This is a genomic window from Leptolyngbya sp. FACHB-261 (genome assembly GCF_014696065.1).
GTDB lineage: Bacteria > Cyanobacteriota > Cyanobacteriia > FACHB-261 > FACHB-261 > FACHB-261.
Map to the genome: position 1 here is coordinate 1 of NZ_JACJPL010000010.1, position 103,468 is coordinate 103,468.

The window sequence follows — 103,468 nt, forward strand, 5'->3', positions numbered from 1 at the left end:
TGAGCTAACTGTTTACCCTTCAAGTCCCACAAGCGAGCTGTGCCATCGTCGAATCCACCGGTTGCTAACTGCTGGCCATCGGGGCTGAAATCGATGCTAGTGACACCGCCTGTAGCAGGCTTAAACTGAGCTAACTGTTTACCCTTCAAGTCCCACAAGCGAGCTGTGCCATCCAATCCACGGGTTGCTAACTGCTGGCCATTGGGGCTGAAATCGATCCTATAGACACCGCCTGTGGGATGCTTAAACTGAGCTAACTGTTTACCCTTCAAGTCCCACAAGCGAACTGTGCCATCTAATCCACCGGTTGCTAACTGCTGGCCATCGGGGCTGAAATCGATGCTAGTGACATGGCCTGTGGGATGCTTAAACTGAGTTAACTGTTTACCCTTCAAGTCCCACAAGCGAGCTGTGCCATCTGCTCCACCGGTTGCTAACTGCTGGCCATTGGGGCTGAAATCGATGCTAGTGACACCGCCTGTGGGATGCTTAAACTGAGCTAACTGTTTACCCTTCAAGTCCCACAAGCGAGCTGTGCCATCTGCTCCTGATCCACGGGTTGCTAACTGCTGGCCATTAGGGCTGAAATCGATGCTAGTGACACCGCCTGTGGGATGCTTAAACTGAGCTAACTGTTTACCCTTCAAGTCCCACAAGCGAGCTGTGCCATCGTCGAATCCACCGGTTGCTAACTGCTGACCATTGGGGCTGAACTCGATGCTATCGACACTGCCTGTGGCATGCTTAAACTGAGCTAACTGTTTACCCTTCAAGTCCCACAAGCGAGCTGTGCCATCTTCTCCACCGGTTGCTAACTGCTGGCCATTGGGGCTGAACTCGATGCTATCGACACTGCCTGTGGCATGCTTAAACTGAGCTAACTGTTTACCCTTCAAGTCCCACAAGCGAGCTGTGCCATCTTCTCCACCGGTTGCTAACTGCTGGCCATTGGGGCTGAACTCGATGCTATCGACACTGCCTGTGGGATGCTTAAACTGAGCTAACTGTTTACCCTTCAAGTCCCACAAGCGAGCTGTGCCATCTAATCCTGATCCACGGGTTGCTAACTGCTGGCCATTGGGGCTGAAATCGATGCTATCGACACCGCCTGTAGTAGGCTTAAACTGAGCTAACTGTTTACCCTTCAAGTCCCACAAGCGAGCTGTGCCATCTAATTCTGATCCAAGGGTTGCTAACTGCTGGCCATTGGGGCTGAACTCGATGCTAGTGATATAGTCTATGGAATGCTTAAACTGAGCTAACTGTTTACCCTTCAAGTCCCACAAGCGAGCTGTGCCATCTGCTCCACCGGTTGCTAACTGCTGGCTATTAGGGCTGAACTCGATGCTAGTGATATAGTCTATGGAATGCTTAAACTGAGCTAACTGTTTACCCTTCAAGTCCCACAAGCGAGCTGTGCCATCTGCTCCACCGGTTGCTAACTGCTGGCTATTAGGGCTGAACTCGATGCTAGTGACACCGCCTGTAGCAGGCTTAAACTGAGCTAACTGTTTACCCTTCAAGTCCCACAAGCGAGCTATGCCATCTTCTCCACCGGTTGCTAACTGCTGGCTATTAGGGCTGAACTCGATGCTATCGACACGGCCTGTAGCAGGCTTAAACTGAGCTAACTGTTTACCCTTCAAGTCCCACAAGCGAGCTATGCCATCTTCTCCAAGGGTTGCTAACTGCTGGCCATTAGGGCTGAACTCGATGCTATCGACACTGTCCTGATGGCTCTGAAAACGGTTACGTTCTTGAGAACTGTAAGCCGCTTGTTGCAAGGTCCCTCTCACTTGATTGCGGGTACTGACATCGCTCCAAATGGCTTGCTTGAGTTTCCTCGCTGCTCTCAAACTCTCCAGCAGGGCATCAAAGTTTAGGTCAGACGCTAGCAGTAATTCTGAGGACTTACTGAGGGTTACACTCTGACTAATAATGGCCCCGTGCAGTTGCCACCCAGCGAAGACGACCAGCACCAAGGCTCCGACTAAACCGCCTGTCAGACTTCTCGTAATCCACTGCTGACGGCGTTTGCGCGCAGCCTCCTCTTGCTCTCGCAGCCTCAGACTGACCTGAATGAATTCTCGCTCCGTCAGGCTCAGTTCCCCTTGACGCTTCTCCAACCAGTCCGTTGCTTCTGCTAATGGAGCCCCCCGTAGGAGTGCGCCTTCATCGTGGCTACTTGTTTCCCACTGGCGCATCGCTGCCCTTAGCCGCTCCTGCCAGGTGCGAAATGTCCGGTCAGCTCTCATCCAATCACGCAGGCGCTGCCACTCGCGAATCAGCGCTTCATGCACTACCTCCACAGTTTCCGATTCACTGGCTTCATTGCGCCCTGTCACCACTAGCCGTGCTCCTGCCAGCTTCGCGACCAGTTCCCAGTTGTCTTCCCCAACATCAGAGCGAGTTGCCAGACGGCGAGTGTCTTCAGTCCCTTCCCCAGGCCGTATCAATTGCAGAAAAATGCGCTGTGCCTGCGTCTGCTCTGTCTCGTTCAGTTGGCTGTAAACCGCCTCTGCATGCTTCGCCAGCGCTGCGGCCACTCCACCAATCTCGTCATAAGCCCGATGGGTCAACTGCTCCTCTTCTTGTCTCTGCCACAGCAGCGTCAATGCAAACTCCAACAACGGCAGATTCCCCGGCTCCCCTCCGACTTCATCTAAAATGCGCCGCGTCAGTCCCTCCTCCAAGCGCAAGCCCCAGCGCTCGGCAGGCTCCTCGATCGCCCTTTGCAGCTCTTCACGGTACATCGAGCGCAGTTTCAAGTCAGCGTGCTGCAAGGCATCGGCAAAAGGACCATAGGAGAGCGCTTGCCCCAAAAAGTCTGCTCGTAAGGTCAACACCAGCGTCAAACCCGCAGACCCTTGCCCCGGCTCATCCCCTTGAATTGCTTTGAGCAACTCATCAAGAAAACGTTTTTGCTCCTCTGAGTCTCGGCAGAGCGTGTACAGCTCCTCAAACTGATCCACCACCAGTAACAGACGACGGTGATTGGGATGGCTCTCTAGAATGCGAGCCACACGCTCCCGTAATTGCCGCTTGCCCCCAAGCAGATCAAGGGCTAATTCCTCAGCATCTCTATCCCGTCTGGCTTTGCTTTCCTCTGGCTCCCACAACTCGATGAGGACAGTGGCCAGTTCATAGAGCGGGCGCTCCTTAGGCCGAAAGGAAGCAACCAGCCACTCTCCCTCTACCCGTAACTCAGGCATCAGCCCAGCAAACACCAGTGAGGATTTGCCGCTTCCAGAAGGACCGAGCACGGCCACTAAGGGCTGTGTTCGCACCGCCTCAACCAATGGCCCAATAAACGCCTCTCGCCCAAAGAAGAAGGGGGCATCCTCTTCTCGAAACGCAAACAACCCTCGATAGGGGCACAGCAGCGCTGTCTGCTCCCCGCTCCTAGCCCGTAAAGCCTTCCACAGAACCGCTCTGCGGATCCCTTGAGCCACCTCTAGAAATGCCTGGTCCTGGTTAGTCCAACGAGTGATCGGCTCCCCATTCCTCGGTAGGGGTTGCAGCTTGCCCAAAGGAGTGTTCTCCCAATCCACTGGACGCAGTAGCACCGGAATCACCCGAGCTTCCCCCGCCTGATGTCGTTCCAAGGCTCGCTTCAGCTGAATGTTGTAGAGGTCATCCGAGGCGAAAAAGTCAGCACTAGCCAGCAGCAAAATGATTTGAGCGGTGTTCAAATGCTGGTCCAGCTCCCGGTCCAGCTCTCCACCTGCAATGATCTCCCGGTCATGCCAAGCCGTGATCACGCCCTCCCGCTGCAGGGTACTGAGGTGCTTGGCTAGTTCGTCCCGTAGAGCCTCATCCTCACGGGCATAGGAGAAGAAAACTTCGATAGCTCCAGACTGCCCTAGCGTGGTTACTGCTCCAGCTGAATCTGGGAGAGCGTCTACCATAGTTATGGTCTCCTAGCGGAAGTGTCCAAAGCTCTGGCTGCTCATTACACAGCTTTGGCACCCACATCATGACAGAAACCCCTGAAGCTGTCGTTGACAAGCTTCAAGGGTTTGGTTGAGATCAAGTTGTGAGCAGCTCCAAGCCTTGCAGAGGCACATTAAATTTCGATCAACCCTCGTAGTAAGGAGCGGTTTCGGCTTAGCCATTAAGGTCTTGCTTAGGTAGATTTTGGAACAATGGATAATGGATTGCCGTTTGACTCGCTGTACTACTACGGGAGCGATTAACTGACTCATATCAGCTATGGGCCACAGCACAAACAATATGTTCAGGCACTCGCAGAAAAACGAGTGCCTATACGGAAAGGACTTGAGAGATAGTTAGAGTGAACTAAAGTTTAACGGCTCATGTCGTCTAAATAAACGCTAGGAGAGCAGCGATCGCAGGAAGTAACTTGGTACATTCCTGAACTAGCTTGGTCATGTCTGGTAGGGTTGACACTGTTCCTTTCAAAATCTTGATTGATGTTTTTGCGGCTTTTTGCAGAGCACCGTCTCCAGGTTGCTGTCCTGCTTGAGCAAGGTTTTCAACCTGTTCTAGTGCCTCAATCTTATCTTCCTCCGTCAACTCAGGTTCAGTTTCGATGGCTGCTTGTAACTGAGCCAAAAGATCTTTAAGGCTAGGTTGGTCAGGATCAGAGGACTCTGGTAGCTGATTGATAGTGTTAGTGACGCTGCCGCTGATGGCCCCAAGGGCAACTCCAGTCATTGTTTGATTTTCGCCAGCTGCAGCTACGCCACTAACGTTGCCTTGAACACCGCTAATGCTGACATTTCCCTTACTTTGCGACATGATGTAATCTCCTCTAGTGTAGGTTTCGACGTAAAATTTGGGTTGGCCCAAGGCATTCTCTAATAGTTTTTCCAAACTACGGATTCTTTCATCTTTCTCTCCCATTCCGGCCAACAGAGCTTGCAAATCGTTGATAGGTAAGGACTTGATTTGGCTATAGGTTTTAAAGTATTCGCGATGAAGTTCCGATTGATTAGCATCACTAGACACTTTTGCCTGTAGTCGGATCTTCTCATGGCCTCGACCTTCGAGGGTCAACAGTTCTAATTCTGCTTCTGGATGGTTTTCTGCGAGCCTTTGAATTGCAATGGCAGCAGCACTCGGATCAAGCCCTCCGTGATGAAATAAGTCGAGAGTTTTGAATTGGCTAGCCACCTCTCGCATATCGACATTTTGGCTTTTGTAAAGGTCAAGCGTTTTGATAATAGGAGAGATAAAATCAGCAAAATCCCCCTCTTTGAAATTCTCCTGACGGTTATCCGGCTTTCTCCAGGGATCAGGATCATCAGCGGTAGGTAAACGCATGTAAATGTATTCACAGCGAGCCCTAGTCAGACAGGTATCGGTAGAAATTGCCCAATCTTGGATGAATGTTCCGGTAAGACAAGCTTTAGATAAATCAGTTCGATATAACTGCGCCTGAACGAGCTTCGCTCTAGATAGGTCAGCCTCTTGCAAATTTGCTTCGCTCAGATCTGCCCCTACGAAGCTAGCATCTGTTAGGATAGCCTCCTGCAAATTCAGTCCTCGCAAATCGCATCGATCAAAATTTTCTCCACGCCCAAGTTTCGTAATAGCGAGTTGATGGACTTTGGAGCTTTCTAAATAAGTTCCATCTGTACGAGCTTGATCTAATTTTCGGGCGTGAAACCAATTAGTGCGGGTTAGGGTTGCTTGTCTAAAGTCTGTGCTTTTAAGCGTGGCTTCAGTAAAGTTAGCATCTGTTAGGTTTGCACCATGAAAGCTAGTTCCTCCTTTGGTTACTAAGGCAGTTGCAAGGGACTGAATGATTTGATACTTGTTATTTTTTGCTGTGATTGCCAGCCAACCAATATAGCCTCCGGTGACAATTGTAGCTAAGGCAACCGAGCTAGAGATCAGATAACCTATAACTTCTATGTTTCCTAGCAGAACCCCAAATACTAATCCTAAAAATGCAGCACCCCCGGTGATGATTCCAGGTTTCCAAAGTGGTATTAATCTAGCGATGGCAATCCCTACTGCTATATTACCCACCCCGGCTAGGCTACCCGCAAGTGCTAAGGCAGTAAATTGAACATCAACAGCAAGGTTAGCTTGAGAAGTTGGCAAAAACGCGATGATCGCGATAAGAATAGCGGCAACAATTTCAGTGAGTATGACTAGCAGGGTACCCAACCCTAGAAACAGTATCACTGCTAGAAAAGTAAACAGGGCAACTAGAGCAAAAATACCGAAAATGGGACCAGATGCATTACCAACCCATAAGTTGCTTAAGAGAGCAGCAGAATAGCCGGAGACCAGCCCTGCCAAAAGTGCCAACGCTAATGATGAAGCACCTAAGCTAAACGTCCAGGTACGCGACAGGCCAGCCTTAGCGTGGCTGAAATCTGCACCGACTAAAATTGCTTTTCTAAAACTAGTACCACGGATATCAAAGTGGCTAAAATCCTGTCCAACTAGATCTCGCCCACTAAGATCTGCTCCTCGTAAATTAGTGTCTTGTAACTTCGCCACCATTTTTATCTGCTTATCAATTTACCTGCACTTCCACGGCAACAAAGTACGCAGCGCTGAATAGCGGCAGAAATGGGGTGTGGAAGAATACGTCCTCTCGATACTAGCATCTCTAAATGGGGCAGGCAGAAATGGTGGCTGAAGGAGATCTTGTTCAGCTTCAGCCACCACTTCTCTGACTGATGAGTTCTCCTGAAGAAGTCGATTAAATCTATCAGGGTCGATTTCCTTTAATTCCCGGAGCCAAAGTCTTCGCTCATAGCCAGATTTGCTAGTATCTAAGACTGTAGTAATCAGCCAAGGAAGTGCTAGGGAACCTAGGCTCATTCGATCTAGAACTCTGAAAGCTGCTACATCGTCAGCCTCACTTTCAAGCATAGAAACTATTGTAGAAACAGTAGAAGAGTCGATCCTTCTAAATTGGTTCAATACATGCATACATGTATTAAACTCTAAAGTAGTTACGTCACGACCAGATACATGAACTAGATCTCTTACTATCAACTCTCTTTCTCTCGAAGTCGTATTCAAACCAATTTCACCTAAAGCGGTGATGACTAGAATTCTGGTAAAACCAGAAAGATACATAGTCTCAACACCACTTCCTCTAACAGAACGAGGGATTAGAATCTCTCGAAGAACAGGTATTGCCTCTGAACCACAAGCAATGATCGCATCAATAACAGAAGGGTTCTCCTCCAGTTGATTAATGCTTTTTCTGACATCACCATCAGTACATCGTGAAGCACGGTTTAATACTTGTACTTGGCTCTCTCCTCTGTCAAGCTGCCCCACTACTGAATTTTGTGCTGGTGTCTCTGTAGAAACTGACAAATCATAACGACCTCGAAGATTAGGATCAGGTGCCAAGATCACGACTCGATAAAGACCAGCACGAGACATACTAAACCTTGCTGAAGCTCCTGCAGGGCTTCCCTTTACTTCAAGACCTTGAATCAAAGGAGATCTTGACTCTCCTCCCCGTAGTCTGCCACCTGTACCAATCAGGGCGAGAACATTACCCTCTGAGTCAAGCAGTGCGAAAAAGGGAAGAACCCCTCGGCTTAACCAATCTACTGCGAAATCTATTTGGATTGGGACATTGGCACCAATTTGAAAAGTATGACCATCTGCTAAGTTAGAGCGACTTTCTCCAAAAGAACCTGTTTCTCGTAATAGAATTCGTGAACTAGACTGTGCTTTTGCTTCTAAACCAACTAGAAGGCTTAAGGATGCAACTAAAGAAATCAGAAAAAGGGGTAATACTCTCATTAACGTATCCTTACTTATTTAAGTAAAGGTATGTGCTTGCACTTGATTTATCTGTGTTTTTGTGAAGATCTGCCAGTGGCCATGCTCAACAGTAGGCACGTGAAGTGCAGAAACCAACTTTTAACTTGTATTCTTCTCAGGGTGCCATAGTGATCAGAGAATTTACCGAGAACCACATAATATTTATTACATCTTTACGAGTTGTCAATCATTCCTTCTCAAGCTTTTTGATCAGTATCTATAGGATGTCGCTCGTTGCCCCTTTAACTCTCTGCCGCTGTACTGCCTGCACTAACTTCACCCGATACGGCTTAGCATCCTTGCGCCATACCACCTGCTGCCCTTTCAACTCTGCACAGTGGCCTTCCAATGACTTCTGCCAACCTCGATGGGGTCAAAAATTGTACCCAAACCGTTCAGCAGTCTCCAATCCTTCTCTTGGCGGGTCAGTTTGGCAATTTTCTCATGTGGGTAGCCAACTGTACCAATAAGCCCTTGTGCAAGATTAAATGGATTGTTCTCTGAGCCACAGCTCATAGCTGATGTGTAGGTCTTGCAGGTCAACCTGCCTACTAGGTGGGGGCAGGGGGCAGATCAGATTCAAAGTCTGATTAGAAAGGATAAAAATTTTTGGGTTTGTGGAGATGGAACCTGAGCGTTCTCTTCCCCAGAATTCTGAGCCATCCCTCTACCTGGAAGACCCTCCCATCCCAAGGTCCTAAGGTTCTTAGCCAGTCTGTTCTGTATGTATCGTCGTCCATCCTAGAAATAGAAAAAGCATCAATAGCTATAGACTACTCATTACACAGCTTTGGCACACACATCACGGCAGAAACCTCTGAAGCTTCATTAGCTCAAGAAGGTCGTGAGCTGACCTTAAAACATCTCTGGCAGAATCGGGCGTGAAGAAACACAACCAGCATAGTTCTCATAGAGTGTCTGCACATCATGCCCTGTAACAGCAGCAACTGTTGTTGGGGGCAGCCCATCGGCTAAACAGTGGGAAATAAATGTGTGTCGAGTGATGTATGGCTTTCGATATAGAATCTCCAATCGTTCTAAAATCGTCACCCAAGCTCGGTTCCGGAAATTGTGGTCGTCGATTGCATTGCCCTGCCTGGTAGTAAATACCAGATCATCTGGTTGAGCTGCTTCGGGCTTCTTGTTCCGGAGAAGTGAGGAGATTTTGCCATTAAGAGGGATTGTCCTAGCCTTGTTAGTTTTCGTTGATTTTCGGACCCCTCGACTCAGTGACTCGCCTATCCAAACACTGCCAAAGTCATCAGAGATATGCTCCCATCTGAGACCAATTGCTTCAGAGGTTCTCGCTCCAGTGCCAAACAAAAACTGAACGAATTCAGCATAGTGTTTATAGTGAGGATCATCTTTGAAAGCTTTTATGATTGCCTTTATCTCATCCTTAGTGAATGGCTTAGGCATTTGTTTAGGTGGCACCTTAACCCTGTTCTGCAATTCCTTCCAAGGATTAACTTCTACGTAATGTCTCCCCTTGCCCCAGTCCCAGCAAGCTGAGAGTAGACCCAACCGTTCCTTGAGAATTCGCTCGCCATTTCCCTTCGAGCGAAGAAATTCGACAAAGGGCTCAGCAGACATCAAGCCTAAAAACTCTACCTTCTTATCGGCATAGAACTCAGAAAGGTACTTCTCCGTAGTCTTATACTTTTCAAGAGTTCTTGAGTAGACGCCCTTCGATTTGTAGTCGGTGAATAACTGAAATAACTCGACACAAGTGATGAGCACAACCTCATCTTTCTTTGGCTCTACGTATCCCTCTGGCTTGTACTTTACCAGAGTAGGGTCAAAATTCCCTGAGAGGATGTCTAACTCAATTTGCCTAGCTTTGCCTTCCGCTGCCTTTCTGGTTTCCTGGGCATCGATCAGGCCAAGGGACAAGGAATAGCGTTTTCCGCCACAACTCCAGCGCAGTCTTAGACGTCCCTGGAAGGGCTCCACCTTCACAGTTCCTTTGCTTGCATTTTTACGCTTTGCTGTCCCTGGCTGTTGGCTCATAGTTGGTATTCGATCGTTGTGCTCCAACTGAGCATACCAAATTCATACCAAATTCATACCAAATGACTGCCGAAACAGAGTGATTTTTGTTACTCAAGAACCTGTCTTAGGACCCTTCAGGACAAAACAAAAACCCCGGAACCCTTATCTAGCGTGGGTTCCGGGGTTTTATGACATATGGACACAACTGGACTCGAACCAGTGACCCCCACGATGTCAACGTGGTGCTCTAACCAACTGAGCTATGCGTCCTTGCTATCACCAGGTTTCGCCCCAGCAGCTTGGCTATCGTAGCACATTTTTTTCGTCTTGGCAGTAGTTATTCCAGGCCAGTTCCATAGCGCAGAGCATCGTAGCGGGCTAGCTCCCGAAAATAGGCTTTAGAAGCCTGGGGCTGCGTCCAATCTGGAACTGGTGCCATTTTTAGTCTCAAGCTTGAGACCCCCAAGCGTAGGTAGTGCGAGAGCCACTGCGCTAAGGTGGGCAAACCGACCTGCGTGACAGAGGCCAGAGTCAGGTCAGGAGCCTGGAGCAGGGTGGCAATCAACGTCTGCGTGAGGCTATCCCAACGCGGCTTGTCTTGCAAAAAGGTTTGCATAGCCTCTGGCCCTAGCTGGTCGAGCACTGTAAACACCTGATTAAGCAGTTGGTTGATGCGATCTGGAGGCAGAGAGCTACGCCAAGGAACCTGCATCGTGCGGGCAAATAGCCAGGTGACACTGATATTGGGGGCGTAGGGTTGAAGCTCTGCCAAGCTGAGCCGGTCGAGACAGTCAGCAGCAAGAGCCGCCTGGATGCCGCGTAGCAGACGCGGTAGATGCCTGACCATTGCCCCAAAACCACCAAAACTCAGGGGTGACTGTTGAGCTGCGGCATCACCTACGGCCAGAGTTCGGCCCCAAGGCAGGCGAAGAGGACTATCTGGATAAGCTGGAAACAAACCTGCCAGCAAGCGCAAAGGCTGCAAAGCTGCTAACTCACACTGCTGATACTCCGGCAGCAAGGTTGCATAGTCCTCAAAAAAAGCCTGGAGAGAGCCACGCCCTGGATCAAGATCTAAATAAGTAAATAGATAGGTCGTCCGTCCGCCTGCGCGTGCCGGAAAAGCTTCCCAGAAATACTGCATCTGCTGGCGAATCGGTGTAGTAGTGACCAGCAGATCGCCTTTGTCATTGTCTGGAAAACCAGTCGCACAGGAGCCCACTACGGCACAGATCAGGCTAGGTGTTTGACCCTGTCGGGCTTGAGCCACGATAGGCGAGAAATGTCCCATTGCATCAATCAGCAAACGGGTATTGAGCGTCAGTCCGTTTTGGGTAGAGACACAGGCATGGTGAGGGCTGAGGACAGCACTGGCAAAGCCAGTGTTCTCTAGCAACTTGCCGCCTAATGTCAGAAACTTGTTTTTCAGAAGCTCCAGCAAAGTCACAGGGTAGATGCCGATATTGAGGACACCTGTAGCCCAATGATCTGGGCCACCCAGAAAAGCAATTCGTCCTCGGGAGTACTCACTGGTGATGACCTGCTCTCGCTCGTCAGGAGTGAGCAATTCCAATTGAACTAGTGTCTCTAGTTCCTCACGCGAGAGATTCCATTCTTGTTCGCGACCCTGTAGAAGCCCAGCTTCTAGGAGGGCAACGCGCCAGCCTTGAGCTTGTAGACCAGTCGCCAGTAAAATCCCCAGCGTACCGCCACAGATCACCACATCCAGTTCAGGCTCTACCTCAGTGTCGCTGAGCTGAATCGGCTGTGGGGGTTGCTCCAAACCCTTGCAATAACTTTGCCAGCGGTGATCGACACGGGTGAGAATCTGCCTTGTCGTTTCTGGGTGGCTGAGGCGGCTCAGGTATTGCTCAAGAGGCGAGGAAAAAAGCATCTTGTGGCGGGCCATCCGGAAAGCTTGCATTGCTCCCCGAATTGTAGCGAATGGAGAGTCCAGTAAGATTGCCCTAGGCTATTCGTCTAAAGCAGGCTACGACTAATCTGCTTAACCTCAATTGACTTAAGAATTGACTTAAGTGTTAACGATCGGGTGACCTGTAAAAAGTGATTGAACCTGATTGTCAATCCAACTCACAGGGTACTTTAAGAGAAATAGATGAGCCGACTTTCTAGGTCCGGCTCGGTTACACAGTTTATTGTGACAAGCAATGACAAATGCTACCCTTCGGCTCAAGTTCTTATTCCTCTTGGCTAGGAAGAATCGTAATAAGGGATTTACTCTTATTGAGCTATTAGTGGTGATTATTATTATCGGCATCCTATCAGCGATTGCTCTGCCTGCCTTCCTCAATCAGGTGAACCGCGCACGGCAGTCGGAAGCAAAAACCTATGTCGGTGCCATGAATCGGGCGCAGCAAGCCTATCGGCTAGAAAATCCTACTTTTGCCAACAATCTTGCCAACCTTTCTTTAGGTATTAGATCCAGTACCAGTTATTACAGCTATTTTATTTCCGATGCTAATGTTGGCGGCTCTTTGCAAATAGGTATGGTCAAAGCAGAACTGTCGCTTAAAGCCTATATTGGACTTGTGCAGTTTGTTCAAGCTCTGGGTCAAGACGCCTCATCTCAATCAATTATTTGTGAAGCCCGTCAGTCTAATACTCCGGTTGCGGGCACTGCTCCTACCACAGCAGATGTCAGTAACGAAAACCTCTCAACGGTGGTTGATGACTCTAATCCCATCGCCTGTGGTAGCAACTTCAGGCCAATGAATTAACTAATGGGTTGAGCTTGCGTTAGAGACTGCTTTGAGCAGGCGATTTAGGGTGGTGGTATGGCCACACTGGAGCCTGTAGGATTCTTGTCAATCTTGCCTAGATCTTTGCCTAGATCATGGGGTCACGAACTCTAGCCATGCTGGCTTCAAGGGCTCTCTGTCTTCAACCTCCCCGGCTGCAAAAAAGTCTGGAGGACAGTATTTCAGGGATTTCTGATAGCTTGATACAGATACAGATAGACGCCCAAGCACCTAACCCCATGCCCCACACGATTGTTACCAACACCTGCGAAGGTGTTGCCGACTGTGTAGATGCCTGCCCAGTGGCTTGCATTCATCCCGGTCCTGGCAAAAATACCAAAGGTACCGATTGGTACTGGATTGATTTTGCGACCTGTATTGACTGTGGTATCTGTCTTCAGGTTTGTCCAGTAGAGGGTGCGATTGTACCTGAGGAGCGCCCAGACCTCCAGAGTACGCCTACTTAAGCTGGCCTCGGTGGAACTACGGCAGCAGGAGGTGTAACTGCGTGGATTTGCTGGAAGATTTTCAGTCAGAGTGATCGCTGATCCGGACGGAATGGGTAAAGTTAGCTCGTGAGTTGGGAAGCAGATCCCTGCGGTTCCCGACATGGCCTACATACTCATCGCAAGGAGTCACTCGTGGACGCACGTACCAAAACCAAGCTGCTGTTCTTTCTGGCTCGCAGAAACAATAGCGAGGGTTTCACCCTGATCGAACTGCTGGTGGTCATCATCATCATCGGTATTCTGTCCGCCATTGCTCTGCCTTCCTTCTTGAACCAGGCCAACCGCGCCAGACAGTCGGAAGCCAGAACCTATGTGGGTTCGATGAACCGAGCGCAGCAGGCTTACCGCTTGGAGAACACAGCCTTTGCTCCCGACATCAGCACCCTTTCGGTCGGGATCAACTCCAACACGGTTTACTACACCTATTCCGTTACGCCTAACGTTGCTAGCCCCAACTACGCGCTCCAGCAAGCCACTGTCAAGTCTGATCCTGGTCTGAAAGCTTACATCGGCGCGGTTCAAATCGCTCAGCAGAGCGGTCAGGACGCAACAACGCTGGCTGTTCTTTGTGAAGCTAAGCAAGCAAACACACCAGCTGCCGGTTCAGAACTGACTGCAGGAAATATTGCCAACCTTGTCACGGGTGGTGTACTAACCAGCAACAACAACATTGGTTGCCAGGGTGCAGCCAAGGCAATTCAGTAACGCTGGCTAACGTGATTGGCTGGAATTGAATCAGTTAGGACATAAAAATGGAGGTGGGACAGCAGTTGTCTCACCTCTATTTCGTTTGAGGATAGAAAACTAAGAGCCTCGCTTGGGTGGCTTTTGCTGGAGCAGGTCGCTGCGCAGCTCGGAGAAAGAGTCCTTGATGGTTTCGGCCACTTCGTCTGCTTTGGCTTTGGCTTTGGCCTGCAGATTCTTGCGGGTAGTGGTGGCCTTGGTCGAGAGATCACCAGCAGTTTTACGAGCGCTTTTCTGGGCAGCTTCGACTTGTTCCACTGCCTTTTCAGTTAAATCTTCCGCGGCTTCCTGTAGATTGCCTCTGACTTCTTTGGCAACCTCACTGGCTTTTTGCGAAAGCTTAGCAGCTTGCTGCTGGGTCTGCTTTTGCAGGTTGCGATTGGCTTCCTGAGCGGCCTCACGAGCCTTTTGCGCGAGCTTGGCGGCCTGTTCCTTGGCTTGATTCAACAGATCCATGAGAGCTTGCTGCGCCACTGCACCTCAAGCTTAGCCTGCTCTTTCGGGGCCGAAGGCTTCGCTTACGATCATTTAAAGAGAACCCTCGCTGGAACGGGGCCAGAAGTTAAAGCGCTGGTTGAATCACTTAGTAGCCACTGAGAATACCCTGCCGCTTGGCTTGGCGCTCGGCCCAAGTAAACACCAGCAGACCCAGGCTGAAATAGCCCACTCCACTCAACAGGGCTAGGGCTAACTGACCTACATCGAGGGCCTGCTCCCTTGCCATAAGATCGCGTAGGAGACCGGCACCTGAAGCCATCGGCAGCAGCAGCCCTAGCAGCCGCGAGGGACCAGTCCAGGTTTCAATGGGCGTCGCCAGCAGGAAAAACAGCGCGAACTGAAAAATTCCCAACAACTGCTGGATGCGCTTAAGTAATAACGACAGGGCTCCCAACAGGAAGGCCAAACCGTAGGCTCCGAGCAGCACGGCAGCTAAAGGTAGTAGCAAACTGGGTGGAAATGCGAGACGGCTACCTGTGAGCAGCAGGATGGCTAATAGGATGCTGAGGGTCAAAATCAAGCGCAGCACTAAACTGGCTAAGCCGCGAGCCAGGAAAATTTTAGCTGCTCCGAAGGGAGACAGAAACAGTTGCTCCAGGGTGCCAGTCTGAGCTTCGATTTGCAGGCCGATGGCGATGTCATTCATGACTAGAACTACTAAATCCCAGAGCACATAGCCAACCACAATCGAATCTAGGCGGTCGCCAAATTGCAAGCTAGGACCTGCAATGTAGCGAGCACTGAGAAAAATGCCATAAAAAATCAGAGTGGCAATGACAATGCCACCGATGGTTTCGCTAGGGTAGCGCCAGGACTGGATCCAACTGCGCTTAAACTCTGCCCGCAACAGCTCACGCACCTTCACGGCCATGCACCAATTTCAAGAAAATCTCTGTCAGGTCAGCTTGGTCTTTGGCAACACGAACCAGAGGTAGAGGCTTTAGGACGGACAGCACACTGTAGATTTGGTCTGATTGTCCTGTGTAGATGATTTGTCTGCCCTCGATTCGTGCGTCCAAGGTTTTGAGTTGGTTGCTCTGGTCAAGTGTTAGATCGCCTTCGACCTCAATTACATAGGCGGACCCAGAAAACTGGCGAACTAGCTCGTGAGTCGGCTTCTCAGTAATAATCTCCCCAGCGTTGATGATCGCTACCCGGTCTGATAGCTCCTCTGCCAGGTTGAGTTGATGCGTTGTGAGCAGAATTGCCCGTCCTTCCTGCGCAATTTCCCGCACTAGAGTCTTAACACTCTGAGTTGCCTCAACGTCCAAACCCAAGGTCGGTTCATCTAGCAATAAGAGCTTGGGTTGATGGATCAGCGCCACAGCCAATGCCAACTTCTGCTGCATGCCTCGGGAAAGAGACTGAACGGGAGTGTGCCGTTTGCCAACTAGGTCGAAGCGGTCTAAAAGCTCTAAGCCTCGTCGTCGGGCTATTGGCTCACTCAAGCCTTTGAGGGTGCCGAAATAGGCCAGGTTTTCTTCTGGAGTGAGACGCCAGTAGGTGTTGCGATTGCCCTCCAACACGGCCCCAACCTGGCTGAGTGCCTGGGAGTCGTGGTGAGGATCTCGATCGGCAATTCGAACCCAACCAGCATCTGGTCGAATTAGGCCAGCGATCATCTTGATCGTCGTTGTTTTACCTGCACCGTTTGGCCCCAAAAACGCCAGCACCTCCCCAGCTGCAATGCTTAGGGAGACGCCACGGACTGCTGCAACTGTTTTGCCTTGCTGCCGGTAAATTTTTCTGAGGTTGTTGGCCTCAAGTACCTTCATGCAGCAGCTAGGCGAGAGAGCGTTTCAAGATGCCACGGACTGACAAAATCGCCACCAAGTCGAACGCCAGGAGTGCCAGTAACGCGCCACCCAAGGTCATCACACCCCAAGGCGCGCTCAGAATAGGGCTGCTAAAGCTCCAATCGGCATGCGTGTAGAGATAGCGAATCGGCTCAATGGCATGGGTGAGAGGATTGAGGCTCACCACCCACTGCAACCAGGTCGGCATAAAGCTCAGGGGAGCCAGGGCACTGCTAGCAAACAGCAGTGGCAGGTTCACGACAAAAATGACCGCAATCAGCTCGACGTGACCAGGCATGGCGAAGGCCAGACCCAGGCTGAGCGCCGTAACACCCAGCACCAGCAAGAGCACAATCAGCCCCATGAGGCCCAAGCCCAAGGCTCCAGGCAACCTCGTGCCCATCAGTGCACTGGCTCCCACTAACACAGCGGCCTGAATCAAGCTCAGGGTAGCGATGAAAATTGAGGACGCTAGCACAATCGAAAAGCGCGAAACCAGGGGTGCTACCAACAGCCGGTTCAGGAAGCCAAATTCCCGGTCGAACATCACCGGCAAGCCGGCATTAAGGGCTCCACCAAAAGCTGTGAAGACAATTACGCCTGCTCCCAAAAATTGGGCATAGCTTTGCTCAGTACCGAACAGACCAGCCGGAGCATTCTGAAACAGGGCCCCAAACAAAATCAGCCACATCAACGGCTGGATGATCCCCGCAACCAAGGTGGAGGGACGCCGTTGCAGTTGAATAAATAGGCGGCGAGTGAGAGCTGCCGTTTCTTGCACAAACTCAGAAAATGCTGAGCGTTCGGTCGCCTGAGGCGATGCGGAAAGCTCTGACAGACGAGACTGGGTCAGTATGTCAAAGGTGTTGCTCATAGCAGACCTCAAAGGCGGATTCAAAACCGAGAACAAACTAGAAATTTAGACGTAGGTGCTCAAAAAGGGTCAAAGCCGTTTCCAGCAATCGTACCCTGCCCATTGCACCCTATAGGCTGATCCTACCTCAACGCTTCTTAACCATCGCCTGTTGCTCAGCAGCAGCTAGGTCAGCATCACCCAATGTGCGCCCTGTGGCCTTGAGATAAACGTCGTCTAGGCTAGGCCGGGATTGAGACAGACCAAACACCGGCAAGCCTACTTGGGCAAGCGCTTCACGCACCCCCAGAGTTGCCTGCTCTGGTTCTTTAACCACCAGATTCAGCGCATTGCCTTGAGCCAGATTGACGACTACTGCTTGTACAAAAGGTAGGGGTTCCAGGACCGAGATCGCTCGCTCCACCTCAAACTGGGGCGTAAACTCGCGGATGCGCAGAGTAATTCGGTCGCCGCCCACGCGGTCTTTCAACTCAGAGGGAGTTCCTTCAGCAATGACAATGCCCCGATCGATAATTGCGACGCGATCGGATAGGGCATCAATTTCCTCTAAGTAGTGGCTGGTAATCACAACTGTGATCCCTGCTTCCTTGAGTTGTCGGAGCAGCTCCCAAATGGTGACTCGGCTCTCAATATCCAAGCCAGCGCTAGGCTCATCCAGGACCAAGACTTGAGGGCGGTGCAATAAGCCTGCTGCTAGATCTAGCCGTTTGCGAATGCCGCCGGAGTAGGTGCCTGTGCGGCGGTCGATCCACTCCTGCAAACCCATCAGTTTGATCATGCCTTCAATGCGATCACGCGCTAAGTCGCGAGGCAGGTGATACAGATCAGCTTGAAATTGCAGCAGTTCACGGCCGGTCAGAACTTTATCGAGCGCAACCTCCTGCGCTACATAACCCAAAAGCCGCCGCACAGCGCGGGGATTGGTAGTCACCGACTGCCCCGAAACCTCTAAGCTGCCAGAGTCCGGCTGAGCTAGGGTGCAAAGGCAGCGTAGGGTAGTAGTTTTGCCTGCACCATTGGGACCCAGCAGACCGTAAATCTGACCAGCTTCCACGGTGAGCGACACACCTCTGACGGCTTCGACGGATCCGTATCGCTTGTGCAAATCTCGGATCACGACGGCTGCACTCATGCCAACAAGCCTCCCAATGTCTTCAGGGCTAGAGCTGAGTATGTCTGGACAATCGGTAGGCTGTCTACACCCATTGCGGCGAACAACAGCATGCAATAGAAGATCGAGAACTTGAATAGCTCGCGCGCCGCTTGTTGCTCTTGGGCATTGCGGAACAATTTGACAGCTTTAACAACGAAGACTCCACCCAAAAGCGTGGCGGCAACTCCGTAAAATAAGCCAGCCGCTCCGAGCGGGCACAGCAGTAAGGTGAAGGGCACCATCACCAAGGTGTAGCCGAGGATTTGATTGGCTGTCGGCTGCTCGCCGACCAAGACAGGCAACATTGGTATGCCGACTTTCTCGTAATCCTTGCGGATCATCAAGGCCAGTGCCCAAAAGTGAGGGGGGGTCCACAGCAGAATAATGCCGAACAAGACCCAGGCAGCCCAACTTAACTCTCCTGTTACGGCGGCCCAGCCCACTAGTGGGGGGATCGCACCGGCCGCCCCCCCAATCACAATGTTGTTGGGAGTCGACCGCTTGAGCCAGAGTGTGTAAACAAAGACATAGGTCAGGATGCCTGACATTGCCAGCAGGGCACTAAGCAGGTTCGCAAAAACGGTCAACAGGGTAAACGACAGACTAGCCAACACCAGCGCAAACACAAACGCCTGTCGCGGCTGCACTCGGCCTGAAGGAATCGGGCGCGACCGAGTGCGCTCCATGATGTAGTCAATATCTTGGTCGAGGATGCAGTTGATTGTGTTAGCGGAACTGGCAGCCAGCCAGCCTCCCAGCAGCGTGACAACAAATAAAACTGGATCAACCTGTCCTCGGCCCGCTAACCACATCGCGCCTGCGGTCGTCACAATTAACAGAACAATGATCCGGGGCTTGGTGAGCTGGTAGTAACACTTAACCGTTTCCTGAGTTCGATGAAGCCAGCTCCAGTCAGAGCCAGCAGGCGTCGGGGACTCAGCAATGAACTTCGAAACCGATGTAGACATTTAGTTCAACTAATTCAGCTATTTCTCTTCCCACTGACCTAGAGGACTGAGCAGTCTATGGTCACTGAGACTTGAATGAAGATCTCAAAATTAATTAAGTGTAGGTAATCAGAGGCGTAGCCGAGGTTCACGATGCTTGAGCTTGCTGGAGCTGAACTCGCTGCTTCCAAGCAAGGGTAGTGAGTACCACCAATGAGCCAAACATTGTGACGCCAGTGACCAGATGAGCCACGGTTAGGGGCTGCACCTGCAACTGCAGACGGAAGGTTGCCAATCCTAAACCCAATTGCAGCAACAGCAAACTACCGGAGACAAAGGCAACTCGTCTCAGACCTGGGGACAGGTTCGAGGTTCGCCAAGCAACTACCACGACTGCCAGAATCGCTACCACTGCTGGCACAATGCCCAGCAAGTGATTGTTCATGACACTGCAAAGCAGCGAAGATCCTAGACAGGCATGCAGTGCCCACTGAGAAGCAACTAAACCCCCGAGCAAGCTTTGGGCATAGAGAGTGATGGCAGCGCCCAGGGCGACCCAAGGCATGGATCCCACACTAGTTTTGGCACCCGCTTGCTGAGTTATTGAGCGGGATACCTGGATAGCCGTGGGTGCTAGACCCACAGCCAGTACTAGCACCACGCTCAGGAACAGCATGGCTGTACCCAAGTGGGCAGTGACAATGTCGAAGCGCAGCAGCTCAGTGACGGTCAGGCCGCCTAGCAGCCCTTGGACTAGTACCAGAAACAACGATAGAACTGACAAGCCGCTCACCCAACGGGGCAGATTGCGGTAGTTCCAGAGGGCTGTAGCTGCTAAGGTCACGGTGAGCAGACCAACACCGCTGGCAACCAAACGATGAAACCACTCCAGAAATACCTGGAGATTCATTTGCGCCTTGGGGACAATTGTGCCGTAGCACAGGGGCCAATCGGGGCAAGACAAGCCTGCATTCATCACCCGAGTTGCCCCGCCAAGGCCGATCAGAAATAAGGTGACCCCTGCGATCAGAAACGCGAGAACCTTCAAAAACTTTGCAGAAGTCTGGTCACGCCAGGGCGAGTGCTGGGTCTTTAGACTCGTCTTCTCAGCAGAAGCGCCGAGCGCTTCTTGCAAAACATTTACATCAGTCATGTCGTACGTTCAAAACGTTGGTTCAGGTTCAGGCCCCTTCAAACGCCTTTTGAGGAGATCAGGCTTTGAACTTACGTCTTTACCGTAATGAAGGTTTCGGCTCACGAGCAGAGCCTTAGGGATTTCTTTAGTTTGCTGTTCGAAACATTAAGTTGTTGCCTGTTTCATTTCTAAACAAAATACAATAGTGCTTACTTTTGCAGACGGGATCGCCTCAGTTAGGATCTTCCGGAAGGTAGAGACTTGCCTAGTTTTTCCTAAGAGTGCTAGCCCAACTTTCCAGGGGCAATGACCTCAGAAACGGGGATGTATGCTATCGAGGAAACAGGTGTGATGCCAGCCACGAAGCGATGAATTGAGCCTCAAAACCCAAGCGGCTTACAGGTCTTGATCCTGAAGAAATGGCTAAGGCTGGTCTCTCAGCGGAGGAGGAATTCATAGCGTAGTAGCAGTCTATCCAACAGCAGAGTTTCCTCGAATGTTACGGTCGCAAGTATTGAGAGAGTTATTAGGAAAGTTGTGAGTATTTTTGCAGTTCTACTTCGAACCGTGCTGGTCACCGCTGTAGGCGTACTAGTTGTCCTGGTAAGTATCTGGTACGGCCAGCATCACAATCTCCTGCCGGTGGCTGCCTCCAAAGAGGCCTCTCTGGTAGATGGGCTGTTTGAGTTCATGTTGATGATCTCCACCGGCCTGTTCATCTTTGTACAGGGCATAATTATTTATTCTGCTATCGCCTTCAGACGGCGCAAAGGAGACGATACCGATGGTCCACCCGTCCATGGCAACGTGCCATTGGAGATCATCTGGACCGGTATTCCAACCGTCATCGTTTTGTTCCTGGCAATCTACAGCTTTGATGTTTACAAGGCAGAGGGTGGCATCGAGATGATGTCTCATCCAAATATGTCTCACGCCCATCATGAGCAGCCCTTCGCCTTAGGGGCCAGCCCAGCTTATGCAGCGACCCTCCCAGAACCCCAGGAAACTGTGCCTGCTTCTGAAACTCGTAACCAGCAGATGAAGGATGAGGCCATGTCTGATCCTGCGACTGCTGCGGTGCGCAATGGAGCGATTCCGCAACTGCGAGAAGCACCTGGGGCCGGTGTGACTTCTCCCGAAATAGGCGCGTCTCCAGAAAACCAGGGCAAACCTCCTGATGTAGTTATCAATGTGACGGCGCTACGCTACGGCTGGCTCTTCACCTATCCAGGTTTGGAGAATGTAGAAGGCGAACTGCATGTGCCAGCAGGTCGTGAAGTCAGTTTGAACATCAGCGCTAATGATGTTATCCATGCCTTCTGGGTGCCTGAGTTCCGGCTCAAGCAGGACGCTGTTCCGGGCCGCGAGACTAACATCCGCTTTACCCCTGTGCGTCCAGGCGAGTACACAGTGCGTTGCGCTGAACTCTGTGGCCCCTACCACGGTGCCATGAACACCAAACTGATCGTGATGAGCCAGGAAGATTACGACGCCTGGCTGCAAGAACAAGAAGTTGCTAGCAGTGAGACGTCCGATCAATCTGATCAACTCATGGCTACTACCCCCAGCCCTACAGAGCCTGCCTTTTTGACAGCTCACCTCCAGGAGATGGGCATTGAATCTGAGTCTTTAGCGGCAATTCGTGCTGCTATGCCTCATGCTCACCACTCTGCAACTTTGTATCCCTAGGGAGTATTTGTCTCCTCTAGCCTCTGCTGCCCATTCGCGACTTACCAAAGTGGTGCTCGCATCCGTCACAAGGACTGGTTATGACTCAAGCGCAGCTTCAAGAGAACGCTAACTTCGCTGCCCACCCTGAGGAAGGTGGCAATCGAAATTGGCGAGATTATTTCGGCTTTAGCACCGACCACAAAGTGATCGGCATTCAATATCTGGTCACCACTTACTTCTTCTACTTAGTGGGAGGTTCCCTAGCGACAGCTGTTCGCACGGAGCTTGCAACACCAGAGTCAGATTTCGTTTCGCCGGAGCTGTACAACAGCCTGTTCACGATCCACGCCACAGTAATGATTTTCTTGTGGATCGTGCCGACCTTAACCGGTGGCTTTGGCAACTATCTGGTGCCTCTGATGATTGGGGCTCGCGATATGGCGTTCCCCAAGCTCAACGCCGTTGCCTTCTGGATGATCCCACCTGCAGGGGTGCTGTTGATCAGCAGCTTTTTCGTTAAAGGCGGTGCGGCTAGCGCTGGTTGGACTTCCTACCCGCCCCTGAGCACGCTCACGGAAACTCAAATTGGCGAGGCAATGTGGATCATGAGTGTGCTGGTGTTGGGCACCTCCTCGATCCTGGCGGCGCTGAACTTCGTCGTCACGATTCTGAAGATGCGCACCCCCGGCATGGGATTGTTCCAGATGCCCCTCTTTTGTTGGGCAATGCTGGCAACTTCAGCTTTGGCACTGATCGCCACGCCAGTCCTCGCGGGAGCACTCATTCTGCTTGCCTTTGACCTGCTAGCGGGGACTACCTTCTTCAACCCCACCGGTGGCGGGGACCCAGTGGTTTACCAGCACTTGTTCTGGTTCTACTCTCACCCAGCGGTCTACATCATGATCCTGCCTGCATTTGGCATGATCTCAGAGATTCTGCCAGTGCATGCGCGCAAACCGATCTTTGGTTACGCAGCCATTGCTCTATCTAGCTGTGCCATTAGCTTTTTAGGCTTGATTGTTTGGGCGCATCACATGTTCACCAGCGGTACCCCAGACTGGCTGCGCATGTTCTTCATGGTCACCACGATGGTGATTGCAGTGCCTACAGGGATCAAAGTCTTTAGCTGGCTGGCAACAATTTGGGGGGGCAAATTGCGCCTCAATAGCGCCATGCTGTTTGCAATGGGCTTTGTGTCCATGTTTGTGATTGGCGGTTTGAGCGGCGTGATGGTCGCAGCTGTACCGTTCGATATTCACGTGCATGACACCTACTTCGTGGTAGCGCACCTGCACTATGTGCTGTTCGGTGGCAGCGTCTTCGGCATCTACGCGGGCATCTACCACTGGTTCCCAAAGATGACTGGGCGCATGCTGGATGAAGCCTGGGGGCGGATCCACTTCGTGCTGAACTTCGTCGGCTTCAATATGGCCTTTCTACCTATGCACAAGCTAGGCCTGGAAGGAATGCCGCGGCGGATTGCTATCTACGACCCTAAGTTCGCCACCCTCAACCTGATTTGCAGTATTGGGGCCTATATTCTGGCGATCTCGACTATTCCCTTCCTGGTCAATGCTGCTTGGAGTTGGTTTTACGGCCCCAAAGCCAGTAGTAACCCCTGGAATGGTCTCACGTTGGAGTGGATGACTACTTCGCCACCCCCGGTTGAAAACTTTGACGCTGATCCTGTGTTGGCAACTGGTCCCTATGACTACGGCATGGGTGACCGCAGCACCGAGGTGGATGTTCCCTTCTCGGATGCGGAATCTCCTTCCCTATCAGCTGGTCCAGCCTCGGCTCTACGGGCTGAGCCAGATCCAGCGGTTGCAGTTCACCCTGATGACCGCCAAGGTGAGAGCCACAACCGCGACTAGCGTCAATTTGTGTCTAGGAAGTTAGCCCTTAAGAACTCATGCAAGCTTCAACCACTGACCTAAAGGCTGAACTCAATCACTCCGCTGTTGCTGAGAAGGCAGCTGCTCATCATGCAGAACACCCAGACCATCGCATGTTGGGAGTCATCGTCTTTCTGATTTCAGAAAGCATGATCTTTCTGGGTCTGTTCGCTGCCTATCTCACTTTTCGCTTGGTAGCACCCAGTTGGCCACCGGAAGGAACTCCCAGGCTGGAAACGTTGTTGCCAGGAGTCAACACCCTGATTCTGATCTCTAGCAGCTTTGTGATCCACAAAGCAGATACAGCGGTCAAGAAGAACGACGTTGCTGGCCTACGACTTTGGCTCGTAGCCACGATTGCGATGGGCGCTGTCTTTCTGGCGGGCCAGATTTATGAATACAAACACTTGGAGTTTGGTCTTAAGTCGGGCCTCTTTGGAAGTACCTTCTACGTGTTAACCGGGTTTCACGGTTTGCATGTTTTGGTTGGGCTGCTACTCATGGCGGCTGTTCTTTGGCGCTCCCGGAATATTAAGCACTACTCCCAGGAACACCACTTTGGAATAGAAGCAACAGAAGTTTACTGGCACTTCGTAGACGTTGTGTGGATTATTCTATTCCTGCTGTTGTATATCCTTTAGAGTTGCGATAAGGCAGAAGAAAAACAAGCTCCAAGTCAAAGACTTGGAGCTTGTTTTCGATCGGGACAAGCCCAAGACTTTCGTTCGTTGCGCTTTGTCACATTCATGAGAAAAATTCTCTACATTCCTCTACAATTCCAGAAGTAGATAGGCTAAAGTTCACCCTTGCCTAGTCTTGATTAGTTTTTTTAGCAATTATGAGGTGATAGCGATGGAAGAGCTGGGAAAATACCGCTTTGCCTGCACTCTATCCTTTGGCGATATTTATGGTCAGATTATTGTCTGGCTAATCGTAGTTTTCGTAGCTCTAGCAACATCCTTAGCATTAGGAATGAGCAACCCGCTCTACGGTGCCTTGGCTGTTGGCTTAGTGATTGTTCTGTCTTTACCTTTCCTGCTATTTGCCTTTGTCACTACCCTGTTTAACCACATCGAAATTTACCCAAAAACTTCGGATACCCAAAGCATCAGTGACAAGGTGCCGAGCGTTGCTAGCCGCTCCTAAATTCTCTGATTTCCGAGTGCCTGAGTGTTAGGCGAAGCTACGGCAAATACCACAGGAGGGACAGCCTAGCAATAAGGCTGTCCATGTGTTGAGATTTTCGACTCAGCTTGCGAGAGTCTACTTCTCGTCCTGGAACTTAATAGAGTCCCGTAGTCGTCTAGGAGTTTGAGCTTTAAAAATCTGTGGGGCCACCCGGCTTTATCTCCGTGCCCTGTTGTTACAAAGCCAGTCCGGTCAACACTGAGATTGTTTAGAAGGGTTAGGTAGCCTGACGCGAATGCTCTCAGTGGTCTGGCAACTTCAATTAAGGGGACATTAAGGGAGTCAGGAGTTTGATGTCGGAGTCTCATAAACCTACGCCTGAGCCACTCACTGGTTTTCGGCAGGTGCTTCAGAATCAAGGGTTTCTGATGCTTTGGGGGAGTCAGATCAGCGCACAGATAGCGGACAAAGTCTTTTTTACGCTGCTGATTGCTACCCTCAGCAGCTATCCAACGCTCCACAGTTCAAACTCCATGCGCTCGGCTGTGATGGTTGCTTATACCCTGCCGGCAATCCTGTTCGGCTCAGCTGCGGGTATCTATGTCGATCGCTGGCCTAAGCAACGGGTTCTTTTGGCCTGCAACATGCTGCGAGCTCTACTGGTTCTGGCTTTGACAGTATTTCCAGCACATTTTCTGTTGTTGCTGCTATTGACCTTTTTGGTCTCAACGCTCACGCAGTTTTTTGCACCGGCTGAGCAGTCAGCAATTCCCCTACTCATCCGCCCGGATGGTCTATTGGCTGCTAACGCCCTGTTTACTAATTCGCTTGTGGGCTCGTTGCTGGTCGGCTATGCCATTGGGGAGCCGCTCCTAAGCTGGGCCAAGTCTTGGTCGCCGACCTTTGGGCGTGAAGTCTTAGTAGCTGGGATGTACCTGCTCGCTGGGCTGTTGGTCCTGCGTCCAATTCCAGAAGTGATTGCCCTCAAGGCAGGGCAGAAGACTCATTTCTGGGCTGACCTGTGGGAGGGCATCGATTACCTGCGGCTGAATCGTCAAGTCAGCAGTGCGCTCATGCAACTGACCGTGTTGTTCTCGACGCTGGCGGCACTCTTCGTACTCAATATTGGTTTAGCGCAAGAAATGGGCTTGAAGTCGGAGCAGTTCGGCTTCTTGATTGCACCAGTAGGTCTGGGGCTGGCCGTTGGTAGCGTTTGGCTGGGTCAAGTCGGCCATCGCTTTAGTCATTTGCCGCTGCCCTTGTTTGGCTTCCTAGGTATCGCGGTCAGCCTAGCGGTGTTTACTATTGCCCCGAACTTGTGGGCTGGCTTGAGCCTGAGTGTCTTGCTGGGATTTAGCGCCTCGCTAGTGGCGGTGCCAATGCAAACTCTGATCCAGGAACAAACCCCCGAGCACATGCGCGGCAAGGTGTTTGGCATTGAAAACAACGCCACCAACATTGCCCTCTCCTTGCCCCTAGTTCTAGCAGGGATTTTGGCGGATGCCTTAGGCTTGCGAGTGGTTCTGTTAGGCCTAAGCGTACTCGTGGCCTTATCGGGAACCTGGGCCTGGAGCATCACCAGTAAGGGTTTCCTGGGCTTCTGGACCTGGTGGAGATAGAAGCAAGTGTTCCCTCAAAACTGCTTCTCAGCAGTCCCTAAGAGGCTGTGGAAACAGCTATCTATCACCTGTCACCAGCTTTTCTGTCAGTAGCTTAGAGAAAGCCATGCTCACTGAGGAAAGCTGCCGTCACAGGTTGCCTCGTAACCGTACGACCCCCATTTTGGGTGCTCTGCCCCAAGCCTAAGAACTTCTCGACGTATTTCCCTAACAAATCGGCTTCCAAATTGACGGCTGCCCCAGGGGCTAACTGACTGAGGTTAGTCTCTGCAAAGCTATGAGGGATGACCGCTACGCTGAACAAGCTGCCCTCAGAGTTGCAGTCTGCAACCGTCAAGCTCACGCCGTTCACAGCAACGCTGCCTTTAGGCACGATATAGCGAGCCACACTGGGTGGTGCTTCAAAACTCAGTAGCCAGGAGTCTGCAGTTGACTGGCGCTCTCGCAGATGGCCCACGCCATCAACGTGTCCACTGACAAAATGTCCCCCCAATTTGCTACCCACCCGCAAAGCCGCCTCAAGATTGACCATGGCCCGACTAGGGTGTTCGAGCGTGGTATCGCGCAGCGTAGTCCGGCCTAATGTCTCTGGAGAAACTCCAGCCACAAAGCCATCGCTCAAGATTTCCACCACCGTTAAGCAAATGCCATCTACAGCCACGCTGTCACCCAGTTCTAAGGACTGAGTTAGAGCTGTCGCTGAGCAACGAACGGCAACTCGGGTGGGGCTGAGGGCCTGAACGGCGCCCAGCGCTTGAATAATGCCGGTGAACATGACAAAGCTCCTCAAAGCGAGGCACCAACTGCTTCTTAGGATACAGGGAGCCGTCTAAGTCTCTACAATAGTTAAGGGGATCTGCCATGCTGTTCGGAACTGTGCAAAGAGTTGTCAACAGGCTATTGTGCGCTTGTCAAACCTTTGAAGCCGCCGATACGATCAGGTCTGAATCTGTGACTACATTGTGATCACCTTCTTCCTCCCCTCTTGGCCTAGAGATTTTTAGGGACAACGCCGATGATTGAGATGAGAGTGGCTGGGATTGGCATCGACGCAAATAGCCGCAGCCCTGTCGTTCTCCTGCGCGATGCTACTGAGCGCCGAGCTTTACCTATTTGGATTGGTCAGCCGGAGGCGAAGGCGATTATTAGCGCACTAGAGAACCAAACGCCGCCTCGCCCTATGACCCACGATTTAATCATCAACCTCCTGGAGGGAGGTAGCATGGTGCTGCAACGGATCGTGATTCACTCCCTGCAGGACAATACCTTCTACGCAGCCCTGACTGTTAAGCAGGGAGAAGTGACTAAAGATATCGATGCACGACCCAGTGATGCTATTGCCATTGCCCTGCGCGCCGACTGTCCAATTTGGGTGATGGAAGAGGTCGTCTCCCAAGCTTCGATTCCGGTTGATCAAGAGGCAGATGAAGCTGAGCGGCGTGCCTTTCGTGAATTTATTTCAAACTTGCGGCCTGAGGATTTTGTCCAACGGGGCGATTTGCAGGGGGGTGGCAACTAAGGAGTTGGTCGGCCTCGAATCCCTTTCCGATTGGCCCAATCGTGAAGTATCGTCGTTTTGGCAAAACTAATCTGAACCTGTCGGTATTTTCTCTTGGCACCATGCGTTGCTTGGCGAGCGAGGAGAATGCCATCCAGACTGTTCAGCGTGCGCTTGAGTTAGGCATCAACCACGTTGAAACAGCACGAGGTTACGGCGAGAGCGAGCGTTATTTGGGGCGTGCGCTAGCTCACCTGAGCCTGCGCCCTTTTATCACTACTAAACTCGTTCCGCCTACAGACCCGGTTGAGCTGCGCCGTCAGCTAGAAGAGTCCCTCAACCGCCTGGGTTTGCAGTCTGTAGATGCTTTGGCTCTCCACGGTATCAATACCCCTGAGCACCTGCGTCTGGCACTGGCCTGCCAAGAAACGCTCCACCAGTTACAACAGGAGGGCTTGTTTCGGCACCTGGGATTCTCCACGCATGGCTCACTGGAGCTCATTCAAACCACGCTGCGCACAGGTCTATTTGAATTTGTCAATTTGCACTACTACTGGTCCAACCCTCGCAATGTAGTGGCAGTGCAGCTGGCAGCAGACCTAGATATCGGCGTCTTTATCATTTCACCGGCTGACAAAGGCGGTCTGCTGCATACTCCCTCCACCAAGCTGAGAGACTTATGTCAGCCCTTCTCGCCCTTGGCCCTGAACTACCGCTTTCTGCTAAGCGACTCCCGAATCCACACTCTCAGCTTGGGCGCGGCCACACCGCAGGAACTAGATACACCTTTGGCCTTTGCCGATCAAGATGAGACTTTGAGTGCTGAAGAACAGGTTGCTCTGGCGAGGTTGGAGGCAGCCCTTCAGACTTTAGGACCAGAGCGTTGTGCTCAGTGCTATGCCTGTATTCCCTGCCCTGAGGAGATTCAAATTCCTGAGGTGCTACGGCTCCGGAACTTAGCAGTGGCCTTAGACATGGAAGCCTACGGCCAATATCGCTATCGCATGTTTGAAAATGCTGGCCACTGGTTTCCGGGCCGCAAGGGTAATCGTTGTAACGATTGTGGGGATTGTCTACCGCGTTGCCCTCAGGAGCTGGATATTCCAGCCTTGCTCCGAGACGCCCATGAGCAGCTACATCAGGGGGAGGGGCGTCGCCTATGGGGCTGAGCATTGCCTTTGGGTAAGGCTACGATAAACATAGAGTAGAGACATCCGAGGAAGTTCAGTTAGTCCTCAACCCAAAGTTTAGTCGGCGAAATTGATTTACATCTCCTGTATACAATCGACTCAATCCGGGTCGGCTCAATTCAGGATTTCAAGGTGATCAAATCAGGTGCAGACTAAATTGACCAGGTAAGCAAGACCTGACTGAGCATTTCCTAGAGGAGCCGCAACCTCGAACACTAAACCTCGTACCTCAGAAGAGAGCGGGCTATGACGACGCGCAACCCCAATTCACCTAGGGTCTTCAAAAACGCCATGGAGGAGTTAGTGCTGGAGGAGGTAGACCGCCAGATGCAGCGTCTACCTGTGGCTATGCGAGAGTATGTCAGCCCAGCTGAGGTCGCAGCCTATGCACTGAATCGTTTGCCTCCGCTCTATGCCACCAGTCAAAAGGGCTGGCGAGCCCAACGCTTAAGGGCCAAGAATGAAGCCAGTAGCCAGGTGGTTACGGCGGTACGGCAGGCGATGGTCGCTGTGCAACGCGATCCCCTGCGCGTTTCGGCTCCACTGCCCATCAACCTGGAAGGGATGCAGCAGGAGATGGCCTTAAACGAATTGCGTGAGATTTTGCAGCAGGATGACATCAGCTGGAATAACCTGGCTGAGATCATTGAGCAAACACTAGTTAAGACGGCCCGAGGCCAGATTAGCTGGCACAAGCGAGGCAGCTCATTGCCCAACCAATCTTATGACTGGCACGATGACCGCCGCCTGCTGTAGGGGACTGGCTGGTATAGGGCTAGTACTCAGCCTACTCCTGCCGGGTTCAGCAGCTCTGGCTCAGTCAGTGCCTGTAGAGTCACCGCCCATCTCTGAGAGTGGGCTCACTATCCCTAGCCTCTGGTTGGCCCAGCAGCAGTTTGGCGGCAAGCTCGTGAACGGCTGGCGACCCCGTCCCCGTCAGGGTAGGGTGGACCTGGTGGTGCGCCGCGAGGTATGGCGCTTGATGGATTATCTAGAGCGCTATAACTTCATCAACCGCTTTGGTACAGCGGCTAATGATTTTCGCTATGAGCTGCGCGTGCTAGACACTCAAAACAATGTTTTGGGAGCTTATGCCTGTCAAGCCAATGGTCCTGTGGCAGCCTCTGGACAACCGAGCCGTGACTGTCAGGTTCTCTTGGAGTCTGGGGGAGTCAGCAGCATCCGAGGCGGCTCGCGCCTGTCATTTTGAGCCGCTGTCTATCGGGTTGGGTTTCTGTCCCGTTCTGAGCTCCTGCCAGAGCTGACGGTACTGCTCTGTGGTACTTGGACTCAAAGGCAGGAGTGGTTCGCAGCGTTGCAGAACTATGGCTGGGGGTTGCAGAACTGCTTGGGCTATCTCACCTACCGTAGAATCTGCCAGGGTATTGGCTTCTATCGGTACGGGTGATGTGCCGTTAGTAAATACGGTAATGCGGGCAGCGGCATCAGGTTGCAAGCAGAAGTTGAGCCAGCTCTCGACTTGTGTGGTCTCTGTTGCTGATGTCGAATTGGGTGTCGTCTGGGAAGAATTGCTTGAGCTGGTGGGCTGGACCCAAAAGTCAATCCACAGCGCTGTTCCTGAGCGGGGAACGACAACTTGTAGCTCAGGCTCCTGACGGGCGGCACGTAACAAGTCAGCTGACCAGCCAACAGCGGCCCAACTATCAGCCTGGAGCAAGGGCTGAAGATAGGCATCAGAGCTGTAAGTCAGAACTTGCTGCTGGAGCGCCTGAAGTTGCTCTTGGAGACCGCTTACCGTATTGAGATCGGCGGTGTTGTAGCTGGCCCCCAAGTGTTTGAGCACCAGGCCAATGACTTCGCGCGGCGAGTCTGGCAAGGTGAGGCGACGCTTCAAGGCTGGTTGCCAGAGGTCAGCCCAATCAGTAATCGCAGTTTTGAGCTTGTCCCGTCGATAGCCAATGGCCGTTGTGCCCCAGCGAAAAGGCACTCCCCAAGTCTGGCCTTGGATCTGACCCGAGCGCTGCCAGTCTATAGGGGCTTTGGCCGCTAGGTTGGACCAGTTTGAGAGGCGAGTTGTATCGATAGGCCGCAGCAGTTGCTTAGCCACTGCATCAGCTAACCAGGCATCTCCTAAAGACGCTAGTCCTGGTACTTGGGGTGTTTGCCGCCACGGAGATTTCTTAGCCGATTGATCCTGGAAACTTTGCAAGCTTGCATACAGAGCTGCAGGTGTTTTTAGCTCTCGGATTTCCAGCTTTTGATTGTTAGTTTTACGAAATAAATCAAGAAGCTGAACAGGAATTGCATCTTGCAAAGCCAGAATTTGCAGAGGTTGCTCGCCCAAGAAGCCGCACCCCTCAAGCCCTGAACTTAGCGTCAGTGCCCCTGCACCTAACAGTAACGTGCGTCTTCTCATCGGTTAGAAGAGGCCATATTCAGAAACTGCGTAAATTGCGGCTCAAAAAGCAGTTTTACTGTCCCTACCGGCCCATTACGATGTTTGGCAATAATCACTTCACCGATGCCGCGATCTGGAGTGTCGGGATTATAGTATTCATCTCGATAAAGCATAATTACAACATCCGCATCCTGCTCAATAGAGTTGTGAACAACGATGTTGTTAGCGACAAAGTTGTGATGACCTGGAACTGTGAGATCAAAAACCTCTTCCTCACCAGACTCTGTGATCGATGCTATCTCATCCCAATAAACATCACTCTCGGCTAAGTAAGTTAACTCAAGAGATTGAACGGCTTGAGCGAGTCTAGCAGCACGTCCACGACTCAAATTTTGCTGGTAAATTGTTGTACCTGCATGTGCTGTACCAATTCGCTCGTACATCTGTCGAAGTGTGATTCCATGCTGCTGCATCGCTGGCACGGCATACATTCTCCAAACGGAATAGGGGATTACATCTCGATTGGTGTTCTCAATATGTGAGGCAAGGTAATCTGATACTTCGCTCAGGCTTTGTTGTTTGTAGCCACCAACCGCTCCTACAAAACTCACAAATCTGCTTAGATCAGAGTTCCCTGTGATAACTAGATGATATTGATCGCGCCCCTTGCCGCCTTGGGAGATAACTTTCAATCTGGCGTTGATTTGTAGTCGCAAAAGCAAGGCTTGTACGTCTCGGGCTAGCCGTTCGCTACTGGTGGCATAGTAAGCCATTGGACGAACTGCTTTGCCTTGGATCAGCTTGATTGAACCATCTGTACTCCATAAGTGCCGTAGGAACAGAGCTACTGCATCTTCAGATTGCTCAAAAACCTGGTTAGGAATGTATTTCTCATGGGATCGGAGACCGAAGATTCCCATCCCAGCTAACCAACTTGCGATCGGGTTTCTCAAACCGTGAGTCAAACGGTAAGCCGCAGGCAGGTAAACCTGATACCATTCTCTTTCTCGTTTGATTCGAGGCTTAATCTGCTCTCCAAACGATGTCACCGCCAAGGAAGCAACGGTCTGAGCCAAGTCTTCTTCTCTGGTCGTGTACTGGATGGCATGCCGTGGCAACGTACAGCCATCACCAATCAGGTGCCCTAGCAGGGCTAATTGGCTAGCTGGCATCGATGCTTCAGATTGGCTACTCAAAGAACGGGGTATGGCAATGCGCTCCCCTACGGTCAGCTCGTCTAATCGTTTCCAACCATGAATAGTACGGAATTTGTGATTTCCTGTTGCTCGAATGGCGCGGCCTAATTGGGTCTGAAGTCGCAGGGTCGGTTTTACACCGGTTGAAAAAGCATTGCTGACTAGTGCTCGCTCTAGCTTCAAAGTCGATTCGTTCAGTGCCCAAACAGCAAAGTCAGACTTACCAACCAATTCACGAATCGGTACTTGAACTCCAGTGTCTGCTAATGTAACTAGACTGTCACCGGTCAAGCATCCACTCTCGCGTAAATCTGACAGCATCGGCCTTTTATTGGTACGACCTTCTACGCCCCGTGAAAGTTGCGAGAGTGCAATCACAGGTACGGAAAGTTCACGGGCGAGAGCTTTTAAGGAACGGGTAATGCGCGAAAGTTCCTGTACTCGGTTTTCATTACCTGCACCCTCCATCAATTGCAGGTAGTCGAGTATGACCATGCCCAATGCCCCTCCCTGCTCTGCCTGGAGACGGCGGCACTTGGACCGAACTTCGGTGACGGAAGGGTTGGGAGTATCGTCAATAAACAGTGGAAATTGCGACAGGGCACTGATTGCATGGCCCAAAGGTTCCCACTCATGGGCAGTAATGCGTCCACCACGCAAGCGGCTACTCTCGATGCGTGACTCCGTGGATAAAAGGCGCTGCATCAACTGTTCTTTGGACATTTCCAAACTGAAAACTGCCACAGGTAACTTATGCGCAGCCGCCACATTACGGGCAATATTTAAAACGAACGCAGTGTTATGAACACAGATGTCATTGGCAACAAAATTATGAGTTTCTGGGATCGTCAAGTCATAAACCTGCTTGCATCCTACTGATTCAATAGAGACGATCTCGTCCCAATAAACATCGCTTGTCGCCAGCTGTTGAAGCGGCAGATCATCAAGAGCAAAAGCTAACTGGAGTAGCGTTTCCCGGGATAGAGCATGTTTGCCAGCATGAATATTTAGATCCTCTCGAATGCCCGCTCTCTTCGCTAGCGCCTGCCAAGACTCAGTACCTTTCGCCTGAGCAATCTGTTGCCATTCAACTGGAATTAGATCGCACTCGCTCTGATAGGGCTTCTCGGTGAGTGCTGCTTGCACTTGTGCCAGAGCCTCTTCTTTGCCCAAGATTCCTATCTCGGCAATGAAGGTCTTAATGGACTGGAGATCAGTAATGTCAAGTTGCCAATGTGCCAGAGCCTCTTCTTTGCCCAAGATTCCTATCTCGGCAATGAAGGTCTTAATGGACTGGAGATCAGTAATGTCAAGTTGCCAAGCAGACTGACTGTTGCTTTTATTCTGAGGTGATGTTTTTTTGAGGGCAGCAACGATTCCAAACCGCAGTAGCAGATGCTGAACTTGACGCGCTAGCCGTTCGCTAACCGTCGCATAGCCCAGTTGCGATTGCCCACTTGCAAGAACTGTGGCCCAGCCGTCTGTCGAGAACAGGCGATTGAGGAATAAAGCAACCTGAATGCGATTGAGTTTGAAAACAAGTGGGGGAACAGCTTCAGCTACTGGTCCAAGTGCTTCAAGCTCACTATTAGCTATGACCTCTGAGCCAAAGATCTCTAGTTTGCGAGGGACAGCAATCACATGACCAGGTTCTAATTCTGCTAGTTGCTTCCAGCCTTTAGCCGTTAGAAATGGATGGGTAATTGTGCTCTCAATAACTCGGCCTAGGCCAGTTGTTACTTTGAAGACAGGTTTGTGGCCGTCGTCCACAAAGGCGGAGGGAGAAGTGAGATGGAATCTCCAGTCTTGTCCGAGGGTCAAAAGTTGCGCTTGGCGACGCTGATAAATCGCTTCGATGGTGGCAATACTGCCATCTGCTAATACAATTTCTGAGCCGTGGGCTAGGCACTTGCCCATGGACGGCCTTGCAGCCAGGATGATCAGATCTGAGCGTTGAAAGCCTTGGGTCATTGCGTCTAGGTCATAGAAGCTAGTCGCGAGACCCGGCAAAATAGTATTGGTTGCCCGCCCCTCAATTTCGGCAAAGGTTGCTGTGAGGATCTCTGCGGCAGAGGCTAAGCCACCTTGCGGTCGGTCCTGAGTGACGTTGAACAGGTCCTGCTCGCAGGCCGACATGACAGTGTTGAGTTCGGTGCTGGTGTCGTAGCCCCGACGCACCACATCCATCCCCACCCGAATCAGGCTGCGCCGTTGATAGCGCTCCGCCACCATGCGGGCGTATTGATCGATGTTGACGGCACTAATGGTGCGCTCTAGCAGAGCTGCTAGCTTCTTTTGCCCACCCACCCGCTCCAGCAGGTCTCGATCTACGAGCCAGGCGGCCACACTCATCAGATCTGTGGGGATGCCCTGGGCATGCAGGGCCATGGCAGCCCGGTAGATTTCCTGGTGGGCCGTGAGGTAGAACGACTCTGGCTTGAGCAGATCGGTAATCCGCGTGACCGCCTCTGGGTCAAGCAAAATGCCCCCCAAGATCGCCTCCTCTGCCTCAATGTTTTGGGGAGGCAGACGGTCGTTGAGGGGCTCGATATTGAGTTCCTGCATGGGGCAAGGCTATCTGGACGTGCTGAACGTGCTAGAAGCTTAACTCCCTGGTGTGACCTGTACCCGGATTGTGGCGGTCACTTCTGCGTGAAACTTGACATGGACCTCGTAGACGCCGGTTTTGCTGATTTCCGGTACCGTCACTTCGCGAGGATCGATCTCTAGACCTGAAGCCTCCTGGATTACCGTAGCGACGTCGCGGTCGGTTACGGTACCGAAGATGGCATCGCCTTCACCAACCTTCTTGCGAATCACAAAGCGGTTGATGGTCTCTAGCGCGGTCTTGCGGCTTTCGGCCTCTTCACGCTCCGCTTGCAAGCGTACTTGTTCGCGTGCCTTGGTCCGCTCAACTTGCTTGAGAATACCAGTGGTCGCCCGGACGCCTAATCCTTGAGGGATCAAATAGTTGCGGGCGTAGCCGGGGGCAACCTTGACCAAATCTCCAGCGCGACCTAGTTTGCTGACGTCGCGACTCAGCATAATCTGCGTGTCTTTCTTTGCCACAGTCCGTACTCCTTAACCTGCCCGTTCGTTAATTCAAGATACTCGAAAGCACTCCAGTATACCTGGAAACCAGGTTTCACGGCTCTAGGTTTGCGTGGCTACCAGGTCATTTAGGTAAGCACGTTACAGAAACCCGGCGATTGAAATCGCGGCTACACGGGCGAAACCCGCCTTCGCGGGTTGAAGAAGATGAGAGCTAATTTCACGCAACTGTATTTGCATTTAGTTTGGGCGACTTGGGATCGCCTTCCCCTAATCACACCGGATATTCAGAAGCGAATCTATGGGGCAATTATCCAATCCTGCGAACAGCTCGCTTGTACTGTTGTTGTAGTGGGTGGCATTGAAGATCATGTGCATTTTTTAGTTGGAATTCCACCGACGCTAACTGTGTCTGACCTCATTAAGAACGTGAAAGGTAGTTCCTCCCATCGCATTACTCACGAAGCTAAACCCGATACTTTTTTCAAATGGCAGGGTGGTTACGGAGCATTCACTGTTAGCCATGAAAACTTAGAACAAGTAGCTAAATACGTCAGAAACCAAGCTACTCACCATCACCAAAAACCAACCATCCCAACCTGGGCATTATCTCCCCAATGATTTCCAGTCCGCCTTCGCGGACTTTGCCTGTCTAGCCGCAATTTCAATCGCCGAGTTTCTCTGAAGGTTTTCTACAAGCTCACGCTGCATCCCTGCAAGCTCACACTAGTTCTCCCCATAGTTACGGTAAACAGCTACAAGGTCTAGCCTTTTCCTTGCTCGTTTACGCCCAATGGCTACAAGGCCAAATCAAATCCCTACATGTCTGTGCTGGATAACTACAAGCTCTAGCTGAACCTCCACACGTTTGTGCTGAACAACTACAGGCTCTAGCTGGATCTGCGCAACCTTTGGGGAAGTGCAGCACTTGTGAGCCTGGCAGCATAGACGCTAGTTAAATCTGAAGGAGTCTATAGAGTATCCGGGTCAACCCCTAGCTCTCGCAACTTAGCATCTAGAGACTCTGCTCGTTGTTGTGCCAGTTCCTTCTGCTGTCGTTCAACTTCTGCTTGTTGCTGAGCCAGTTCCTTCCGCTGTGGCTCGCTTTCTCCCTCTGTCGGGACCAGTTGTCCTTCAGGCGTAAAGAATCGCGGTTGTCGTTCGTGGAGACCCAGGTAAAGTTCTAGTTGTTGACTCCACAGCCATCCCTTAGCGGTAGGTTCTAGCGGCTGATATTGCCCTTCAACCAAGTGAAATCCGGCGAACTCTAAAGTCTCAGGATCAAACCAGAAGTAGTCGGGAGTGCGGAAGATCCGCTCGTAAATTTCCTTCTTGAGTCCCCGGTCGGTATTGGCCGTGCTCTGCGAGAGCAACTCCACAATCACATTGGGGTACAAACCATCCTCATGCCAGACAGTCCAACTCCTTCGGGGTTTGCGCTCAGTCCCCAGGACCACAAAGAAGTCTGACCCTCGAAAGTCCTCACACTTACGCTGGCGAGGACTGTAATAAATGGTGAGATTTCCAGCTGCATAGAAGTCGCTGCGTTCGCGCCACCACCAGTTGAGACAGGCCAACAGCAATACCATTTGCTGCAAGTGCAGATCGCTTTCTAAGGGCGGCTCGTCACTCCATAAATCACTGGGAGGAAAGGCAATTTCCTCGGACTCAGGCGAGGGTAACTTTGGAGGAAGCTCTGGATCTTGGGTGAGGAACATTGCAGATCCGCCTCGATAAGCGCTAGCTGATGCAATCAGTTTATCGGGACCAGTTTGCAGCAAGCGAGACCCTTGCAAGAACACCGCGAGAACATCGAGAACGTCTAGATCAGCTCTGGCCAGCAAGCAATCTAGTGAACAATCCATCTATGCCTATGCGAGAATGCCTCTGCTTGGCATAAAACACTCTGGGTAAATGGTTACAAGTTCTCCTGTCAACAAAACAGAATTGCCCCCAATGCTGCGGCTGGTCACAGGCTTGCTGGCAGTGAAACCAGTAGCGGCGCTGGCTAAATTGGGCGCTCGCAACATGATGATCAACCGCGCAGAGTCAATGGGCGTGATGTGGCGTTCGGAAGTGCAAAAGCTGCGCCAACGCGACTGGCAGTCAGATCTTGAGGCAGTGACCAACCCCGAGGTCACCTATCCGGACTACTATCTCACCTCCTTTCATGCCTACGAAGACGGGAACATGAACCTGGAGGCCGCACTAGAAGTGGAGGTTGCCGCTTACGCGGTTCACTCTCGCGTTTGGTCTGAGCCCAAGAGAGATGGGGATGCTTGTCTACGCCAGTCCTATCACAGCCTATTGCAGCAGGCCGTCCCGGCCCCCCAGAACATCCTGGACATCGGTTGCAGCGTGGGCATGAGCACAATGGCGCTCCAAGAGGTTTATCCAACAGCGCAGGTAGTCGGCCTAGATTTGTCACCCTACTATCTGGCCGTGGCCCAACACCGCTACCGCGAGCAAGGACGACAGGTTCAGCTAGTTCACGCTGCCGCTGAGCAGACAGGCCTGCCAGACCAGTCTTTTGATCTGGTATCGATGTTCCTGGTTTGCCATGAACTGCCGCAAGCTGCAACGGTGGCTATCTTTCGGGAGGCACGACGATTGCTGCGTCCAGGTGGCTCGTTGGCAATTATGGATATGAATCCCAGCTCAGAGATTTACCGCAAAATGCCACCCTATGTGCTGACCCTACTCAAAAGCACAGAGCCTTACCTGAACGAGTATTTCACCCTGGATATCGAACAAGCGCTGGTTGAGGCCGGGTTCAACTCTCCCACCGTGACCAGCAATAGCCCTCGCCATCGGACGGTGATTGCTACTGTTGCTTAGTAGGGGATAAAAGCTAGTCGTCTTGCTTGAGTAATCAAAGTTCTCAAGCAAGACAACTTAAGCAAAAGTTGAGTGCTAGCAGTTTTTATTGTGATGCGATTAACCTCTATGCAACCTTTGGCAGGTCTCATACAAAAGGTTGCATAAAAATTAATTGCTAACTCTGCTAGGCGTTGGCTCGACTGAGATAGCCATTATCGAACAAATATTGCAGCACCTGGTTTGCAGATTCCTCGACTGATTCGTCGCGGGTGTGGAGAGTCAAAGCTGGATCCAGGGGTGGCTCGTAGGGATCAGAAACGCCAGTGAATTGAGGAATTTCACCCGACAGCGCTTTCTGATATAGACCTTTGACATCCCGACGAATGCACTCTTCCAAAGGGGCATCAACGAAGATCTCAATGAAGTTGGGAATGCGTTCCTTGAGTTCTTCGCGCACTTCACGATAGGGCGAAATTGCGGCGGTCATCACAATCACACCATGCCGCGCCAGCAACTCGCCCACAAAACCAATCCGACGAATGTTAGTATCTCGATCTTCTTTGCTGAAGCCCAAGCCCTTGCTTAAATTGGTGCGCACCACATCGCCATCGAGCAGTTCAACATGGGGGCAGCCCAATTCATTCAGGATCGCGTAGAGCCGCTCCGAAACCGTAGACTTGCCTGCGCCTGACAAGCCTGTAAACCAAAGCACCGCGCCCTTATGTTGCACGATGGTCTGAGTCACTACAGCTGAAGGGGTATTCTGCACGAACTGGGCTCCTGAAATCGTCCAATTTACTCTACACCAGGCGCAGCACCACATCGGGCGTAGCGCTACATCAGGCGCAGTGCTATGTCAGGCGTACCACTGGTAGCTGCCAGTGGGCATTGTTCGCAAACCGTAGGGCACGAGCAACTTGAGGCTGGCTAGCTTTTAAGCGTCCGCTAGGGCTGTAGAGTTTGCCCTCTGCAGCCATTGGCTTGGAGAACTGCGCCATTGCCCACTCTACGGCTGCCAGTCTGCCCAGCGCTGCCAGGGAATGAGCTTCTGCTTCTGGCACGACGCCGGTGAACACTGGCTCTTCTCCAGACAAAGCCACCTGATCCAGAATCCAGAACAGGTCGCCGCCCTGATTGCGAATCACCAGGTTCTCAACGACCCCACCGGCTTCTAGTTCCTGCGGTAACTGTGGAGCCGCCAAGGGCTGAGGTTGGGCGGCCAGAATTTGCTCAGGAGTGGCTTCTAAACTCAGGCAGGTCATTGTCCAAGGCTTCAAGTTCTCAATCAGCGAGCAGTAAAACTGCACCAAATAGTTGAGCCGCAAGTCATCATCAGCCAGTGGTGAAAGCAAAATATAGCGGTCTAGGATGCGACCGGCCAAGTGCTGATCCAGCAGCGAACGCACTAGCCCTAACGGAGTCCAAAGGTCAGCGGCACTGCTCACTAACAGCCCCAAGCCCGGCTGTTGATCCAGACTGTAGAGCCGATAGTTCTCCCGGTCCAGCCAAACTTCGTAGCGACAGGCGAACTGCTCGATCAGGTTTAAGGCAGGTTCAAGAGCGGCACAAATAGAGCTGAGCATCCTTTCAGCTTCCCACAGGATGCTAACGCCTAGGCAGAAACTGTTTGTTGGTCCAGGCGGCCAAAGCCAGAAGCCCCAACAACGGTGTCAGCCAATCCCCCCAGCGCACATAGGCAGTCTGGGTAGTGCGTCGGTAAACGGTATCGACATGGGTTTCATAAGACCTCAAGCCAGAACGCCAACGCGTACGGCCATAAGGATCAACAATGCCGGAGTAGCCAGTGTTAGTAGCGCGGACCGTCCAACGATCGGTTTCGATGGCTCGCATCACATCCTGAGCGTGGTGCTGCGCAGGCATGGTAGCGCTGTAGTGGGCGTTGTTGGCCGCACTGAGAATTAGCGTGCCACCTGCACGGGCTTGCGCCTGAAAGTGCTGAGGATAGGCAGATTCGTAGCAAATTCCCATGATCATGCGCCCGAAAACCGTGTCAAATATCTGACCGGGACGACCGGCCTGTAGATGGGCATTCAGGGGTGAAAGCCGGTCGATTAGGCCTCCCAGCACCGATTCAAAGGGGATGTACTCGCCGAGCGGGACTAACTGCACCTTGTCGTAGCGGTTGACGACCTGCCCCTGGCTATCCAGTGCAAATAAGCTATTGGTGTAGTGATTGGGGGCTCCTGGTACCTGCCCAAAGCCACCCACCCATATAGGCACGCGCAAGCGCTGGACTGCCTGCTCTAGGCTAGAGGCTTCGCGGGCTCCAGGGTCAGTCCAGAGAATGGGTACCGCTGTTTCTGGTGTGAGAACTGCTTGGACGCCCTGACTGACTAGGGTTTCATAGCCAGTGGTGTAGCCCTCAAGTGCCTGCCGTAGGCCACCCGGATAGAGCTTGATTTCGTTGGGGATATTGCCCTGGATGATCCCCACTCTGAGAGTGGCATTGACAGGCTCCACCAGAGGCCGGCTCAGCAGCAAGCTGCCGTACAAACTCAAAACCGCTACTAGACCTAGGGCGCTCAGGGCATAGCGCCGTTGTTGCTGTCGCCAAGCTTCTGCCAGCAGGCCATTCACCGCGACAATGGCTGCCGTAATAGCCAGGGGACCCGATAGGCGACCCAGTTGCAGAATTACCAGATCGTGTGGGCTCTGCGTGTAGCTGAGGGAAGTCCACCACAGCGGCCCGTGGCTCCAAATGGCTTCTAAGACACACCACAGGGCTACGCCAACCAGAATTCGAGCGACGCTTCCCAATTTTGGGGTCAAGACAGTCATGCCCCAGGCCCAGATCGCGCTGATCGCTAGGCCCCAAAAGGTGATGAAGCCCCAGCAAAACAGGGCAATGGCCAAGCTTGCCAGCCAGGGAACCCCCATCCAAGTCATAGGGTGAACGCCTGTAATCCAAGACAAGGCAATGCCGTGGTAAAACAGCCCCCAGACTGCGCCAAGCTTCAAGGCTTGCCAGCCAGGGGAGGTGAATCGCTGACCCGGTTTACCGGATAAGCTCCGCCCTGGTTCGCTCAGCTTGGCGCCCAACTTCTGCACGCCTAACCATAGGGGAACTAGTGCCAGCCAGGCCAGAGGCCACAGCGACAGAGGGGCAGGGGTTAGGCCCATCAGCAGACCACCGAAAGCCGCCAGGGCCACTGGAGAATTTAGCCGTTTCAGCATCAGTGTCATCTTATCGGTCCAGAGTACTAACCGGAGCCAGAGCAGTTGCCCCGCGAAGCTAAACTTGATCGGTCAGCGACCTCTGCGTTCAGATAGGCAGGCTTTTCGTGATCAAAATTGGGCTACTGGGGTTAGGAACCGTTGGCACAGGCGTTACCAAAATTTTGCTGGATCCGGCTCAGCGCCATCCACTGCTCAAAGACATCGAAATTGCTCGCATTGGCGTGCGCTCTCCTGATAAGCCTCGCCGCTTTTCTATTGACGCCGCAAAACTAACCTCAGATCTGGAGAGCATTGTCACCGACCCAGATGTTGACCTGGTGGTTGAGGTGCTAGGTGGCTTGGAACCGGCTCGCAGTCTAATTCTCAAGGCCATTGGGACGGGCAAGCACGTGGTTACGGCAAACAAGGCCGTGGTGGCCCGTTACGGCCATGAAATCTTCTCAGCAGCTAACCAGGCGGGCGTCTATGTCTTGCTAGAGGCTGCGGTGGGTGGAGGGATTCCGGTAATTGCCCCGCTCAAACAGGCTCTGGGGGTAAATCGACTGCGCGGCGTGACTGGCATTGTCAATGGCACCACCAACTATATTCTGACGCGCATGCAGAATGAGGGGGGCGATTTTGAGGCGATCCTACAAGACGCTCAGCGCTTGGGTTATGCCGAAGCTGACCCCACCGCCGATGTTGACGGCTATGACGCAGCTGACAAATTAGCCATCCTGGCGAGCTTAGCCTTTGGCGGGCGCATTCACTTGGAAGAAATCCACCGTGAAGGCATCCGCAATGTCAGCGCCACAGATATTTCGTATGCCCGTACTTTGGGTTTTGTGATCAAGCTGTTGGCGGTTGCCCGCCGAGATCCCGGCGCCGATCCTAACGAAGTGGAATTGCGGGTGCATCCGACTCTGGTTCCTCGAGAGCACCCACTAGCGAGCGTTAATGATGTCTATAACGCCATTGTGATCGAGGGCGATCCTTTGGGGCAGGTGATGTTCTTTGGTCCGGGTGCTGGTGAAGGGCCGACTGCCAGTGCTGTGGTCTCAGACATTTTGAATATTGTGGCAGCCCTGAAAACAGGTGGTGCTACCCAGCCTGCCCAGACAATTAACCCACTGCTGGCCTGTCCCCACGATCACTATTCCAAAGTGCGCCCGATGGCCAGTCTGGAAACCCGCTTTTACATTCGTTTCCTGACACGGGACGAGTTGGGCGTGATTGGCGCCTTGGGCACTTGTTTCGGCAATCAAGGGGTGAGTTTAGAATCGGTTGTGCAGAAAGACCTGCGCGATGGACTCGCCGAAATTGTGGTGGTTACACACACTGTACGTGAGGGCAATGTGAATGCAGCCCTGAACGAAATTCGTCAGCTCAAGGCATTGCACAGCATTGCTAGCCTACTGCGAGTTCTGTAGCACCATCGCCACCCCTGATCGCAATAAGCTAGCACCTCTAGATTGCAAACGCAGCCTCATTCACTAGAAGGTGAACGTGGTTCTGAGCGTGCCGACTACATAGTCGGCATTGTTGCTGTTTTGCTCGGGTGCTGTGACCCAAATTAAACCCGGTGTAATCGAAATGTTGTCGGTCAGTTGATGCTTGTAAAAGGCTTCAATGTGCAGCGAAGTATCGTTCGTCAATCCTTGCACGCCACCAATGTTAGGTGAGCCTAAGTAGGGCTCCACACCGACTAAAACGCCGCCCAAGTTGCCCTCTTTGAAGAGATCGGGCAAGGCAAGCCCCAGGCCGTAATACCAAATATCGCTGTCGCCTCGGTTGAGTAAAGTCAGCGAGGTGTAGCCGCCAAAGGCATTGAGCACAAATCGAGGTGTGATTTGCCAGGAGGCTTGAAGGCCATAGGAATTGGTAACAGCTGAGGTGTTGAGCGCAGTATGCAGCGCGTTAGCAGGTACAGTCCCGGTTACAAACTCATTGCCATTGCCGATATCGAAAATGAAGTTGCCACTGGTGTGATAGCCGTGGACGTAGGTTAAACCAATTTGAACAGTTTTCGTGGGGGTAAAGGTTAACTGACCAAGTGCGGCATAATCACCGTTAAATAAGCCATTACTACCTGTAGCAAGCGCCGCATTCTCAGCTAGATAGCCAGCGGTGAATACGAAGCGGCGTTCTGAGTCAAAGGCGAAGTTGAGACCAATGCCGGAGCCACCGCCAATGCGGTAAATAGGGCTTTCCTGACCAAAGGCGGAAATCGCACCGTTACCGCCATCAAAGTCTTCAAAGAACGGGTTGATTGTGCTGAAGACGTAATCACTGTGAATACCACGGGCAGCAATAAACGCTTGCAGCCGTTCACCAACCGGAAACGCATAAGAAAGCCGTTCTAGCTCAATGCCATTGCCAGTCAAAGCTCCAATTCGAGTAGCTAGAACTCCCTCGGCTGTACCTCGATCAATCGCATCTAGACTGCCTGGCGTGAGGAAGCGTTCGGCATTACCGGCGGTCAAACGAGTGCGCAGTAGGTCGCGACCATTGAAGCTGGTATTGAAATTTAAGCGGACCCGATCTTGAAATACGATGTTTGAGTCAACATCATCGCCAGCTAAACCTGAGAAGCTAAAAACAGCCTCCCCAGTTAGCTTTGTGGTCGTTGAGAACTGATTGGCTTCTAGCTCAGCGGTGCGAGCTTCTAGCGAATCAACACGCCCCCGTAGAGTTGCCAATTCAGCTGCAAATTCTTCTTGTAACCGTTGCAGGGTAATCAAGTCTTCCCGGCTTGCCAAATTAGAAGTGCCGGTGGCAATGAGATCGTTGACCCGATCCAAACAAGCGTTTAAACCGGCTGCAAATTCATAACGGGTAAGTGCACGATTACCCCGGTAAGTACTATCTGGGTAACCAACAATACAGCCATAGCGCTCGACTAGGGACCGTAATGCTTCAAAGGCCCAGTCAGTCGGCTTGACATCGGACAGTTGCGAAACTGAGGTGAGCTGCTCCTGCTCTGTGGTTGCCAGCTCACTAGCTTGGGGGCTACCCGTGCTGTATTCGCTGATCTGCGCAATTGTCTCCTGAACTGATTGGGACCGCTGAGTTTTCTGAGCTTGAGCTGCTGGCGCATCTGCCACTATCCAGGCGGTAGCTAAGATGGCCGGAGTTGCTAGTAGAGAATTCCAAAAAGTTTTAGACATGGCAAGTTATATCCTCACACTGGATCGATCACACTATCCCACAGTCGGTCCTTGGGAGTCCTTAAGCCTGCCTAGAATTATGTAGCCGTTAGTCTATAAGACTGACCATAGAACTCATTAGTCAGAGTAAGATTGGGCAAGCAAAATCTCAATCTGACTAATGAGGAGACTAAACAACTGGGGCGAGCGTACCCCAGTTGCTAGATCAACCTTGGGGCTTATTTCTCGCCCCAACCTGGATGGTTACCAGTGCCTTGTTTTGACCTGCTGGATCCAGACGATAACCTGCCCCATTTTGCAGAAATATGACTACAGTTTCAGGGGTTTCGTTGTAGACCAAATCTGCTTTGGGAACTACATTCAATCTGGCTTGAAGCTGACCTTTGGGAATGACAATATTGCCTGCTAGCTGTTTATTCGGTAGTTGTCGATTGTGCAGTGGCTGATAATCACCGCCCGGAGTTGCGCTACCACCCACAAAATAGGTGACGTTCACATCTTGAGCCGCAGCTTTGTCGAGCCGCACAAAGCAGATGCCGATGTCTGTGGCGGGCCCTTGACCCGGTTCAGTGGCATTGGGATCCGTCGCGACAATGCTCACGGTTGGTAACACTGCTGCTTGAACATCATTACTGCCGAGGGTCACAGTTGCCGTAGTGCTAGCGCCTAAGCGATAACCTCCACCAGGCTGTAGGCTGACCACTATAGTTTCAGGGGCTTCAACCAGAGCGTCATCAATCGGGTTAACTGGAATTTTGACCTGGGTCTGACCTTGGGGAATGATTACACTGCTGCTCAAGGTTTGATAATCCACGCCAGGGGTGGCACTGCCGCCCACACTGTAGCTGATGCTGAGATCGCTGAGCGCAGCCTGATCAAAGCTGATCGTGAACTCACCAGGATCCCAGGGAGACTCTTGAGCATTTGGATCCGTGGCTACGATCGTGGCTGTGGGAGCATCATCATCCCAAATTGTCACCGTGGCGCTGCTGGCGTCGGCAAGTTGATAGCCTGCGCCCGCTTGTAGGGTCACAATCACCGTTTCAGGGGCTTCAACGGTTGCATCATCAATTGGGACAACCGGGATTTTGACTTGCGTCTGGCCCTGGGGAATCGTGACATTACCGCTAAGCGCCTGGTAATCAACGCCGGGCTGGGCGCTACCACTGACGCTATAGCTGATCGTCAGGTCAGTGAGTGCGGCTTGGTCGAGATTAATCGCAAACTCGCCTGTATCAGCGGGTTCCGCCGCACCTGGATCTGTCCCAATAACTGTCACGACCGGCGCATCATTGTCCCAAATCGTTACCGTTGCGCTGGCTGCGGTTCCAACCTGATAACCACTGCCAGGTTGCAGTGTCAAAATGACGGTCTCAGGCCCTTCAATGAGCCGATCGTCAATCGGCGAGACGACAATTTTGGCCTGGGTCTGACCTTGAGCTAGGGTGACGCTGCCCGCTAAGGGCTGATAGTCTACTCCAGGCTCAGCCGTACCCCCGACCAGGTAATTCACACTCAGATCTTTTAACGCTGGCTGATCAAAGCTAATTATGAATTCGCCCGTATCTGCTGGCTCAGCTGAACTCGGATCGGACGCGACAATCGTGGCCGCTGGCAGATCGTTATCGGCAATCGTTACCGTAGCGGTTGAATTGGAGCCCATCTGGTAGCCAGTTCCCGGCTGCAGCGTGGCGATCACAGTTTCGGTGGCTTCAATCAGCGGGTCATCGATTGGATTGACCAAAACTTTAGTCTGAGTCTGGCCCTTGGCAATAGTCACGCTACCGCTGAGCGGCTGGTAGTCAGCGCCGGGTTGAGCGGTACCAGTGACTACATAGCCGATTGTGAGGTCTTCAGTTGCAGGCTTGTCCAGCGTAATGAAGAAGGCGCCTGTATCTAAACCCGGTTCAGACGCACTGTCATCATCAGGTGCGACCAGGGTGCCTTGATTGGTTTTAGTAATGATGTTGGCCAGGGGTGGCGCAATTAGTTCAAAGGATGTATCAATGCGGAACTGAGACTCAGAGGTGTGCCGTTCGGCAAAGAAAAAGTCGAAGTCGTAGGCTTTACCTGGGGTAAGACCTAGCTTATCGAGCTCGATACTGGTGGCCATAGACTTGTGCACACCGCCAATATCGACGACCCGCTTACCATCAATGAAGATCCAGAGGTCGTCGTCGCCAAAGAACTTGAAAACCTGTCCTGGCTGATAGGTAAACCGCCAATGCCCTTCGAATGTGAAGTGGTAATTGTGGTCGGGATAAGCCCGTCCCATTTCATTGCCAAATAGCTTACCGTCGATTGGAAAGAAGGCTTTATTTTCGTAGGTATAGACGTTGTTTGAACCCCTTTTTAAAGTGATCGAAAAATCGATCGCTTTGTTAATACCAGGAACATTGCGGTACCACTGATCAAAGTTTTCTTTACCCGTTGTCCAGGGTGTACGGGGTTTGCCAGCGTAGATCGGCTTTCTGCCTTCCGGCGTGTTTTGCAGAGTGGTTTCGACGATCCCTAGATCCAAGCCGAAACCACCGGGGATTTGGGTGTCATCCATCTCAAAATCCGGATGGGATTTATGAAAATCGCGAATAACCCCGGTCAAAACAAGCTTGTCTGGCAATGTGGACATAAGGTACCTCTTACAGTTGCGACTGCGACATGGGCCTACCCTTCACACCCCTATTGGGCAGGATGCAGGCTGGCGGTTAATGCTACAAACTGTTAACAAGTCGAGAGCCAACTGAGCTCTGGCCGTCTAAGAGAGTGGCGCTTTAAGCTTCTCCCTCAGAAACACAATCTGATATTAGGTGATCAACACTAGGCGACATTTCAAGAAATCATGAAGTAGAACTTAGAACCATCATCCTCCACGGATTTCCCAAGCATCATATCGGCTATCCGGGAGGTTTTAGTAAACTTTTTGTAAGAAGATGCCTACACAGAACTGTTAAAACCGAGCCACAAAATTATGCTTGCATCCAGTAAAGGCTGTGATGCAAGACAGATATTCTGGGTGATCAGCCGCACTGCTCAACGTTTAACGGGTTGCTCGATCCGCCCTTCTAGCTTATCTAGCCGCTCTGTTACCTGCTCTAACGTTTCCTGAAGCTGCTGGATTTGTTGACTCAAGTTTTTAAGCTGAAAGTCACTATCGAGCTTACGAAAGGGTGAGGCGCCTAGAGCCGATAGAATCTTTTCAACTGTCGAAAAACTGGGGTCATAGTCGGGATCATTGAGAATACGGGTGATTTGCTGGGTGAAGCCCAAGTCACTGCCGCCATTCTCCGCTGCGATCAAACTCGATAACCGTCGAATACTGATTTTCTGAACCTTCATTAGCGTGCGAATCAACTCCACCACACTGGCTTGCATTCGTAGTCCCTATCTATTAGTGTTAAACCTGTAACTTGAATTCACTGGTAACCTTCCCCTGGCGGCGGAGGTTACTTTTTTAAGCCGCCTTCTGCACCACTTCTGTTGTGAAAATTGGCGCAAAAAAACCAGCAGGACGGCAAGGCTCCTGCTGGCAAGGTCACTCACACTTGAATAACTCACAGTTAAAAGTTTCTAAGGCAGCACCCAAGAACCTATAGTCCTACCAATTCACGGGACTCCAAGCCAGTAAGCTTCTGAGCAATGGTGAGTCTTGCTTCTAGCTTGGCAACGCTAAAGGCATTGCGCAGACGCTCTAGCTCGGCGATGGCATTGGACTTTTCGGTGGTCAGGCGCAACAGCGTATTGACCCCGCGCGAATACTCCAGATTGGACTGAAGCACTTCGAAGCGACGGGCTTTGCGCTGGGCATCGTTTTTAAGGTGGTTCTCGAAGGCCACAACCATCTCGGCACTGCCCTCTAAACGAGCAATGTGGGCACGGGCTTCGGCAATGCGCTCATCAATGTCGTTGGCAGTTTGAGCGGCACGGGCAATGGCGGCGGGGTAATCACTTAGATGCATAAGGCTTCTTCCTAAATCCAAGGAATTCCAAACGTTGAACCTTGAGACCAAACGCTAAGCAACCAATTCTTCCAGCTGAGGCAGGGGGGCTGGCATGGACGGTTCAGACAAATGTTCAGAGGGCTTCTCTGGCAGGGGGGAGTGCTCTAGCACGTCTACTTCGAGGCGCACCGAAATCAGATAGGAGCCGTTCTGATCACCAACCGTCTGAGCAATCAGCTGGGCTAGATCAGGACGTTCAGCCGTAATTGGATCGCGTAGAACACAACGGTCCCATTCGTAGCGAGCGTCCGGATCTAGGTGAAGGATGTAGTGCTTGGTCATGGGCTAGAACTTGAACTCACTCTTATTATTGTAGTGCAAAGACACAACAAGATCAAGCAGCTAGACTGGCTGGCAAGGGGCGCTGACGAGCGTCAAGTCGGTCTCGCCCAGCCAGACGTTTTGCCAGGTCTAGATGCCCCCAAACTCGCACCTCAAGTGGCCAGGTCATGACCTCTCCTGCCTGCAAGCTAAAGGGGATGCTCCGCGCTGCCAAAGACTGCGTGAACCGCCGGGCTGAGCGCAAATCGCTGAAGCCAAACACGCAGATTTCGGAAGCGCCGAAGCGGAATTGGGAGCGCCGAAAGGGAGTTCGCACCACCAAAACTCGGTCAGACAAGTACTGTCCAACGCGGCCCTCACCCAGGGAAAAAAAGCGACTACTCATAGCGCGACACCTGGTGACTGCTGTTTCTCTATTTTAGAAAATGTGTAGTGGGTTTGCACTCCGAAACCTCACTGCATCTTGTCGTGGTCTCCCCCACACCGAGGGACGGAAATCCGACCGGGATTTATAGTACAAATGTACTCTCTAGTTGGGGTTTTGTCAAGGTTGCTATCGGGGGAGCTATCAGCCGCTTCCCCTCGATAGCGGCTGGGGTCAGACCAGGTAAGATCACCAGTAATGGCCTAAGCCACGGGTAATGTCGTGGTCGGGCCTAGCCCCTTTGCTGAGACAAGTCATGCAGTCTGCGACCCTAGAAGCCTCGGAGCCCGTCTTGATCGCTGTTATTGACTACGACATGGGCAACCTGCACTCTGCTTGCAAAGGCTTAGAGCGAGCAGGTGCTAGAACCCTAGTGACTAACCGACCTGAGGACCTTGAGCAGGCAGCGGCGGTTGTGTTGCCGGGCGTAGGGGCTTTTGACCCAGCGATGCAGCATCTACGCTCCCGTGACCTCGAAGGACCAATCCGCGCCGTAGTAGCCTCAGGCAAGCCTTTTTTGGGCATCTGCCTGGGCTTGCAGATTTTGTTTGAGGGCAGCGAGGAGGGCATTGAGCCTGGCTTGGGGCTACTGCCAGGGGTGGTCAAGCGCTTTGCCACCGAACCTAGTCTGACGATTCCTCACATGGGCTGGAACCAGTTGGACTTGGTGCAGAAGGATTGTGCGCTGTGGCAAGGTTTGTCGGAGCAGTCCTGGGTTTACTTTGTGCATTCGTATTACGTTCAGCCCAGCGATCCTGCTGTTTGTGCGGCGACGGTTTGTCACGGTAGCCAGACTGTGACTGCTGCTGTGGCACAGGACAATTTGATGGCGGTACAGTTCCACCCTGAGAAATCCTCGACGGCAGGGCTACAGATACTCGCTAACTTTGTGGCTCAGGTGAAGAGGCGGCAGCAGCAGTACGCTCTGGCTCACTGACTAGCTCATTAACATTTGAAAGCTTGGCTCTAGCTCCGTGCGTAGTCTTATCGCTCAGTGTTATAACGGGCACAAGTGGCTTGATCTGACAAGCACTAAGCGGAGTTCACTCATAATTCTCTGGGCTAGTTGCTCAGACGGAGGAAGTTGTGGTCGCTCAGCCAAGCTCTCAGGGGTCAGAAGATTGCACTGCTGGCCAAGCGCAAAACTGGGATGACCCAGTACATCAACCGGTTGATCCTACTTCCCTCAAACCAAAAGTTGAGCCAGATCAAGACATGGAGCCACTGCTTCAAGCGTTCCTGGAAGTGCTAACGCAAGAGTTGGAAGAGTAGTGTTTCGGTCCAAGTTTCAGTTAATTGATTAGAGCAGGTGTTGTGCCTGCTCTTTTTGTTTCTAATGATGATTTCTATTAGCTATCAAGGGGGTCAATAGAGGCGCTTAGGTTCGGTGCTCAGTTTTGATGCTCAGCCTCTTGCAAAAGTAATAGATTGAAAAGTGTTGGGTAGCAGTTCGCAACGTAACTACAGGGGCAGATCATAGACTCAAGCTTTCCAATCTGAATGCAAGCAGTTGCAATCTGAGCAATAGTCAGGAGCAATAGCCAAATGACAATGATTCGACCTGTTGAATGGCAACAACTTAAGTATTGTCTCCTCAGCTACGCTCTCTTCCATTGCAGATCATTCAGTATAGAAATCGTTTGATTCTGGCCCAGATTTGGCTCAAGTTCGGCCCAAGTAACTATATTTGCAAACTACTACCCAAGAGGGCTTTAATCTTTAGAATTTAAGCTTATCGAGAGTTACTGATTGGCGGCAATCTCCTCTTTACCGCCCTTACCTTCACAGATGCGCTTAATCGATTCGAGGGTTTTGGAGATGCCCTCATGCATTGCGGCCTCAAAGCTGTGGCCTGGGGAGCGCTCAGCCATCTTCTGTGCCATCTCCGGTCTGGGGGCGTAGTGGATGTGAACCTTCACCTCCGATTGTGGTCCGCCGTTGCCCTGGACTTCGAGCCAGCCGTTGTAATCATTCTCGCCGTCAGAACCCCATTGAAGACGGCGAGCTTGCTGATCTACTCGGAAATGGCCGTCGGAATCATAAGAATGATCACCAACTTGGCCTTGAGTGCGAATACGTTCACCTTCTTGGGGCTGAGCATTCTTAATTGTGGGGAGATACTGAGGCACGTTTTTGACGTCAGAAATGAACGCAAATATGCTGTCTGCAGCTGCGTTTACAGTGATCGATTGCTCGAATTCGGTCTTGGTATCAGCACTTTCATTCGTGGAATGCATGGTTTAGCCTCAGCTAGAAAGTTACTGCAATTGTATGTAGAGCTAGCTGTTGAATATTAAGCAGAATTTGCATTTCTACCCTGCGGCAGGAAATCCATGTATCCAGGTTTACATTGTGATTTGCCAAGGCAGCAAATGCGCGGCTACTTGTTGTGAGTTATCACAAGCTCAGGTTGCTATCCTCTAGTTCGGGATGTAAGCTTGCCCCAAGCGCTTGAGCTTATGAGCCAAACTCGCCAGCTGGCTGCGTGAATTGGCCGCGTGAATTGGCTGCGTGAACTGTCGCAAATGAGAGCATCGACATGGCTAGCAGTAATCCTGGCTCCTCTAATCAAGCCCAGCCCTTTGGCTCATCCCTTGGCCCATCCCTTAGCCAGTCTCTTGCTGTTAGCTCTGAGGCGCCTGGCAACGATGTTTTCATTTCCTATTCCCGCCGAGATAAGGCCTTTGTCGAAACCCTGGCTGCTGCCTTTAAGCGCTTGAATCGAGCCCCCTGGGTAGATTGGGATAACATTCGCAAGGGCGAGGAATGGTGGGAAGCAATTAAACGCGGGATTGAGGCAGCCGATACCTTTATCTTTGTGGTCAGCCCGGACTCTGTTGCCTCGCCAGTCTGTTGGGATGAGGTCGAATATGCGGCCAAGCACAAGAAGCGGTTCCTGCCGATTGTCTGGCGAGAAGGCTTCGATGAAAAGCGGGTTCATCCCTCGATATCGAGCCATAACTGGCTGTTTTTTCGTGAAACTGACGACTTTGAGCCAGCCTTTCAAGAACTGCTCAAGGCGATGGATACAGACCTGGGGCATGTCCGTGCCCACACACGCCTATTGGTTCGGGCGCTTGAGTGGCAAAACAAAGACCGCAACGCTAGCTATTTGCTGCGAGGCAGTGATTTGCAAGATGCGGAACGCTGGTTGACGCAGGCAGTTGATAAAAACCCTCAACCGACAGAACTGCAATCGGAGTACATCAACACTAGCCACGCAGCTCAAATTGCCCAGTTAAGAGCACGACAAAAGGCCAAGTGGACGGTGATTTTAACTACGGTACTCGTCAATATGCTGTTGGCAATTGGTGGGGGTCTGTGGTTCTATCGCTACGCGACTGAGCAAACAACGCAACAGCTTCGAGACAATTTGGTTAGAGCCCTCAATGTTGGCTTGATTGGCATTAATGGCGACCGCTTTCAAGCCCTGGCAAACTGGGACGCTAATGCTTTCCCGGCGGGTAATCCAACTAGCAACTCCCCAGCTAGTAACCTGCTGAGCAGCAACCCTCTATACCAAGAACATCAAGACTGGCTGTATAAAGTTCACACGGTCATTCCCAACGCCACTTTGCGCAGCTATGTTCAAGGGCCGGAGGCTGGCGAAATTCTCTGGATTGGCGATGTTTCTAGAGTGCTGCATTCCAATCCGACTGACTACCGTCAGGCTTATCCGGCTCAGCATTTTGAGTCTCAAATCTTTGACGGGGTGACCCCAAGAGTTGTGGTGATGACTCCCTACACGGATAACCTTGGGCGCTGGGTTTCTGCAGTTGGGCCAATCAAAAACTCTCAGGGACAAGTCGTCGGTGGGCTGAAAGTCTATTTCAAAGAGGACTATATTCTGCAAGTACAGGCAGCAGTTCGCAATAGGCTGACGGTTGCTTATGTGATCATCTTTGTCTGGCTGTTGGCTCTGAGTTTGATTATTCTGCGGGTCACTCGTCCTAATGATGAAGGATTGGAGCAGCGCAAGCTTCCCTTGTCTCAGGATGTGCCTTGAAGCTGGCCCTTAAAACTGGGCCTTAAAATTAGGTTGTCATTGCACTTCAGGTCATTGCGGATCAGCAGGGTACAGCGCCAGGAACTGACCGACTAGATAGAGCGAACCGCAGAGCACCACTGGGTAATCCTGGGCAAAGGCGGCACTGAGGGCTGAGGTGAATTCCTGATGTGCTTCGGTCTGGCTCAGTTTGGGCTCTAGGGCTCGCGCCAACTGGACTAGGGACTCGGGCTGGAGGGTGCTGTGGTCAGGAACGGGCAGGGCAAAGAGCCGATCCTGAGGCCGCAGCAGGGTCTTGAGGATGCCGACATGGTCTTTGGTCGAGAGCATGCCCATGACCCAGGTGGTTGGGTCAGTGGTTGGGCTATTCGTTGGGCTGAGCCAAGCATCAACAAACTGCCGTAGGTACTCAGCGGCGGCGACGTTGTGGGCACCGTCGATTAGCAACTTGTGGGGCTGACCGGCTGCATCGGTCCAGGTCACCCACTGCAAGCGTCCCGGCCATCGAGTCTGGGCAAAGCCGGCTTCCAGGGCCGCATCTGAGATTTGCCAGCCCTGCTGACGCAGGCATTGCAGCACGGCCAAAGCAATGGCGGAGTTGGTCAACTGCATCGCGCCAAACAAGGCCAGGGGATACTCAATGCCCTGCCAAGTCGCACGACCATTGCCTAGATCCTGGGCTGGCTCCACGCGCACAGTTGGGCAGTCCAGGACTTTGAGCCGTTCAGTAACTACGGCATCAGCCTCGGCGGGCAGAGGCCCAATCACTGCGGGGCGTTGGGGTTTGAGAATGCCTGCTTTTTCGTAAGCGATATCGGCTAGGGTGGGTCCCAGGCGTTGCCAATGCTCGCGGCTGAGCGAGGTAATCACCGAGACCAGGGGCTGCTCATTGACATTGGTGGCATCAAGCCGTCCGCCTAGGCCGACCTCAATCACGGCAACGTCAACCTGCTGTTGCGCGAAGTACCACCAGGCGGCGGCGGTAATCACTTCAAACTGGGTGGCCGAGTCTTCTGGATTGGGGTCGATGGCTTGCTGTACGGCTGTCAAAGCCGCGACTAGATCTGCCTCGGCAATCCAGGTGTCGTTGAGGCAAATGCGTTCGCGCCAGTTGACCAGGTGCGGCGAGGTGTAGCGGCCCACGCGATAGCCAGCTGCCCTCAACACTGAACTTAAGTAAGCACAGACCGAACCCTTACCATTGGTGCCCGCCACATGGAGCACCGGTACTCGCTGCTGGGGGTTGCCCAAACGCGCCAGTAGTGCCTGGATGCGCTCCAGGCCCAGATGAACACCGAAGCGCTCGTACTGACTGAGAATCTGTGCTGCGCTAGTCATAGTCAAACTGCAATATCAAATTGCGATATCCAATGCGATCCACCCTTCAATCACATTAAACAGGGGGATTAACCAGTAGGGCTGGGATATGAGTGGGGGTAATACCAACTCACTTTTTAATTGCTACTAAATAACCCCTCCCAGCCTCCCCTTGGCAAGGGGAGGAGCCGAAGGCGATGAGGTTTTGATGCGTAGCGCTCGTTTAGAGAATGGGTATAAGCCCTGACCACTGCTCAAGCTGGCTCGATGGCTGGTTCAAGGGCTGGTTCTGCTTGCAAGTAGCCCGCGGCGATGCAGTCTTCGATGATCTGCTGAACTAGCGGCCAGAGGGCGGGGGCTCCAGTTTGGATAGAACTCATGCGCTGCAGGACCTGGGCTTGGGTAATGCCGTGTAGACGCCAAGTGCCACCTCGGGTTTGCTGGTTGTGCAGGAGGGGTTGCAGGCGGTCGAGGGCAGCGGCGAACTGAGCTTCTGGGGTTGCCTGAGCTTCAAATTCTTGCCAAAGCTCATGCAATTCAGTGCCCTGGTCGGGTGGTAACAGGCCAAACAACCGAGTCGCCGCCTGGGTTTCCCGAAGTGCTTTGTCTTGATTGCCCAGGCTGTCGTAGCAGAAGGTGTCGCCCGCATCGATTTCAACCAGGTCGTGAATCAGCAGCATCTTAATGACCCGCAGCACGTCGATGCTGGTTGGCACGTATTCGGCTAATAGAATCGCCATCATCGCGAGGTGCCAGGAGTGCTCGGCACTGTTTTCGCGACGCGATTCATCAGTGAGTAGGGTTTGGCGGAGAACCTGTTTGAGTTTGTCGATTTCAATGATGAATTCGATCTGCTGCGCCAGCCGCTTCGGGGCCATCGTGAGTCTCCAATGGGCATGGCTACTTTAGCAGAGTTGATAAAGTGCAAGGGAGAAAAGACTAGGGACAAGGCATACCTTGTCCCTACAGGTGTTAACGACGGGTGTTAATGGCAGGTGTTAATGGCGTGAAGGGATAAGCTGTTTTTGAACGTGGCGCTTTGCACGCAGCCTTGCCAATTGATGAAGGTGCGTCTCTTCGGTCAGTTCCTGTTAGGTCAATTCCCGCTCTTGGGGCGGCCAGAGCAGATCGTCGACGCGTACGAGGGTGACGACGGCCTCAGAATTCTGGAACTTGCGCAGACAGACGCGTAAGATGCCAACGTGGGCGTGCAGTCTTGAGAAGATCTGAAAGGTTGGAGCTGCAATGAGCAATTCGCCACCGGCTAGACGCCAGGTGCAGGTATCTAGAAGGCCACCGATATAGGCGCTCAAGCTACGCCTGAACTCAGCCTGAAACGTAGTCATGGGAAATTTTGTTTTTAAAAGCAATAATCGCAAAATATCGAGGACGGTGCTCCGGTTTCATCTGCCTTAGCGCATATCAAAACCCCAGCGCCTACGGCACCTCCCCTTAATAAGCTCTTGCTAAGGGGCGGTTGGAAGGGGGCTTGAGAGTTACGACTTTTCGGGGGGCAGGTGGCAGACGGCTTCGAGGCGGTTGCCGTCTGGGTCGGTGACGAAGGCGGCGTAGTAAGAGGAGTGATATTCCGGGCGCAGGGCAGGGCCGTGAGCATCGTCCTTGCCGCCGGTTGCGACAGCAGCTACGTAGAAGCGGTCAACGGCAATGCGGCTGGTTGCTCGGAAGGCCCAATGGCGACGGTCGGCGATTACTTTGGGGCTTGCGAACACTGAGATGTAGGTGTGGCTATCGTCTTCGGGGGAGTTGCGCAAGCCGTAGCCGATGCCTTGCTCGGTCTTATAGACACAGGGATAGCCCAGGGCTGTCATAATCGCGTCGTAGAACTCCCCAGCCTTCTTCAGGTCGCTGACTGTAATCGACACGTGGTCAATCATGCGTTTGCCTCACCACCTGTTTAACTGGCTCAATCATGAACTCTGGAGTGAATTCTAGGCATAAATTCTAAACACGGATTGGCAATATTGGCTCTGAGTTGAGCCTGTCTTTGGGTCCTTAAACTGGGCCTTTAATAGGTCCTGTAATAGAACCCGAAGGGGTGATTGTCGAAGGGCTGTAGAACTAGAGAGAGTAAGATTGCTGTTCTATGCTCGCTATGTCCAACCAAGCGCCTTCGCTGAAGCAAACGATTGAGGCGATTTTGTATCTCAAGAGCCAGCCCCTGACTCTAGGGACTCTTGCCGAGCAGGCGGGATGTGGGCGGGATGCGGCCAAGGCTGCGCTGCTAGAGCTGATGGCTGACTACAGCGAACGCCAGAGTTCGCTGGAGGTTGTGGAAACGAGCGCGGGCTATGCGCTGCAACTGCGGGAGTCGTTTCACGGTCTGGTGCAAAAGATTATTCCAGCTGAGGTGGGGCTGGGGGCTTTGCGCACACTGGCGACGATTGTTCTAAGGGGACCGCTGAGTCAGGCGGAGCTGGTGGAGCTACGCGGCTCGGGGGTGTACCAGCAGGTTCAGGAGCTGGTGGAGCAGGGCTTTGTGCGCAAGCGGCGGCATTCGGATAGCCGCTCTTACTGGATTCAGGTTACGGATAAGTTTCACCAGTATTTCCAGTTGTCTGATTTGTCTCTGCATCTAGAGCGCCTGGCCCAAAAGCAGCGCCCGGCCCAAGAGGAGCTGGATCTCGACGCTGCTGAGGAGCTAGATCTCGCAGAGGTGGCTGAGGAGCTTGAGCCGGATCCCGTAGCGGAGGAGTGACCTCGATGGAGCTGGCTTCGGCCTGCCACTGGCCTTGGGAGTCGAAGGAGCCGAGCCGGTTGCCCTCGGGGGCATAGACGGTGACCGACTGGTCGAACTCGCGGGCGATGTTGGCACCGACGCTGGCCTGTTGGGCGAGGGGGGGCGAGGCGCTGGGTGAGTTTTTGAAGGTGAGGCTCAAGCCTTGGTCGCTGCGGGCCAGGGTGAGGTTGCGTAGGCGGCCTCGGTAGGTGTAGCGGGCGCGTTCTAGCAGCATTTCAAAGCTGGGAGCGCCATCTTGCAGGGCTTGCCAGTCGCCTTGGGGGGAGAAGTAGCCCATGCTTTCGCCCCAGGGGGCGGCGACGACGACGTTGACGCCTAACTCCTGGGCTAGGAGCCGCCCGACGCGGCCTGCTTGCTCGTAGTTGCGCAGATCTTGGCGGGCGACTAGAGCGAGTTGGCCAGACTCCAGGCTGCTGAGTTCGAAGGCTTTGAGCTGGGCGCTGTAGTGGCGTTGGACTTGCTTGAGTTTGTCGGGGCTGAGGGGGTCGGCGGCGGGGTTGGGGGCGTAGAAGGTGCCGCTGGCTGGATCGCGGTTGAAGGTGGCCAGGGGAGATTGTTCACCGGGGAGAACCACGGCCAGGCTCTGGACTTGGTCGTAGCGGTCGAAGATGAGCTTGACGATGGGTTTGAGGGTTTTTTCGATGCTTTGCTCTAGGGGCAGGTTGTTGAGTTGCAGAAATAGCCCTTTCTGGTCGTCGCTGGCGACGGTGACGTTGTTGCGGTCGAGTTCGGCTTGTAGGCTGCGGTTGATAGTTTTGGCGAGTTGCTCTTGGACCGAGAGGGGCTCGGGGGGTTTCTCGGCGATTACTTGGCCGGGGAAGGCGACGGTGCCGGTGGGCGGCGGCTGTCTGAAGGGGTTGCTGAAGCTGACGGGGGCGGCTGTTGCGGCGACGACGCGTGTGGCGGGACGCTGAGCTAGCAGTTTGCTGACTGTGACATAGCTGAGACTAAAAGTGGCTGCGGAGGTAGCAACTAAGCTGACGCCGAGAATCCACCAGGTTCTTGCTTTGCCCTGCACCATGCTGTCCTCTTCTTCAATCAAGGCTCGACGAAGGCTCGACTAGAACCGTTGCCTTTTCTGTACTGTATCGTCTACGTCCTAACAGGAAAAATGATACTGCGGGGGGAATTGGAAAAAGGCCCCCCCGGCCCCCCAATTCTGGGGGGAGCAGGCTCGTGACTGCTTCCGGCCTTTGCTTGGCAGGGCTCAGAACCCCTCCCGGCCTCCCCTTGCTAAGGGGAGGAGCAGGATGTGATGGGGTGATGTTACAGGGGGAAGGTTAGGGCGCGTTGGATGAGTTGGGGGGTGAGGTTGCAGAGGGTGACGGCGCGTCCGGTGTCGGTGAGGACGCGGTGGCGTTCGGTGTAGTGGCAGGCTTCGAGGGGGAGGAGCAGGCGGGTGACTTCGGGTTCTTTGAGGTTGCACTGGAGGACGAGCAGGGAGAGGGGGACGCTGGCTTTGAGGCTGCGAGGGTCGGTGTAGTTGGCGATGACGAGGAGCAGGAGTTTGGAGGGTGGGGAGAGGTTGAGGCTGCGGGTGATGTAGTCCCAGAGGATGAGGCGCGTTTGAGAAGGGTTGAGGGAGGTGTTCATGGGGGGGTGCCTTTAGGGATTGGCTCTAGGGGTTGGGGGTGTAGAAGCTGCGTAGGTTGAGGTCGAGGTCGAGTTGGGCTTTGCGTTGTTGCCAGAGTCGGCGTAGGTAGGCGAGGGTGTCGGCGGCGTAGGTGAAGCGTTGGGTTTCGGCTTTGAGCAGTTGGCCGAGTTCTTGCAGGGTTTGATGAGTTGGGCTGTTGCGAATGGCTTGGACGCAAGCTTCGAGCCATTGAATGAGGTTGCGATAACTAATGAACTGACCGCCGCGATCTTTGCGATGGACAAAGAGGACGTTGGCCCATTGTTCGAAGCGCAAAATACAGTCTTGGGTAATGCCTAAATAGGTGGCGAGATAGCTGAGGGAGATCTCAAATTGACGAGGGTTGATTAGGTGCAGAAGATGGCGCATGGGAGAGGGGAATTGGTGGAGAAGATTGGCCCCCCCGGCCCCTCAACGCTGGGGGGAGGAAGAGGGTGGGTTAGGGTTTAATTAGTTGGCAAAAATCAGGTCCGGTTCCCCCCAGGATTGGGGGGTTAGGGGGGCCTCAAAATACGGCCCGAGGGTAGGTGCAGGGTCTCCCTGCCCTGATGGGGGAATGGGAATTGTTAGGGGCCAATTGTTTGTGGTTGTGGGTGTGTTGCACCGGGCAGGAAGACCCTGCCCCTACGGAATTGGCCATTGAAAATTGAGGGATTTACCATTCACGGTCGTGGGTGGGGGCAGAGTTTCCCTGCCCTTCAGGAGGGCCTCAAAACGCGGCCCGAGGGTAGGGGCGAAGGTTGCCCTTGCCCTTACCGGAAAGCCGCCAAAGAGTTAGCCACCCCGGAGAGGTTTGCATAGCAAGCCGGGGTGGCTAGGTAGGTGTTAAAATCACCTGTCAGCCGCCGGACTGCCTGATTCGCAGTTTGGGGGTTAGCTGCTCAGAGGTTCCCTAAAGCCTTTGAGTAGCGCTAAGTTGTAGGGTGTTTTTGGGTGGGTAGTTTCCTCCTAGCTTGTGGATTGAATTAAGGTATCAGAAGCAATAGCGTTGTGCAATACCTGACGCAGAACCAGAGTGAGATGTGTAGGTGAGATGAAATTGGCATGGGCAATTCTTATCAATCAAACAATGCTTTCAGTAGCTCATCACGGTTTAGGCTCAGGTGAGCGGCAATGTCTCGAAGGATGGCGCTGAGCGTGCCAATTTTCATTGGATTGTGAGCAGGAACAGTCACGTGATGCTCACCGTTACGCTGTGTTGTGAGGCGGATGTGGCTACCGGTTTGATAGTCAATGACGTGCCCAAAACGTGCAAGAGCTTTAGCCAACTCTTCTGCCCAGAGAGATCCCGTGGCAGCTTCAAGAGGCGATAACCTCGTCTCGCACAAAGTGCAGGCGGATCAGCTTAGGCCGAGTCTGTTCGTCAAGGAAGTGACAGCGAACAGCATCTCGAATCATCTCTCGTAGGCCAGCAACATCGTCAGCTTCGGTGAAGATGGATTCTCCGAGGGCACGGGCTGTGTAGCCACCCTCTGGGTCGTCTTCAATCAGAAACACAATCTCAGTCATTGGGGTTCTCCTTTCAATCTCCAGACTCATGCAGCAGCTCATGAATCTTCTGCCAACTTGGGCTCACCCAGCTAGCAATGCGAACAGCTTCGCGCAGAACTTTCACCGATAGCCCTGGCCCAATCTGCTCAAGATTGCAGTTGCAGGTTGATATATCAGCCATGAATTTGTCTAGATTGCGAAACTCAGATGTAGCAAGCGCTTCCATCAAGTTCCCGACTTTGTCTGGGGTAACGTTTAAGTTGCGTTGCGCCTCTGCACGCCATGCATCATTCTTTATTTGCTTGATAACTTGGTGAGCCTGAGTCTGTTGCCCTGCTCGACTCATAGCGGCGGCTAACTGGCCTAACGCTTCTGCTTGTCGCCGCTCACTATCAATTTCCCTAATCACTTGCTTAGATCGGGAAAACTTCCCTGCAAAAGCCAGAGCGCTTGCCAATTGCTTCAAAGCCTCTGTCCACCATCCATCATTCTCCGTTTCCCTAGCTACTTGCTGGGCTTCTCTGAAGACAGATACAGCTTCACCTTGACAGCCGATCTGAGTTAGTGCTATTACCAACTCCCTTAATGCCTCTGCCCGACTGTCACTGCCCTCAATAGCTAGAACTACTTCCTTGGCTTGGCTAAAGACTTCTGCTGCCTGCTGCTGTTGTCCGGCTTGAGTCAGTGCTGTAGCAAGCTCCCTTAATGCCTTTGCCCGTCTGTCACTGCCCTCAATAGCTAGAACTACTTCCTTGGCTTGGCTAAAGACTCCTGCTGCCTGCTGCTGTTGCCCCGTTTGAGTCAGTGCTGTAGCAAGCTCCACTAATGCCCATGCCCGTCTGTTACTGTCCTCAATGGCTAGAGCTACTTCCTTGGCTTGGCTAAACTGCCCGGCTTGAGTCAGTGCTGTAGCAAGCTCCACTAATGCCTTTGCCCGACTGTAACTGTCCTTAATGACTAGAGCTACTTCCTTGGCTTGGCTAAACTGCCCGGCTTGAGTCAGTGCTGTAGCAAGCTCCACTAATGTCCATGCCCGTCTGTTACTGCTCTCAATAGCTAGAACTACTTCCTTGGCTTGGCTAAAGACTCCTGCTGCCTGCTGCTGTTGCCCCGTTTGAGTCAGTGCTGTAGCAAGCTCCACTAATGCCTTTGCCCGACTGTCACTGTCCTCAATGGCTAGAGCTATTTGCTGAGCATGGCTAAACTGCCCGGCTTGAGTCAGTGCTGTAGCAAGCTCCACTAATGCCTTTGCCCGACTGTCACTGTCCTCAATGGCTAGAACTACTTCCTTGGCTTGGCTAAACTGCCCCGTTTGAGCCAGTGCTATAGCAAGCTCCACTAATGCCTTTGCCCGACTGTCACTGTCCTCAATGGCTAGAGCTACTTCCTTGGCTTGGCTAAACTGCCCCGTTTGAGTCAGTGCTGTAGCAAGCTCCACTAATGCCTTTGCCCGACTGTAACTGTCCTTAATGACTAGAACTACTTCCTTGGCTTGGCTAAAGACTTCTGCTGCCTGCTGCTGTTGTCCGGCTTGAGTCAGTGCTGTAGCAAGCTCCCTTAATGCCTTTGCCCGACTGTAACTGTCCTCAATGGCTAGAGCTACTTCCTTGGCTTGGCTAAACTGCCCGGCTTGAGCCAGTGCTATAGCAAGCTCCACTAATGCCTTTGCCCGTCTGTCACTGCTCTCAATAGCTAGAGCTACTTCCTTGGCTTGGCTAAACTGCTCGGCTTGAGCCAGTGCTATAGCAAGCTCCACTAATGCCCATGCCCGTCTGTCACTGCTCTCAATAGCTAGAGCTACTTCCTTGGCTTGGCTAAACTGCCCGGCTTGAGCCAGTGCTATAGCAAGCTCCACTAATGCCTTTGCCCGTCTGTCACTGCCCTCAATAGCTAGAACTACTTCCTTGGCTTGGCTAAAGACTTCTGCTGCCTGCTGCTGTTGCCCCGTTTGAGTCAGTGCTGTAGCAAGCTCCACTAATGCCTCTGCCCGACTGTCACTGTCCTCAATAGCTAGAACTACTTCCTTGGCTTGGCTAAACTGCCCGGCTTGAGTCAGTGCTGTAGCAAGCTCCCTTAGTGCTGTAGCAAGCTCCCTTAATGCCTCTGCTTGACTGTTACTGTCCTTAATGGCTTGAGTTACTTGTTCTGCTTCTGCTAGCAGGCTAGGGTTGTGCGCTCCTTTTTGGCAGAGCACTTGGTAAACAGTCATCAAGCTGTCAAATCTGCTTTTTGCATCTGGTCGCAGCCGTGCATGGCTTATCGCCTCCGCTGTTTGCTCTAACCGGACCAGCGTTCCTAAATCAGTGTCTGTGTAATGGCTGACGCGCTGATACACGACTTGTCGTGCTGTGTACAGTTGGCTGAGCGTTAGTAGTTGATTAGGCTTCAGTCGGTCAGCAAAGTCATCGATTGCCAGTTTCAGGTCAGCCACGTAGGCACTGTCTCCCGTGCAGGCAGCAAACTTAGCCTCCATCCAAGCAGGTGACTTGGTGAGCAACCGATAAAGCTCCTCATTTCGTCCTGCTGCTCTGAGGTGATGGGCCAGACGCTCAAAGAAATAGCCATCGTTAGGACCAGAAGACCAGCTATCCTCACACTTTGCCCTGTAAGCATCCAGAAAACGGTTATGCAAAGCAAGTAAGTCACCTCCTTGCTTGCGCACGTAATCCCGCTGAAGATCGTGCAAGCTCAATTGTCCCTGCTCATTTCTCTGTAACAGTGACCTCTCCACCAGTCGGTCTATTGCATCCTGAGTGTCGTACTTACCCAGCCCTTCAGGTGCCCACAAAGTCTGCAGCACAGTCTCAGGAATCAACGTGTCCTCAGGAAAGACGGCAAAGTCCAAATAGCGTGCTCTGTCTTCTGCCTCTAGGGCATCAACGCTAACTTCAATCGCCCGCAGCAGATTGGGATAAGGATAGTCTGGGAACTCTCGCTGAATCTTTGCTAAGTCTGCATTGCGTAGCTTGCTCAACACGTTGTCCCAACGGTCAGGCTTACCCTGTACCATTGCTCCTGCCATTGCCAACGCTAGGGGCAAGTTTCCACACTCTTGCGCCACCTCCCTAGCCTGTGACGGTAGCGCCTCTACTTTCTGGTCTGCCCATAAAGCCAACAATTCCAACGCTTGCTCATCGCTCAGCAAACCCAACCGATACTCAGCGGCTTCAATTGCTTTTAGTAACCTGCTATCTCGCGTTGTGGTCAATAGCCGACTCTTTTCACCTACGACATTTAGCGCCTTAAGGTGTGCTGTCTGCCAGACATCATCCAAAACCAACAAACAAGTCTTGTCTTGCAGGAGTTCGCTTAAGTAAGCCTTGCCTTCCTGCTCACTGGCAAACCCTTGAGGACGCTCGCCCAACATCCGAGCAAGCTGCAACTGCAACCCTGTGCTTGTCACCTCTTGACCCACCGAGAGCCACAACACGCCATCAGGGAACGCTTGCCGCACCGCCTCATCTCGCGCCAGCGCTGCTGCTAACACTGACTTGCCAATGCCACCCATGCCCTGCACGCCCACCCTACGAGTGGTGCCAGTCACTCCCACTGAGCGGCTATTACCACTCAACAGCTGAAACTTGAGGGCATCTAGCTCCACAGAACGTGACAGAAATGTCTGGGGCAACTCTGGCACCGTTGCACTCAGTCTGCCTAGCACCACACCTCTGACTGAGGTAGTTGCGGGTTGAGCTATGGCTATCACCGTGCCCTGATTGAGTCTACCTTCCTTGCCTAGTTTCTCAATGACAGATCGCAGCCCATGAGTAACACTGACCCAAGCCTCATCTTGGTTGCTCCAGAGCGTAACAGCCCTCACAGTTGCACTGTCTCGGGGTAAGGCTTGTAGCTCTCCTAAAGGAGTGTCTTCCCAGTCAGCTGGACGTAAGATGACCGGGATAACCTGGGCCTCTTCTGCTTGGCGTCGCTCTAGTGCCCGCACTACCTCAACTTCCCAACAGTCATCAGAGGCGATGTAGTCTGAACTGACCATTAGCAAAATTAAATGAGCTCTATTGAGCTGCGCTTCAATCTCTGCTCGTCTCTCTTGGCCCGCCTCTATTTGACTTTTTGCCCACGCTCTAATTCGATTTGAACGCTGGAAGGATTTGAGATGCTTCTCTAGCTGCTTTAACAGCTCCTCATCTTCAGGCACGTGGGAGAGAAAAATTTCAATGCTCATCTACTGGCAGGCCCCAGGCAGCTTAAGCCTCAGTGTACTCACTAACCACTAGTCCACCCATCACCCAAGTAGATCAAGCAGTTTCTGAGACACGAAGCCAACCAACCCTTCCCCGCTAGGCACTTATGCTTCTTTGCTATGCCTCCAACCCCTCCCCGGAAGGGTACAACCCCTCCCCGGAAGCCTCTGACCCCTCCGCCGAAGGGTCCACCCCTTCCCGCCAAAGGGATCAACCCTTCCTCGCCTAGCACCCAACCCCTCCGCGAAAGGGTCCGACCCCTCCCCGGAAGGGTGCAACCCCTCCGCCGAAGGGTCCACCCCTTCCCGCCAAAGGGACCAACCCTTCCCCGCTATGCATCCACGCTTCTCCAACCAGCCCCCTTGCCTCCCAGCCAGCCAACCCAGCTCAAGCTAAAAAACATCGAGCCCAGACGAAAGGGGCATTTATGCCAAATTCTCTAAGTGAGAGCTACCAACCAAAACCCCACCGCATCTAGCTCTTCCCCTTGGCAAGGGGAGGTTGGGAGGGGTCATGTAGCGATTAAAAACTGAGTGTTAAGCGGATCTCTTGGCTACAGAGAAGTGAGCTGATACGTTAGCTCCTTCCCTCAATCTCCGCCATCGGCAACAGCAAAGTCTCCTCAATCTCCTGCCGCACCTCGCGGCTCACATAGCAATCGCTATTCAGACAATCGACAAGCAGCTTGTTGGCCTCGTAGTACTGCTGAAGGACTTTCTCTTGCTCCTCGCTGAACTGCCAATCGTGGCCAACATTGCGATGCTCAATCATTGCAGCCCTTAGTTGCTGAATCCAAGCTTGGCCGTTGGTCTGCCACCACTGCCTGAATCTCTTCCAATCTTGGAGGTTTGGTAATTGATCTTTGAGTGTTTGAAGTGCTTGTCGCAATTGAGTGTTGAGGTCGAGGTCAAGGTTGAGGGCGAGGTCGAGGTCGAGGTTGCGGGCGAGGGCAAGCTCGCGGGCGAGGTGGAGGTCGAGGGTACGGGCGAGGTCGAGGTTGAAGTTGCGGTTGAGGGCGCAGTTGAGGGCGCCGGCGAGGGCGAGGTCGAGGTCGTGGGCGAGGGCGCTGGCGAGGTCGTGGGCGAGGGCGCTGGCGAAATCGAGCTTGAGGGCACAGTCGAGGGCGAGGTCGAGGTCGCGGGCGAGGGCGAGGGCACGGGCGCTAGCCAAAGAGAAGTAGAAAGCTCGAACTGCTACTGGCTTATAAAAAACATAAACCGAAGCCAAAGTAGATTTCTGATTAACCCAGGCAAGAAACCCTTGCAATTGCTCATCCGAGGCCATAATTGCGTCAACTTGCCGCTTCATCATTCGGGCTAGCTCACTAGCATCCTGCATCATGCCGGTTGCCAGCAAAAAGACTTCTCGCCAGCGAGTTTCTCCAACATGCTGAGCTAGACACTTTAAGCTCTCGGAGTTGGCAATGCTCTTTCTTGCTGCAAAGTATTCCTGAAAGGTTAAATGCGAGAAAGAATAGATACCCACGGCCCGTTCCACAATCAGCCCGTGCTGTGCCTCAATCGACTTCAGCACCACTTCGCTATCTGCTTGCAGTGCCTCAGTGTCATTCCGAGCGTCTGGAAGGTTGCGAATATAGCCTGTGATGTGTTCGCCGACTTGTCTTCTTTTGAAGAAGTAATCCTTGCTCTCAAAGGTCATCAGCGCAATTTGGCTGAGCAGGTCCTCCTTTCGCTTAACTGAGAGCTGCTTATAGACCTGGTCCCGTCTTATCTGGCGTTTGTCGTCCCATTTTCTCAACAGAGTTGCTGTTGCTCGCTCATATAACTCAGAGCGGTTCTCTGGAAAGCTGCCTGAATCCCCAAACTCTAAACAGAGCAAAGTCAGTAAGAGAGGATTGCTCCCCAGCTCTCTAATTGGCTCACTCTCCGATAGCCTTTCCAGGAATTGCTCAGTTGCTTGGGGTGCGTTTTTGCACGCAAACCAGTTTTCAGCAAACTTGGCGACCTGCTCATCGTCAAAACTGGCAACCTCAACTTCTGTAAAGTTAGGGAGGTGATATTCTTTGGCTGCAATCCGGCAAGTCATCACAAAGCGGTTCTGGTGGAACCCGTTGGATAACTCCTCAATCTGTTTCAAAACTCGCTGGCTGTCTTCCTTCCTAACCTCATCTAAGCCATCAAGCAAAACTAAACACTTACCGTGCCCAAGTACCTGTTTTAGCTTTGTCTCAGAGTTCTCAATCCCAGATTGGGTCCAAGCCTGGGCAATGTAGCTCAATAGCTCTGGTTTGTTGCTTGTCTCTGCAAAGTCCTTCAGACTAACGAAGACTGGTACTAAGTCTGCATAAAACTGGTTCTGACTGCATTGAGTACCCAGGTATTTGAGAAAAGTCGTCTTCCCTGCTCCAGGACCGCCCAGAACGACCAAGTGGGGCTCTCGCTCCACAGCTTCTAGTCCCGGAACCCGCTTCTCAGTTGCTTGGCTTAGCCCAAAGCGATCAAAATTTTTTGGATCAACTTCTTGCAGTAGCTCATTAACCGATAGTCGCCGCCGTCCACTGATCTTCTGTAGAAAGTTGACTTTGGTGTAAATGTTAGTTAAGCCAATGGGCTGCTCCATGTCCAAGACGCGCATCGTGCCGCATCTTCGTTGAATATCGCCTTGGACCTTCTCCCGTACTTCTTGAACTAATGCCGCGATATCAGCATTAATGTCTTGCCTCTCCTCAATCGCCCGTCGAATCTCTTGGGCAATATCTTTAAGCGCTTCATCCCGATTAGCCCAGCTCGTAACCGGCTTGCCATTCCTAGGCAATGGCTGCAACTTCCCAAACGGTGCACCCTTCCAATCCACCGGACGCAGAAGCACAGGAATCACTCGCGCTGTTCCTGCCTTATGCCGTTCTATAGCCCGTTGCAACTGATGGTTGTAGCAATCATCTGAGGCCAAAAAGTCAGCGCTCACTAACAGCAGAATCACCTGGGCTGCATCCAGACGGGCCTCAATCTCAGCCTGTGTTTCCTGTCCGCCTTGAATCTGCCGTGCATGGCGAGTGACAATGACATCCCGCCGCCTCAGGATCGACAGGTGATTCTCTAGTTCCTGCCGCAGTTTGTCATCCTCGTAGGCAAAGGCGATAAAAACGTCAATGCTCATTAACTGGCAGGCTCCAGGCAGCTTAAGCCCCAGTGTACTCATACCAATTTCTGACAGAACCCCACCGCCTGCGGCACCTCCCCTTGCTAAGGGGAGGTTTGGGAGGGACCGGGTGTGTAGCGACAGCTTAAAACCTATCCATCCGGCACCTCCCCTTGGCAAGGGGAGGCTGGGAGGGGTCAGATGAGAGCGATAAATAGAACTCCACTACATCCGGCTCCTCCCCTTGGCAAGGGGAGGCTGGGAGGGGTGACTTAAAAAGCATCGAGCCCAGATGAAAGGGGCATTTACCCTATCCATCTAGGCTCGATTGCTAAACAGTGAATTGTCGTTATCTAAGCCCCTGGCCTACCGCTAACCAGAACAGCCAACCAGCTCATCAGCTCCCCGTCCCTTCCGTCGGCTTCTTCTTTTTCGTCTTAGGCGCAAACTGGCGCTTCAGATCGCCCAGCGTCCCATCCAACCCCGTCACCTCATCACTGGCCTTGGCATAGTTGTAGATCGCCAACGCTGCCCCATAGGCCTCACTATTAGCAGCCAGCCAGGTATCATTCACCAGCTCTTGCAACTGCCGGACCTCTTGCAAAATCGGCTGCAACGACTCCAGCAGTTGAATATCCCGCCGCATCTCCGCCAAATCGAACCGGCGCGGCAACACGTCCAGATTCCGCTCCGCCAGGTCCAAAGCTCGCTTAGTAAAGGCACGCTCCTTATCGCCCACCTTGCGCAGCTGCCTACGCTCACTCGGCGTCAAGTCAATCAAACACGACAGATTCTCCCGAATCATTGCAAACCCCTCCGACACCGCCTGCCGCCGATCTTCAGGCAGGTTTGCACTCACCAGATTCTTTGCGTTCATCTCTAAAAGTCCCTGTGCAGATTGCACCAATTTGTTGTCCAGCTTGTGAAACACAAGTCGTCTCAATCTGCCCCCTACCCCCGCCTATTCACCTTGGCAATTCCACAGAAAAAATCAGCTCGCCCCATTGCCGACCCTAGCAATTTCACAGATATCACCCATCCCAGCCTCCCCTTAGCAAGAAGAGGAGCCGCAGGCGGTGAGGTTTTAGCTTCTGCAAACTTGACAAGCCTTACAATGAGGGCTCTCTAAGCGTCATTCTTCTCCTCTTCTTTTGCAAGGCGCTTGACCCTTTCGCTGGCTTGCTCTTGTGTCTACACTGGACCCCATTCAACTGCGCGTCTTAATCAGTGCCCTCAATGGTCTAGCCAGCGAGGGACTAGCCTTATTTATTCAAAGCGCCCGCTCCAGCAATATCAAAGAGCGCCAAGACTGCTCCAGTGCCCTGTTTGACCGTTCGGGCAACCTGGTCGCGCAGTCGGAGAGCATTCCGGTGCATTTGGGGGCCATGCCTGAGGCTGTGCGTGCTGTAATTGCCTGCCAGCCGCAACCGGGTGATGTGTTTGTGCTCAACGACCCCTTCTGCGGCGGCACCCATCTACCCGATGTCACCCTGGTTTCGCCCATCGTCTCGCAGAACGAAATCTGTGCCTACTACTGCTCCCGTGGCCACCACTCGGATATCGGTGGCATGGCTCCCGGCTCCATGCCTGCCCACTCCACTGACATTTTTCAAGAGGGGCTAATTTTGCCGCCTGTGCGTCTGGTCCAGGCTGGCAAGCCGGTCGAGGATCTATGGCGGGTGCTGCTGGCCAACGTGCGCTTGCCTGAGGTCCGGCGGGGCGATTTGCAAGCCCAAATTGCCTCGCATCGACTGGCGGAGGACCGCTTCACAGCCCTGATTGCTAAGTATGGTCTCGCCACCCTACAGCAGGCCATGACTGAGACGATGGCCTATGCCGAACGCCGCAGCCGTGCCTGTATTCAAGCCTTGCCCGATGGCGTCTATCGGGCCGAAGACCGCCTGGAGGGCGATGGGCAGAGCGAGGCTGATATCCCCCTGCGCCTGGCACTCACCATTCAAGGCGATAGCCTGACTGCCGATTTTCGCGACTGCGCCGACCAGGTGGCAGGCAACCTTAACTGCCCCCGCTCCGTAGCCTGCTCCGCAGCTTACTTTGCTGTGCGCTGTCTGCTCAGCTCTGATGTGCCCGCTAACGCCGGGGTCTATCGCCCAGTCACAGTGCTTACCCGTCCTGGTTCCCTGGTCGATGCCCAAGCTCCAGCCGCTGTGGTTGCGGGTAATGTCGAAACCAGTCAGCGACTCACCGACTTGATGCTGGCCTGCCTCTCACAGGCGGCAGGCGGCTGGGTCGCGCAGGGCCAGGGCACGATGAACAACCTGATCATGGGTGGCAGCGATGGGCAGGGTCAAGCCTGGGCCTATTACGAAACCATCGGCGGTGGCGGTCCGGCCACGCGCTCGGGACCGGGCTTGAGCTGTGCGCAATGGGCAATGACCAACACGCTTAATACGCCAATCGAAGCCCTAGAGCAAACCTTCCCCTTACGAGTGGAGCGCTACGAACCGCGTCTCGGCAGTGGTGGCCAGGGCCAACATCGAGGCGGGGACGGCATTGTGCGCTCGATTCGCGTGCTCCAGCCTACCTACATCAGCCTCCTCACCGAGCGGCGCAAGTACGCGCCGCAGGGGGAATCTGGAGGCCAGCCCGGTGCTGTAGGTGTGAATGCCCTCAATGGTCAGCCGCTGGCTGCCAAGGTCAGCTTAAATTTGCAGCCGGGTGATTTGATCAGCATTGAAACACCCGGTGGCGGGGGCTGGGGTAAGGCTGCCGACTGAATCTCCTCGATTGAGTTCAATTGCTCGCTTAGAAATTTGCTGCACGGCCAATTTTTGAGCGAGCAAATTTGCCGCACACTAGCTGCACACTAATTAATGCTGATTGATGCGGAGGTTGGAATTAGAGCCTTCATCTCTGCGTATTCAGTTACATTGCTTGACTGCTCCGCTCGGCTTTTTAGCCGGGATCTCTCTCGAGCGGATCTTTAAGTCCTATCCGGACAGTTGATTAACTTCAGAGAAAGGCGTTCATGTACCAGAGGCAGTATTTAAACCATGCGAACCTCGGGAAACGAAGTCAGCACTGGAGTGCGACAAACCAGCCCTCTCAACGCTCGGTTTCAGCTTGTCTGGCTACGGCCTCTGATCATCGTTGTCTTGCTTCTGGGCATCTTTTTCCGGTTTGCCAATCTAGATCACCGGATTTATTGGGCTGACGAGGCTTACACGTCATTCCGCATTTCCGGCTCCACCCAAACTGAGTTTCGCAAGCTTCAGAATGGGCCTGTTTTTAGCGTTCAAGAACTACAGCAACAGTACCAACAAGTAAACCCCCAAAAGGGGTTGATGGCTACCCTACGAGGACTAGCGAAGGAAGAGCCGCAGCTAACCCCTCTCTACTTCGTGCTGGTGCGTTTTTGGGCGGAGTGGTTTGGCGACTCCGTTGCGATGGTCAGAAGCCTATCGGCGGTGATTAGCTTACTAGCATTTCCCGCAATTTATTGGTTGTGTCTGGAGCTATTTGGCGCACCGTTGACGGGCTGGATCGGTATGGCTCTGATCGCCGTTTCGCCCTTTCATTTGCTCTTTGCCCAGGAGGCACGGCCCTATTACTTGTGGGCTGTTACCATCCTAGTGTCCTGTGCTGCTCTGCTGCGAGCCCAACGGCTGCAGAACCGCTCCAGCTGGGGTATCTACGCGGCAACCGTGGCTCTGGGCTTCTACTCCCACTTGTTTTTCGCCCTGGTTTCCATCGCACATGGCTGCTATGTGCTAGTGATGGAAAACTTTCGTCTCACGCGGCGGTTTATCGCCTACTTGCTGGCTTCAGCTGCGGGCCTTTTGGCATTTTTGCCCTGGCTTGTGGTGATGGCAGACAATTTATCGATCACCCAGAAAGTTACAGCTGCCTCCGTCAGCGCCGAGAGAACACCGCTGCTGGATTTGGCTAAGGTGTGGATTCTCAATCTAAATCGCATTTTTGTCGATTGGAATTACAGCTTTGATGCCAGCAATCTCTGCTTGTATTTGATTCTGCTGCTGGAAGGGTTTGCCTTCTATATTCTTTACCGCCGCACAGCGAAGCAAACTTGGCTATTTGTCTTCAGCTTGACGGGAGTGGCGGCCCTGGCTCTGCTCCTACCCGATCTGCTTTTGGGGGGAAGGCAATCTAGTACTGGGCGTTATTTGATTCCCTGCTGGATTGGTATTGAGTTAGCAGTTGTCTACTTGCTGGCCAATCAACTCAGTACTGGCCCCGCCCATCCTCGCTGGCAGAAGTTCTGGCAACTGGTCACCGTCGCTCTAATCTCTGGCGGCATTGCCTCTTGTGTCCTGATTTCTCAGTCTCAAGTTTGGTGGAATAAAGCACTCAATGCGCCCGATCTACAAATTGCTCAACTGATCAATCAGACAGAGCGGCCACTCGTCGTGGGAAATACTAGAGTGCTCACACTTAGCTACATGCTCAAACCCGAGGTGCGGTTTCAGATGTTGAAATCTAAGAAACCGGCCAAAATTGCTGAGGGTTTTAGCGACATCTTTCTGATCGAACTGGAGAAGGAGGACGATGTTCAAAGCGGGCCGAGTCTGCGGGAGCAGCTGGCGCAAGGCCAGAACTTCAAACTGGAATCGGTCTACGATGTGACCTACCAGACTAGCTTGGTTAATAAAAAACGCAAGCTGAGCTTGTGGAAGCTGGAGCGAGGCTGAGCATCCCGCCCTGCGGAGGGTCAAACAGGTGCCCCAAAGCTGCAAAGATGTAACCTGTTGCCGCTTAAGGTTGCTCAATGAAGCTGCTCCAACGCCTTTCTAAACTGGTTTGGGTTCTGCCGCTGGCCCTGCTCAGCCTTTCGCTTTGGCTGCCCCCAGTCCATGCTGCCCTACCTGCCAATACAGCGATCTCTGATCCAGCTATGCTGCTGCGGCGAGCGCTGCCCATCGATTCGGCTGACCGCAAGGCAATTGGCAAAATTCAGGAGAACCTGGAAGACATCACACCTCGGCTCAAGCGCAACCAGTGGGGCAAGGTGAAGGGAGACTTGAATGCGGTCGCCCTGGCAGTCGCTGAGAACAAACAGGCGGCGCTGCTCAAGGCCGTACCAGAAGACAAGCAAGCTCAAGCTCAGGCTGCCCTTGAGCGGTTGCGTGCTGACCTGCCCAAAGCGATGTCAGTGGTGGAAGGCCAAGACAAGGACCAGGTACGTGCGATTCAGGCTCAACTCTTGAGTGAAGTGGATGAGTTTGAAGCTACGTTGGTCAAAGGCTTTCCCTTCAAAGTGCCTGACGAATACGCCAGCCTGCCCCAGCTCAAAGGCCGCGCTACGGTCGAGGTCGTCACTAGCAAGGGACCACTAACCGTGATTCTGGATGGTTACAGCGCTCCCCTCACCGCTGGTAACTTTGTGGACTTGGTGCAGCGCGGTTTCTATGATGGCCTGCCCTTCATCCGCTCCGAAGAGTCCTACGTCCTGCAAACCGGCGACCCCGCTGGACCAGATCAGGGCTTTGTTGATCCGTCAACTGGCCAGTTGCGCACGGTACCTCTAGAAGTGCGCTTACAGGGAGAACCGGAACTGCTCTATGGCATCACCACTGAAGATGCTGGTCTGTTTCGCCTAGACCCAGTGCTGCCGTTTTCCTCTTTCGGGGCTGTGGCGATGGCCCGAGCCGAAAGTGATGTCAATAGCGGCTCCTCACAGTTCTTCTTCTTTCTATTCGAGCCGGAACTCACGCCTGCTGGCCGCAATCTGCTGGATGGCCGCTACGCAATTTTTGGCTACACCACGCAAGGGGCCGAAGTCCTGCGCGAACTCAAAGAAGGGGACAAGATCGTTTCGGCACGGGTGGTGAGCGGCGCTGAAAACCTGGTTCAGCCCACGGCCTGAGTTCAACCGCCTGAGGTCAACATGCAAACAGCTCAAGACCTAGGAGAGCAGGGCCTACTGGCCTTGGTGCAGCAGTATTGCCCACCTGGCGTGGTGGGAGATGATGCGGCCCTGCTGCCGGTACAGCCTGGTCATGAGCTGGTGGTCACCACCGATGTGCTGGTTGACGAAGTCCATTTCAGCGACACAACCACGGCAGCCGAAGATGTCGGCTGGCGAGCCGCAGCCGCGAACCTCTCAGATCTGGCCGCAATGGGAGCGCAACCGCTGGGGCTGGTCATTGGTGTAGCTCTGCCGCCCACGACGCCCGTGGCCTGGCTAGAGGGCTGCTATCGCGGCTTCAAAGCCTGCCTGGATCGGTACGGTACGGTGCTGGTGGGTGGTGATCTCTGCCGTTCGAGTGTGCGCACCCTAGCGGTGACGGCTTTAGGCCAAGTCAAGCCTGAGCGAGTGATCCGACGCAGCGGCGCCAAGATTGGAGATGCTGTGCTGGTTAGCGGTGTGCATGGGGCATCGCGGGCAGGACTAGAACTGCTACTCCAGCCTCAGTTCCAGCCACAATTCCAGTCGCACTGGGGCCAAGACCTGAGCCCTGAGCAGCGACAGGCCCTCCAGCAAGCCCATCAGCGACCCATGCCTCGCCTGGATGTCTTGCCCAAGCTGTGGGCTGTGAGCGACCGGGCCGCCGGCATGGACAGCAGCGATGGTCTAGCCGATGCTTTGGTGCAAATTGCCCGAGCCAGTGGTGTTGGTTTGCAGATTGACCTAGAGGCGATTCCCAAACCCAGAGCCTTGGAGCCCCAGCTAGCCCTGGAATGGGCACTCTACGGCGGCGAAGACTTCGAATTGGTATTGTGTCTGCCTCCAGTTGCCGCTGAGCAGCTACAAGCAGCGCTGGGTGGGGAAGCTGCGGTGATCGGGCAAGTGGTAGCGGGTAGTGGGGTACGAGATCTACAGGGGCAAGAGTTGAGCCAGGCTCAAGCCTTTCAACATTTTGCTTAGCTTCAAGACCTAACTTCAGAGCCTAACTTGAGGGCTTCAGGTTAAGCCCCAACCCTTGAGTTGGCACGGGTTTGTATTAATGATTACAGAACTCAGCCAGTCTTCAATGAGACATAGAACCTGAGCTAAAGTCTCGCCCTATGGGTTCGGACTTTGAGCCATGGCTCTGCTAGTTCGAGCTGCGCCCACGTTATCGCGGGGCAGTTTTTTTATTGCATTTGTTGGCTGGGTGAGGAGCTAGATGAAAAGAATTCGAAGTTTGAGATTGCCGAAATGGGTTGGCTTGGCCCTGATTCTGCTTGGCATTACCTTTAGCACTGGTGCCTTTGCCTATCAGCACAACAAGCAAGCCCAGGCAGCAATCACCCAAGAGACCTTGAGAATTGCACCGGCCAACTATCCTGGCAAAGTGCATTTGTTGCCCGCCACTTTAGAAACCACACAGTGGGGCTGGTTTGACAATGCTCAAGCGCCAGTGATGCGGATTGCCTCAGGCGACACGGTGGTGTTGGAAACGATGATGCATTCCCATAACCAGATCGTGCCCGGCAAAACCATCGAAGAACTCAAAAAACTGCGGACTGACAATCCTGGCCGGGGGCCTCACACGGTGACCGGCCCTATCTACGTTGAAGGGGCAGAACCAGGCGATGTTTTGAAGGTCAAGATCCTCAAAATTGAGCCCCGTTCCTATGCCGCCAACTTTAATATTCCGGGGATGTTTGGTCAGTTTCCCAATCGTTTTCCCGATGGACAGGTCAAGTATCTGTACCTGGACATGGATAAAAAGATTGCCCAATTTGCACCCGGCATTGAAATTCCCCTGGCGCCCTTTCCTGGTACGCTAGCGGTTGCCCGAGCTGAGCCCGGTCGCTACAGCTCAGTGCCGCCGGGTCCCTATGCTGGCAATCTAGATATCCGTGATTTTGTGCCCGGTTCGACTCTCTATGTCCCAGTCTTCGTGAAGGGGGCTTTGCTGTGGACAGGTGACTCTCACGCGGCTCAAGGCAACGGCGAGGTTAACTTGACGGCCCTAGAGACCGCCTTTAAAGAAATGGTGCTCAATGTAGAGGTAATTAAAGGCAAACCTCAGGATTGGCCCAAGATTGAAACGACGGCTCACTGGATCACGGTTGGCGTAGACCGTGACCTCAACAAAGCGCTAGATAACGTCAAAGCTGAAACCGCCAAATTCTTAGCCGAGCAACGCCAAATCACGCCGACGGCTGCGGCTGAACTCATGCCCCAAGTCTCAGACTGCCGGATTTCTCAAGTAGTAAACATCAACAAAGGCATTCACTGTCTCAACCCTAAAGATATTCGAGCCCGCAAGAGCACGACCTATCCCGTGGTCAGTAATGCCGATTACTACGTCACTAGCGACACCGGCACAGATCTCAATAAGGTGATGGATAACGCGTCCCTGGCGATGCTGAGTTTGTTGCAGGACAAAGAGAAAGTCTCGCGCCTGGATGCTTATGCTCTGGCTAGCATGAGAATGGATTGCCGCGTCAACAAAATGAGCCCAGAGGCAAAGAGCGTTCATTGCCTGATGCCCAAGAGTATTTGGGTTGCTAATCGTAAGTGATCTGACATGATCCGATTCAAAGGGCTATTGCGGCTGCTGAGCTGTTGCTTGCTAGGGCTCATCCTGTGGGGAACAACACCCGCAGCTCAAAGCAGTGAGATACACAGTGAGATCATCCACAGCAAGATCAATAGTGGGACTATAAAAGTCGTCGCAACCACCTCCGATCTGCAAAGTTTGGTCGAAGCAGTGGGAGGGACGCGAGTAGCCGCCAGTAGCATTGCTCTGCCAGCCCAAGATCCTCACGCCTTTGAGCCGCGTCTGGCCAACTTGCAGCAGCTCAAGGGCGCCAATCTGGTCGTTAAAATCGGCCTGGATCACGATCTCTGGTTCGATAAATTGCTCCAGGAAACTGGCAACCTTGAGCTGCAGCGGGGAGGCAAAGGCTATGTCGATGCCTCCCTGGGCGTTCCCTTGCTAGAGGTGCGCTCCACCACCTTTGCTCCCACCGCCGGGCACAATCACGGCGCGGGCAACCCGCACTATTGGCTCGACCCCTTGAATGCCCAAACTATGACTGGGGCAATTGTCGAAGGGCTGGTAAAAATCGACCCAGACTATGCTGATTTCTATGAAGCTAATCGAACTGCATTTCTGCTAGAACTTGATGCCAAGCTAACCAATTGGGAGCAGCAACTCGCTCCCTTTCAGGGCATTCCGGTCATCGCCTATCACAACAGCTGGCCCTATCTCGCCCGTCGCTTTCGGCTCAAGATTATTGACTATGTAGAGCCTAAACCAGGCGTCCCAGCTAGCCCCACTCATTTGGCCGCCCTGATCCGGGAAATTAAGGCCGAGCATGTGTCGCTGGTGATCAAAGAGCCTTATGAGCCGGAGCAAATTCCTAAGCTCTTGAGCAAGAAGACCGGCGCAAGCGTCGTGACCTTAGTGTCTTCAGTGGGGGCGTTGCCTGCTGTGGAAGATTACTTCGCTCTGTTTGACTACAACGTTCGTACCCTGGCCCAAGCTTTTAGTCAGAATTTGCACGATGGATGACACGCTACAACTGCTCACCATTCCGTTTCTGGTGGCTTTGGTTCTGACGGGCATTCACACTTACCTGGGCATTCATGTGCTCAGCCGCAATATTATTTTTGTCGATTTAGCCCTGGCTCAAATCTCGGCTTTGGGTGCGACGGTTGCGTTCATGCTGGGCTATTTGCCTCAGTCAGCTGCGGCCTATGCTTATTCGCTGGGTTTCACGATTGTGGGTGCGGCGATTTTGTCTTCGAGTCGCAATTGGACAGGCAGAGTCTCGCAGGAGACTTTCATTGGCGTCGTCTATGTTGTCTCAGCCGCTGCTGCGTTTCTGCTAGTCGATAAGTCACCTCAAGGGGCAGAACACATCAAGCAGATTTTGGTCGGCAGTATTCTCACGACCACCAGCGAAGATCTGTTCAAAGTCCTGGGGCTCTACGGGGCAGTTGGCCTTTTTCATTGGTTGTTCAGGCAGCGTTTTCTGCTGATTTCCTTTCAGCCAGAACAAGCGCATCAGGCCGGTTGGCGAGTTTGGTTTTGGGATTTTCTGTTCTATGTTTCCTTTGGCGTGGTGGTGACTAGTTCGGTTGCCATTGGTGGGGTGCTGCTCGTCTTTTGCTTTCTGATTATTCCAGCGACCATTGGCACTCTCTACAGCAACCAGATTTTGCCGAAGTTGTTGATTGGCTGGGCGATGGGCACCTTTGCCAGCAGCGTGGGTTTGGGGACTTCCTATCTCTGGGATTTGCCAACTGGTGCGACGATTGTTTGTGTGTTCGGCGCAACCCTGGCTTTGGCTGCGGCGCTGAAACCGTTCATATTAAGTACGCCGCAAGCGCGCCAGCAACTCTTGATGAAAGTGCTGGCCGGGGGGCAGGTCGCGGTACTGAGCTTGGGGCTAATTTCGGGCCTGTGGCTAACTCTGAACCCCCATGCGGATCAGCCGCTCCTAGATATTTTGGAAGCCTACCAACCGGCTGTTCGCCAAGCCTTTTTAAGTGCTGAAGAACAACAACTCTGGCAGCAATCGCGCCAGGGAGAAGCGCAGGTGCTGGCTCAAGTCGGGCGACTCAATGAGTTGGAGCAAAATAGCCGCTGGCAAGGGGCTGAGTTGAGCGATGACGACCTGCGCAAGCTCTCGTCCTACACGCTTTCGTTTCAGGAAATGGACAAAGGTGAGCAATTTGTGCAGCGACAACTGCGCAACCAGGCCCGGAACCGGCAACGCTGGGTGATTGGGTTGCCTCTGGTGCTGATTGCGCTGGGTGGGTTGATCAGTTTGGGTGGATGGGTGAGTAGCGCCAAGCAGGTCTCACCGACTGGCAGAGTCTGAACCTGGGTTGCTTGCAGTAAGCTCAAGGTGTTTCGCAGACTTCAGTTCAGAATTCAAGTTCAGACTATGTGTGGACGATTCAGCCAGACCCGGTCGGCGGCAATTGTGGCTGAGGCCTTTCAATTGGCGGAGGTGCCGCCGCTAGACCCCCGCTACAACATTGCACCGACGCAACCAGTTGCGGTGATTCGCTGTACGGCTGAGCAACCGCAGCGACAGTTGCAACAGCTGCGCTGGGGTCTAATCCCCAGTTGGGCTAAGGATGCCAGCATTGGCTCAAAGTTGATCAATGCCCGTGCTGAAACAGTTGCCGAGAAACCCTCGTTCCGCTCGGCTTTTAGTCAGCGGCGCTGTTTGGTTCTAGCCGATGGCTTTTATGAGTGGCAGCGTTTGGAACGGGGCAAGCAACCGTTTTACATTCGGGTGGGCGAGGGTGAACCGTTTGCTTTTGCAGGACTGTGGGAGCGCTGGCGAGGACCGGATGGTGAAGTTGAATCCTGTACGCTCCTGACCACCGAGCCCAATGAACTGATGCGTCCTATCCACGACCGCATGCCGGTGATTCTGCAGCCGCAGGACTACGATCTGTGGCTGGATCCTTCGGTTCGCGAGCCTGCTCAAGTGCAACCTCTATTGCACCCATACCCAGCAGAGGCGATGACGGCCTACACGGTGAGTAAGCAAGTCAATAGCCCTGCCAACGACAGCCCTGAATGCATTAAGAGTGCTTGAGGTTTTGACCCCTCCCGGCCTCCCCTTGCTAAGGGGAGGAGTCGGAGATGGTGGGGGTTTGGTTGGGTAGCTCTTGCACTAACCCCTCCCGGCCTCCCCTTGCCAAGGGGAGGAGCTGTAGGTGGTAAGGGTTTGGTAGTGGCTTTTGCACTGACCCCTCCCAGCCTCCCCTTGCCAAGGGGAGGATCAGGAAGTGATGGGGGTTTGGTTGGTTAGGCTCTTGCACTGACCCCTCCCAACCTCCCCTTAGCAAGGGGAGGTGCCGTAGGCGGTGGGGTTCTGATTCGTAGAGAACTGACCTAAGAACTGATTAGGCGTTGCTGAGCACGCCGCCGTCGTCCTTTTGACCCAGTAGGGTGTGCACAGCTGTTGTTATTTCTGGCATGGCCAGGGCTAGGGATGCGTAGGAGCAAAGCGTGGCGATTTGGCAGTACTCACAGAAGGCTTTGTTCTCGCTCCATTCTTCACGCGCCAGCTCGGTAGAGGTGATTGCATCGAACAGGATCTTGAGGCCCATTGCGATTGGCAGTAGTGGATTTTCCTTCGCTCGGTTCTCGCCACCTGCAGATGCCAGGTAGGCGGTCATGCCGTAGGTTACTAACATCAGTGGTCCGTCTGGGCCGCCGAAGCGATAGGCGTAGTTGGAGGCATCAACCTTGTCTGCGTTGAGGAATGGCACTGGCGGATCGGGCAGGTGGTCGATGACGCCGGTTTGGTAGAGCGAGACGAGTTGCGCCATGGTTGCGCCAACCATAGACAGGCCGATGATCTGACGACGGCGTTCTAGGTCAGGGGTTTTACCTTCACGCAGTTCTCGGCTCAGTTGTTGTGGTTCCATAAAAGTTGTAAATTTCTAGTTTTTGTATAAGGACAAAAGGTATTCGACTGGCGATGGTTTGAGCCTGCATCTGCGTTCTGCTGGGTAGTTCCAATGCCTTTAATGGGCTGGATAACCTGACCCTTATGTTCGGCAAGCTTTTCAATGCGTACCACCTACCTCAGAGGTAGTTCGTTGGGTCGGAATGCTTCAGCTGGGTTGTTCGTTAGGAACGTGTTAGCCGGGTTAGAAATTGGGAATTTTCAAACGTGAAGGGCATGCCTATCTAGAACCTTGTTGATGGGTCGTTGCTCCGCCGCCTCTTGACTGACTCCCCAAGAGGCGGTTTTTTATGCAAACGGACGGGGAAGGGAAGCGGCTCATCGCCCTGCTAATGGCAATGACGTTGGTGACAGCAGGATTGCCAGTGCTGATGGATCTATTTAGAGTCGGAGTTTTGCACGGCTCGGAGCAAGCTAGGCGAGAGGCTGTAGAGCGAGACGGTTGAACCGCCGCCTTGGGGATAGACGGTGACTTTGCGAATCAGGTCACGGGCTTCGAGGCCCAAGAGTAGGGGCTGGAGGTCTTGGGGTTCGAGGTTGCTGTTCCGGCTGAGCAGGTTGAGGGTGACACGGGAGTGTCCGCCGTTGGGTTCGAGGTAGTTGGCGATAGTCAGCAGAATTAGTTTGAGCGGGGCGGCGAGGTTGAGCTGGCGGGTGATGTGGTCCCAGAGGGCGAGGCGAAGGTTGGTGCTCATGGTTAGGGGTTGGGATTGGTACTTGGAACTGCAAGCTTGGTGTTCTGAGCTGCGGCATCGGTGCTCTGAACTGCAAGCTCGGTGCTTTGAACTGCGACATCGGTGCTTTGAACTGCGACATCGTTGCTTTGAACTGCGACATCGATGCTTTGAACTGCGACATCGGTGCTTTGAACTCTGGCATCGGTGCTCTGAACTCCGGCATCAGTGCCCTATACCTCCGGCATCGGTGCTTTGAACTCTGACGTCGGTGCTTCGAACTCCGACATCGATGCTTTGAACTGCGAGTTCGGTGCTCTATACCTCCGGCATCGGTGTTCTGAACTGCGGCATCGATGCTTTGAGCTGTGACGTCGGTGTTCTGAACTGCGGCATCGATGCTTTGAGCTGCAACGTCGGTGTTCTGAGCTGCGACATCGAGGCTTTGAGGGGTAACCCAACTAGGCTTGTTTCGCTAGGTGAGGAGTAGTGCTTTGACAGTTACGCAGTTGGGCATGTCTCTGCCTCCACAAGTGCCGCCAATAGCGCAACACGTCTCCGGGGTAGGAGTAGCGCTGGATTTCAGTTTTGATGACTTCGCCAATCCACTCGAGTAGGTGCAAATCATTGCAGGCTTGGATGGTGAGGGCACAGGCGGCAAGCCACTGGTTGAATTTGCGATAGCTGAGGAATTGTCCGCCTCGGTCAGCACGATGGACAAACAGCACATGTAGCCAGTGTTCAATGCGGCAAATCAGCGATTCGGGAATGCCCAAAAAACGAGCGACTTGAGACAAAGGAATGCAAAGCTGCGGCTGCAACACCTGGGTGAGGTGCATGACAAGAACTCCAAAAACTTGAGGGCAATGAGATCCTGTGACCCTATGCAGGGCCAAGGAAGGCAAGTGCTAAACTGCCCCCTAGCCGCCAGGTTGTTCGATGCAACCTGGCGGTTAGTTCCCCAGAGTTTCCATAAGACCCTGGGGGACGCCTAGGGGTCCAGTTGCCTGAGTTGGAAGGTAACAGAGCCCTGCCGCTGGAGTCAAGTAGGCAGTGCAAAAAAGATCTGTGTATTACAGAGAACCGAGTGCTGTGAGTACTGAAACGCAAGCACTAGCCCCATTACACTTGCTGATCTGCTTCCTACTCACTCCAAAGCCTTGACTGTATAGACGTTCAGACTGAAAACGTAAAAAACGTGATACGGTATTGACAGTTGCAGAGCTACTAGCCATCATGAGGTGAAGGGATAAGGCGAGTAAACATGAACAGCCGTTTTAAGCAAATCCCAATGTCAGAGTTACGAGTCAAACTACCAAAACTCAGGCGACAGGTTCAGTCAGGTAGCTTACGTCTTGTGTGTACTCACTATGGAGAAGTAGCAGCTTTTCTGCTGCCACTACAAGATGTTGATGTTCTCAATTCTGGTGAAGGAGAAATTAGTATCCAGAGAAGTGAGGAAATTCCTCTGACCGAGTTCCGTGACCAACTAACCGAAGCATGGGAAAGGCTGTTAGGTGGTACGGATTGTATCTATTTAACGTTTCACAAAAGACGGGTTGTTGCGTTCGTATCGCCTCGTTTTACTCATCACCTTTCGTTGCCATTGATCGGTAACGCGGACAAAGTTTTGTTTTTCCCTTCTGAAATCCAGATCTGACTACTTTGGCTTGAGGAGTTATGAAGTGTACAAATTCACGTATTTCGACGAGCAAGTTAAATCGATATTTTCTGACAGAAGTGCCTTCTGGGACACTGATCTTGAACAAGAGCTTTCCCCTGTTCTAGAGACTCTCAAGAAATGCGGCGAAGTCGCAGGAGCTAGTTGTGGAGTCAAGCCAGGCGTCTCAGGGTTAGTCTACGAACTCAGAGGACGAACTTTCCAGATTACTTATACTGTCGATGTCTTTAGAAAAGAGATCAGATTTTATGAGTTTCAACAAATATCTCACTCAATTGATTGGAAAACCGCTCTAGAGCAAGATCTTCGTGTTGGTGAGAACCAGTCCGTTTACATTCCTCAAATCGGTGATCCGCACAAATTTATTAAAGCTGTTGAATTAATTCACTATGGAATTAATACCCCTAAAGATCTAGGTATCGCATTCCGTAGTGGTGCAAAAAAAGATAGAGACTTGGCGAGGAGAGGTGACTATCTTGGGCGACCTATTATAGAGATTGGTCTGGCTAGTAGGTGTCAAAACGAGAAGCAGCCTTCAAGTATTTACATTTTGACGGAACGGGGTAAACGCATTGCTGAGAGCAATGATTTAGAGACCCGTGAACGTCTCCTAGCAGAAGCGCTGTTGGGTCTCTACCCAATTCAAATGATAATTGAGGAGACAACTCGCGGTAACAAAGAACTAACCAAAGAATTAATCCAAGAGATTATTTCTCTAGTGAGCCTCGGTGATTGTGGAGGAACCACAAATCCTCGTAGAGCTAGTTCTTTACGAGCATTAGTGAATTGGGTGACAAGGTGGGCAGGCATTCCCATACGGCGGGAAGGCAATGATGGTGTTCAACTCTACATTCCTTACATTTATGCAAACTAGACAGTACAGTTTTGAAACTCAGCGCAAAGTTGGACAAGAAGGCGAGACATTCTTAGATGAATGGTTATCTCCTGTCTACAAAGTGTTGGATGTTTCTGAAGACCTGAAGTATCGGCACTCAGGAATAGACCGAGTAGTTACTCGGTTAGATGGATCAGTCATCACAGTTGAATATAAGTTTGATGTGGCTGCTAAACGAACACGCAACCTTTTCTTTGAGACCGTCTCAAACGATAAGGAGCAGATCCCGGGATGGGGATGGAGCTCACAGGCAGATTACTGGATTTTTTTGATACCGAAGCAAGAAATCATCGTCTTTCAACCAGCAAAGTTGAGGGCATTAGTTTGGGAATTGCAAAAATCCCTTAAGGAAAGAATGGTATCCAATAAAGGATACAACACAATTGGCTATCCAGTACCATTAATACAGGCTAGGAAAGTAGCCTTTCACATCAAAACTCTCTATTTGGAGAATCTGTGAGGTGTTGAGGTTTATCAGGTGATTAAGAGCGCCAATTTACTGGAGCCTTTCACTTGAGTAACCAGCAGGAAATTTCTGTGCTTGACAGGCACCCAATTTAGTTAGTACAGGCGTAATTAATCTGAAAATATACGAAGGGATTCTGCCTAATTGGCTGAACCGGCATGTTATACAGAAAGATTCTGCCTATCTACCTGGTCTGAGGTGTTATACGGAAAACATCCAACTAATCACTACCAGGGGGTGTTATATGGAAATTTTCAGTCTAATAATAGTTAGACGCCAGTGGCAAACATATGGCTCATCCGACCAACGCTGAACTAATCGAGAATGCCACAGATTCTCTCCAGCACGGGGCGGTAGTGCGCTATCCTAAACATTTATTACAGCATCGAACTATTCTTGAAGGCACGGCTTTCGCAGGCCCAACCACTTCTTATATACTGGCCCTTGACAATCGAACCCCTCCTCACAGTTGCCCCAAAAGCAAACGCTTATATTAAGGAGAGAAAAATGTCGAACCATTTTACTGGACTCAATCTTGGACCGCCTCTTGGGGACCAAAGACTCGACCTCTGCGACCTCTACGCCTTCCAGTCGCCCACTGACTCATCGAGGACCGTGATCATCCTCAATGCAAATCCGACTGCCGACGCACTCCATCCCGACGCTATCTACCGCCTCAACATTGACAACGACGGAGACTGCCTGACGGACATCGCCATCAGTTACGTGTTCTCGCCACCGCAAAACGGTATGCAGACTGTAAGCGTCTTCGTGGCAAAAGGCGCGGAATCTCGGTCGGTCGAAGCTGTTGGGACGAAGATCATCGCCGACGCCGAGGTCTCCTTCGATGCCAAACCCAACATCGTCAAGTCCGGTGCCTACACGTTCTTCGCCGGTACTCGTAGCGACGCTTTCTTTTTTGACTTTGACGGAATCAAGAGTCTATTCGATACCTCGGGCGGCAGAAATTTCACCGCACCCCACCTGGGCGGTAAGTCTCCCTGGACCGGCGTGGATTCAAATACAGAAGCTAATGTGTTCTCGATGGTAATAGAGTTGCCGACAAGCGAGCTCGGCGCGAACCCGGAGATCCGGATCTGGGGGCGGTGCAGCGTGCGCGAGGATGGCAAGCTGCTTCATGTTGATCGCGCTGGCCACCCGAGTGTCAGCAGCTTCTTCAACACCGACGACACCAAATTGGAATACAATGCCAGCGAGCCGGTCAATGATCGCGAGCGCTGGATGGACCAGTTTGTTCACTTGATGGGGCATACGGGCAATTACACTCGCGAAGAAGCAATCGCCGCGATCGACGCTGATCGCATTCTGCCCGACATGCTGTGCTTTAATCCTTCTAAGCCCGCAAAGTATCCCAACGGCCGCGTTTTTACTGACGACGTCATCGATCATCGCCTCGCCTTCCTTTCCAAGGGCGATATTCCCCCCTCAGGCCTCAAGCCACATACCGACATTCTCAACGAGTTCCCGTACATTGGCACGCCGCATCAGAAGAAGAGCTAGCGGCACGGTCGCCTAACCCATCACTCCGGTGGACTCGCATCGTCTGTACCACCGGACGTCTCGTCACGACAATTAAGGAAATAGAGTGTGGGTGTACCGGACAACCAAGCCTAACAAGGCATGGCAGCGGACAGGTGAACGTCCCTGTTGCTGAGTTCAAGTCCTTTGCTGCCGCTGCATTTTGCCGTTAGGCTGCTAGATCTTGGTGATGACAGTTGCCTAAAAGCTACCTGTGAGTGTTTAAGATTGAGTCGGTTTTAAGACTGCTGCTGAGGCGGTGCTTTGAGATGAGAGTTTTAATCACAGGCTTTGAGCCGAATGATGATGGTTTGAATGCGTCAGGTAAGTTTATGTCTATTAGCGCAATCGCTGATCGCGTAGGTTGAGTTTTGTGCCTCAACCCAACATCCACAAACTTTAGCCAGTATTAAGTAATTCCTACTTACAGGTAAAAGACACAAGCTAACAACGCCCATGCACACTGCCCGCCGGGAAGTTATCTATTGAAATTCAAGGGTTATCTGCGGCGGGTGATGGGCAACTTTAGGTCTTCGGAGGGAATCTTATGTGGGATCAACGTTACGCTGTAGACGAATACATCTACGGAACTGAGCCAAATTCGTTCCTTGCAGAACATGCTGAGATGCTAAGGGGGCCTGTACTGTCATTAGCCGAGGGAGAGGGCCGAAACGGCGTTTTTCTCGCCTCGCTCGGATTGAAAGTACATGGTGTTGATGGATCGAATGTTGGGCTTGTCAAAGCACAAGCTTTAGCACGTTCAAGGGGAGTTGAAATCCAAACAGAGGTTGCCGATCTCGGAGTATTTGAACCAGTGGCGAATTATTACGGCTCGGTCGTATCTATTTTCGCGCATTTGCCTAGTGCAATTCGAGAGAAGCTTTATCCACTTGTAGAGCGGTGCCTAAAACCTAGCGGCATCATACTTCTTGAGGCGTACTCAGAAGACCAACTGGTCTGTGATACCGGAGGTCCTAAGGATGCGGATATGTTGATGACGCTGGCCAAGGTTGAACAGGAGTTCCCAAACTGTGAGCCAATCCTCCTTCGTAAGCTTGAGCGAGAAGTCTGTGAGGGCATCTACCATAATGGCGTAGCCTCAGTCGTGCAGTTTATTGGCAGAAAGAAGCCCTAACAAGCATGTTGCAGCGGAACATATCTGTCTTGTTCGTTGAGTTCGAAAGTTGAACTGCATCCGCTGAACACGACCGTTATCCTACTTGAGCCGTTGGCATGGTAGTCCTTGTGATCTATTAGTCCAGCGTTCGATGTTAAGTTACTGCTGGCTCTGAACAAACGCAGAATTATGAGGACGCAACAGAGATTTGAAGCGAAGAAACAAGTAGTGTTGCAGGCGGTAATTAGAAACACAGGCAAATTTCCAATTACTCGGTCCAACCGTCGATTCAATCCACAAAACACTTAAGTCAGGCAAAACACCTCACCCTCTAGAAAAAGGCAGTCCTACAAAGGTAAGGATGCATCGTCGTGGTGAACGAAGGACCAAACTGCCCCAGCTTTATTCTCAAGCTTTTTACAGAAGCATAGAATAATTCTCACTAAACGAGAAATCCTCTACCTCATCGTGTTGTTAAATACTCTCAATGTGATTCGTTTTGCTACTGTCTTTGCTCATTGCTCGATGTCGTTTACTCGGTAGCAATTGGCCTTAGTCTGACCAGAAGTCTATACAGCAGAAGCGCACTGACGTTTCAGTAGAATTGAATCAGTACTAATAGGCCTAGAATAGGAAAGTGAGATACACCAATGCTGCAATCTGTTGAGCAACGCATTGAGCATGTCATCAATAACCTTTTGCCAACAACAGCCCTAGAAGGAAAATTTGATTCACCAAAAACTTTAGATGAGCAACTAACGCGTTACCACACTCCAGGCATCAGCATTGCAGTCATTAACGATTTTGAAATTGAATGGGCGCGTGGGTTTGGAGTGTGCGAGGCAGGAACAACCCATGAAGTTACGCCAGACACACTGTTTCAAGCAGGCTCCATCAGCAAGCCTGTTTTTGCCCTGGCAGTCATGCGTCTTGTCCAGGAAGGCCGGCTCAATCTGGATGAGGATGTCAACTCCTATCTCACCTCATGGCGTGTGCCTGCAAACGGAGATTGGCAACCCTGTGTTACTCTGCGACAGTTGTTGAGCCATACAGCTGGCACAACAGCACAAAGCTATTATGGCTATCACGTCTCATCTCCCCTACCGACTACTCTTCAAGTTCTGAATGGTGAACTGCCAGCCAATAGCGAGAAAGTAGAAGTCAACATTATCCCTGGGTTGAACTATCGCTACTCCGGCGGTGGCATGACAATTGCACAGCAAGTATTGGTAGATGTGCTAGGGAAACCTTTCCCAGAGATTATGTGTGAGTTGGTGTTAGAACCACTGGGTATGACCAATAGCACCTATCAACAGCCAATTCCAATAGATTGGGCAATGAGGACAGCAACAGCTCACCCAATTAATGGTACTCCTCTCGGGGGAAAGCATTTTATTTATCCTGAAATGGCAGCAGCAGGGTTGTGGACTACACCAACAGACTTAGCCAAACTTGGGATTGAACTGATGCAAGTCCTGCATGGGAAATCTCCTGTTGTATGGAATAAAGAAACTATCGAAGAAATATTGCGTCCTCAAACAGAGCAATCTAAAGGCTCAAATGGATCATTCCTAGGATTAGGTTTTGCCGGTAAAGGAACAGGTGATGGTTCCTACTTTTATCATGGCGGAGCCAATATAGGATTTGAAGCTTTGATGCGCTTTTACGCACGTATTGGCACAGGTGTTGTCATCATGTTTAACTCTAACGAGGGTAGGCCCTTGATTGAAGAGATCATGTGCTCCATTGGGCAAGCCTACGATTTGCCTGATGCATTACCACAAGAGAGAAAGCCGATTGCTTTACTGCAAACCGATAACTACTCAGGAGTGTATGCAACAGAAGCGGGATTGCAGTTGAACGTAATCAGCCAGAATGGGAACTTGTTTTTACAGTCTGGTCAGCAACCACCGCTACAGTTCTTCCCTACCTCAGAGCTAGAGTTCTTTGCCAAAGCAGCAAATACGAATATCTCCTTTGAAAGAGATGATGCTGGCAACATTAGTGTGATGACATTAAGTCAAGCAGAGGTCATGGGCTTAGGACCACAACCGGATAAACAAATAAGAGCAAAGAGGCAGAAATAAAGAATACAAATATTATGCAACAAGTGCAGCTCAACCCTGCGATAAAGCGGAGAGTTGGAGAATCTTGGTGCTGAGTTTGAGTTCATCCGAGGCTTGTTTTTTTACTGCTTCAAACACGACAAATGTCAAGTTTGTTGTATGAATGCCGCACAACAGTGCGCTTGCACACCAACCGCTTAGAATTTCTTTGTTGAGTCCAAAAGGTTCTCTGTGGTAGCTGAAGTGGATCACTGCGCGTCAAAGGAGGGCTAATGAAAACTCGAAGTCTAGCAATACTATTTGGGCCATTTGGGATACTATTTGCAATTTTTCTCCTGGCGCCTTATAGCCACGCGCAAGCAAGGTTGAATGGCCTAAAGGTCCAATATTCTTTGCATTGAATATCGACACACCCAATAGGACAGCCGATCTCCAGAAGAGAGAGGCTATTACCCGAGCGATTCTTCGCTCCATAGAGGCATTACCGCCCAACTAGTCAATGCAGAGGGTACCTTCGGTGCCGCTGATTTCAAACATTAGCCTTCTGCATCCTCAGCGAGGATGCAGAAGGCTTCTCTATTGGTTGCCATAAGCTGCCTTGAGCATTTGGTAAGGTGCTCAAGGTTATGTGGACACTAGGTATTTGAGCACTAGACTGTAAATAGTAGTTGTGTCAAACAATGCATTCTGACCCAGAAAAACATTCTGACCCAGTACAAAAAGAGTACTCTCGTCTTGCACCTTTGTACGATCACCGCTGGTCGTTCTACATCGATTCAACCATTCAAGAGACAATTAATCGACTAGCCATCAATCCTCATGAACGGGTCTTGGATCTTGGTTGTGGCACAGGGGCTCTTATTCAGCGCCTGCTGCATTTAGCCCCAGAGGCAAGATTTTTTGGGCTAGATCCCTCTGTTGAAATGCTTTGTGTAGCCAAGCGAAAACTACCAGATTCAGTGGAGTTATGTGTAGGCAGTGCTGATACCCTTCCATTCGCAAACGAAAGTTTTGACGTTGTAATTTCAACAAATGCTTTTCACTACTTTCGTGATCCCGCTCAAGCGATTCAGGAAGCGAGAAGAGTTCTCAAGCCTAATGGTCGTCTAGTGATCACTGACTGGTGCCATGACTATTTAACTTGTCGTATCTGTGACCTTCTTCTGCGTTTATTCAATCGTGCCCATTTCCGTACATATGGAGTTAGTCAGTGCCAAGTAATGCTCCAAAACGAGGGGTTACACGAGGTTTCAATTGAGAAATACAAGATCGATTGGCTTTGGGGTATGATGACAGCGCAAGCTGTAAAAGAAACCGCAGCCTAACGCTGCCTTAGCGCAAGCGAGACAAAGATTGTCGGTGCGAGTTTGAGTTATCTGCCGGCGCACAACTTCACCGTTATCCTGCTGCGCGCAGCGTAACTTGTGCTGAGAAGATTAACACTAGCAAAGTTAATGCATCATGCTTTTTCTCAGGCAATACCAACGTTCAGACCACAGTGCCGTCTGTGTATTACACAATCTAGCTCTTTCCCAAGTTGGAGCCAACGCAGGTCCCGGACCTTGGAATGACGACCTGGATCAGATTGAAGAAACTTATCTGCAGAAAGGCGACTTTGTCGTTGGCTTTATTGACACTCAGTTGGTTGCTATGGGGGCACTCCGCCCGACTTCACCAGCACGAGCCGAAATCAAACGCATGAGGATTCATCCCGATTATCAGCGTCGAGGTTTTGGTCAGCAAGTTCTTAACCATCTGGAACAGAAAGCAAGGACCTTAGGTTACAAAGTCCTACATTTGGATACAACAGACCGGCAAGCAGCCGCCCAGCAGTTTTATATGAAGAACGGCTATCTGGAGGTTGAGAGAAAGGAATGGAAGGGCATGACCATGATTTTCTACGAGAAGAACTTTCAATGATAGATAATGTATGAGGGTAATGCTGAGAACAGGAAAACTTTCTGCCGATCCACCTAATCCTATTGATTCGCAGTTAGGTGTCTCAGGAGATTATCTTAGGGCAGTGCTTGATTAGCAGTAGACGGTAGAGATGACACTAACCATATACGGGAATCTGTGTACAGAGGTGTACGAGTTGACCAAACCCGTAGGTAAGGAATACCCTGATGTTCCCTATTTCATTCACCATCTCTCCAAAAACGGTGGAAGAATTTTGGAGGCAATGGTCGGTACAGGACGTTTATTGGTTCCTCTACTAGAGGCAGGCTTGCAGGTTGAGGGAATTGATGCATCGCCGCATATGCTAGCTGCTTGTAAACAAAATTGTGCCGCCAGAGGCTTAGACCCCGTACTGTATCAGGGTTCAATCGAAAACTTGAATGTTCCGGGTAAGTTTAGCGCCATTGTCGTGACTTTAGGCTCATTCATGCTGTTAGGAAGCCGAACAGCAGCAATCGCAGCATTACAAGCCTTTGCTAGACATTTAGAACCCAACGGACAAATCTTCGTGGATCTAGAATTGCCTGTTGGCTCTTTCAAAACAGAACATACTGTGAAACAACGGGAGCCTATTAAATGCTTGGATAACTCAATGATTGTAATGCAGACGTCATCTTGGATCGATTGGATGGAGCAAATTGAGCACACTCTAATTCGATATGAGAAATGGAAAGACGGAAAATTGGTCGACACAGAATTACAGCATCTCCCGTTACATTGGTTTGGTCGGGAAGAATTTATGATGTGCTTGCGAGAATATGGATACACCAATATAGCTCTCTGCGCCAACTACACAGATGGATTGGAACCAGGTTCGTATAGTGACCAGCTGTGTTTCTCAGCCACTCTTGCCTAAGACACTGCATAACAATCTGCGACTGGCAGAAATGATAATCTGTTGAGAAACGGAGAAACCCATGATACGAAAAGGTACCGATAAAGACTTCGAAGAAATCTTCAATGCCATTAATGATGCAGCAACTGCTTATAAAGGAGTGATTCCACCAGATCGATGGCATGAGCCATACATGACAAAAGAAGAGCTAAAAGTGCAAATTGAGGATGGCGTAAAATTTTTGTGTTATTTCGAGAATAATGAAATTTTTGGAGTCATGGGGATTCAGGATAAGACGGATGTAGAGTTGATTCGTCATGCGTATGTAAGAACAAAACAAAGAAACAGAGGCATTGGAACACTTCTGCTCCGGGAACTCATCAAAGATTCAACAAAACCGATTTTGATCGGAACCTGGAAGGCAGCCAGTTGGGCAATAAGTTTCTATGAAAAGCATGGCTTTTGCCTGGTTGATGAAGAAGAGAAGAATCACCTACTAAAGAAATATTGGGCGATTCCAGGTCGGCAAGTTGAAACCTCAGTGGTTTTAGTGGATGAAAAATATAAGAAGTCAAAAGATTAATACCTCTGGTTTCAAGCGAACCCAGGCCAAATGTTCTTTGCAGGTTAAACCAATATTAGGCTGTCACCAGCATAAGAACACAAAAATAGCGGTTAGTACTAAATTCATAGCGGTGCGCTCTGAGTACGAGGCTTGGCTTTGCTGAGTATGAAACAAGAGTTAGGCAGACACGTAGAAACGAGATAGCACGCAGTCGCGAAGAGTGCCTAACATTTTGTTGACGCAGCAAGCGAAATATTTCTGTTATGCATCCAAAATTATCTAGTGCTGCTTTTCGCTGTTAAGGCCCGGCCAAACTTTGCCAGTTGAACTTTGCCGTCGAACTTTGCCAGTCGAACGTTGTAAGAGGAACAGACCGTGGAGCTTCTCATCTCACTCGCTGCCCTATTGGGCACACTGACCGTTGGCGCCATGAGCCCCGGGCCGAGCTTCGTGTTGGTCGCCCGCACCGCTATTGCCAGCTCACGTGCCCACGGGCTTGCTGCCGCAGCTGGCATGGGGCTTGGGGGGCTCCTCTTCTCAGTTCTTGTGCTGCTGGGCTTCCACGCGCTGCTCGCTAGCGTTCCCTGGCTATACCTAGTGCTCAAGGTTGTCGGCGGCGCCTACCTTTTCTATCTCGGCATATGCATCTGGCGGGGCGCAAAGCAACCTCTGGCCATGGCCGAGGCCAGTCAACCCATGCCTAGCAAGTTGGGCAGGTCTTTCCTGGTTGCGCTCGGCGCACAGCTGAGCAATCCCAAGACGGCAGTGTTCTATGGCAGCATCTTTGCCGCGCTCCTGCCCCAAAATTTGCCAGTTGCAGTTGCGGTTACGCTGCCAGCTCTTGTCTTCATCATCGAAACAGCCTGGTATGCCGTAGTTGCCCTCGCGCTCTCATCAGAGTCATCGCGTGCAGCCTATCTGCGTGCAAAGGTAGTGGTTGATCGTGTTGCGGGCGGTGTGCTTGGGCTTCTAGGGCTTAAGCTGATAGCGTCCGGGAGCGCAACAGCATGAGGGTTAAGGCAAAGAGCCATAACATCTCAATGCACACCGACCGCCGAGAGATTATCCGTGGAGTATTCTAGGTCAGCTGCGGCAGGTAACCAGGAACGCTAGGCCGCACCACGTTCAATCGTATCAACGGGGTTATCCCGTCTACCTTCTTGGAAATGCCAATGACTGCTGCCGTACCGCCCAGCCAAGACCTGCCAACACCCGATCATCCCAATGCGATTCGCATCCGGCAGGCGAAAGAGTGTGTCGTCCCTGGCAAGGACATTGACCCCATGTTTGCCGTGCAGGCACCGGACATGATCGCTCACATCCCCGGCACGAGCTTGATTGCGGGCGAGTGGCGCTCCCGCGATGCCTTAGCCGCCGCAGTCCGGAGCCTAGGAGCGCTCGCGGGCGGAACGCTTTATCTCACAGCTAATGTGGTCGCCACAGACGACTTCGCAATCAACGTCCAGCGCCTTACCGGGCGCCGCGAGGATGGGCGTTCCCTCAACACTGTGCTCACCGAGGTCTGGCGCATGCAGGACGGGGTATGCGTGGAAATCTGGGACCACTTCCAGGACCTGGATGCGTGGGACGCGTTCTGGCGGTAAATCCTAAGCGCAGGCGTGACGGTAGTCCGGAGCTGGTTGCAGGCAACGAGGCGTTGTAGCTGAGCTTAGGCGTTAGGCTGACAGCAGCTCCACTATTTCAATACCTTAAAGAAACACATTTAGCTGAAACTTATGAACAGGTTGTACTAGTCCTGACTTTAATGACGCTTTTGGGTACCTGCGTAGCTTTATATAGCAATAGGAACTACAAGTCTGGTACCGTTGTTTATAGTCCATACAGTCATCATGGGGGCTTATTCAGCGGACCGATGGTTCTACTACTGAAACTATTAAATTGCAGGATATTAACAACAGTCGCTTAAGCACTGAGGTGAAGCTAGAGGTTGAGCTGGGTACTGTTTGTCTCGAATTGCTGGACGGTGAAGGACAACCTACAGCTTCAGCGATATCAACACCTGGAAAGCCAACCTTAGCAGAAGGTTATTTAGTTGCGGATGCAGCTGGTGCCGCCAAATATCGGATTACTGCAACTGAGGGAGAAAACATTGAGTAGTCTTTTACGATACATCACTAAGTAGTTGCGATATTTTTCCTCATCCACAATGGCTTTTCAGAGCCTGTGCTGAGAATATTTATCTTATTTCATTTAATGAAGTGCTATAGAGTCAAAGCGCTACTCCATAGCTGCCTAACAAGCTCGTTGTGAGCCGACGGAATGGGGGCGATTGGTGGGAGTTCAAAAGTCTTGGCAAGGGGTGATTGGGAGCGTTAGACGGCTTAGGTTATGGGCTGGGAAAGACGAGGTTATTAGTTGGCATTCAGCTTTTCGTAAAGAAATTCTAAATTCCACGCATAATTGAGTTTTTCAGCAGATAGACCACTAGAGGCAGCTTTTCTCTAGAGGTAGGATCTATGAGGGACCAATTGAGAAAAATGAACTCTCAACAAATAGAGCTATACAAACGAATTCAGGCATTTTCATTGGACCAGCCAGATACTCAATTATCTTTCAGCAAACGGTTGGCAAGGGATAACGGCTGGTCATTGGGCTATGCTCAGAGAGTGATTGAGGAATACAAAAAGTTTACATTTCTAGCCGTTGTCGCAGGACATCCAGTCACGCCGTCCGACCAGGTTGATCAAGTTTGGCATTTACATCTGAGCTATACGCGATCGTACTGGCAAGAGTTTTGTCCGAAAGTTTTGCAAACTCCATTGCATCACGACCCAACTCGCGGAGGCTCATCCGAGCAGTTGAAGTTTGATGACTGGTATAGCAGGACATTGGAAAGCTATAAGCAGTTTTTTGATCAGATTCCTCCAATTGATATTTGGTCTGACCCCAAAGACCGATTTGGGCGAGATCTACACTTTGTTCGGGTAAACACCGAGCAAAACTGGCTTGTGCCAAAGCTATCTTTGAGTTGCCTACCCAGAGTGCAACATAAACAAGCCGTAATCCTATGCCTTTTATTCACTTTGGCATCTGTCGTCACTGGCTGTCAAATAGTTTCTATCATTCCCAATCCCTTAAACTTTACGGGCTCAAAGTTTATAAATTTCTACTTTCAGCTATCAACTATTGTTATATTTCTAGCGTCTCGCCTCCGAGCTTATCTGCGGTTACCTTATGGCAATTTAGTACAACAACCTGTGCCTCTTGATCCCTACGAAGCTGCCTACCTGGCTGAAGGTAAATATCGTGCTGTGGATACTGCGATCGTCAACCTCGTCCAAAAAGGATACGTAACCGTACAGCGAGCACAACGAACTCTGACTTTGAAGAGATCTGTAGGAGACTTCTCTCATCCTGTAGAGCAAGCAGTTGCAAATGCGATTGCTTCAGACGGACGTATTGATAAAGTTCGGAATGTGGTTACTCAAGCAATAGATGTAATTTGGGATCGATTGCGTCAGCTTGAGCTTTTGGTGAATCAAAACCAAGCCTCCAAAGCCCAAACTTACCCAGCAATCTTAATAGCCTGCCTATTAGGATTAGGTATTGCCAAGATTCTGGTAGGGCTCTCTCGTGGGAAGCCTATTGGTTATTTATTCATGATGTGTATCGTCGTGGCTGTGATCGGGTTAGGCTTCTGGCAGATCCCCCCACATCGTAGTCGTTATGGCGATCGAGTTCTACGAGATCTTCGTACACGTGTGCGCTCAACAGCCGTTAGCCATACAGATCCTCAACTTCCCCTAGTATTTGCTCTTTTCGGTATGGCAATTTTACCAAACGATATGTTCGCTGACTTAAAGCAGATATTCCCTCCAGTACCTACTAGCGATGGTGGCGGTGGCGGTAGCTTTGGTGATGGTGGTGGCGGTGGTAGTTGTGGCGGTGGCGGTGGCGGCGGTTGTGGTGGCTGTGGTGGTTGTGGCAGTGGTTGATTGAAAGCTGTCTAACAATTGCAACAGACGGTACGAAGATTTCAGTGGTGGTTCAGAGGTTGTTTACTGCCCCTAGGACATTTCTGTCAGAACGATGCCAGATGGCGAATGATAGATAGTACCTAATAGATACATGGAGCTGTAATGAGTGTGGTATTGAAAATCTATTTGCAGGCCCTACAAAGCTAAGGAAAAGGGATTAAAACTCAGCTTGTTCTAGCTGTTTTAAAGTCAATTCTATCTGTTCGCTGCGGCTGGCTGCTGTTATAGCGCTTAGGGCTCGGTGAAAACAGAGCCGAAAGGTTATGAGCGGGAGTTCAGCATTGAGTTAAATGGCTCTGGTTTTGCCCCCGCTGAGTGGAGCCTTGACGCTGAAAGCTGTGCAACCATTTCTGCACGGGACGAAACCTCAAGCTTACGAAACATGCGCTTTAATGCTTGCTTCACAGAATTTTCAGTAATCCAAAGTTGACTGCCAATCTCTGCGTTGGTTCGCCCCAAAGCAACTAATTCGGCAATTTGCAACTCCCGGGACGTCAGGCGCTTGCTGCTGAACGGTTGACGTTGAGATTTCAAAGCGGAACTTTGCACACATCGCACAGTTGCAGTACAAACCGATAAGTGCAAACAAATAGCACTTAAATCAGCTAGATTTTGGTTATTAAAGGCAGGCATAGATTTGTCACGGGTGCAGCCCACTGCACCGACTAATCTACCGCGATCAACGATCGGTCCTGCCATAACATGCCAATGATCAGGACGAGGACAAATGATTGCCCATGCCTTGGGGGATGTCACCACTCCTTCATGGACAGGTGTATGGCGCTCTGCTACATAACGCGCCACAGGATTATGTTCAATGGATAGGGCAACGTCCAGAACTTTTTGAAGGTTGCGATTCTTCAAAGAAGAGGCCGCGCCAATGGCTGAAAGCCGGTCGAAGAAAAAGATCCCTGATCGCTTGGCTGCGAAATACTCACCGATTTTTGGCGCAAGCTGCGACCGTAGGTCATCTTCATCCTTTATCTGATAGATTTCTTCAAACAAAAGTTGCAAGGAAATCATCGTTGTGCCCCAAGGAGTACCCGATCGAGGACTGGACGCAGTGAGTTGCCATTCCTAGTATAAGGACAGATTTTGTTACAAGCGCCATGAGGGAAATTGATTCATGACTGACTTACCAAAGCACATCCTTGGCTTGGTAATATACCCCGGTATGACAGCACTTGATATTGTCGGACCCCAGCAAGTTTTAAGTGCGCTTCCCAATATTCAGATTCATCGAATCTGGAAAACGCTAGACCCGATCAAAACCGATGATGGCATGATGATTGTGCCTGATACTACTCTTGAAAACTGCCCGCCCTTAGACGTTATTTGTGTTGGCGGTGGCTTAGGACAGAGGGGCGTAGTGGACGATCCAGAGGTGCTCGAATTCTTCCGCCAACAAGGTAGCACAGCAAAATTTGTCACTTCTGTTTGTGGTGGGTCTGAGTTTCTAGCGAAGGCAGGGCTGCTCCAAGGCTATCGAGCAGCTACTCACTGGATGGCGCGTGAACAGCTAGCAGAATTGGGAGTTGAGGTCGGAACAGAGCGGGTCGTAATTGACCGAAATCGCATAACCGGTGGGGGCGTTACCGCAGGCATCGATTTCGGTCTAGTGATTGCTGAAGTGCTTTATGGTGAGGAAACCGCCAAGATCACTCAATTATTAATGGAGTACGACCCAGCGCCTCCGTTTGATGTGGGTTCACCAAAAAAAGCCGGATCTGATTTAGTGAACAAGGCAATGCTATATGCTAGAAACTTAGGTCTAGCAGTGAAACAGGCAGCTTGACATGACCATCAATTCCGAAATTGATTGCGATCGCACTCCCTCCTATTGGATGCAGATGGTTGGTATAAGCCTCCAATCGTCTTTAATCTGTGTTTGAATGCTCAGATATTAGCAGTTGGGGGTGTCTACCTGCTCCCGCCCAACTTTACCGTTGTATGGCTGCCCGCGTCTTGATGGAAAGTAAGAAGTGAACTTATGAAAATACGCTCAAAAACGCCCTTGTTTGCAGCTGGTGTTTTAGCAATCTTATTCATAGGCTTCAACTTGTTATCTGGCCTCCGGGTCGAAATCGTAAATCTTGGTCCTCTCACCATAAAAAATGTTTCCGTCAATGTTACGGGCGCTTCATACTCAATGGGCGACATTCCAACCAGAACCAGGAAAACGGTTAAGGTACAACCTCAGGGCGAGTCCTCTGTTTCAGTCCGGCACTTGGACAAAAGCGGCAAACAGAGGACTCTATTTGTTGACTGCTATATCGAGCGTGGATACTCCGGCAAGGTAACAATACAAGTCGAGAATGAGAAAATAACGCATGTAAAACAGAACATCAAACTTACGGCCATTAGCTAAAACAGCCACACAATAAAGTGCTGCATCTAACTACTTGCAGCCTTTGGCCGCTTCGCCCGCTGCCCCGGCTTTCCGGTAGCGGATTGGCTTGGTTGTTGAGATACTTTTGGGACTATGGATGATGAATGACAAGACGTTTTTACGCGTTGCAATTGAAGCACTTCGTAACTATGGCTTAGAAAGCGCTCAGCTAACGCGATTAGGCGGAGCAAGCAACACTAACTTTAAAGTAGATGCTGGCGATAAATCCTATGTGCTGCGTCTACATACATCTGCGAATCATGACCGAGTCGGTATATCGTCAGAACTAGCTTGGTTAAGCAATTTACAAAGTGATACAACCCTGGTGCTCCCCAAAGCTATTGTGAATTTTGACGGAGAGCTAGTCACGGGTGTCCCTGCTGATCGCGAGTCAGAAACGCTATGTACGCTCCTGTCCTGGATAGAAGGGAAAATTCCACCAACTGTAGACGCTTTGACCGATGAGCAGTTGGCAAAAGTAGGCTCTCTGATGGCACAACTTCACATCCACTCGCGACAGTTTGAGCCGCCTAAAGACTTCAAACGCCAAATATTTGATCAAGCCCATTTCAGTGAGCGTTTAGAGGTATTGCATGCGGCTTTAAGCAATACAGAACTAGATAAAACTGAACTGAACTGTTTGAAGCTTGATGCTAACTATATAATCACTCATTTTGCTCAATTGGAACGCAGGCAAGACAGCTTTGGTATCATTCATGCTGACTTTCATTCTGGTAACTACTTACTCTGCAACAAAAAAGTTTGCATTATTGACTTTGACCGTTGTGGTTTCGGTTTTTACCTTTATGACCTTGCTTTAGCACTTATGGAACTTGGGGAGCAACAACGGAAAGCCTTTTTACAGGGGTACGAAACCGTCACACCACTGCCGACTGATTACACAAAACTCAAGCAGGTGTTCCTGTGCTTGGCTTACCTCGATAACCTCGGTTTTCTCGTTACCAATCCTGAGGAGCTATCGTTTGTCGTGGGAGAATTGCCGTTTGCCATTGAAGCATTCCGCAATGCAGTTGAGACACTGCTTTAACCTAGAATACACTTCTAATACTGAGCTGTTATTCATTCTTAAGCATTTACCTGCTGCAAATATTCATCATAAAAATCATCGTTCATTATTTCTAAAAGCAACTATTCTGCTAAAAGCAGTTTGATTAAAATTATGCCTAGGCCCATCCGTTTTTTTGCAACCAATCGCGAGCGTGAAAATCTAGGTCGTAACCTTGATCGGGATCAACGCATTCAACTGCAGAAGGGTGGCCACCACTGGGTTGATATGAAGAAATATATGGCTCACTACCTAGCCACTACTGATCCATCAGCTATGCCAGCCGAAGTGGTCATTGCAGACTCTCAGAAAACTGTATTTACCCCTTTTCTCTGCAAAGGCTCTGTAAAACGAATCATTATTGGTATCCACGGTTTTAATGTCCCTTTCCACGGGGCACTGACCTCTTTCTCACTTCTGGCAGACACTTTAAGTACAGCTTTAGAAAAATATGGTTCTACCCTGATCACTGAACCCATAGTTTATGAGGAGTATGAACATGATTCAGCTGGAGAAAGCCTTAAAAGCATTGTCTCTAAATATGACCCACTTCTCGACGATTTAAACCAAAACTTGACTGCTTTTGTAGGGTTTTCTTGGCCTTCTAATGGCAAAGTGCTAGACTACCTAGCCGACCGATCCGAGGCTGTACAATCTGGCCCTGCTTTAGCGACCCTGATCAGCTATATTCGCACCCAGAACCCCCAGGCTAAAATTCACATCATTGCTCATAGTATGGGTAATTACTTAACTTGCAATATGCTGAGCGGATTGGTTAGTGAAATCTTTAAACCTATTTATGCAATTAATAACGAAGAGATTGAGAAACGATTAAAGCGAATAGATAAGGGCGGTAAAGACGCCTTTTTTGTCGATCGTTATTTGATGCTAGCTCCTGATGTGGAACGTCGGGAGGTAACTCAGTGTGATGTAGACGGTATACCAGGAAGCAAATCTGAGTATCTTGGATTGTTCTATGCTGGGCTTCAACACCTGGTTCAGGAGACCCATGTGTTTTATTCTCGCTATGATAATGCTCTAAAAGCCTCTGTAGTTGAGAAAAACGTTGTCCACGAATCACTTCAGAAGGGGGTCGAATTATTCACGGGTCCTGATCTACAAAAGCGTTGGGAGAATAGCCTAGGGCTCAATCCCTTACCTGCCTTAGTTCCCAACAATATGTATAGTCATAATGCAACAGTGTTGACCAACCGGACGATTGACCACGGCGACTATTTTGATGCGCTCTCAATCATCGAGAAGATTGCTGAGATTATTATGAAGGCGGACTAAGCTCTGTAGCGGTAAGCCTTATTTCCTACTCAGCAATCACAGTTAGAGGACTTAAAAGGGTTAGGCCAAAGGGCTAGTTAACGCTTGCTCGGCTGGCTTGGACGGCACGCTAAATATTGCATGGTAATGATTGCAACGCTAATGAGAAGACACGAGAAGATAGTTGTCAGAGTGCCTGGAGCATAGAGAGCCGGAGAGGTCGCGTTAGTTGTCAGCCCAAAGATTTCAAGCGGCAGTGTATTGTTCTCACCAGGAACTAGGGAAGTCCGAGTAAATTCGTCTTAGAAAAGCGTGAAGCCCAATAAGCCAGCTCCAATCTTAAGGGAGAGCGAATGAAGCATTTGTCAGGGCATCGTGTTTCACTTGCTGGTCTTTAAACTTGGTAAGCGAGCCCTACGCAGCCTATGTTCGTCGTGCTGTCGGTTCTCCGCTTGAAGTTGCGTCAGAGAGAATGTGCTGAGCGGAGCCTGCAGCAAGCCGGTCACACCACCAACGTTAATTTCGCTCCCCTTAAAACACTTCCCAGCGAGTACCCACAATAGTTTTTCCATCACAGATCCTTCTGTACAGCGTCGCTCGACTGATTCCAACCTGCCGAGCAGCTGCCTCAATCGAAACAAACTCCTCCCCCGTATCCACTCGTCTGACCTTGGTCCCTCCTCTTGCTTTGGCCGCACACTTCTTGCAGCGCGTAGAGAGCCCTCGGGTCAAATTGGCACGCCTGACCGGCTTCTCCTCACCACAGCCGCCACAGCGACAGAGCCATTCGTACTCGCCGCCATAGGGTGTGCACCCGTGGAACTTGAGCACGGTCCAGAGGCCGAAGGTTTTACCAGCCAGGTCCTCTGAGTGCCGCAGTGGCTTGATGTTGCCAATCTCGATTGCCTTTTTCAGGACACCCCAAGAGATGTTCAGCTTGTCCCGGACCTTGGGTTGAGATAAGCCAGACTCCATTAACCGTCTAATCTCTGGGATTAGCCTCTTGGCCTCAGCTTCTACCTGGCTTTCAGCAGGCTTAATCTTGATGCCATACCGTTGCTTAAGCTGATTGATCCGTTGGCGCGAGATGCCGAGCTGCAGAGCGATCTGAGCCTCAGACAGGCCATAGGCAGCAAGCTCGTTTACTTGGGATGCTCGCTCAGTCAATTGGTTAGCCATAGCAAATCACTTTATCGGCGCTGGGTCAGGGAGCACAACCGATCCCGTTTCTACACTGATCCTAATAGTCTCCTAACCCCCTTCCACAACTCCTCTAGCTGGGATCTCTCTGCCCCTTGCCAGTCCTCTAAAAAATTCTTTCACTCAGACTGTTAACATTCAAACTATCCAGTTCTACATTAAAGACATCGAGAGTTTGAACCCAAACAGTCTGAGGTAAAGAAAATGAAAGCCACCCTTCGCAATGCCGCTCTGATCTCCCTCCTAAGCCTTGGTTTAGCCTCTGCTGCTCAAGCCAGCATCCCTCAGAAGGTCCGCGAACACTTCGAGACCGCTTCAGTCCCTACTCAAGTTCGTGAGCACATGCTGACGGCTGATGGTTCTGTTGGTACTGAAGACCAACGCATTCAGTTCACGATTGGGGCTGTGTCTGAGCAAGGCCGTAATCACATGCTGACGGCCGCAATTCCCCAACAGCTGCGCGACCACCTTTTGACTGCATCGGCTAACGTCATCGGTCCTTCTGATGGTCAATACGGCATCCGCAACCTGCAAGTCTCTCTACCTGGCCAAGTTGTAGACCATCTGCTAACCGCTTCTGCTAGCCCTGAGGCCAATGGCTATACGGGCCTGATTCAGCAAGCTTAAGCTGCCTCTGGTTGCAGCTTGCTGATTGTAACCGGGGTAGTCGCCAATGCCCAAAACGACCTCGACGATATCCTCAGACCTGAAAAAGCCCTAGCAATGCAGCTAGGGCTTTCCTTCGTAGGTAAGTGGCTATTTGTTGTGAGGACAGCTCGATCAATCTCGATCAATGTAGAGGCATAGCTTTAGTCACTGCCCCAAACTAGCCACCCCAAACAACATTTGCGACTGATGATCAATGCTGATGATCAACAAAGACGACGGTAGAATTTTCTGCGGTTAATAAACTATGAACGGCCATGAGAATTCTCCTAGTCTTCGGCGAGTAGAGAGCAAGCAGAATTGTGACAGCAGGAAGGAATAAGCTGCGGAATAGCCTTTCCTGCCATACTCTTTATCGTGTTAGCGGAGATAAAGCCTGTGTGTTTGTGAACGAAGATCACAGTTGGCAGCCTGAATGCTTTATCGGTCCGTTATGCGACCATGTCAAATAGCAACACCTCGGCAGCTTCGGAAGCACCTTGAAGTGTGATTCGGGACTCCTCGGAAATCGCAGCTCCATCCCCTGCCGCGAGAATCTGGCCATTGAGTTGGATGGAACCTCTGG

90 protein-coding genes and 1 tRNA gene are annotated in these 103,468 nt (G+C 51.8%); 46 read left to right on the forward strand and 45 right to left on the reverse strand.

All coding sequences use genetic code 11. The annotated features are described in order from the left end of the window. The 6 genes from H6F94_RS04295 to H6F94_RS04320 form a co-directional block, all read right to left on the reverse strand. Positions 1 to 3,908, reverse strand: a 3,908-nt coding sequence (locus H6F94_RS04295) for an nSTAND1 domain-containing NTPase (protein ID WP_190801003.1), incomplete at its 3' end; no start/stop codon positions are given. Positions 3,909 to 4,323: 415 nt separating this feature from the next. Then, complete coding sequence (locus tag H6F94_RS04300; protein ID WP_190801004.1) at positions 4,324 to 6,480, reverse strand: pentapeptide repeat-containing protein; 2,157 nt, start codon at positions 6,478 to 6,480, stop codon at positions 4,324 to 4,326. Positions 6,481 to 6,498: 18 nt separating this feature from the next. Then, the gene (locus tag H6F94_RS04305; RefSeq protein ID WP_190801005.1) at positions 6,499 to 7,749 is read right to left on the reverse strand and encodes a hypothetical protein; all 1,251 of its coding nucleotides are present in this window, start codon (positions 7,747 to 7,749) and stop codon (positions 6,499 to 6,501) included. A gap of 876 nt (positions 7,750 to 8,625) precedes the next feature. Next, positions 8,626 to 9,780 carry a site-specific integrase gene (locus H6F94_RS04310; protein ID WP_190801006.1) on the reverse strand — a complete coding sequence of 385 codons (1,155 nt, stop codon included), beginning with the start codon at positions 9,778 to 9,780 and terminating at the stop codon, positions 8,626 to 8,628. A gap of 178 nt (positions 9,781 to 9,958) precedes the next feature. Beyond that, positions 9,959 to 10,032, reverse strand: a tRNA-Val gene (locus H6F94_RS04315). Positions 10,033 to 10,099: 67 nt separating this feature from the next. After that, the gene (locus H6F94_RS04320; RefSeq protein ID WP_190801007.1) at positions 10,100 to 11,686 is read right to left on the reverse strand and encodes an NAD(P)/FAD-dependent oxidoreductase; all 1,587 of its coding nucleotides are present in this window, start codon (positions 11,684 to 11,686) and stop codon (positions 10,100 to 10,102) included. A gap of 244 nt (positions 11,687 to 11,930) precedes the next feature. On the opposite strand from H6F94_RS04320, the gene H6F94_RS04325 reads away from it, so the two are divergent. From H6F94_RS04325 to H6F94_RS04335, 3 genes are all read left to right on the forward strand, one after another. Then, a complete protein-coding gene (locus tag H6F94_RS04325) occupies positions 11,931 to 12,500 on the forward strand; it encodes a type IV pilin-like G/H family protein (protein WP_190801008.1) in 570 nt (189 codons plus the stop codon). Between the two features lie 260 nt (positions 12,501 to 12,760). Continuing rightward, the gene (locus H6F94_RS04330) at positions 12,761 to 12,988 is read left to right on the forward strand and encodes a ferredoxin family protein (RefSeq protein ID WP_190801009.1); all 228 of its coding nucleotides are present in this window, start codon (positions 12,761 to 12,763) and stop codon (positions 12,986 to 12,988) included. A 174-nt stretch (positions 12,989 to 13,162) separates the two neighbouring features. Next, positions 13,163 to 13,735, forward strand: coding sequence for a type IV pilin-like G/H family protein (locus H6F94_RS04335; RefSeq protein ID WP_190801010.1), 573 nt, complete (start codon positions 13,163 to 13,165; stop codon positions 13,733 to 13,735). A gap of 99 nt (positions 13,736 to 13,834) precedes the next feature. Here the strand turns inward: H6F94_RS04335 and H6F94_RS04340 are convergent, their stop codons facing one another. The 7 genes from H6F94_RS04340 to H6F94_RS04370 form a co-directional block, all read right to left on the reverse strand. After that, the gene (locus tag H6F94_RS04340) at positions 13,835 to 14,230 is read right to left on the reverse strand and encodes a hypothetical protein (protein ID WP_190801011.1); all 396 of its coding nucleotides are present in this window, start codon (positions 14,228 to 14,230) and stop codon (positions 13,835 to 13,837) included. A 127-nt stretch (positions 14,231 to 14,357) separates the two neighbouring features. Further along, the gene (locus H6F94_RS04345; RefSeq protein ID WP_199320207.1) at positions 14,358 to 15,143 is read right to left on the reverse strand and encodes an ABC transporter permease; all 786 of its coding nucleotides are present in this window, start codon (positions 15,141 to 15,143) and stop codon (positions 14,358 to 14,360) included. Further along, a complete protein-coding gene (locus H6F94_RS04350; protein WP_190801012.1) occupies positions 15,124 to 16,047 on the reverse strand; it encodes an ABC transporter ATP-binding protein in 924 nt (307 codons plus the stop codon). The genes H6F94_RS04345 and H6F94_RS04350 overlap by 20 nt, the downstream gene beginning before the upstream one ends. A gap of 7 nt (positions 16,048 to 16,054) precedes the next feature. After that, on the reverse strand, positions 16,055 to 16,942 hold the full coding sequence (locus H6F94_RS04355) for an ABC transporter permease (RefSeq protein ID WP_190801013.1): 888 nt from the start codon (positions 16,940 to 16,942) through the stop codon (positions 16,055 to 16,057). 127 nt (positions 16,943 to 17,069) lie between these two features. Continuing rightward, positions 17,070 to 18,074 (reverse strand): ABC transporter ATP-binding protein, encoded by a 1,005-nt coding sequence (locus H6F94_RS04360; protein ID WP_190801014.1) that lies wholly within the window; start codon positions 18,072 to 18,074, stop codon positions 17,070 to 17,072. Beyond that, complete coding sequence (locus H6F94_RS04365; RefSeq protein ID WP_190801015.1) at positions 18,071 to 19,063, reverse strand: heme o synthase; 993 nt, start codon at positions 19,061 to 19,063, stop codon at positions 18,071 to 18,073. The genes H6F94_RS04360 and H6F94_RS04365 overlap by 4 nt, the downstream gene beginning before the upstream one ends. 127 nt (positions 19,064 to 19,190) lie before the next feature. Next, positions 19,191 to 20,195 (reverse strand): COX15/CtaA family protein, encoded by a 1,005-nt coding sequence (locus tag H6F94_RS04370; RefSeq protein ID WP_190801016.1) that lies wholly within the window; start codon positions 20,193 to 20,195, stop codon positions 19,191 to 19,193. A 519-nt stretch (positions 20,196 to 20,714) separates the two neighbouring features. Here H6F94_RS04370 and H6F94_RS04375 point away from each other — a divergent pair. From H6F94_RS04375 to H6F94_RS04395, 5 genes are all read left to right on the forward strand, one after another. Then, positions 20,715 to 21,866, forward strand: a complete 1,152-nt coding sequence (locus H6F94_RS04375) for a cytochrome c oxidase subunit II (RefSeq protein WP_313949219.1) — start codon at positions 20,715 to 20,717, stop codon at positions 21,864 to 21,866. 80 nt (positions 21,867 to 21,946) lie between these two features. Beyond that, positions 21,947 to 23,722: a cytochrome c oxidase subunit I gene (gene ctaD, locus H6F94_RS04380; RefSeq protein ID WP_190801017.1), complete on the forward strand. Its 1,776-nt coding sequence runs from the start codon at positions 21,947 to 21,949 to the stop codon at positions 23,720 to 23,722. 38 nt (positions 23,723 to 23,760) lie between these two features. Beyond that, on the forward strand, positions 23,761 to 24,384 hold the full coding sequence (locus H6F94_RS04385) for a cytochrome c oxidase subunit 3 (protein WP_190801018.1): 624 nt from the start codon (positions 23,761 to 23,763) through the stop codon (positions 24,382 to 24,384). Positions 24,385 to 24,595: 211 nt separating this feature from the next. Further along, complete coding sequence (locus H6F94_RS04390; RefSeq protein ID WP_190801019.1) at positions 24,596 to 24,889, forward strand: hypothetical protein; 294 nt, start codon at positions 24,596 to 24,598, stop codon at positions 24,887 to 24,889. Positions 24,890 to 25,224: 335 nt separating this feature from the next. Next, entirely contained in the window at positions 25,225 to 26,490 is a 1,266-nt protein-coding gene (locus H6F94_RS04395) for an MFS transporter (RefSeq protein WP_190801020.1), read from the forward strand. 94 nt (positions 26,491 to 26,584) lie between these two features. On the opposite strand, the gene H6F94_RS04400 is transcribed toward H6F94_RS04395, so the two are convergent. Continuing rightward, positions 26,585 to 27,265 carry a riboflavin synthase gene (locus tag H6F94_RS04400; protein WP_190801021.1) on the reverse strand — a complete coding sequence of 227 codons (681 nt, stop codon included), beginning with the start codon at positions 27,263 to 27,265 and terminating at the stop codon, positions 26,585 to 26,587. Between the two features lie 240 nt (positions 27,266 to 27,505). Between H6F94_RS04400 and H6F94_RS04405 the strand changes: the two genes are divergently transcribed. The 4 genes from H6F94_RS04405 to H6F94_RS04420 all read left to right on the forward strand — a co-directional run bounded on the left by H6F94_RS04405 (position 27,506) and on the right by H6F94_RS04420 (position 30,388). Further along, entirely contained in the window at positions 27,506 to 28,009 is a 504-nt protein-coding gene (locus tag H6F94_RS04405) for a bifunctional nuclease family protein (RefSeq protein WP_190801022.1), read from the forward strand. Positions 28,010 to 28,050: 41 nt separating this feature from the next. Then, positions 28,051 to 29,157 carry an aldo/keto reductase gene (locus tag H6F94_RS04410; protein ID WP_190801023.1) on the forward strand — a complete coding sequence of 369 codons (1,107 nt, stop codon included), beginning with the start codon at positions 28,051 to 28,053 and terminating at the stop codon, positions 29,155 to 29,157. 267 nt (positions 29,158 to 29,424) lie between these two features. Next, entirely contained in the window at positions 29,425 to 29,934 is a 510-nt protein-coding gene (locus H6F94_RS04415; RefSeq protein WP_199320208.1) for a late competence development ComFB family protein, read from the forward strand. Continuing rightward, entirely contained in the window at positions 29,903 to 30,388 is a 486-nt protein-coding gene (locus H6F94_RS04420; protein ID WP_190801024.1) for a hypothetical protein, read from the forward strand. The genes H6F94_RS04415 and H6F94_RS04420 overlap by 32 nt, the downstream gene beginning before the upstream one ends. On the opposite strand, the gene H6F94_RS04425 is transcribed toward H6F94_RS04420, so the two are convergent. From H6F94_RS04425 to rplI, 3 genes are read right to left on the reverse strand one after another with little or no spacing between them, the layout of a single operon-like run. Then, positions 30,380 to 31,555 carry an extracellular solute-binding protein gene (locus H6F94_RS04425; protein WP_190801025.1) on the reverse strand — a complete coding sequence of 392 codons (1,176 nt, stop codon included), beginning with the start codon at positions 31,553 to 31,555 and terminating at the stop codon, positions 30,380 to 30,382. The genes H6F94_RS04420 and H6F94_RS04425 overlap by 9 nt on opposite strands. Beyond that, complete coding sequence (locus H6F94_RS04430; RefSeq protein WP_190801026.1) at positions 31,552 to 35,298, reverse strand: replicative DNA helicase; 3,747 nt, start codon at positions 35,296 to 35,298, stop codon at positions 31,552 to 31,554. Before H6F94_RS04430 ends, H6F94_RS04425 begins: the two co-directional genes overlap by 4 nt. A gap of 39 nt (positions 35,299 to 35,337) precedes the next feature. After that, the gene (gene rplI / locus H6F94_RS04435) at positions 35,338 to 35,802 is read right to left on the reverse strand and encodes a 50S ribosomal protein L9 (protein ID WP_313949220.1); all 465 of its coding nucleotides are present in this window, start codon (positions 35,800 to 35,802) and stop codon (positions 35,338 to 35,340) included. 189 nt (positions 35,803 to 35,991) lie between these two features. On the opposite strand from rplI, the gene tnpA reads away from it, so the two are divergent. Continuing rightward, positions 35,992 to 36,405 carry an IS200/IS605 family transposase gene (tnpA, locus tag H6F94_RS04440; RefSeq protein ID WP_190801027.1) on the forward strand — a complete coding sequence of 138 codons (414 nt, stop codon included), beginning with the start codon at positions 35,992 to 35,994 and terminating at the stop codon, positions 36,403 to 36,405. A 350-nt stretch (positions 36,406 to 36,755) separates the two neighbouring features. Here tnpA and H6F94_RS04445 read toward each other — a convergent pair whose 3' ends face one another. Next, positions 36,756 to 37,649, reverse strand: coding sequence for a Uma2 family endonuclease (locus tag H6F94_RS04445; protein ID WP_242040997.1), 894 nt, complete (start codon positions 37,647 to 37,649; stop codon positions 36,756 to 36,758). A gap of 91 nt (positions 37,650 to 37,740) precedes the next feature. On the opposite strand from H6F94_RS04445, the gene H6F94_RS04450 reads away from it, so the two are divergent. Then, positions 37,741 to 38,622 (forward strand): class I SAM-dependent methyltransferase, encoded by an 882-nt coding sequence (locus H6F94_RS04450; protein ID WP_242040998.1) that lies wholly within the window; start codon positions 37,741 to 37,743, stop codon positions 38,620 to 38,622. Positions 38,623 to 38,788: 166 nt separating this feature from the next. Here H6F94_RS04450 and cysC read toward each other — a convergent pair whose 3' ends face one another. The 3 genes from cysC to lnt all read right to left on the reverse strand — a co-directional run bounded on the left by cysC (position 38,789) and on the right by lnt (position 41,808). Beyond that, the gene (cysC, locus tag H6F94_RS04455) at positions 38,789 to 39,373 is read right to left on the reverse strand and encodes an adenylyl-sulfate kinase (protein WP_313949221.1); all 585 of its coding nucleotides are present in this window, start codon (positions 39,371 to 39,373) and stop codon (positions 38,789 to 38,791) included. A gap of 82 nt (positions 39,374 to 39,455) precedes the next feature. Beyond that, positions 39,456 to 40,187, reverse strand: a complete 732-nt coding sequence (locus H6F94_RS04460) for a hypothetical protein (protein WP_190801029.1) — start codon at positions 40,185 to 40,187, stop codon at positions 39,456 to 39,458. Between the two features lie 22 nt (positions 40,188 to 40,209). Then, entirely contained in the window at positions 40,210 to 41,808 is a 1,599-nt protein-coding gene (gene lnt, locus H6F94_RS04465) for an apolipoprotein N-acyltransferase (RefSeq protein WP_190801030.1), read from the reverse strand. Positions 41,809 to 41,906: 98 nt separating this feature from the next. Here lnt and H6F94_RS04470 point away from each other — a divergent pair, with 98 nt between their 5' ends. Beyond that, positions 41,907 to 43,211, forward strand: coding sequence for a homoserine dehydrogenase (locus H6F94_RS04470; RefSeq protein WP_313949222.1), 1,305 nt, complete (start codon positions 41,907 to 41,909; stop codon positions 43,209 to 43,211). A 63-nt stretch (positions 43,212 to 43,274) separates the two neighbouring features. Here the strand turns inward: H6F94_RS04470 and H6F94_RS04475 are convergent, their stop codons facing one another. From H6F94_RS04475 to H6F94_RS04500, 6 genes are all read right to left on the reverse strand, one after another. Next, a complete protein-coding gene (locus H6F94_RS04475; protein ID WP_190801031.1) occupies positions 43,275 to 44,948 on the reverse strand; it encodes an iron uptake porin in 1,674 nt (557 codons plus the stop codon). A gap of 205 nt (positions 44,949 to 45,153) precedes the next feature. Next, complete coding sequence (locus H6F94_RS04480) at positions 45,154 to 47,577, reverse strand: Calx-beta domain-containing protein (RefSeq protein ID WP_190801032.1); 2,424 nt, start codon at positions 47,575 to 47,577, stop codon at positions 45,154 to 45,156. A gap of 401 nt (positions 47,578 to 47,978) precedes the next feature. Beyond that, complete coding sequence (locus H6F94_RS04485) at positions 47,979 to 48,320, reverse strand: XRE family transcriptional regulator (protein WP_190801033.1); 342 nt, start codon at positions 48,318 to 48,320, stop codon at positions 47,979 to 47,981. 215 nt (positions 48,321 to 48,535) lie between these two features. Continuing rightward, positions 48,536 to 48,904 (reverse strand): hypothetical protein, encoded by a 369-nt coding sequence (locus H6F94_RS04490; protein ID WP_190801034.1) that lies wholly within the window; start codon positions 48,902 to 48,904, stop codon positions 48,536 to 48,538. 54 nt (positions 48,905 to 48,958) lie between these two features. Beyond that, positions 48,959 to 49,228 carry a hypothetical protein gene (locus tag H6F94_RS04495; protein WP_190801035.1) on the reverse strand — a complete coding sequence of 90 codons (270 nt, stop codon included), beginning with the start codon at positions 49,226 to 49,228 and terminating at the stop codon, positions 48,959 to 48,961. Positions 49,229 to 49,280: 52 nt separating this feature from the next. After that, the gene (locus H6F94_RS04500; RefSeq protein ID WP_190801036.1) at positions 49,281 to 49,613 is read right to left on the reverse strand and encodes a hypothetical protein; all 333 of its coding nucleotides are present in this window, start codon (positions 49,611 to 49,613) and stop codon (positions 49,281 to 49,283) included. A gap of 295 nt (positions 49,614 to 49,908) precedes the next feature. Between H6F94_RS04500 and hisH the strand changes: the two genes are divergently transcribed. Together hisH and H6F94_RS04510 are read left to right on the forward strand one after the other, a co-directional pair. Continuing rightward, positions 49,909 to 50,589 carry an imidazole glycerol phosphate synthase subunit HisH gene (hisH, locus tag H6F94_RS04505; protein ID WP_190801037.1) on the forward strand — a complete coding sequence of 227 codons (681 nt, stop codon included), beginning with the start codon at positions 49,909 to 49,911 and terminating at the stop codon, positions 50,587 to 50,589. A gap of 149 nt (positions 50,590 to 50,738) precedes the next feature. Further along, positions 50,739 to 50,924, forward strand: a complete 186-nt coding sequence (locus H6F94_RS04510) for a hypothetical protein (RefSeq protein ID WP_190801038.1) — start codon at positions 50,739 to 50,741, stop codon at positions 50,922 to 50,924. 470 nt (positions 50,925 to 51,394) lie between these two features. Here the strand turns inward: H6F94_RS04510 and H6F94_RS04515 are convergent, their stop codons facing one another. After that, a complete protein-coding gene (locus H6F94_RS04515) occupies positions 51,395 to 51,889 on the reverse strand; it encodes an SRPBCC family protein (RefSeq protein ID WP_190801039.1) in 495 nt (164 codons plus the stop codon). A 302-nt stretch (positions 51,890 to 52,191) separates the two neighbouring features. Between H6F94_RS04515 and H6F94_RS04520 the strand changes: the two genes are divergently transcribed. Then, entirely contained in the window at positions 52,192 to 53,658 is a 1,467-nt protein-coding gene (locus H6F94_RS04520) for a toll/interleukin-1 receptor domain-containing protein (protein ID WP_190801040.1), read from the forward strand. Between the two features lie 51 nt (positions 53,659 to 53,709). Here H6F94_RS04520 and H6F94_RS04525 read toward each other — a convergent pair whose 3' ends face one another. The 4 genes from H6F94_RS04525 to H6F94_RS04540 form a co-directional block, all read right to left on the reverse strand. Beyond that, positions 53,710 to 54,996, reverse strand: coding sequence for a bifunctional folylpolyglutamate synthase/dihydrofolate synthase (locus H6F94_RS04525; protein ID WP_190801041.1), 1,287 nt, complete (start codon positions 54,994 to 54,996; stop codon positions 53,710 to 53,712). 233 nt (positions 54,997 to 55,229) lie between these two features. Further along, a complete protein-coding gene (locus H6F94_RS04530; RefSeq protein WP_190801042.1) occupies positions 55,230 to 55,853 on the reverse strand; it encodes an HD domain-containing protein in 624 nt (207 codons plus the stop codon). A gap of 213 nt (positions 55,854 to 56,066) precedes the next feature. Beyond that, a complete protein-coding gene (locus H6F94_RS04535; RefSeq protein WP_190801043.1) occupies positions 56,067 to 56,321 on the reverse strand; it encodes a hypothetical protein in 255 nt (84 codons plus the stop codon). Positions 56,322 to 56,471: 150 nt separating this feature from the next. After that, positions 56,472 to 56,870 carry a VOC family protein gene (locus H6F94_RS04540; RefSeq protein ID WP_190801044.1) on the reverse strand — a complete coding sequence of 133 codons (399 nt, stop codon included), beginning with the start codon at positions 56,868 to 56,870 and terminating at the stop codon, positions 56,472 to 56,474. Between the two features lie 218 nt (positions 56,871 to 57,088). Here H6F94_RS04540 and scpB point away from each other — a divergent pair, with 218 nt between their 5' ends. Next, a complete protein-coding gene (scpB, locus tag H6F94_RS04545; RefSeq protein WP_190801045.1) occupies positions 57,089 to 57,691 on the forward strand; it encodes an SMC-Scp complex subunit ScpB in 603 nt (200 codons plus the stop codon). A gap of 1,308 nt (positions 57,692 to 58,999) precedes the next feature. On the opposite strand, the gene H6F94_RS04550 is transcribed toward scpB, so the two are convergent. The 7 genes from H6F94_RS04550 to H6F94_RS04580 form a co-directional block, all read right to left on the reverse strand. Beyond that, positions 59,000 to 59,326, reverse strand: a complete 327-nt coding sequence (locus H6F94_RS04550; RefSeq protein WP_190801046.1) for a hypothetical protein — start codon at positions 59,324 to 59,326, stop codon at positions 59,000 to 59,002. 25 nt (positions 59,327 to 59,351) lie between these two features. Continuing rightward, positions 59,352 to 59,735 (reverse strand): hypothetical protein, encoded by a 384-nt coding sequence (locus H6F94_RS04555; protein ID WP_190801047.1) that lies wholly within the window; start codon positions 59,733 to 59,735, stop codon positions 59,352 to 59,354. A gap of 689 nt (positions 59,736 to 60,424) precedes the next feature. Then, positions 60,425 to 60,634, reverse strand: coding sequence for a type II toxin-antitoxin system HicA family toxin (locus H6F94_RS04560; protein WP_242040999.1), 210 nt, complete (start codon positions 60,632 to 60,634; stop codon positions 60,425 to 60,427). 31 nt (positions 60,635 to 60,665) lie between these two features. After that, on the reverse strand, positions 60,666 to 60,875 hold the full coding sequence (locus H6F94_RS04565; RefSeq protein ID WP_190801048.1) for a 2-oxoisovalerate dehydrogenase: 210 nt from the start codon (positions 60,873 to 60,875) through the stop codon (positions 60,666 to 60,668). Positions 60,876 to 60,888: 13 nt separating this feature from the next. After that, positions 60,889 to 65,040 carry an NB-ARC domain-containing protein gene (locus tag H6F94_RS04570; RefSeq protein WP_190801049.1) on the reverse strand — a complete coding sequence of 1,384 codons (4,152 nt, stop codon included), beginning with the start codon at positions 65,038 to 65,040 and terminating at the stop codon, positions 60,889 to 60,891. 595 nt (positions 65,041 to 65,635) lie between these two features. Then, the gene (locus H6F94_RS04575; RefSeq protein WP_190801050.1) at positions 65,636 to 68,176 is read right to left on the reverse strand and encodes an NACHT C-terminal helical domain 2-containing protein; all 2,541 of its coding nucleotides are present in this window, start codon (positions 68,174 to 68,176) and stop codon (positions 65,636 to 65,638) included. Positions 68,177 to 68,555: 379 nt separating this feature from the next. Further along, entirely contained in the window at positions 68,556 to 69,035 is a 480-nt protein-coding gene (locus H6F94_RS04580; RefSeq protein WP_190801051.1) for a hypothetical protein, read from the reverse strand. Positions 69,036 to 69,345: 310 nt separating this feature from the next. Between H6F94_RS04580 and H6F94_RS04585 the strand changes: the two genes are divergently transcribed. The 8 genes from H6F94_RS04585 to H6F94_RS04620 all read left to right on the forward strand — a co-directional run bounded on the left by H6F94_RS04585 (position 69,346) and on the right by H6F94_RS04620 (position 79,636). Then, a complete protein-coding gene (locus H6F94_RS04585; protein ID WP_313949223.1) occupies positions 69,346 to 70,896 on the forward strand; it encodes a hydantoinase B/oxoprolinase family protein in 1,551 nt (516 codons plus the stop codon). A 276-nt stretch (positions 70,897 to 71,172) separates the two neighbouring features. Further along, on the forward strand, positions 71,173 to 72,828 hold the full coding sequence (locus H6F94_RS04590; protein WP_190801052.1) for a glycosyltransferase family 39 protein: 1,656 nt from the start codon (positions 71,173 to 71,175) through the stop codon (positions 72,826 to 72,828). A gap of 77 nt (positions 72,829 to 72,905) precedes the next feature. Beyond that, positions 72,906 to 74,003, forward strand: a complete 1,098-nt coding sequence (locus tag H6F94_RS04595) for a peptidylprolyl isomerase (RefSeq protein ID WP_190801053.1) — start codon at positions 72,906 to 72,908, stop codon at positions 74,001 to 74,003. A 21-nt stretch (positions 74,004 to 74,024) separates the two neighbouring features. Then, positions 74,025 to 75,005 carry a thiamine-phosphate kinase gene (gene thiL / locus H6F94_RS04600; RefSeq protein WP_190801054.1) on the forward strand — a complete coding sequence of 327 codons (981 nt, stop codon included), beginning with the start codon at positions 74,025 to 74,027 and terminating at the stop codon, positions 75,003 to 75,005. A gap of 241 nt (positions 75,006 to 75,246) precedes the next feature. Next, entirely contained in the window at positions 75,247 to 76,593 is a 1,347-nt protein-coding gene (locus H6F94_RS04605) for an acetamidase/formamidase family protein (protein ID WP_190801055.1), read from the forward strand. Between the two features lie 6 nt (positions 76,594 to 76,599). After that, positions 76,600 to 77,589: a metal ABC transporter substrate-binding protein gene (locus H6F94_RS04610; RefSeq protein ID WP_190801056.1), complete on the forward strand. Its 990-nt coding sequence runs from the start codon at positions 76,600 to 76,602 to the stop codon at positions 77,587 to 77,589. After that, on the forward strand, positions 77,582 to 78,904 hold the full coding sequence (locus H6F94_RS04615) for a metal ABC transporter permease (RefSeq protein ID WP_190801057.1): 1,323 nt from the start codon (positions 77,582 to 77,584) through the stop codon (positions 78,902 to 78,904). Before H6F94_RS04610 ends, H6F94_RS04615 begins: the two co-directional genes overlap by 8 nt. Positions 78,905 to 78,970: 66 nt before the next feature. Then, positions 78,971 to 79,636 (forward strand): SOS response-associated peptidase, encoded by a 666-nt coding sequence (locus H6F94_RS04620; protein WP_190801058.1) that lies wholly within the window; start codon positions 78,971 to 78,973, stop codon positions 79,634 to 79,636. Between the two features lie 310 nt (positions 79,637 to 79,946). Here H6F94_RS04620 and H6F94_RS04625 read toward each other — a convergent pair whose 3' ends face one another. The 3 genes from H6F94_RS04625 to H6F94_RS04635 all read right to left on the reverse strand — a co-directional run bounded on the left by H6F94_RS04625 (position 79,947) and on the right by H6F94_RS04635 (position 82,028). Continuing rightward, positions 79,947 to 80,474: a vitamin K epoxide reductase family protein gene (locus tag H6F94_RS04625; RefSeq protein ID WP_190801059.1), complete on the reverse strand. Its 528-nt coding sequence runs from the start codon at positions 80,472 to 80,474 to the stop codon at positions 79,947 to 79,949. A 418-nt stretch (positions 80,475 to 80,892) separates the two neighbouring features. After that, positions 80,893 to 81,210 carry a hypothetical protein gene (locus H6F94_RS04630; protein WP_190801060.1) on the reverse strand — a complete coding sequence of 106 codons (318 nt, stop codon included), beginning with the start codon at positions 81,208 to 81,210 and terminating at the stop codon, positions 80,893 to 80,895. Between the two features lie 440 nt (positions 81,211 to 81,650). Then, a complete protein-coding gene (locus H6F94_RS04635) occupies positions 81,651 to 82,028 on the reverse strand; it encodes a hypothetical protein (protein ID WP_190801061.1) in 378 nt (125 codons plus the stop codon). Positions 82,029 to 82,453: 425 nt separating this feature from the next. On the opposite strand from H6F94_RS04635, the gene H6F94_RS04640 reads away from it, so the two are divergent. From H6F94_RS04640 to H6F94_RS04705, 14 genes are all read left to right on the forward strand, one after another. Next, positions 82,454 to 82,849 (forward strand): prevent-host-death family protein, encoded by a 396-nt coding sequence (locus H6F94_RS04640; RefSeq protein WP_190801062.1) that lies wholly within the window; start codon positions 82,454 to 82,456, stop codon positions 82,847 to 82,849. Positions 82,850 to 82,874: 25 nt separating this feature from the next. Then, positions 82,875 to 83,744, forward strand: coding sequence for a DUF7226 domain-containing protein (locus tag H6F94_RS04645; protein WP_190801063.1), 870 nt, complete (start codon positions 82,875 to 82,877; stop codon positions 83,742 to 83,744). After that, positions 83,734 to 84,225, forward strand: a complete 492-nt coding sequence (locus tag H6F94_RS04650; protein ID WP_190801064.1) for a hypothetical protein — start codon at positions 83,734 to 83,736, stop codon at positions 84,223 to 84,225. The genes H6F94_RS04645 and H6F94_RS04650 overlap by 11 nt, the downstream gene beginning before the upstream one ends. Positions 84,226 to 84,738: 513 nt before the next feature. Next, positions 84,739 to 85,752, forward strand: a complete 1,014-nt coding sequence (locus tag H6F94_RS04655; protein ID WP_190801065.1) for a DUF4331 family protein — start codon at positions 84,739 to 84,741, stop codon at positions 85,750 to 85,752. Positions 85,753 to 86,317: 565 nt separating this feature from the next. Further along, the gene (locus H6F94_RS04660) at positions 86,318 to 86,905 is read left to right on the forward strand and encodes an SAM-dependent methyltransferase (protein ID WP_190801066.1); all 588 of its coding nucleotides are present in this window, start codon (positions 86,318 to 86,320) and stop codon (positions 86,903 to 86,905) included. Positions 86,906 to 87,537: 632 nt separating this feature from the next. Beyond that, positions 87,538 to 88,974, forward strand: a complete 1,437-nt coding sequence (locus H6F94_RS04665) for a serine hydrolase (protein ID WP_190801067.1) — start codon at positions 87,538 to 87,540, stop codon at positions 88,972 to 88,974. Between the two features lie 659 nt (positions 88,975 to 89,633). Beyond that, complete coding sequence (locus H6F94_RS04670; RefSeq protein WP_190801068.1) at positions 89,634 to 90,278, forward strand: class I SAM-dependent methyltransferase; 645 nt, start codon at positions 89,634 to 89,636, stop codon at positions 90,276 to 90,278. A 136-nt stretch (positions 90,279 to 90,414) separates the two neighbouring features. Further along, positions 90,415 to 90,873, forward strand: a complete 459-nt coding sequence (locus H6F94_RS04675) for a GNAT family N-acetyltransferase (RefSeq protein WP_190801069.1) — start codon at positions 90,415 to 90,417, stop codon at positions 90,871 to 90,873. A 175-nt stretch (positions 90,874 to 91,048) separates the two neighbouring features. Continuing rightward, complete coding sequence (locus H6F94_RS04680) at positions 91,049 to 91,768, forward strand: class I SAM-dependent methyltransferase (protein WP_190801070.1); 720 nt, start codon at positions 91,049 to 91,051, stop codon at positions 91,766 to 91,768. 61 nt (positions 91,769 to 91,829) lie between these two features. Next, complete coding sequence (locus H6F94_RS04685) at positions 91,830 to 92,330, forward strand: GNAT family N-acetyltransferase (RefSeq protein WP_190801071.1); 501 nt, start codon at positions 91,830 to 91,832, stop codon at positions 92,328 to 92,330. A 357-nt stretch (positions 92,331 to 92,687) separates the two neighbouring features. Beyond that, entirely contained in the window at positions 92,688 to 93,323 is a 636-nt protein-coding gene (locus H6F94_RS04690) for a LysE family translocator (RefSeq protein ID WP_199320210.1), read from the forward strand. A 161-nt stretch (positions 93,324 to 93,484) separates the two neighbouring features. Then, positions 93,485 to 93,916 (forward strand): nuclear transport factor 2 family protein, encoded by a 432-nt coding sequence (locus H6F94_RS04695; protein ID WP_190801072.1) that lies wholly within the window; start codon positions 93,485 to 93,487, stop codon positions 93,914 to 93,916. Positions 93,917 to 94,211: 295 nt separating this feature from the next. Next, positions 94,212 to 94,430, forward strand: a complete 219-nt coding sequence (locus tag H6F94_RS04700) for a hypothetical protein (protein ID WP_190801073.1) — start codon at positions 94,212 to 94,214, stop codon at positions 94,428 to 94,430. Positions 94,431 to 94,810: 380 nt separating this feature from the next. Continuing rightward, entirely contained in the window at positions 94,811 to 96,268 is a 1,458-nt protein-coding gene (locus H6F94_RS04705; protein WP_190801074.1) for a TIGR04222 domain-containing membrane protein, read from the forward strand. A 303-nt stretch (positions 96,269 to 96,571) separates the two neighbouring features. Here the strand turns inward: H6F94_RS04705 and H6F94_RS04710 are convergent, their stop codons facing one another. Continuing rightward, positions 96,572 to 97,333: a LuxR C-terminal-related transcriptional regulator gene (locus H6F94_RS04710; protein WP_190801075.1), complete on the reverse strand. Its 762-nt coding sequence runs from the start codon at positions 97,331 to 97,333 to the stop codon at positions 96,572 to 96,574. Positions 97,334 to 97,436: 103 nt separating this feature from the next. Between H6F94_RS04710 and H6F94_RS04715 the strand changes: the two genes are divergently transcribed. The 3 genes from H6F94_RS04715 (at position 97,437) to H6F94_RS04725 (ending at position 101,058) form a co-directional block, all read left to right on the forward strand. After that, the gene (locus H6F94_RS04715) at positions 97,437 to 98,105 is read left to right on the forward strand and encodes a DJ-1/PfpI family protein (protein ID WP_190801076.1); all 669 of its coding nucleotides are present in this window, start codon (positions 97,437 to 97,439) and stop codon (positions 98,103 to 98,105) included. A 694-nt stretch (positions 98,106 to 98,799) separates the two neighbouring features. Beyond that, a complete protein-coding gene (locus H6F94_RS04720) occupies positions 98,800 to 99,747 on the forward strand; it encodes a phosphotransferase enzyme family protein (protein WP_190801077.1) in 948 nt (315 codons plus the stop codon). Between the two features lie 120 nt (positions 99,748 to 99,867). After that, positions 99,868 to 101,058: an alpha/beta hydrolase gene (locus H6F94_RS04725; RefSeq protein ID WP_199320211.1), complete on the forward strand. Its 1,191-nt coding sequence runs from the start codon at positions 99,868 to 99,870 to the stop codon at positions 101,056 to 101,058. A 510-nt stretch (positions 101,059 to 101,568) separates the two neighbouring features. On the opposite strand, the gene H6F94_RS04730 is transcribed toward H6F94_RS04725, so the two are convergent. Beyond that, positions 101,569 to 102,216, reverse strand: coding sequence for a hypothetical protein (locus H6F94_RS04730; RefSeq protein ID WP_190801078.1), 648 nt, complete (start codon positions 102,214 to 102,216; stop codon positions 101,569 to 101,571). Positions 102,217 to 102,441: 225 nt separating this feature from the next. Here H6F94_RS04730 and H6F94_RS04735 point away from each other — a divergent pair, with 225 nt between their 5' ends. After that, positions 102,442 to 102,864 (forward strand): hypothetical protein, encoded by a 423-nt coding sequence (locus H6F94_RS04735; RefSeq protein WP_190801079.1) that lies wholly within the window; start codon positions 102,442 to 102,444, stop codon positions 102,862 to 102,864. An 18-nt stretch (positions 102,865 to 102,882) separates the two neighbouring features. After that, complete coding sequence (locus H6F94_RS04740; protein WP_190801080.1) at positions 102,883 to 103,044, forward strand: hypothetical protein; 162 nt, start codon at positions 102,883 to 102,885, stop codon at positions 103,042 to 103,044. A 290-nt stretch (positions 103,045 to 103,334) separates the two neighbouring features. Here the strand turns inward: H6F94_RS04740 and H6F94_RS04745 are convergent, their stop codons facing one another. After that, the gene (locus H6F94_RS04745; protein WP_313949224.1) at positions 103,335 to 103,457 is read right to left on the reverse strand and encodes a pirin family protein; all 123 of its coding nucleotides are present in this window, start codon (positions 103,455 to 103,457) and stop codon (positions 103,335 to 103,337) included. Positions 103,458 to 103,468: the final 11 nt, after the last annotated feature.

Excerpts from the sequence above, each read along its gene's own strand:
- H6F94_RS04475 (WP_190801031.1), bottom strand. The coding sequence starts at position 44,948 with ATGTCTAAAACTTTTTGGAATTCTCTACTAGCAACTCCGGCCATCTTA.
- H6F94_RS04570 (WP_190801049.1), bottom strand. The coding sequence starts at position 65,040 with ATGAGCATTGAAATTTTTCTCTCCCACGTGCCTGAAGATGAGGAGCTG.
- hisH (WP_190801037.1), top strand. The coding sequence starts at position 49,909 with ATGCAGTCTGCGACCCTAGAAGCCTCGGAGCCCGTCTTGATCGCTGTT.
- H6F94_RS04430 (WP_190801026.1), bottom strand. The coding sequence starts at position 35,298 with ATGCAGGAACTCAATATCGAGCCCCTCAACGACCGTCTGCCTCCCCAA.
- H6F94_RS04520 (WP_190801040.1), top strand. The coding sequence starts at position 52,192 with ATGGCTAGCAGTAATCCTGGCTCCTCTAATCAAGCCCAGCCCTTTGGC.
- H6F94_RS04445 (WP_242040997.1), bottom strand. The coding sequence starts at position 37,649 with ATGGATTGTTCACTAGATTGCTTGCTGGCCAGAGCTGATCTAGACGTT.
- H6F94_RS04685 (WP_190801071.1), top strand. The coding sequence starts at position 91,830 with ATGATACGAAAAGGTACCGATAAAGACTTCGAAGAAATCTTCAATGCC.
- H6F94_RS04460 (WP_190801029.1), bottom strand. The coding sequence starts at position 40,187 with ATGCTCAGCTCTATTTGTGCCGCTCTTGAACCTGCCTTAAACCTGATC.
- H6F94_RS04340 (WP_190801011.1), bottom strand. The coding sequence starts at position 14,230 with ATGGATCTGTTGAATCAAGCCAAGGAACAGGCCGCCAAGCTCGCGCAA.
- H6F94_RS04565 (WP_190801048.1), bottom strand. The coding sequence starts at position 60,875 with ATGACTGAGATTGTGTTTCTGATTGAAGACGACCCAGAGGGTGGCTAC.
- H6F94_RS04735 (WP_190801079.1), top strand. The coding sequence starts at position 102,442 with ATGAAAGCCACCCTTCGCAATGCCGCTCTGATCTCCCTCCTAAGCCTT.
- H6F94_RS04540 (WP_190801044.1), bottom strand. The coding sequence starts at position 56,870 with ATGATTGACCACGTGTCGATTACAGTCAGCGACCTGAAGAAGGCTGGG.
- H6F94_RS04675 (WP_190801069.1), top strand. The coding sequence starts at position 90,415 with ATGCTTTTTCTCAGGCAATACCAACGTTCAGACCACAGTGCCGTCTGT.
- H6F94_RS04405 (WP_190801022.1), top strand. The coding sequence starts at position 27,506 with ATGATTGAGATGAGAGTGGCTGGGATTGGCATCGACGCAAATAGCCGC.
- H6F94_RS04635 (WP_190801061.1), bottom strand. The coding sequence starts at position 82,028 with ATGCACCTCACCCAGGTGTTGCAGCCGCAGCTTTGCATTCCTTTGTCT.
- H6F94_RS04530 (WP_190801042.1), bottom strand. The coding sequence starts at position 55,853 with ATGGCCCCGAAGCGGCTGGCGCAGCAGATCGAATTCATCATTGAAATC.
- tnpA (WP_190801027.1), top strand. The coding sequence starts at position 35,992 with ATGAGAGCTAATTTCACGCAACTGTATTTGCATTTAGTTTGGGCGACT.
- H6F94_RS04605 (WP_190801055.1), top strand. The coding sequence starts at position 75,247 with ATGAAAAGAATTCGAAGTTTGAGATTGCCGAAATGGGTTGGCTTGGCC.
- H6F94_RS04310 (WP_190801006.1), bottom strand. The coding sequence starts at position 9,780 with ATGAGCCAACAGCCAGGGACAGCAAAGCGTAAAAATGCAAGCAAAGGA.
- H6F94_RS04345 (WP_199320207.1), bottom strand. The coding sequence starts at position 15,143 with ATGGCCGTGAAGGTGCGTGAGCTGTTGCGGGCAGAGTTTAAGCGCAGT.
- H6F94_RS04720 (WP_190801077.1), top strand. The coding sequence starts at position 98,800 with ATGAATGACAAGACGTTTTTACGCGTTGCAATTGAAGCACTTCGTAAC.
- H6F94_RS04655 (WP_190801065.1), top strand. The coding sequence starts at position 84,739 with ATGTCGAACCATTTTACTGGACTCAATCTTGGACCGCCTCTTGGGGAC.
- H6F94_RS04650 (WP_190801064.1), top strand. The coding sequence starts at position 83,734 with ATGCAAACTAGACAGTACAGTTTTGAAACTCAGCGCAAAGTTGGACAA.
- H6F94_RS04495 (WP_190801035.1), bottom strand. The coding sequence starts at position 49,228 with ATGACCAAGCACTACATCCTTCACCTAGATCCGGACGCTCGCTACGAA.
- H6F94_RS04705 (WP_190801074.1), top strand. The coding sequence starts at position 94,811 with ATGAACTCTCAACAAATAGAGCTATACAAACGAATTCAGGCATTTTCA.
- H6F94_RS04710 (WP_190801075.1), bottom strand. The coding sequence starts at position 97,333 with ATGATTTCCTTGCAACTTTTGTTTGAAGAAATCTATCAGATAAAGGAT.
- H6F94_RS04325 (WP_190801008.1), top strand. The coding sequence starts at position 11,931 with ATGACAAATGCTACCCTTCGGCTCAAGTTCTTATTCCTCTTGGCTAGG.
- H6F94_RS04395 (WP_190801020.1), top strand. The coding sequence starts at position 25,225 with ATGTCGGAGTCTCATAAACCTACGCCTGAGCCACTCACTGGTTTTCGG.
- H6F94_RS04330 (WP_190801009.1), top strand. The coding sequence starts at position 12,761 with ATGCCCCACACGATTGTTACCAACACCTGCGAAGGTGTTGCCGACTGT.
- H6F94_RS04555 (WP_190801047.1), bottom strand. The coding sequence starts at position 59,735 with ATGCGCCATCTTCTGCACCTAATCAACCCTCGTCAATTTGAGATCTCC.
- H6F94_RS04630 (WP_190801060.1), bottom strand. The coding sequence starts at position 81,210 with ATGAGCACCAACCTTCGCCTCGCCCTCTGGGACCACATCACCCGCCAG.
- H6F94_RS04400 (WP_190801021.1), bottom strand. The coding sequence starts at position 27,265 with ATGTTCACCGGCATTATTCAAGCGCTGGGCGCCGTTCAGGCCCTCAGC.
- lnt (WP_190801030.1), bottom strand. The coding sequence starts at position 41,808 with ATGACACTGATGCTGAAACGGCTAAATTCTCCAGTGGCCCTGGCGGCT.
- H6F94_RS04480 (WP_190801032.1), bottom strand. The coding sequence starts at position 47,577 with ATGTCCACATTGCCAGACAAGCTTGTTTTGACCGGGGTTATTCGCGAT.
- H6F94_RS04415 (WP_199320208.1), top strand. The coding sequence starts at position 29,425 with ATGACGACGCGCAACCCCAATTCACCTAGGGTCTTCAAAAACGCCATG.
- H6F94_RS04305 (WP_190801005.1), bottom strand. The coding sequence starts at position 7,749 with ATGAGAGTATTACCCCTTTTTCTGATTTCTTTAGTTGCATCCTTAAGC.
- H6F94_RS04730 (WP_190801078.1), bottom strand. The coding sequence starts at position 102,216 with ATGGCTAACCAATTGACTGAGCGAGCATCCCAAGTAAACGAGCTTGCT.
- H6F94_RS04620 (WP_190801058.1), top strand. The coding sequence starts at position 78,971 with ATGTGTGGACGATTCAGCCAGACCCGGTCGGCGGCAATTGTGGCTGAG.
- H6F94_RS04420 (WP_190801024.1), top strand. The coding sequence starts at position 29,903 with ATGACTGGCACGATGACCGCCGCCTGCTGTAGGGGACTGGCTGGTATA.
- H6F94_RS04640 (WP_190801062.1), top strand. The coding sequence starts at position 82,454 with ATGAACAGCCGTTTTAAGCAAATCCCAATGTCAGAGTTACGAGTCAAA.
- H6F94_RS04535 (WP_190801043.1), bottom strand. The coding sequence starts at position 56,321 with ATGACTACGTTTCAGGCTGAGTTCAGGCGTAGCTTGAGCGCCTATATC.
- H6F94_RS04350 (WP_190801012.1), bottom strand. The coding sequence starts at position 16,047 with ATGAAGGTACTTGAGGCCAACAACCTCAGAAAAATTTACCGGCAGCAA.
- H6F94_RS04625 (WP_190801059.1), bottom strand. The coding sequence starts at position 80,474 with ATGGAACCACAACAACTGAGCCGAGAACTGCGTGAAGGTAAAACCCCT.
- thiL (WP_190801054.1), top strand. The coding sequence starts at position 74,025 with ATGCAAACAGCTCAAGACCTAGGAGAGCAGGGCCTACTGGCCTTGGTG.
- H6F94_RS04490 (WP_190801034.1), bottom strand. The coding sequence starts at position 48,904 with ATGCATCTAAGTGATTACCCCGCCGCCATTGCCCGTGCCGCTCAAACT.
- H6F94_RS04500 (WP_190801036.1), bottom strand. The coding sequence starts at position 49,613 with ATGAGTAGTCGCTTTTTTTCCCTGGGTGAGGGCCGCGTTGGACAGTAC.
- H6F94_RS04595 (WP_190801053.1), top strand. The coding sequence starts at position 72,906 with ATGAAGCTGCTCCAACGCCTTTCTAAACTGGTTTGGGTTCTGCCGCTG.
- H6F94_RS04575 (WP_190801050.1), bottom strand. The coding sequence starts at position 68,176 with ATGAGCATTGACGTTTTTATCGCCTTTGCCTACGAGGATGACAAACTG.
- H6F94_RS04320 (WP_190801007.1), bottom strand. The coding sequence starts at position 11,686 with ATGCAAGCTTTCCGGATGGCCCGCCACAAGATGCTTTTTTCCTCGCCT.
- H6F94_RS04610 (WP_190801056.1), top strand. The coding sequence starts at position 76,600 with ATGATCCGATTCAAAGGGCTATTGCGGCTGCTGAGCTGTTGCTTGCTA.
- H6F94_RS04360 (WP_190801014.1), bottom strand. The coding sequence starts at position 18,074 with ATGAGTGCAGCCGTCGTGATCCGAGATTTGCACAAGCGATACGGATCC.
- scpB (WP_190801045.1), top strand. The coding sequence starts at position 57,089 with ATGTCCAACCAAGCGCCTTCGCTGAAGCAAACGATTGAGGCGATTTTG.
- H6F94_RS04580 (WP_190801051.1), bottom strand. The coding sequence starts at position 69,035 with ATGAACGCAAAGAATCTGGTGAGTGCAAACCTGCCTGAAGATCGGCGG.
- H6F94_RS04450 (WP_242040998.1), top strand. The coding sequence starts at position 37,741 with ATGCTGCGGCTGGTCACAGGCTTGCTGGCAGTGAAACCAGTAGCGGCG.
- H6F94_RS04670 (WP_190801068.1), top strand. The coding sequence starts at position 89,634 with ATGCATTCTGACCCAGAAAAACATTCTGACCCAGTACAAAAAGAGTAC.
- H6F94_RS04390 (WP_190801019.1), top strand. The coding sequence starts at position 24,596 with ATGGAAGAGCTGGGAAAATACCGCTTTGCCTGCACTCTATCCTTTGGC.
- ctaD (WP_190801017.1), top strand. The coding sequence starts at position 21,947 with ATGACTCAAGCGCAGCTTCAAGAGAACGCTAACTTCGCTGCCCACCCT.
- H6F94_RS04665 (WP_190801067.1), top strand. The coding sequence starts at position 87,538 with ATGCTGCAATCTGTTGAGCAACGCATTGAGCATGTCATCAATAACCTT.
- H6F94_RS04355 (WP_190801013.1), bottom strand. The coding sequence starts at position 16,942 with ATGAGCAACACCTTTGACATACTGACCCAGTCTCGTCTGTCAGAGCTT.
- H6F94_RS04300 (WP_190801004.1), bottom strand. The coding sequence starts at position 6,480 with ATGGTGGCGAAGTTACAAGACACTAATTTACGAGGAGCAGATCTTAGT.
- H6F94_RS04615 (WP_190801057.1), top strand. The coding sequence starts at position 77,582 with ATGGATGACACGCTACAACTGCTCACCATTCCGTTTCTGGTGGCTTTG.
- H6F94_RS04365 (WP_190801015.1), bottom strand. The coding sequence starts at position 19,063 with ATGTCTACATCGGTTTCGAAGTTCATTGCTGAGTCCCCGACGCCTGCT.
- H6F94_RS04695 (WP_190801072.1), top strand. The coding sequence starts at position 93,485 with ATGACTGCTGCCGTACCGCCCAGCCAAGACCTGCCAACACCCGATCAT.
- H6F94_RS04385 (WP_190801018.1), top strand. The coding sequence starts at position 23,761 with ATGCAAGCTTCAACCACTGACCTAAAGGCTGAACTCAATCACTCCGCT.
- H6F94_RS04370 (WP_190801016.1), bottom strand. The coding sequence starts at position 20,195 with ATGACTGATGTAAATGTTTTGCAAGAAGCGCTCGGCGCTTCTGCTGAG.
- H6F94_RS04425 (WP_190801025.1), bottom strand. The coding sequence starts at position 31,555 with ATGAGAAGACGCACGTTACTGTTAGGTGCAGGGGCACTGACGCTAAGT.
- H6F94_RS04485 (WP_190801033.1), bottom strand. The coding sequence starts at position 48,320 with ATGCAAGCCAGTGTGGTGGAGTTGATTCGCACGCTAATGAAGGTTCAG.
- H6F94_RS04525 (WP_190801041.1), bottom strand. The coding sequence starts at position 54,996 with ATGACTAGCGCAGCACAGATTCTCAGTCAGTACGAGCGCTTCGGTGTT.
- H6F94_RS04550 (WP_190801046.1), bottom strand. The coding sequence starts at position 59,326 with ATGAACACCTCCCTCAACCCTTCTCAAACGCGCCTCATCCTCTGGGAC.
- H6F94_RS04660 (WP_190801066.1), top strand. The coding sequence starts at position 86,318 with ATGTGGGATCAACGTTACGCTGTAGACGAATACATCTACGGAACTGAG.
- H6F94_RS04715 (WP_190801076.1), top strand. The coding sequence starts at position 97,437 with ATGACTGACTTACCAAAGCACATCCTTGGCTTGGTAATATACCCCGGT.
- H6F94_RS04515 (WP_190801039.1), bottom strand. The coding sequence starts at position 51,889 with ATGCATTCCACGAATGAAAGTGCTGATACCAAGACCGAATTCGAGCAA.
- H6F94_RS04590 (WP_190801052.1), top strand. The coding sequence starts at position 71,173 with ATGCGAACCTCGGGAAACGAAGTCAGCACTGGAGTGCGACAAACCAGC.